The organism is Pontibacter sp. GD7 (genome assembly GCF_058216375.1).
This window is the reverse complement of sequence record NZ_JBYZMP010000002.1, coordinates 461,372-561,371: the sequence shown is the minus strand read 5'-3', so window position 1 is coordinate 561,371 and position 100,000 is coordinate 461,372. Positions and strand designations below refer to the sequence as shown.

Genomic DNA, 100,000 nt, shown 5'->3' with positions numbered 1-100,000 from the left:
CCGGCGTTTTTAGAAGCAGAACACATAGAAGCCTCCTGTCTTTAGGTGATACATATAGCTATATCCCTAAAACAGGAGGCTTCCCTTTTTCATCCCATTACAAAGTTCGGGATGACTCATGTGGCGGGTCCAAGTTTTTTAGCCAAAACTCTAAACAGCTTTACTACTCCTAACTCCACCATCTGCACGAAGCACAGAACAATTTAAATACTTCTCAAGATATAAAAATTGCGATAAATCCTGTTAACAAAAAGAGCCACAACACTGCTGCTGTGGCTCTTTTTATACTATAGGTTTAAGTTAAAGGTCAAATAGTGGTTTGCCTTGATCTTGTTCGTTATCGGTACGGCCTTGCGGGGTTTGCTTTTTGATTAGTTTGGTATCTGTTATATCCCGCTTCAGGCTGTTGCCAATATCTTTTGGGTTGCTTTTGCTTGTGTCCGTCAACTCGGACTGTTTGCTTTTATTCTGATCTTTATTTTTCATGACTCGATCTTAATAAAATGAGCTGCTATTCTTCGGCATCTGATTGCGCCTGTTTGCCGCTATCGCTACGCTTGCCGCCTGCACTGGACCAGCCTTTGCCACCTGATGATTTTGCCTGGCTTCTGCCAAGGTTATCACTTGTATCCTCTGCGGCCGGACGGCTTTTATCCAGCGAAGCCTGTACAGCTAAGCGGTTTCCTTTCTTACCATCTTCAAATGATTTTTGAGGGTTGCTGGCAAAACCATGAAACTCCCAATTGGTGTTTTTCTGTCCTTTCATTGTGGTTTTAGAATTTTAAGTGAAACATATATCAGGCAGTGTGCCCGGCTAATAATTTTCTATTGGTATGGTAAAGCCCTACTTTGGGCTATCGCTGTTGTCTTCTTTATCCTGGCTGCCTATTTGGGTATAAGCCTTTGCATCGTTATGCCAGTCAGGTTCAGTATTGCTGTCTTTAGCCTTAGAGGTAGGTGGGTTGCGGTGCGGGCCCTGTTCGCTGCCAAGGTTGGGCTGCATGGTGCGGGAAGTATCGTTTACATCCTGCGACAGCCTGTTTTGGTCGTTGCGCTTGTCCGTCTTCATAGGCAATTGGTAAGGTGAAAAGTAGCCTGCATGGCGCAGACTTACCAACTAGTGTACGAAGCTAAGGGCGTGTGGTTCAGTAAAATGGAGGGTAATTATGCCTTTCTGCAAACTAGCACAATGGGTTTCTGGTGCATGTCAGTGGTAAAAAGCAGGTAAATGTCACCTCCTTCTTTTATGCCTGTTTTGCGGCGTATCTCGGCTACAGACTCCGGAAAATTACGGACTGTGATGTTGGCTTTTTTTGCAGGCAGGTGCTTAAGCAGCTCTTTTTTATGGTAGCGGCTAATGGCCATGCACTGAAAGCTGCGTCCCGTAAAATCGGGTATAAGTATAGCAGAGGTATACAGGTGGCTGTTTGGGTGCAGCTTGCCTATATTATACTTCTGTGCCACTGTTTTAAAAGCACCTGCCTTAAGTATAGCTGCGTTGGGCTCATACACAAATTGCATGGGGTCTGTGTATCGGGGAGTTGCGGCTTCTTCGCTGGCACGGCTAAAGTCCAGGGTTTGGGCAGGCGCTTGTGCCAAATGGTTAACTGCAGTTCGTGCTGTTTCGGTTGGTGCGGGTGCACCGGCTTGCAGTAAGTATAAAACCTCTTTTACCTCGTTCTGTACCGCTACCACCCACAAACGGCTTACACAGCCAAGTTGCTCTACTGCCTGGTCAATGTCCAGCATCGGAGAGGTTTTAAGCAGAACGGCATCGGCTTTCTGAAACAGAAGCGGCAACAGGTGCAGCACATCTGGCTCGCAGTCTTGCAGCAGGTGCAGCTTTTCGTGTTGGTGACCCCGACGGGCAGGGTCCAGGTAAATCACATCGGCTTTTCCGGTAAATGCCTTCAGGTATTCCTCGGCAGTGGTATTTATACTTTGGATATTGCCAGCACCGAGTAGTTTAAAATTATGCGCTGCTATTTCCTGCAACTCAGGGTTCTGTTCCAGGTGCACGACCTCATCAAACTGCCTGGCAAAGTATAAACTGTCCACTCCAAAGCCACCTGTAAGGTCAACCAGCAATTTGCCACTTAGCAGAGAAGCCTTAAACGCAGCTGTTTGCTCCGATGAGCTCTGCTCTACAGAAAGCAAGACCGGGAAAACAGTATCAGGATTGTGAGCCCAGGTTGGCAGTTTTTGCGCGGCTTTCTGGCGGGCCTGGATCTGCTGCACCAGCTCAAGCACGGGCAATTGCGGGTAACGCCTGGCCTGCAACATGAGCGTGGCTGGGTCCTGGTGCAGGTGCTCCTGAATAAATTGCTTCTCTTCTAGTGTAAATAGGCGCATTTTGAAAAAGCTGTAAAGCAAGTACAAAAGTATAGATTTTATCCGTTTTATAGAGGATTGCTACATTGGCCGGCTAATTATTGAGAGTAGCATATTTTAATTTTGTTTAATAAATTTATAAGAACATTAAACAAAAATATCAGATAACAGTTTATTAGAGAGTTATCTAATTGTTTTACTTAGAAAATTGATTTCAACTATGAAGAAGAGCTTAAGATTATTATTACTGGCTGTATTACCTGTTATGTTTTTTACAGCCTGCGACGACGACGATGATTTGGATTTGCTGGAGGATAACGCGCAGGTAATGGTAGTGCATGCCTCACCCAATGCCCCAGCCGTTGACCTGTACGTGGATAATACCAAAGTAAATGCCACTGCGCTTAATTACCCGAACAACACTGGCTACCTGGACGTGGATGATGGCAGCCGTAACTTTAAAGTAGTGCCTGCCGGTGCAGCCGTTGGTAGTGCCGTGATAGATGCCAATGTTACGCTGGATGCGGATAAGGCTTATAGCGTGTTCGCTGCGAACACTTTATCTAATATAGAGGCAGTGGTGCTGGAAGACGACCTGACTGCACCGGCATCGGGTAAGGCCCATGTTCGTTTCGTGCACTTGTCGCCGGATGCACCAGCTGTGGATGTTGCAGTTCAGAATGGCCCGGTTCTGTTTTCAAACATTCAGTTTAAGGGTAGCACAGCTTTTACGCCAGTTGATGCCGGAACTTATACTTTGGAGGTAAGACCAGCAGGATCTACAAACGCAGTGCTTACTACGCAGGTGCAGTTAACAAACGGTGCGATCTATACCATTTTTGCCAGGGGCTTTGTTACTCCACCATCGGGCAACAACAACACCCTAGGGGCCGAAGTGATCGTAAATAATTAAAATACTCTTGAAGAAGACTACATGCGGCAGCGCCAGCTTTATAAGTTGGCGCTGCCGTTTTTCTATTGTTACCCTGAGGATCAGAAGTATAGGTAAGTATTGTTGAACTTGCGCAACAAATTGCGTAATTTTGTGTTTTACCTGAAAAAATATAGATAATGATCGATACACAGCTTAAGTACAAAGTAAAAGACATCTCCCTGGCAGCATGGGGACGTAAAGAGATCAGGTTGGCAGAGGCAGAAATGCCAGGTCTGATGGCTATCCGTGAAGAATATGGCCCAAGCAAGCCACTGGCAGGTGCCCGCATTGCAGGTTGCCTTCACATGACAATCCAGACTGCTGTTCTGATTGAGACACTGGTGGAGCTGGGTGCTGAGGTTACCTGGTCTTCTTGCAACATTTTCTCTACTCAGGACCACGCCGCTGCTGCCATTGCTGCTGCAGGTATCTCGGTTTACGCCTGGAAAGGTATGACCGCAGAAGAGTTTGACTGGTGTATTGAGCAGACATTGTTCTTTGGCGATGAGCGCAAGCCGCTTAACATGATCCTGGATGATGGTGGTGACCTGACTAACATGGTGCTTGATCAGTATCCGGAGCTGGCAGCTGGTATCAAAGGCCTTTCCGAAGAGACTACTACTGGTGTGCACCGCTTGTACGAGCGTATGAAGAACGGCACGCTTACAATGCCTGCCATTAACGTTAACGACTCTGTTACTAAATCTAAATTCGACAACAAGTATGGTTGTAAAGAATCTCTTGTAGATGCTATTCGTCGTGCTACTGACGTAATGATGGCTGGTAAGGTAGCTGTTGTGGCTGGTTACGGCGATGTGGGCAAGGGTTCTGCTGCCTCGCTTAGAGGTGCTGGTGCCCGTGTTATCGTTACCGAGATCGATCCGATATGCGCGCTTCAGGCTGCCATGGACGGTTTCGCGGTTAAGCGTATGGTGGATGCTGTTAAAGAGGCTGACATAGTGGTTACAGCTACTGGTAACAAAGACATCATCAGTGAGCAGGAGTTCCGCCTGATGAAGGACAAGACGATTGTTTGTAACATCGGCCACTTCGACAACGAGATTGACATGGCCTGGCTGAACAAAAACTACGGCCAGACAAAAGACGAGATCAAACCACAGGTAGACCTTTACAACATCGAGGGTAAAGACATCATTGTATTGGCAGAAGGCCGCCTTGTAAATCTGGGTTGTGCTACCGGTCACCCTTCTTTTGTAATGTCTAACTCATTCTCTAACCAAACACTTGCCCAGATAGAACTTTGGACAAATGCAGAGGCTTACGAGAACAAAGTTTATACTTTGCCGAAGCACCTTGACGAGAAAGTGGCTCGCCTGCACCTTGGTAAGATCGGTGCTGAACTGGATGAGCTTTCGCCTGACCAGGCACGTTACATTGGTGTTGAGGTTGAAGGACCTTACAAGCCAGAGTATTACAGATACTAAGAAGCGATTGCTTTCATATAAAAAGAGCCGGCGCATTGGTATGTGCCGGCTCTTTGTTTTTAAAGCCATGATACTGTGAACTTATCTTTCAGATGATGTTGAACTTCGACATCAGTGCCTTTTTATAAGATTTGCCTATCGGGATCTCGCCCTTCGAGAACACAACTGCGTTTTCTTCCAGTGCCTCTATCTTGTCCAGGTTGGCAATATAGGACCTGTGTACCCGCACAAAGCTTTGGGCCGGCAACTTGTGTTCCATGTCTTTTAAAGTAGAGCTTACCAGGTACTTCTGATCGGCGGTTACGATAAACGAATAGTTGTCGTAAGCCTCTACCCAGATAATATCGCTGTACTGCACCTTTATGATACGGTGCTTTACCTTTACAAAAATGTAATCGTTGATAACCTCCTGGTCTTTGTCAGCTATTTGCGTACCATTCAGTTCCTTCTCTTCGCGGTGCCCGCTATCATGCTTGTAGAGCGCTATCTCGATGGCAGAGCGCAGGCTCTTCTCATCAAAAGGCTTCACTAAAAAACCATCGGGCTCGGTTTTCTTGGCCCGATCAATGGTGGCATGGTCTGCGTATGCAGTAAGGTAAATGAAAGGGATATCGAACTCCTGCCTTATACGGTTCCCGATCTCAACGCCATCCTGTCCATTTCCAAGATTAATGTCAAGCAGTACCAGATCCGGCTGCGTTTCCCGGATTTTATCGATTGTGTTCTTGCCAGAGTCTATTGCACAGGTTGTATAGCCCAGTTCCTCCAGGCTGGCCGCAAGGTCCTCGGCAATTATCACTTCATCTTCCGATATAAGAATTTTAGGTTTAGTCATAGCTTTAAGTTCTTACGGGAAAATAATAATTATGGTGGCAAAACAAAAGATAATATTGAATTAGTGCCATTGTTGTTGCAAAAATTTATTTTACCGTTAATTTTTTTACTCAGCGAGGATACTAATTGCAGTCCGAAAGAACTTTTCATCTTTTCATCGAAATCAACAGGCAAGCCTCTACCGTTATCGCTTACGATTAAAGTATAAGTGCCGTTCGATTGTTGTTCCAAAATCACCCGTAACAAGCCGTTATGGCCCGGCACCGGGAACGCATACTTCAGTGAGTTGGAAACCAGTTCGTTTACAATCAGGCCCAGCGTAATGGCGGTATCTATGTCTACCTTAATAGGAGGCACCCTTAACTCCAGGTGCACCTGCTCTTCGGTGGTGCCATAGGCTTCGTACAAGCTTTCGCAAATGCCCCTGAAATAATCATCAAGGTCTATTTCCCCAATATCGTCGTGGCGGTAGAGGCGCTCGTGCAGTATGGCCATAGAGCGCACGCGGCTTTTGAGTGCACGCATTACCTCTGTTGCCTGCGGGTCCTGCACATACCTCGACTGTAGGTTTAGCATGCTGATCACGATCTGTAGGTTATTCTTTACCCGGTGGTGGATCTCCTGCAGCAGCATTTCTTTCTCGCGGTTCTTGCGCTCCAGCTGCCGGGTGCGGTGGTTTACCCGCATTTCGAGCAACGAGTTCATTTTAACAAGGCTTTGTTCGCGCAGTTTTATGATACTGAGCACAGCACCGGCCACCACAAGCAGCAACACCCCAATAAACCACTCGCGGCGCCAGATCGGGGGCACAATAGACAAAGTATAAGCCAGGGGCTTTGGAGTCCAGTAGCCATCGTTATTCTGGGCCAGCAATTCGAAAGTATAGTCGCCGGGGGCAAGATTGGGGTAACTTGCGTAAGCCTGGTCTGTGGCCGCCGACCACTGCTTCTGGTACCCTTTAAGGCGGTATTTATACCTAACCTGCTCAGGCCCGGACAAGCAAATGGCGTTAAAGTTAAACGTGATATGGTTCTGGGTGTGTGGCAGTTTCAGGTCGCGCGGTAAACCCGTTGCCGAATCGGGTGGGTAGCCAAGCTGCTGCCAGTCGGTAGGCTTCTGAAACAGCATGATATCGTTCAGCATAACCGTAGGGAACACTTTGTTGCGCCTGTCGAGTTTGGGCAGGTACTTTGTAAGTCCTTTTGTAGTGCCAAACCAGATGCTGCCGTCAGGGGTTTGCGTAATGGCATTGTTGTTTATTTCGATGCCCCTAAAACCGTTTGCCCCGGAATAGCTTCTAAAACTGAGTTTCTTGTGTTCGCGGAGTTTCGGGAGAAAGATTTTCAGTACATTTCTGCTTGTGCCTACCCATAGGTTGTCGTTGCTGTCAACGTATAGTCCCTTTATGCCTTCGTTGGGCAGGCCATCCTCGCGGGTAAAAAGTTTTGGCTTGCCCCATCTGTCGTTTAATACAGCTATACCGTAGTTAAAGCCACCAAAGTATAAGTTGCCATACTTGTCTTCCGCCACCGATGTAACTTCTTCTAGCTGAAAATGCGCTAACTCAGATGCCTTTACAACCTCTCCGTTCACCAGTTTATACACCCCAGTAGAGGCAGCTATCCACAGCTGTTCTTTACCATCCAGGTGCAGGTGGTAGATTCTTGCCACCGGAAGTATGGCTGGCATTTTATACTTTTTCACGCCCTCTTTGGTATAGCATGCAATGCCATTGGCAGTGGCCATCCAAATGTTTCCTTTGCTATCAGGAAGGCACTGGTATACTTCGTTGGCAGGCAGTCCGTTTGCCGTGGTGTAATGGGTGTACCCAGTAGGGGTAATTTCCCAGGCTCCATTGCTGGTTGCTACCCATGTATACTTTCCGTTGTTTACAGTGATGCGGTGCACCGTAGTGCCTTCGCTCCAGATTGGCTTCAGGTTCCAGTTTAATCGGCCGCCTTCCAGGTAAGCGGTGGTGCCTTCGTCTGTGCCAACCCATACCCTGCCTTTGTTATCGTTAGTTAAGGCCGTTATGCGGGGCTCACTTATCTCCGTGAAATCAAAATAGTGTACAAACCACGGCGAGGTATACTGCTGTAGCCCATACCCGTTAGTGCCTATCCAGATGTTCCCTTCCCTGTCGGAGGCCAGTGCAATCACCCGCTTGGACCTGAGGCCGTTCTGCCTGTTAAAGTGAGTGTAGTGTTTGCCATCAAACTTAACCAACCCATTTTGTTTTAGGCCGATCCACAGGTTGCCGTACAGGTCTACCAGGAATGATGATACCTCCAGGTCTATTCTGTTAATTGGCAGGTCAAAGGTATAAATGGTGTTGTCTGAGAATCTTGCAGGGCCGTTTTCGGTGCCGATCCATAGATTTTTGCCCTTTTTCTGATACAACGTGGTGATCTGATTGCTGGGCAGTGCGCTGTTTTCAGTAGTGTAATGGTGTACCCCTGAGTTGGTGATGCGGTGTAATCCATCAGAGTGGCTTCCGGCCCATACTTCATTGTCCGGGGTTATGAGCACAGCATGGTACGGCTGCTCGGGCAATTCTGTATACTTTTTAAATGAGCCATTTTTGTAATAGTATAGGCCTGCCTCAGTAGCAAGCCAAACACTACCCTCGCTGTCTTCTGCGATATCATAAACAGTGCTGGCTGCCAGCCCTTGTTCTCTGCCATACTTAGTCAGCTTCTTTCCGTCGTATTTAACAATGCCCCGGTCAGAGGTGCCTATCCAGATGTTCTTTTGCCTGTCCTGGTGCAGGGCTGAAATGTTGTTGCTGCTAAGGCCGCTTTCGTCTGTGAAAGTATAAAATTGCTTTCCGTCGAAACGGCTGACGCCCCCTCTGGTGGCTATCCATAAATGCCCTGTGTGGTCCTGGAGAATATCCTTTACCTGCGACTGAGGTAAGCCCTGTTCCAACGTCCAGTTACGGAAATTATACTGCTGTGCCCTTACCTGTGCACTGATCACAATCAGAAGTGCACAAGCTAACATGACAATGTATAAAGGGCGTTTAAGCATGTAGAGGCAGCAGGTAATGCCGTAGCAATGGTGGAGCAAATAGTGCAAATATGTATTGTACTATAAATTAGTGTTTTTGTTACGTTTAAAACCTGCTTATACACAAGATTTTAGAGTTAAAACCCCGATATTTGCAGCATTAAACCCAATATTGTTCCTGATGCAAGTAAAACTGTCTGTTACCATTATCACCTTTAACGAGGAGGCCAACATTGAGCGCTGCCTGAAATCTGTTGAAGGAGTAGCAGATGAGATAGTGGTAGTGGACTCGCTCTCTACTGATCGTACGAAGGAGATCTGCCTGAATCATGGTGTTGTGTTTGTGGAAAATGTGTTTGAGGGGTACAGCGAGCAGAAAAACTTTGCCAATGCAATCGCCTCTCACAATTACATCCTTTCACTTGACGCTGACGAGGCGCTGACAGAAGAACTGAGGCAAGCCATACTTCAAGTGAAAAGTAACTGGACTGCTGATGCCTACAAAATGAACAGGCTTACCTGCTACAGAGGCAAATGGATAAAGCATTCGGGCTGGTACCCTGACTGCAAGCTAAGGCTGTTTGATAAAACGAAAGGTGCTTGGGTAGGAAAGCTTCACGAGAGCATCCAAATGTCTGGAGGCAGTACCGTGAAAAAGTTGAAAGGCGATATTTTGCATTATTATAGCCATAACGTAAAGCAGCACCTCGACCAGATTAACAAATACACTGACCTGTTTATGGTGGAAAGCTGGCAGAAAGGAAAGCAGACTTCTGTGCTCGCCATACTTGTAAAGCCGCCGTTCCGTTTCTTCAAGACTTACTTCCTGCAGCGCGGTTTCCTGGATGGCTTTAGTGGGTTCTTCATCGCGGGGCTTTCTGCCTACACAGTTTTCCTGAAGTATAGCAAACTGTACCTGGCCAATAAGGCAGGTGGGCCAGACAAAGTATAAACAGCCGCTAAAATTAATAGAATACGCATGGTAACAGGTATATCAGTTGTGATCCCGAACTACAACGGGGTACGCCTTTTCGAGCATACTTTGCCAACAGTAGTAGAAACGCTAAGGCATGCGGGCAAACCCTATGAGATCATTGTTGTTGATGATTGCTCTACTGATGCTTCAGTTGAGTACCTGCGGCAGCATTATCCGGAGGTGCGCATCTTGCAAAACAGCGTGAACAGCGGCTTTTCGGTTACAGCCAACAAGGGAATCAGGGCTGCGGCATACGATAAAGTATTGTTACTAAACAGTGATGTAAAGCTGACTCCGGGTTATTTTGACAATCAGTACAAGTACTTTGACAAGCCGGACACCTTTGGGGTGATGGGCCGCATTGTTGGCTGGGACGATGACAAGATTCAGGATGGCGCCAAATACCCATACTATCACGGCAGCAAAATAAAGACATCGGGCAACTACCTGCTTAAAGACGAAGCGCTGATGCAGGATGGCCTTTACTCGATGTACCTGTCAGGGGCAAACGCATTTATCGATAAAGCGAAGTTTCTGCAGATAGGGGGCTTTAACGAGTTGTTTTCGCCTTTTTACGTGGAGGACTATGAACTATCGTTGCGGGCTTGGCGTCTTGGGTACAAGTGCTACTATGATTATAGCAGCGTTTGCCGGCACCAGGTGTCTACTTCGATTAAGTCCAAGAGCAAAAAGAAGTATGTTAGCACGGTTTACGACCGCAACAAAATGTACCTGCATGCCATCCACCTGGAAGGGGTAAAGCGCCTGCTGTGGTTCATGCAGCTACTACCTGAGGCACTGGTTCGTGTACTGACCTTCAGGTGGCACTATCTAAATTCGCTTGGAATGTTTATTGGTTCTTATGGTAAAGTAAGGCAATCAAGAAAAGACTTTAACAGGCTGGCCAGGCAGGTAAACAGAAGGCAAAGTGTAAAGCAGGTGGCTGATTTTATTCTGAGCAAGCTAAACGCCCATACTAAAAAGTTTTAACCGTGCAGTTATACTTTGCTGCATAAAGTAACCAGATTCCCGCTACATGAAAATTAATTTTGTTGTTCCTTTTCCGGCTACAAAGCCCAGCGGCGGAGTAAAGGTTATGTATGAGTATGCCAACCAGATGGCTGACAGGGGACACGATGTTACGATAATACATGGGATCAAGCAGATGCACAAAACCATGAAGAGCCCGCTCTGGTATAAGCAGTTTCTCTTTTTTATGAAAGGTGCATCGCGTCCGGCCTGGTATAAACTGCACCCGCAAATAAAAAGTATTATTGTACCCGAAATTTCGGACAAGTATATTCCCGATGCCGATGCAACAGTATCAACCTGGTGGGCCACTGCAATACAGGTAAGCCAGCTGAGTGCCACCAAAGGCCGCAAGTATAATTTGATACAGGGGTACGAGGTTTGGGACGGGCATGAAGACCTGGTGCACCATTCTTACCATTTACCAGTAAAGCACATCGTTATCTCCAGGCACCTTCAGGAAGTGGTGCAAAAGATTTCTGGTAAAACACCCATCTATATACCCAATGCAGTAAGCACAAAATCTTATTATGAGACCACGCCAATTCAGAGCCGTAAACCGGCAAGCGTGTGCATGATGTTTTCCGAACAAGAGCTGAAAGGGTCGAAGTATGGGTTAGAGGCGCTTTTAAGGCTTAAAAACGTATTCCCGGACCTTACCGTCGATCTGATTAGTGTGCCTAAAAAGCCGGCGAGCCTTCCAGACTGGATCAAGTATAACCGCAACCCCTCCAACATCAGGGAGATCTATAACCGGAACAGCATCTTTCTGTCGCCGAGCCTGAGCGAGGGCTGGGGGCTTACCTGCACCGAGGCCATGCTTTGCGGGTGTTGCCTGGTTTGCACCGACATAGGGGGGCACCGTGAGTTTGCGATAGACGGAGAGAATGCCTGTACCGTAGAGCACAGGAATGTCGAGCAGATCTATGAAACAATCAGGATGCTTATCGAGAATGACGAAAAGCGCTACAAATTATCGAGAGAGGGCAGACTGCACATAGCCAGAAAATTCTCCTGGGAAAAGTCGGCCGCAATGTTAGAAAATTTATTTACTGCAGACAGGAAACAATAAGCCCGTAAACGTAAGTATGGATAAATACTGCCCGGTAACTGAATTTTTTTCCGAAAAGCGGTCAAATTTTTCAAATCTTATCAGGCTATAGTATATATACCACAACAGGTGCAACCCTAAGCGTGCTACTGCTGTATGTAATTAAAATTTCTATATTTGCGTATAAATACGCGATTGAGGACTTCACAAAAGTACAAAATCCAAGTTGATGAGCGAGCAAACAGGTAAACAGCTTAGTAAAGAGGAGAAAGACGCACGGTTTGAGGCCGAACTGCTGCCTGTGCTGGACCCCTTGTATAACTTTGCCTACAGGCTCACCTTAGACGAAGACGACGCCAATGACCTGGTGCAGGAGACCTATCTGAAAGCCTATCGTTTTTTTGACTACTTCGAGCAAGGAACTAATGCAAAAGCATGGCTGTTCCGAATCCTGAAGAACTCATTCATAAACGAGTTTCGGAAAAAAAGCAAGCAACCTGCCAAGGTAGATTACAGCGAAGTAGAGGGGTATTATAACTCCGAAGACGTAGAGGGTGAGAGCGGGGTGGCTTCTACCACAGACATGCGCACCGAGAGTGTGCAGGACCTGATCGGAGATGAAGTAGCCAGCGCCTTAAATGCTTTGCCAGTCGACTTCAGGACAGTAATTATACTTTGTGATCTGGAAGGTTTTACCTATGAGGAAATGGCCAAGATACTGGACATCCCGATAGGTACTGTAAGATCGAGATTGCACCGTGCCCGAAACTCTTTGAAGGAGAAGTTGGAAAAATATGCCAAAACAATGGGTTATAACAGTTAGCAAGATATTTTAAGAGTTTTTAGTTAAGATGGAATCGAAAATTACAGAAGTTTACCAGAAGATACCCGACGAGAGTTACGATACACACTGTGACAAGGTGTCTGACATGCTGGACCTCATTATTGACGGCGAAGCCTCCTCTGAAGAAGAGAAATTTTTTAATACACACGTTGAAGAGTGTGTAAGTTGTTTCGAGAACCATCAGAAACAAAAGCTTCTTAAAGGGATCATCAGCGGCCATCTCAAGCGCGTGATAGTGCCGGAAAGCCTGGCATTATCGATCAGAGCGAAGATTCAAGAAACTTTATAGTCCCTAATGCAAGGCAAAATCATCATCTTTTCGGCACCGTCTGGCGCCGGCAAAACTACCATTGTTAAGCACCTGCTCAACGTTAACCCTAACCTGAGCTTCTCAATTTCGGCCTGCACACGCGATAAGCGCGGCCGAACCGAGGTAAACGGAAAAGATTACTACTTCATCACTCCGGAAGATTTTAAGCAGAAAATCGCCAACGACGAGTTTGTTGAGTGGGAAGAAGTATACGAGGGCGCCTTTTACGGCACTCTGAAATCGGAGGTGGAGCGCATCTGGAAGAGCGGCAAACATGTGATTTTGGATGTTGATGTGAAGGGCGGATTAAGTATAAAGCACTTCTACAAAGAAAGGGCGCTGGCTGTTTTCGTAAAGCCGCCTTCAATAGACGAGCTGGCCAAGCGTTTGACTGCACGTAACACCGATTCGGCATCAAGTATATCAAGCCGTGTTTTTAAAGCAAAGTTCGAGCTTGGCTTCGAAGACCAGTTCGACACCGTGATCGTGAACGATGACCTGGACAAAGCGTGCCGCGAGGCTGAAAAGCTGGTGAACGAGTTCCTGAATGCAGAACCTGCCATCGTATGAAAGTAGGGCTGTTGTTCGGCTCCTTTAACCCGATCCATATAGGGCACCTGATCCTGGCCAACTTCATGGCAACCAATACCGACCTGGACACGGTGTGGCTGGTTGTGTCGCCTCAGAATCCATTCAAACCCAGCAACACGCTGTTGCATGAGTTCGACAGGCTACACATGGTGTCGCTGGCGATTGCGGATAATCCGGTGTTGGGGGTGTCTAACATCGAGTTTAGCATGCCCAAGCCAAGCTACACCATTGATACGTTGACGTACCTGCAGGAGAAGTACCCGAGCTATGAGTTTGTGCTGATAATGGGGGAGGACAACCTGCCGCTTTTCCCGAAGTGGAAGAATTACGAAAGTATACTTAAATACCATCGGGTGTATGTATATCCGCGCTCAGGCTCCGTAACCACCGAGCTGCCCGACATGCCCAGCGTAACATTTGTAAAAGCGCCCATACTTGATATCTCGGCCACCTTTATCAGGCAGTGCATCAAGGAGGAGAAAAGTATAAAATACCTCGTACCCGACGACGTAGCAGAGTACATCAAGGTACACAAGCTGTTCCAGTAGTCTAAACCGCAGATTAATGGGGATTAGATTGATTTGACGGATTTTTGTTGGAGAGGACTAAAGTATAAATTTGGTTTCGCTAAAGTTAATCTTGTCTGACCCCACAAATCCCCTATCAAACTGTAGTTAAGATAAAAAAAGAGAGCCCCGCAATTTTGGTTGCGGGGCTCTCTTTTTTATAAGCCAGAATAAAAGTCTTATGTCTTATATCCTGTATATCCTGTGTCTTGCGTCTTTTTATATCGTCATGATCTCTGCTTCCTTCTTGGCAAGCAGCTCATCAATTTTAACGATGTAAGCATCCGTCAACTTCTGCACTTTGGCTTCCGCGTCGCGTACAGCATCTTCAGAAGTGCCTTCTTTCTGCAATTTCTTCAGCGAGTCGTTCACGTCTTTGCGCACGTTGCGGACACTGATCTTGCCGTTTTCAGTTTCGTTCTTTACCTGCTTAACCAGCTCACGGCGGCGCTCTTCAGTAAGTGCCGGAATATTCAGACGGATTGCATCAGCCTCCTGCTGCGGGTTAAGGCCCAGGTCGCTGTTCTTGATGGCTTTGTTGATCTCGCCCAGCATATTTTTTTCCCAGGGCTTGATTAGCAAAGTGCGTGCATCCGGAGCCATAACGTTGGCTACCTGAGAAATAGGAGTAGGAGTGCCGTAGTAGTCAACACGCAGACCATCCACCATAGCAGGAGAGGCTTTGCCAGCACGGATCTTTGTAAGCTCTGAGCTAGTGTGCTGCACTGCTTTTTCCATAGACTCCTCTGCTTCGCTGAGGTAAAACTGAATTTCTTCCGTCATATCAAATTATCGCTTAAAATTTCTGATGAAACTATACGTAGGGTTATGATGCAAAACTACTGATTTTTTGCTGTTTTGTTTTAATCGAGCCTGCCGGTGCGCTATGTTTGTTACTTTATGGTCTCTGTCAGGTCGTCCATGGTAACAAGCGTTCCGATTTCCTCGCCCTGCACCAGGCGCTTCAGGTTGCCTTGTGTATTCATATCAAACACAATTATTGGCAAGCCGTTTTCTTTGCAAAGCGTGAAAGCTGTCATGTCCATCACGTTCAGGCCTTTTTCAAACACATCCTTAAACGAGATGTTTCTGTAGAAGATCGCATCCGGGTTCTTCTCTGGGTCTGCAGAGTAGATGCCATCTACACGAGTGCCTTTCAACACCACATCCGCCTCGATCTCTATTGCGCGTAAGCTGGCCGCAGAGTCTGTTGTAAAGTAGGGGTTTCCGGTGCCGGCACCAAAAATAACCACGCGGCCTTTCTCCAGGTGGCGCACTGCACGGCGGCGAATGTATGGCTCGCATACCTGCTGTATGTTTAGGCCGGATAACAAACGAGTATAAACGCCAAGTTTTTCGAGGGCACTTTGCAGGGCCATGCTGTTAATTACCGTTGCCAGCATACCCATATAGTCGCCCTGCACGCGGTCAAGGCCAACCTGCTCGGCCTGCACACCTCTGAATATGTTGCCACCGCCAATAACTACGGCCACCTCAACGCCAAGCGCTGCCACTTCTTTAATCTCCTGCGCATACTGTATCAGCCTGTTAGAGTCGATACCGTACTGCTGTTCTCCCATCAGCGCCTCACCGCTAAGCTTTAGTAATATTCTCTTATACTTCACGATCTATACTATTTTGTTATAAGTTTGGTCTAAAGTTGTTGAGGGCAGACAGGTGCTGCCCAAATGGCAACACAAAAAAGTTAAAATAAAATCAAAACCTGATTCTTTTCCACGTTCTGTCGTGGCTGCACTTTAATTTCTTTCACAACACCATCACCCGGCGACTTCAGGATGTTTTCCATTTTCATGGCCTCCAGAATAAGGATCGGGTCACCTTTCTTTACTTCCTGGCCAGGCTGTACCTTAATGTCAAGTATAAGCCCGGGCATTGGAGCCTTCACATCATTTACCTTTTGGGTATTGGCATCACTCATGCCAAGCTGGTCCAGCAATAGGTCAAAACGATCTTTGGCGTAAACAGTTTGCTTAATACCGTTAATTTTGAACGTAAATGACTTTGCCTGGTAATCAGCCTCTACTAACTCGGCCGTATAAGACTTGTTGTCCTTTATGATATGGTAAGTGTTAGGACCAATAGGCTGTATGTCCCAGTTTAAAGGTGTTCCGTTTAGAAGAATGGAGTCTTTCTGAATATCAACCTGCCATGTTTTGTCGTTAGCGGTTTTTATCTGGAGCATCTGTTGTATGTGGTTTTAGAGCTTAAAGATAATTGATTTCTCACAGTATTTTTAGAACTTGACTTCAAAATTAAAACATTCCGTCATGAATCATAGATTTTTGAGTGTAGTTGGTCTTGCCGTAACGATGGCATTTGCCGGTGGTTGCAGTACCAGCAAACCCTCAGGTAAGTCGGCCGCTGAAGACCAGAGCCTTGGCCGGCCATCTGCTGCTGTAACTGAAACACAGCCGGTGTGGGCCCCTAAAAAACATAGCTTTAATCCATCCCGCACCCTGGAGCACGACCTGCTGCACACTAAGCTTCGGGTTAGCTTTAACTGGGAGAAGCAATATTTGAACGGGCTTGCAGAACTGACGCTTAAGCCATACTTCTATCCGCAAAATAAACTTACCCTCGATGCCAAGGGCATGGATATACATGCGGTAAACCTGATGAAAGGGTACAATGGCACTCCCTTAAAGTATGAGTATGACGGGCAAAAGCTTGTGATAGACCTGGGCAAGACCTATACCCGCACAGAAGAATACACCATAGAGATAGACTACACCGCCAAACCAAACGAGCTGAAGGTGCAGGGTAGCGATGCCATTACGCAAGACAAGGGGCTATACTTTATAAACCCACTGGGAAGCGACCCCTACAAACCAAAGCAGATCTGGACACAGGGCGAAACGGAGTCTAACTCAGCATGGTTCCCAACCATCGACACACCCAACGAGCGGATGACGCAGGAAATCTACATTACAGTAGACCCTAAGTATACCACTTTGTCTAATGGCACTTTCATGTATTCGCGTCAGAACGCCGACGGTACCAAGACAGATTACTGGAAGCAGGAGTTGCCCCATGCGCCATACTTAGCCATGATGGCCATTGGTGAATATGCTGTAGTGAAGGATAAGTGGCGCAATAAGGAAATTGCCTACTACGTGGAGCCTGCTTACAAAAACACAGCCAAAAAGATTTTTGGCAATACACCAGAGATGTTGGAGTTCTTCTCTAAAAAGCTTGGCGTAGAGTATCCATGGTCAAAGTATGCACAAGTGGTAGTACGGGATTTTGTTTCTGGTGCAATGGAGAATACCTCAGCCTCCACGTTTATGGAAGACCTGCAGATGAACGAACGTGAGCTACTGGATAAGCATTGGGATAATATTATTGCGCATGAGCTATTTCACCAGTGGTTCGGCGACTACGTGACAACAGAATCGTGGGCTAACCTGCCTTTGAACGAAGCTTTTGCAAACTACTCTGAATACCTGTGGGCAGAACACAGGTATGGCCCCAATGAGGCTGCCTATTTGCAAATGGATGAGCTGGCGCAGTACCTTGACGAAGCCGAAACTAAGCGAGAGCCACTTATCAGGTATTACTATGGTGATAAAGAGGACATGTTTGACAGCCATTCCTATGCCAAAGGGGGGCGTGTGCTGCATATGTTACGCAAACTGGTGGGCGATGAGGCCTGGTGGGCTTCCCTTAACCGTTACCTGACACAGCACAAGTATACCGCCGTGGAAGTAGCAGAGTTACGCATGGCCTTTGAGGATGTGACAGGCATGGACCTGATGTGGTTTTTCGACCAATGGTTTATGAATCCCGGACACCCCGAGCTTGCTGTAAACCATACTTACCAGAATGGCGTGCTCAGTGTTAAGGTGCAGCAACTCCAGGACACCACATACATGCCTGTTTACCGGTTGCCCTTAAAAGTTGCGGTGTGGTCAAATGGCAATAGGACAGATTATCCTATAGTAATAGACAAGGCAGAGCAAACATTTACCTTCCAGGTAGCAGGCCCGTCACAGTTAGTGGTTTTTGATGCTGAACAGCAATTGCTGGGCACTGTGTCGCATGAAAAATCAAAAGAGGAGCTGGTTTACCAGTTTTATAATGCCGGGATGCTTGCACCAAAGCTGGAGGCCATAGTTAGACTCCAGGATCAACTCACAGATCCTGCGGTGTTGAAGTTACTACAGGCTGGTCTTAAAGATGATTATTGGGTCGTAAGAAGTACGTCAATAAACACCTTGAGCCAATTAGATGCTGCCAAAGCAAACCCTGTGCTGGATGATATAAAGAAGTTGGCAGCAAATGATAAAAAGGGATCGGTTAGAGCCGATGCTATACTTACACTGGCAAACTGGGGAGGCGATAAGTATAAACAAGTATACCTGGATGCGATGCAGGATAGTTTCTACACAGTAGCGGCGGCAGGTATTATCGGGTATGCAGGCACTGGTGCGCCTGACGCCATGGCCAGGTTAGCCAAATTCGAAAACGAAAAAGGGGAGGAGGTTACCTTGGCATTGTCTTCTTTCTATGCCGTGCAGGGCAGTCCGGATAAGTATGACTGGTTTGTGAGTAAAATCAGGCAAAGCAAGGGCGGGGCGTTGTATTACCTGTTGCAAAGTTTTGGGGCTTTTTTAGCAGCAAACCCACAAACAAACACCCCAGAAACCATAGCATTATTACGTGGTCTGGCGCAGAACCATAACATTTACTATGTAAGAGGGGCGGCATACCAGGCCTTGATGGTTATGTCGGAGAAGCCGGAAGTGCAACAGATACTGGCGGAAATAAAAGAGAATGAGACAGATAAGCGGTTGTTGGAAATGTATAACTGAGATGGTCAAAAATAAACTTCAGAAAAAAATGAACTTTTTTTTCAAGAATATTTGACATGAAAGAAAAAGCGGTTAATTTTGCATCTCCTTAGAACGAAGAACGCAGGTTTAAGCGGCTGATCTAAGGAGCTAGTTCTGCAGATTTATTGCAAAATTAACTAATGGGGAGATTCCAGAGCGGCCAAATGGGACGGACTGTAACTCCGTTGTTGTAATGACTTCGCAGGTTCGAATCCTGCTCTCCCCACATTTTTTTGCCGGAAAGGCTTTTAGTATTTAAGCGGGAGTAGCTCAGTTGGTAGAGCGATAGCCTTCCAAGCTATAGGCCGCGAGTTCGAACCTCGTCTCCCGCTCTCTCAGGTATGAGGGAGCTGTATTTGTATTTATAGGCTTTTATTTAAGGAATTTCATGCGCATGGATTTCCTTTTTACTATAGGTGCAGATTTAGGTTCCTGAATGGGATCAAGCCGACGTAGCTCAGGGGTAGAGTACTTCCTTGGTAAGGAAGGGGTCGTGGGTTCAATTCCCATCGTTGGCTCTAAGTCCGTTACGTGTAATTAAAAGCGCGACATAAACTTAAACGTTTTAACCTTAATTTAATATCATACAATGGCTAAAGAAACATTTGACCGTTCCAAACCGCACGTAAATATCGGTACTATCGGTCACGTTGACCACGGCAAAACTACTTTGACTGCTGCTATTACAACTGTACTAGCTAAGAAAGGTCTTGCTGCACTTCGTGACTTCTCTTCAATCGACAACGCTCCTGAAGAAAAAGAAAGAGGTATCACTATCAATACATCGCACGTAGAGTACGCTACAGATAACCGTCACTATGCACACGTTGACTGCCCAGGTCACGCTGACTACGTGAAGAACATGGTTACTGGTGCTGCTCAGATGGACGGTGCTATCCTTGTGGTTGCTGCAACTGACGGTCCAATGCCTCAGACTCGTGAGCACATCCTTCTTGCTCGTCAGGTAGGTGTACCTCAGCTTGTGGTATTCATGAACAAAGTTGACATGGTTGACGATCCAGAGCTTCTTGAGCTTGTTGAGATGGAAATCCGTGAGCTTCTTTCTTTCTATGACTTCGACGGTGACAACATTCCGGTTATCAAAGGTTCAGCTCTTGGTGGCTTGAACGGTGACGACAAGTGGGTGAAGACTATCGAGGAGTTAATGGACGCAGTTGACAACTGGATTCCAATTCCAGCTCGTCTGACTGACCTTCCATTCTTGATGCCAGTTGAGGACGTGTTCTCAATCACTGGTCGTGGTACAGTTGCTACTGGCCGTATCGAGCGTGGTGTAATCAACTCTGGTGAGCAGGTTGATATCCTGGGTATGGGTGCTGAGAACCTGAAGTCTACAGTTACTGGTGTGGAGATGTTCCGTAAGATCCTTGACAGAGGTGAAGCTGGTGACAACGTAGGTCTACTTCTTCGTGGTATTGAGAAAACTGATATCCGTCGTGGTATGGTTATCTGTAAGCCAGGTTCAGTTAAGCCTCACACACACTTTAAAGCTGAGGTTTACGTTCTTTCTAAAGAAGAAGGTGGCCGTCACACTCCATTCTTCAACAAATACCGTCCACAGTTCTACTTCAGAACTACAGACGTAACTGGTGAGATTCTACTTCCAGAAGGCGTAGAGATGGTTATGCCAGGTGATAACATCACTATCGAAGTGAAGCTTATCAACGCTGTAGCAATGGAGAAAGGTCTACGTTTCGCTATCCGTGAGGGTGGTAGAACAGTAGGTGCTGGTCAGGTAACTGAAATCCTTGACTAATTACTGATATGATTCAAACCCGTTCTTAAATTTTTTAGGAACGGGTTTGTTTTCATAAAAGATTTATATAAATTTGCACTCCATTTAGCGAAAATGGCGTGCATTTTTTTACGGGTGTAGCTCAATTGGTAGAGTAGCGGTCTCCAAAACCGTTGGCTGGGAGTTCGAGTCTCTCCACCCGTGCAATTAAAAAACAGGAAGCGAAGCAATGAGCAAGGTTACAAACTATATAAACGAGACGGTTGAGGAAATGAAACAGAAAGTTTCATGGCCTACATATTCTGAATTGCAGAATAGCTCAATATTAGTACTTATTGGTTCGCTTATTTTTGCTTTAATCGTTGGTGCTATGGATTTTGTTTTTGATTCAGGCCTGACTTGGTTCTACAACCAGTTTTAATTAAGACAAAGAATGGCTGAATTAAAATGGTATGTGGTGCGCGCAGTAAGCGGGCAGGAAAAGAAAGCTAAAGCTTACCTAGAAAACGAGATTGTAAGGCAGCACCTTGAGGAGTATATTCCTCAGGTTCTCATACCAGCTGAAAAGGTGTATGAGATGCGTGGCGGAAAGAAGCGGATCAGAGAGAGAAACTTTTTCCCGGGTTACGTGCTGGTTAATGCCGATCTTTCTCACGGCGAGGCAGAGCATATTATCATCAGCACGCCTGGTGTAATAGGGTTTTTGGGTTCTAGCGAGAAAGACGCCAGCAAAAAGCCAGTGCCACTTCGTCCTTCAGAGGTTAACAGGATATTAGGTACTGTTGATGAGGCTGAAGAGCAAGCAGAGATCTTGGATACGCCATTTATTGTAGGAGAAACAGTTAAAGTAATGGATGGCCCATTCAGTGGTTTCTCTGGAACAGTAGAGGAAGTGTTTGAAGAGCGTAAGAAGCTTAACGTAATGGTGAAGATTTTCGGAAGAAATACGCCAGTTGAGCTGAATTACATGCAAGTAGAAAAAGAATCGTAGTAAATAAATAATGGCAAAGGAAATAAAAGGTTATCTGAAGCTTCAGATAAAGGGAGGTGCCGCGAATCCATCGCCACCGGTTGGACCTGCACTTGGTTCTAAGGGTCTTAATATCATGGAGTTCTGTAAGCAATTCAACGCTAGAACTCAGGATAAGCCTGGCCAGGTGTTACCAGTATTGATTACAATCTATGCAGACAAGTCCTTCGACTTCGTAGTTAAGACTCCACCTGCTCCAGTATTGTTAATGGATGCTGCTAAAATTAAGGGCGGCTCTAAAGAGCCAAACCGTAACAAAGTAGGTTCAGTTACTTGGGATCAGGTTAAAGAGATTGCAGAAACTAAGATGCCGGATTTAAATGCATTCAAACTGGAATCAGCTATGAAAATGGTAGCCGGTACAGCTAGAAGCATGGGTATCACAGTATCTGGTAAAGCTCCTTGGAACGAATAATTAGAGTTAAAGGATAATGGCGAAGATTTCAAAAAATAGAAAAGCGGCTTTAGAAAAAGCTGACTTGACAAAGGAATATTCTTTGACAGATGCTGCTTCAGTAGTAAAAGATATCACTTTTACAAAGTTTGACGCCTCTGTTGATATCGACGTTCGTCTTGGTGTAGACCCGCGTAAGGCTGACCAGATGGTGCGTGGTATCGTGACATTGCCGCACGGTACAGGTAAAGAAGTTAAAGTACTTGCATTAGTTACCCCTGATAAAGAGCAGGAGGCTAAAGATGCTGGCGCTGATTATGTAGGTCTAGATGATTATATCCAGAAAATCGAAAAAGGATGGACTGATGTTGATGTGATCATTACAATGCCTGCAGTTATGGCTAAAGTAGGTCGTTTAGGTAGAATATTAGGTCCTCGTAACTTAATGCCTAACCCTAAGTCAGGAACTGTTACACAGGACGTAGCAAAAGCAGTAAAAGAAGTAAAAGCCGGTAAGATCGACTTCAAAGTTGATAAATATGGTATTATCCACACGAGCGTAGGAAAAGTTTCTTTCTCAGCTGAGCAGATTGCTGCAAACGCATCTGAAGTAATTCAGACATTGAACCGTTTGAAGCCATCTTCTGCGAAGGGTACATACATTAAGAGCATTACATTGTCTAGCACAATGAGCCCGGCCGTAATCGTTGACAAGAACGCAACTATCTAAGAAAATGACCAGGGAAGAAAAAGAAATAATTGTAAAGGACCTGAGCGAGAAGTTAGCGAACACAAACTACTTCTACATTACTGATGCTTCAACTATGTCAGTTGCTGGTATCAACGCTTTCAGGAGACTTGCATTCGATAGAGGTATCGAATATAAAGTATACAAGAACTCATTAATCAAAAAGGCTCTAGACACACTAGAGGCTGATACAACTGCACTTGAGGGTGTTTTGAAAGGCGCTTCCGGTATCCTGTTCTCAACTGAGTCAGGCAATGCCCCTGCAAAACTTCTTAAGGATTTCAGAAAGAAAGGCAACCAGTTGCCACTTCTGAAAGGCGCGTACATCGATGCTGGTCTATACGTTGGTGATGACCAGTTAGAGGCTCTGACACAGATCAAATCTAAGAACGAGCTTATCGGTGATGTTATTGGTCTACTTCAGTCTCCTGCGAAGAACGTGGTATCTGCACTTCAGAGCAGCGGCGGCAAGTTAGCCGGTATCTTAAAAACTTTATCAGAAAAAGAATAATTCTAAAAACGTAATCAATAAGTAACTTTTAATTTCAATAAAAATGGCAGATTTGAAAGCATTCGCTGAGCAGTTAGTAAACTTAACTGTTAAAGAAGTTAACGAACTAGCTACTATTCTTAAGGATGAGTATGGCATCGAGCCTGCTGCTGCTGCTCCAGTAATGGTTGCTGGTGGTGGTGCTGCTGAAGGAGGAGCTGCTGCAGAAGAGAAAACTTCTTTTGACGTAATCCTTAAGTCAGCTGGTGCTCAGAAACTAGCAGTAGTTAAGCTTGTAAAAGAGCTTACTGGTCTTGGTCTGAAAGAGGCTAAAGAACTAGTTGATGGTGCTCCAAAACCTCTTAAAGAAGGTGTTGCTAAAGACGAAGCAGATTCACTGAAGAAATCTTTAGAAGAAGCTGGTGCTGAAGTGGAGGTTAAATAATCTCATTTCATCAACATACCGAAAACAGGTAGACCTGGCATATTCGTCAGGTCTTTTCCTGTTTGTATACGAATTCATTTTTTGAATTCATTTTTGCCCACAGCTGTTTTGGACTCTGTGTGCCTATAACTGATTGTAAACGTAAAACTTCAAGGCTTTGGCTAAGAACAAAACGACAGATCGAATCAATTTTGCCTCTATAAAGCCGGTAATTGACTACCCTGACTTCCTGGATGTGCAGGTGCAGTCATTCCAAGACTTTTTTCAGTTAGAAACGCCTGCTGAAAATAGAGCTCAAGAAGGCTTGTTCAAAGTGTTTGCTGAGAACTTCCCTATCTCAGATTCAAGAGAAAACTTCGTGTTGGAGTTCATCGATTACCATATCGACCCTCCAAAGTATTCTGTTGATGAAAGCATCGATAGGGGCCTGACTTATTCAGTTCCTCTTAAAGCTAAACTTCGCCTGATCTGTAATGATGAGGACAACGAAGACTTTGAGACAATTGAGCAAGAAGTTTTCCTAGGGAATATCCCATACATGACAGAGAAAGGTTCTTTTGTCATCAACGGTGCCGAGCGTGTTATTGTGTCTCAGTTACACAGATCACCAGGCGTGTTCTTCGCGCAAAGCAAGCACACGAACGGTACTAAATTATATTCTGCCAGAATTATTCCTTTCAAAGGATCTTGGGTTGAATTTGCGACTGACGTTAACAACGTTATGTACGCATACATCGACCGTAAGAAGAAATTCCCAGTTACGACATTGCTACGTGCTATTGGTTATGGCACGGACAAAGATATCTTAGACTTATTTGGTTTATCTGAAGAAGTACCAGCGGATAAGTCTACACTTAAAAACTCAATCGGTAGAAGGCTGGCTGCTCGTGTTCTTAGAACATGGACAGAGGACTTCGTAGACGAGGATACTGGTGAAGTAGTATCAATCGATAGAAATGAGGTACTATTGGAGCGTGACTCTGAGATTACAGCAGATGATATCGACGTTATACTTGACTCAGGCGTTCAGTCTATCATTCTGCACCGTGAGAATGTAAACATTGCAGACTATGCAATCATTTACAACACGCTACAGAAAGACAATTCAAACTCTGAGAAAGAGGCTGTTGAGCAGATTTACCGTCAGTTAAGAAATACTGAGGCTCCAGACGAAGAGACGGCGCGCGATATTATCCAGAAGCTATTCTTCTCTGACAAGCGTTATGACCTGGGTGAAGTTGGTCGTTACAGAATCAACAAGAAGCTGGGTCTGGATACCAATTGGGATGCCAAGGTATTGACAAATGAGGATATCGTGCTGATCGTGAAATACCTGATCGGTTTGATCAACTCAAAAGCTGTAGTGGACGATATTGACCACTTGAGCAACCGCCGTGTGAGAACTGTAGGTGAGCAGCTATATGCTCAGTTCGGTGTTGGTTTGGCACGTATGGCCCGTACGATCAAAGAGCGTATGAACGTACGTGACAATGAAGACTTCAAGCCAGTTGACCTGATCAACGCGCGTACGCTGTCTTCTGTGATCAACTCCTTCTTCGGCACAAACCAGCTTTCTCAGTTCATGGACCAGACTAATCCTCTTGCAGAGGTAACACACAAACGTCGTGTGTCTGCATTAGGTCCGGGCGGTCTTTCAAGAGAGCGTGCAGGTTTCGAGGTACGTGACGTTCACTATACACATTATGGCCGTCTATGTACAATTGAAACTCCTGAAGGCCCGAACATCGGTCTTATCTCGTCTCTGTGTGTGCACGCACGTGTAAACCACATGGGCTTTATCGAAACGCCTTACCGCAAGGTGGTTGAGGGTAAAGTAGAGATGGATGGTACAGTAGAATACCTGACTGCAGAAGAAGAAGATACTCACCACATTGCTCAGGCGAATGCCCTGATAGATGAGAAGGGTAACTTCGTGAATGAAAGAGTAAAAGGAAGGTTTGAAGGTGACTTCCCGGTAGAAGAGCCTAACACCTATACTTATATGGACGTTGCGCCAAACCAGATCGTATCGGTTGCGGCCTCGTTGATCCCATTCCTGGAGCATGACGATGCTAACCGTGCCCTGATGGGTTCAAACATGCAACGTCAGGCAGTACCGCTTCTGAAGCCACAGGCTCCGATAGTGGGTACAGGCCTGGAAAGAAGAGCAGCTATTGACTCAAGAGCACTGGTAATCGCAGAAGGCGAAGGTGAGATTGATTTTGTAGATGCCACAAAGATTGTTGTGAAGTATGATCTGTCTGATGACGAGAAGCTAGTATCGTTTGATGCAGAGTATGTTACTTACAACCTGATCAAGTTCAGAAGAACGAATCAGGATACATGTATCAACCTTACACCTATTGTTAAGAAAGGTGAGCGTGTAACTAAAGGCCAGCCGCTGTGCGAAGGTTATGCAACAAACAATGGCGAGTTAGCCCTTGGCAGAAACCTGCAGGTAGCGTTCATGCCTTGGCAAGGTTATAACTTCGAGGATGCCATCGTTATCTCTGAAAAAGTTGTAAGAGATGACGTGTTCACTTCAATTCACATTGAGGAATTTGAGCTAGAAGTTCGTGAAACGAAGCGAGGTGAAGAAGAATTGACTTCTGAGATCCCTAACGTAAGCGAAGAAGCAGTTCGTAACCTGGATGAAAACGGTATTATCCGTTTAGGTGCTGAAGTTAAAGAAGGTGATATCCTTATCGGTAAGATCACGCCAAAAGGTGAGACTGATCCGACTCCGGAAGAAAAACTTCTGCGTGCCATCTTCGGTGATAAAGCCGGTGATGTGAAGGATGCCTCGCTTAAGGCACCGCCATCACTAAATGGTGTTGTGATCGACACGAAACTGTTCTCAAGACCTAAGAAAGACAAAAACCTACGTGCCAAGTCTAAGAAAGAGGTTGAAGAACTAAAAGTGAAGTATGGCAAAGAGCTGACAGCTATCAAGAATGTGATGGTTGATAAGCTGGTTGCCTTGCTGGAAGGCAAGACTTCACAAGGCATCAGACACAAGTTCGGTGATGAGATCCTTTCAAAAGGTGTTAAATTCTCCAAGAAGAATATCATCGAGGCATTGTTCCCTGAAAAGAACCCATACAAGGACGAAAGTAACTATGCGGTTCCGGAAGAAGTGAACATGTTCAAGGATCTGATTCTTGAGAACTGGACAACTGATGAGAAAACGAACGGCATGCTGGTTGAACTTGTTAAGAACTATAACAAGCGCAGAAATATTGTTTCTGCACACTTTAAGCGTGAGCGTTTCACATTAGAAGTAGGTGACGAATTGCCGGCAGGTATTGTGCAGCTAGCAAAAGTATACATCGCTAAGAAGCGTAAGCTGAAAGTGGGTGACAAGATGGCGGGCCGTCACGGTAACAAGGGTGTTGTTGCAAGAATTGTTCGTGAGGAGGATATGCCGTTCTTAGAAGACGGAACCCCAATGGACATCGTGCTTAACCCACTTGGTGTACCTTCGAGGATGAACATCGGTCAGATCTATGAGACTGTACTTGGATGGGCTGGTCTGAAGTTGGGTAGAACATATGCTACTCCAATTTTTGACGGTGCAACTGAGGAGCAGGTTCAGGCTGAACTGGCTGAGGCTGGGCTTCCAAGCTTCGGACGTTCATACTTGTATGATGGATTGTCAGGCGATCGTTTCGACCAGCCGGTTACAGTAGGTGTGATCTACATGCTGAAACTTGGTCACTTGGTTGACGATAAGATGCACGCACGTTCAATCGGTCCATACTCTCTGATTACGCAGCAGCCACTTGGCGGTAAAGCACAGTTCGGTGGTCAGCGTTTCGGTGAGATGGAGGTGTGGGCACTTGAGGCATTCGGTGCTTCAAACGTACTGCAGGAAATACTTACAGTTAAGTCTGACGACGTGATCGGCCGTGCGAAAGCATACGAGTCGATTGTAAAAGGTGATGTTCTGCCGAAACCAAATATCCCTGAATCTTTCAACGTATTGATTCACGAGCTAAGAGGTCTGGCACTGGAAATCACATTAGAATAGTAAAGTATAAGCTAAGCGCTGAGGCAATTGCCGAAGCGCTTAGCTCGCTTTATACAGATTAGCTGTAAGGCATATTCATTGTATCGACATTATTATAATAATATGGCATTTGCGAAAAATAAAAAGCTAACTCAGGACTTCTCCAAAGTAACGATAAGCCTAGCTTCTCCAGAGTCGATTCTGGAGCGTTCCAACGGTGAGGTTACAAAGCCTGAGACCATCAACTATAGAACCTATAAGCCTGAAATGGGAGGTTTATTCTGCGAAAGAATATTCGGACCCGTTAAGGACTGGGAATGCCACTGCGGAAAGTATAAGAGAATCAGATATAAAGGTATCATCTGCGACCGTTGCGGTGTAGAGGTAACTGAGAAAAAAGTGCGTCGTGAGCGCATGGGCCACATCGAACTGGTTGTTCCTGTAGCGCATATCTGGTACTTCAAATCACTTCCGAACAAAATTGGATATCTGTTAGGCTTACCAACTAAGAAGCTTGACCAGATCATCTATTACGAAAGATATGTAGTAATCCAGCCAGGTATACTTGCCGAAGACGGCGTGAACCAGCTTGACTTCCTGACAGAAGACGAGTACCTGGATATGATTGACAAGCTCCCACGCGAGAACCAAATGTTGGACAACAATGATCCAAACAAGTTTATCGCTAAGATGGGTGCGGAAGCATTACAGATGCTGTTAGAGCGTACGAATCTTGATGACCTGTCATATGAGCTTCGCCATGCTGCAGCACACGAAACTTCACAGCAGCGTAAAGCGGAGGCCCTTAAGCGTCTTCGTGTTGTTGAGGCGTTCCGCGATGCTTCTACAAGAATTGAGAACAGACCTGAGTGGATGATCATCCGCATGGTGCCTGTAATTCCGCCAGAGCTTCGTCCGCTAGTTCCATTGGATGGCGGTCGTTTCGCGACATCTGACTTGAACGACCTTTACAGACGTGTTATTATCCGTAACAACCGTCTGAAGCGTCTTATCGAGATCAAAGCTCCTGAAGTAATCCTTCGTAACGAGAAGCGTATGCTACAGGAAGCGGTAGACTCTCTGTTCGACAACTCACGTAAAGTGAACGCAGTTCGTGCTGAGGGTAACCGCGCGCTTAAGTCACTTTCTGACATGCTGAAAGGTAAGCAGGGACGTTTCCGTCAGAACTTGCTTGGTAAGCGTGTTGACTACTCTGGCCGTTCGGTAATTGTGGTTGGTCCTGAACTGAAGCTGCATGAGTGCGGTCTGCCTAAGAACATGGCGGCCGAGCTTTTCAAGCCGTTCATCATCCGCAAGCTGATCGAAAGAGGTATTGTCAAGACTGTAAAATCAGCAAAGAAAATAGTAGATCGTAAGGACCCAGTAGTTTGGGATATCCTGGAGAATGTGCTGAAAGGCCACCCAGTACTCCTAAACCGTGCCCCTACACTACACAGATTAGGTATTCAGGCATTCCAGCCAAAACTGATCGAAGGTAAGGCAATTCAGTTACACCCACTTGTGTGTACGGCATTCAATGCCGACTTTGACGGTGACCAGATGGCGGTGCACGTTCCACTTGGACCTGCTGCTGTACTGGAGGCGTCTATGCTGATGCTGGCTTCGCACAACATCCTTAACCCTGCGAATGGTGCACCAATTGCGGTACCTTCTCAGGACATGGTACTTGGTTTATACTATGTATCTAAAGGAAAGCGCAGCACAGAAAACGAAAAGATCGCTGGTGAGGGTATGAGCTTCTACTCTGCGGAGGAAGTTATCATCGCCATCAACGAAGGCCGTTTGTCTAAGCAGGCTTACATTAAGGTAAGAACAAAAGTGAAGAATGAGAAAGGCGAACTGGAGATGAAACTCATCGAAACAGTTGCCGGCCGCGTTATCTTTAACCAGTTCGTGCCAGAAGAAGTAGGTTTTGTTGACGAGCTATTAACGAAGAAAAAACTTCAGCAGATCATTTCAAGAGTGTTCAAAGAGACAGGTATGGCTCGTACGGCTCACTTCTTGGATGATATCAAAACACTAGGATTCCAGTCAGCCTACAAAGGCGGTCTGTCAATGGGTCTTGGTGATATCAACATCCCTGCTGAGAAAGACATACTAGTAGAGCAGGCTAAGAAAGAAGTAGATGCTGTATGGCAGAACTACTCAATGGGTCTGATCACTGATAACGAACGTTACAACCAGGTAATTGATATCTGGACTCGTATCAACAACCAGATCACGGAAACGTTGATGCGCCGTCTGGAGAATGACGATCAGGGCTTTAACTCGATCTTCATGATGATGCACTCAGGAGCCCGTGGTTCTAGAGAGCAGATCCGTCAGCTGGGTGGTATGCGTGGTCTGATGGCGAAGCCTCAGAAATCATTGCAGGGTTCAGTAGGTGAAATTATCGAGAACCCGATCCTTTCTAACTTTAAGGAAGGTCTTGATGTAATCGAGTACTTCATCTCAACTCACGGTGCTCGTAAAGGTCTTGCCGATACAGCCCTTAAAACTGCGGACGCAGGTTACCTGACTCGTCGTCTGGTAGACGTTTCGCAGGACGTGATTGTGAACGAAGAGGACTGCGGTACTCTACGTGGCCTGGAAGTAAGCGCACTTAAGGATAACGAGGATATCGTTGAATCCCTGTCAGAGCGTATCCTTGGTCGTGTTACAGTACACGATGTATATGATCCGATCACAAATGATTTGATCGTAGAGTCTGGTGCTGAGATTACGGAGGAAATTGCCCGTGCAATTGAGAACACAGCTATTGAAGCAGTAGAGATACGTTCAGTACTTACATGTGAGTCTAAGCGTGGTATCTGTGCTAAATGCTACGGCCGTAACCTTGCAACCGGTTTCATGGTGCAGAAAGGCGAGGCAGTTGGTGTGATCGCGGCACAGTCAATCGGTGAGCCTGGTACACAGCTGACACTTCGTACATTCCACGTGGGTGGTACAGCATCTAACATTGCGGTAGAGGCAACTATACTTGCTAAGTTCGGCGGTAAGATCGAGTTCGAAGATGTAAGAACAATCGACACTGTAGATAATGAAGGTGAGCCAGTTAAAGTAGTAATGGGACGTTCAGGTGAGGTTAAAGTAGTTGATCCAAACACTGGAAAGCTATTTATCTCTAACCACGTACCTTATGGTTCATTCCTGAATGTGAACGAAGGCCAGATCGTAGAGAAAGGCGATAAGATCTGTCATTGGGATCCATATAATGCGGTTATACTTTCAGAGTTTGATGGTGAGATCAACTACGAGTCAATCATTGAAGGCGTAACTTACCGTGAGGAATCTGATGAGCAGACAGGTTACCGTGAGAAGGTAATTATCGATACAAAAGATAAGACACAAAACCCTGCTATCGTAGTAGTACCGAAGAATGGCGAGTCGAAAGGCTACAACATTCCGGTGGGTGCACACTTGACTGTGGAGAACGGGGAGAAAATCAAAGCAGGTCAGATCCTTGCTAAGATTCCACGTGCAATCGGTAAAACACGAGACATTACAGGTGGTCTTCCACGAGTTACTGAATTATTCGAGGCTCGTAACCCATCTAATCCGGCAGTTGTGTCTGAAATTGATGGTGTAGTTACTTATGGAAGTGTGAAGCGTGGTAACCGCGAAATCTTCATTGAGTCGAAAGACGGTGTGAAGAAGAAGTATATGGTTCCATTATCAAAGCACATTCTGGTACAGGACAATGACTTCGTTCGTGCAGGTATGCCGTTATCTGATGGTGCAATCACACCAACAGATATTCTGAATATTCAGGGACCAGGTGCAGTACAAGAGTACTTGGTAAATGAGATACAGGAAGTATACCGTCTGCAGGGTGTGAAGATCAATGACAAGCACATCGAGGTGGTAGTTCGTCAGATGATGCAGAAAGTTGTTGTTGTTGACGCAGGTGATACAAGCTTCCTGGAGCACCAGGTAGTTGATAAAGTTAACTTCATGGAAGAGAACGACAGAATCATCGACATGAAAGTTGTGGAGGATGCCGGAGACTCAACCAGCCTGAAGCCAGGTCAGATCGTTACAGCCAGAAGACTTCGTGATGAGAACTCAAGCTTGAAGCGTCGTGACCTGAAACTTGTGACAGTGCGTGATGCACAGCCAGCGGTTTCAAGACCAACATTACAAGGTATTACACAAGCATCACTTGGCACACAAAGCTTTATTTCTGCGGCATCGTTCCAGGAAACAACTAAAGTGTTGAGCGAAGCAGCGATAAAAGGTAAAGCTGATGAACTTCTAGGCTTGAAAGAAAACGTGATCGTAGGACACCTGATCCCAGCAGGTACTGGTCTGAGAGAATACCAGAACATGATTGTTGGAAACAAGGAAGAATATGAGTCACTTGTGGAGTCGAAAAAAGCTTCATCCAGAGCTAAACAACAAGAATTACAAAATAGATAATCAAAATGGCGGAAGATCTGCAGAAGCAAAATCAAATAAACATTGAGCTATCGGAAGAAATAGCAGAGGGCGAGTACGCAAACCTGGCTATGATAGCGCATTCAAGCAGTGAGTTTGTAATTGACTTTATAAGATTGATGCCAGGATTGCCTAAAGCAAAAGTTAAATCAAGAATTGTTATTACCCCAGAGCATGCCAAAAGATTATTGGCAGCTCTGGCGGATAATATCAATAAGTTTGAAGCGAGTTTTGGAGATATTAAGCAATCACAGGAAGCTCCTTCTTTCCCGATGAACTTCGGTGGAACGGTAGGGGAAGCATAAGGTGCTAATAATTAATGGATTAAAATTTTGAATTTGCAAAGTGATTTTCCTACCTTTGCAGACCAAATTTTAGAGTGGAAAAATATCTATAATTAACAAATTATAAATGCCTACTATACAGCAATTAGTAAGAAAGGGAAGAGAGAAATTAACTTCGAAGTCGAAGTCTCCAGCCCTAGATTCATGCCCACAGCGTCGTGGCGTATGTACAAGAGTATATACTACAACGCCAAAGAAGCCTAACTCAGCTATGCGTAAGGTAGCCAGGGTGAGACTTACAAACGGTAAAGAAGTTAACGCCTACATCCCAGGTGAAGGTCACAACCTTCAGGAGCACTCAATTGTGCTTATCAGAGGTGGTAGAGTGAAAGACCTTCCTGGTGTACGTTACCACATCGTACGTGGTGCTCTGGATACTGCAGGTGTAAACGGACGTCTTCAGTCACGTTCTAAGTATGGTGCTAAGAGACCAAAACCAGGTCAGGCTCCAGCTGCTGCAGGCAAAGGTGGAAAGAAAAAATAATTCATAGAGTATAAATACAATGAGAAAAGCAAAGCCTAAAAGTAGAGTTCTCCTCCCTGATCCAAAGTACAAAGAGACATTGGTAACACGCTTTGTTAACTATATGATGGTTGACGGTAAGAAAAGTGTTGCTTATGGTATCTTCTACGACGCTGTAGAACTAGTAGAGCAAAGAACAAAAGAGAACGGCCTAGAAACTTGGAAGAAGGCATTGAACAACATCATGCCAAGTGTCGAAGTTAAAAGCCGCAGGGTAGGTGGTGCTACTTTCCAAGTGCCGACTGAGGTTCGTCCGGACCGCAGAGTATCTCTTGGTATCAAATGGATGATATCATACGCTCGCAAGAGAGGTGAGAAAACAATGAAAGACAGATTAGCAGGCGAGATCATCGCAGCTGCTAAGGGTGAAGGTGCTGCCGTTAAGAAAAAAGACGACACGCACAGAATGGCAGAAGCAAACAAAGCATTCTCACACTTTAGATTTTAATAATGGCTAGAGACTTAAAATATACCAGAAACATTGGTATTGCCGCTCACATTGATGCCGGTAAAACCACTACAACAGAACGTATACTTTATTACGCCGGAAAGTCGCACAAGATAGGTGAGGTACACGAAGGTGCTGCCACTATGGACTGGATGGAGCAGGAGCAGGAGCGTGGTATTACTATTACCTCAGCGGCTACTACAGTAAACTGGCCATACAGAGGCAATGATTACCATATTAACATTATTGATACACCTGGTCACGTAGACTTTACTGTAGAAGTAAACCGCTCTTTGCGTGTACTAGATGGTCTTGTGTTTTTATTCAGTGCAGTTGATGGTGTAGAGCCTCAGTCTGAGACTAACTGGCGCCTAGCTGATAACTATAAAGTTGCACGTATCGGTTTCGTTAACAAGATGGACCGCTCTGGTGCTGACTTCTTAGCAGTATGTAAGCAGGTTAAAGAAATGTTGGGTAGCAACGCAGTTGCCCTTCAGCTGCCGATCGGTGCTGAAGATAACTTCAAAGGCGTTGTTGACCTTGTGAATTTCCGTGGTATTATCTGGAACGAAGAAGATAAAGGTATGACCTTTACAGAAGTTCCAATTCCTGATGATATGATGGAAGAAGCTGAAGAGTACAGAGAGAAGCTTCTTGAGGCGGTAGCTGAGTATGATGAGACCCTGATGGAGAAATACTTCGAGGATCCAAACTCAATCACTGAAGATGAAATTCTTGCCGCTCTTCGTGCTGCAACTATTGATATGGCAATTGTACCAATGCTTTGCGGTTCTTCATTCAAGAACAAAGGTGTTCAGACAATGCTTGATTATGTGATGGCACTTTGCCCATCTCCTCTTGATAAAGAAAGCATTAAAGGTACAAACCCTGATACAGGCGAAGAAATAGCTCGTAAGCCAAGTGAAAGCGAGCCATTTGCTGGCCTTGCATTCAAAATTGCTACAGACCCTTATGTAGGTCGTCTGTGTTTCGTGCGTGCATATTCAGGCGTACTTGAGTCAGGCTCTTATATCTTTAATACCCGCTCAAGCAATAAAGAGCGTATTTCTCGTATCTTCCAGATGCACGCTAATAAGCAGAACCAGATCGAAAGACTGGCTGCCGGTGACATCGCAGCTGTTGTAGGCTTCAAAGACATCAAAACTGGTGACACACTTTGCGATCAGAACGCTAAGATCGTACTTGAGTCAATGGAATTCCCTGAACCAGTAATTGGTTACGCGATTGAGCCGAAATCTCAAGCGGACTCTGATAAGATGGGTATGGCTATAGCTAAACTTATTGAAGAAGATCCAACGCTTCAGGTGAATACAGATGAAGAGACTGGGCAGACCATTCTTCGTGGTATGGGTGAACTTCACCTGGAGATCATCATCGACCGTATGAAGCGTGAATTTAAGGTAGAACTGAACCAGGGTGCTCCACAGGTTGCTTACAAAGAAACAATCACGAAGACAGTTGAGCACAGAGAAGTGTTCAAGAAGCAGTCTGGTGGTCGTGGTAAGTTCGCCGATATCGTGTTCACAATGGGTCCACGTGAGGATGGCAAGCCAGGTCTGGAGTTCGAAAACGCAATTGTTGGTGGCGTGATTCCAAAAGAATTCATCCCGGCTATTCAGAAAGGTTTCGAAGAGGCTATGAAGAACGGTATCCTTGCAGGCTTCCCAGTGGATGGCATGAAGGTGCGTCTGTTCCATGGTTCATTCCACGATGTAGACTCTGATTCACTATCATTCGAATTAGCTGCTCGTCAAGGTTTCAAAGAAGCAGGTAAGCAGTGTGCTCCAAGACTTCTTGAGCCAATCATGGCAGTTGACGTGGTTACTCCGGATGAGTACACAGGTCCGGTTACAGGTGACTTGAACAGAAGAAGAGGTATCATGAAAGGTATGGATACGAAAGGTGCATCGACAGTTGTGAAAGCTGATGTTCCTCTGTCTGAACTATTCGGATATGTAACAGACCTTCGTACTATTACTTCAGGTAGAGCAACTGCCTCTCTTACTTTCTCTCATTATGAGCAAGTACCACAAAACTTGGCTGACGCCATTGTTGCTAAAATTAAAGGAACAGCAGCTAAATAATCAAGTATAGAAATGAATCAGAAAATAAGAATAAAGCTTAAGTCTTACGATCACAACTTAGTAGATAAGTCATCTGAGAAGATTGTGAAAGCAGTAAAAGCAACTGGCGCAATCGTAAGCGGTCCTATTCCTTTACCAACAGAGAAGGATAAATTCACAGTGCTACGCTCACCACACGTAAACAAGAAGTCACGTGAGCAGTTTCAGCTTTGCACTTACAAAAGACTAGTAGACATTTACTCTACAAGCTCTAAGACAGTAGACGCACTGATGAAGCTTGAGCTTCCAAGCGGCGTTGATGTTGAGATCAAAGTTTGATAAAGTAACAGATCATAAAAAAAGGGAGTCGAGAGGCTCCCTTTTTTTATTTCACACTGATAATAAATAATTTAGAAAAGGTTTGTTAAAAAAGTTTAAAAATCATTAACTTTGCACTCCCTTAGCAAAAACTGAGGGGTAGTATTGTTGTATCCATCTTTAAAAACAAGTTGAATGCCTGGAATTATCGGTAAAAAAATCGGAATGACAAGCCTCTTCACATCAGATGGTAAATACACACCAGTAACGCTTATTCAAGCTGGTCCGTGTGTAGTTACTCAGGTGAAGACAGTCGAGACTGATGGCTATGAAGCTGTACAGCTTGGCTATGGCGAGAAAAAGCTTAAGAGAGTAACGAAAGCGGAAGCTGGACATTACAAAAAAGCGAACACTTCTGCGAAGAAGAAAGTGGCAGAGTTTGATGTTGAAGGTTCATCATTTAATCTTGGTGACACTGTAGATGTAAATCTGTTTGTAGAAGGAGAGTTTGTTGATGTAGTAGGAACATCGAAAGGTAAAGGCTTTCAAGGTGTTGTAAAGCGTCACAACTTTGCTGGTGTGGGTGGCCAAACTCACGGTCAGCACAACAGGGCAAGACACCCTGGTTCTATTGGTGCCTGCTCATGGCCATCACGAGTATTCAAAGGAATGCGAATGGCTGGTAGAATGGGCGGCAACAGAGTTAAGATCCAAAACTTAACTGTAGTTCGTGTGATAGCAGACAAAAACCTGCTAGTTGTTAGTGGCTCTGTACCAGGTGCCAAAAATTCTTACGTGTTAATTGAGAAGTAAAATGGAGCTTTCTGTATTAAATATCAAAGGTGAAGATACAGGCAGAAAGGTAACTCTTTCTGATGCTATATTTGGTCTAGAGCCAAATCAGCATGCGATGTATCTTGACGTGAAACAGTACCTGGCTAATCAGAGACAGGGTACTCACAAATCAAAAGAGCGTAATGAAGTAGCAGGCTCTACAAAGAAAATCAAGAAACAAAAAGGAACTGGTGGTGCACGTGCTGGTAGCTTAAAGTCTCCTGTGTTTATTGGTGGTGGTAGAGTATTTGGTCCTAAGCCAAGAAACTACAGCTTCAAGCTAAACAAAAAACTTAAGGAAGTTGCACGTCTTTCTGCACTTTCTTTACTGGCTAGAGATAACAAAGTGGCTTTGGTAGAGTCTTTCTCATTAGAGACGCCAAAGACAAAAGAAATGATCTCTATCCTTAAAAATCTGAATTCAACTGGTAAAACTCTTGTAGTTACACCTTCTGTAGATAAGAATGTGGTGTTGTCAGGTAGAAATATTCAGAAGCTAAAAGTATCAACTGCAGCTGATCTGAATACTTATGACCTGTTAAATACAGAGAAATTAATACTGGTGGAGGAATCAGTGAATGTATTAGAAAACCTCTTTAGCGCATAATCATGAACGTTCTAAAAAGACCACTAATAACAGAAAAGTTTGCTGCCATGAACGAGGTTGGTAAATATGCTTTTGAGGTTGATAAGAAAGCCAACAAAGTAGAGATCAAGAAGGCAGTTGAGAAGATGTACGGAGTTACTGTTGAAAAAGTAGCTACTATGAGATCGATTGGTAAAATGAAGACCAAGTACACGAAATCTGGTGCTGTTACTGGCCGTACTTCTTTGATCAAAAAAGCAATCATCACCGTGAAGGAAGGTGAAGTTATAGACTTTTACAGCGGTATTTAATTAAGTAGAAATGGCTTTAAAAAAGTTAAGACCAACAACACCAGGTCAAAGATTTAGAGTAGCCCCTGCGTTCGACGAGATCACAACGTCTACTCCTGAAAAATCTTTGTTGGCACCTATTAAAAAATCTGGTGGACGCAACAACTCTGGTAAAATGACAATGCGCTATATCGGCGGTGGTCATAAGAAAAAATACAGAGTTATTGACTTTAAGCGCACCAAGCATGGTGTGCCAGCTACTGTAAAGACAATTGAGTACGATCCGAACAGAACAGCTCGCATTGCATTAGTATATTATGCAGATGGCGAAAAGAGCTATATCATTGCTCCAGCTGGTTTACAGGTAGGTACTACAGTTATGTCTGGATCAGGTATAGCACCTGAAGTAGGAAACTGCTTACCTTTATCAGAAATTCCTCTAGGTACTATTATTCACAACATTGAACTGCAGCCAGGTAATGGTGCTACACTTGCTCGTAGCGCTGGATCTTATGCTCAGCTTGTTGCTCGTGAAGGTAGATACGCCACTATCAAGTTGCCATCAGGCGAGTTGAGAATGGTGCTGGCTAACTGCTATGCAACTGTAGGTACTGTTTCTAATTCTGATCACATGAATGTGAAACTTGGTAAGGCTGGCCGTAACAGATGGTTAGGCAAGCGTCCAAGAGTTCGTGGTGTTGCGATGAACCCGGTTGATCACCCTATGGGTGGTGGTGAAGGCAAGTCTTCAGGCGGTCATCCACGTTCACGTAAAGGCCTATACGCAAAAGGTCTTAAGACTAGAAACAAGAATAAGTATTCTGAGAAACTTATAGTTAATAGAGGAAAGAAATAATAAATGGCTAGATCATTAAAAAAAGGGCCTTATATTGACTATAGGCTCCAGAAAAAAGTCGATGTAATGAACGAGTCTGGTAAGAAAACAGTTATCAAGACTTGGTCACGCAGATCAATGATTTCACCTGACTTCGTTGGTCATACATTCGCAGTTCACAATGGTAATAAATTCATCCCTGTTTATGTTACTGAAAACATGGTAGGCCATAAGCTAGGTGAATTTGCTCCGACAAGGAACTTCAGAGGTCACATTGCTAAAAAAGATAAAGGCAAGCGTTAATCATGGAAGCAGTAGCAAGATTAAATAATGTGCCTACTTCTCCTCGTAAAATGAGATTAGTAGCAGGCTTGATCCGCGGAAAGAGCGTATCTAAGGCCTTGGGTTTACTTAAGTTTGAACCTAACGCTGGTGCGGCTAGACTTGAGAAGCTTCTTTTGTCTGCTTTGGCAAACTGGCAGCAGAAAAATGAAGATGCTCGCATCGAAGAAGCAAACCTTTTTATCAAAGAAATCTTTGTTAACGAAGGTAAAATGCTAAAGCGTCTTCGTCCGGCTCCACAGGGTCGTGGTTATAGAATCAGAAAGAGATCTAACCATGTTACTCTGGTTATTGACACAATGACCGAAGAGCAGATAGAGAAGCAATCTAAGAAATCTAAAAAAGCCAGCAAGTAAGAAATGGGACAGAAAGTAAATCCAATTGGTTTTCGCCTCGGTATCGTTAAAGGTTGGGATTCTAACTGGTATGGCGGCAAAGATTTCGCTGAAAAGCTGATCGAGGACGAGAAAATCAGAAAATACATTTTAGCGCGTATTCCTAAAGGCGGTATTTCTAAAATAATAATCGAAAGAACGCTTAAGCGCATCACGATCACAATTAACACGGCACGTCCAGGTGTTGTAATCGGTAAAGGCGGACAGGAAGTTGATAAGATCAAAGAAGAGCTGAAGAAGCTTACAAGCAAAGATGTTCAGATCAATATCTTTGAAATTAAGCGTCCGGAGCTTGATGCCAAATTGGTTGGTGAGTCAATTGCTCAGCAGCTACAGGCTCGTATCTCTTTCCGTCGTGCCATGAAACAGGCGATTGCATCTGCACTGCGTGTTGGTGCTGAAGGTATCAAAGTTCAGGTTTCAGGTCGTTTAGGCGGTGCTGAAATGGCAAGAACGGAGCATTATAAAGAAGGAAGAACTCCTCTTCATACGCTGCGTGCTGATATCGACTATGCACTATCTGAGGCTCAGACAGTTTATGGCAAATTAGGAATCAAAGTATGGATCTTCAAAGGCGAAGTTTACGGCAAGAAAGATCTTACTCCTAACGCTGGCTTAGAAAGCAAAGGCGGCCCTAGCTCTGCGCAAGGTGATAGACGTGGTGGACGCAAGAAGACAGACGGTGCACCTAAGCGTAAGCGCCGTCAATAATTGTTCTCTAACATTATTAAGTTTTAGAAAATGTTACAGCCAAAAAGGACTAAGTATAGAAAAATGCAAAAAGGCCGCGTGAAGGGTCTGGCTCATAGAGGCAGTACTATTTCATTTGGTTCTTTTGCGATCAAATCTCTTGAGGCATCTTGGATCACTAGCCGCCAGATTGAGGCAGCTCGTATTGCGATGACAAGAGCCATGAAACGTGAGGGTCAAGTATGGATCCGTATCTTCCCTGATAAACCTGTTACCAAGAAGCCAGCCGAAGTTCGAATGGGTAAAGGTAAAGGTTCCCCAGAGTATTGGGTAGCAGTTGTTAAGCCAGGCACTATCATGTTTGAATCTGATGGTGTTTCTCTAGAAGTAGCGAAAGAGTCATTGAGACTAGCTGCACAAAAACTGCCAGTTAAAACAAAGTTTGTAGTACGTAGAGATTACGTTGAGAAATAGTATATGAAAAATTCAGAGATAAAAGCTTTATCTTTAGAAGAATTGAAAGAGAAGCTTAACACTGAGAACTCCAACATGCAGAACATACGTTTTGCGCATGCTATATCTCCGTTGGAGAACCCAATGAGAATTCGTGAGACGAAGCGTTTGATCGCTCGTCTGAATACAGAGATACGTCGTCGTGAAATTGAAGCTAACTCTTAATACTTAAAGGAAATCATGGAAGAGAGAAATCTTAGAAAAGAAAGAAGTGGTAAGGTTGTTAGCAACAAGATGGACAAATCTATCACTGTATTGGTGGAGAGCAGAATGAAGCACCCTATTTACGGGAAGTTTGTAAGCAAATCCACAAAGTTCATGGCTCATGACGAGAAGAATGAGTGTAATATAGGTGACTATGTTAGAATTCAGGAGACTCGCCCACTAAGCAAGAACAAGAACTGGCGTTTAGTAGAAATTATAGAAAGAGCGAAGTAATATGATACAGCAGGAATCAAGACTTACTGTTGCGGATAACAGCGGTGCGAAAGAGGTACTTTGTATCCGTGTATTGGGTGGTACTGGTAAGAAGTACGCCTCAATTGGAGATAGAATCGTTGTAACTGTTAAATCAGCTCTTTCTTCTGGAAACGTTAAGAAAGGTACTGTATCGAAGGCAGTAATCGTAAGAACTAAAAAAGAGGTAAGAAGAAAAGACGGTTCATACATCAGATTTGATGACAATGCTGCAGTTCTTCTGAATGCAAACAACGAGCCGCGCGGCACACGTATCTTCGGACCAGTTGCGCGTGAGCTTCGTGAAAAGCAATTCATGAAAATTGTTTCGTTAGCTCCTGAAGTTCTATAATCCCTAATTCAGATTAAGATGAATAAGAAAAAACTTCATGTAAAGACTGGCGATACAGTAAAAGTTATTGCTGGTGACGAGCGTGGCAAGACAGGCCGCATAATCGCTGTAAATATTGAAAAGCAGAAAGTAACTATCGAAGGATTAAACCTGGTTACCAAGCACTCTAAACCAAGTGCAAAGAACCCTCAAGGTGGAATCTCTAAAGTTGAAGCTCCTATTCATGCTAGCAATGTTGCTTTAGTTGATGCTAAAGGCGAAACATTCAAAGCAGGTACAAGAAAAAACAGCGAAGGAAAAACAGAGCGTTATTCTAAAAAAACAGGAGAGGTAATCTAAGATGGCTACTACAAGATTAAAAGAAAAGTATCAGAACGAGGTAGTGCCTGCCCTTAAAGAGAAGTTCCAGTACAAGAACATCATGCAGGTGCCTAAAATCACCAAGATCTCAATTAACAAGGGTATTGGTGCTGCTGTAGCTGACAAGAAGCTGGTTGACATTGGTGTAGAAGAGTTAACTACTATCACTGGTCAGAAAGCTGTTGCAACTATTGCTAAAAAGTCTGTTTCTAACTTCAAGCTTCGTGAGGGTATGCCGATCGGAGCTAGAGTTACACTGAGAGGTGAGAAAATGTATGAATTCCTTGATCGTCTTCTTACAATTGCTCTTCCTCGCGTTCGTGACTTTAGAGGCGTAAGCGAAAAAGGCTTTGATGGTCGCGGTAACTATACTTTGGGTATTAAAGAGCAAATCATCTTCCCAGAGATCAGCATTGACAAGATTAAGTCTATCACAGGTATGGACATTACTTTTGTAACAACTGCTAATACTGACGAAGAGAGCTACGAATTGCTGAAAGCATTCGGTATGCCTTTTACTAACATCAAGAAATAAGAAACATGGCTAAGGAAGCAGTAAAAGCAAGAGAGCTTAAAAGACAAAAGTTAGTAGCAAAATATGCTGCTAAGCGAGCTGAACTAAAGGCTAATGGCGATTATGATGCGCTGGATAAATTACCACGCAACGCGTCGCCGGTTAGGTTACATAACCGTTGCAAGTTATCAGGACGTCCAAGAGGATATATGAGAAAGTTTGGTATTTCTCGCGTTCTGTTCAGAGAACTTGCAGTTATGGGTAAAATTCCTGGTGTAACAAAAGCTAGCTGGTAATTATTTTCTTAATAAGTTAAGAAAATAAATAAGATATTAGTATCTTTGCCGCTCGCTTAGAGTAAGCATTCATTATTTAAGTGATTCGTAATGAACTCAGATCCAATAGCAGATTATTTAACTAGAGTGCGTAATGCTATAAAAGCTAACCACAGAATAGTTGAAATACCATCTAGCAAGATAAAAAAAGAGATAACAAAAGTATTGTACGACAAAGGGTACATTCAAAGCTACAAATTTGAAGACTCTACAGTACAAGGTACAATCAAAATAGCTCTAAAGTATAACCCTAACACTAAGCAATCTGCTATTGTTAAATTAGAAAGGGTTAGTAAGCCAGGGCTTCGTAAATACGCTGGAAGTGAAGCGTTACCAAGAGTTCTTAATGGACTTGGTGTAGCAATTTTGTCTACTTCTAAAGGCGTAATGACTGAAAAAGAAGCCAAGTCACTTAATGTAGGTGGCGAGGTGTTATGTTACGTTTATTAATAGGAGGATAGACAATGTCACGTATAGGAAAATTGCCAATCAACCTGCCTAATAACACAGAAGTTAGTATTGCTAATGACAATGTGGTAACAGTTAAAGGCCCTAAAGGTACATTAACTACCGCTGTTGACAAGGATATAGTTGTTAAGCAGCAGGATAACCAGATAGTTGTTGAGCGTCCAACTGAGCAGAAGCGTCATAAAGCTTTACACGGCCTTTACAGATCACTGATCAACAACATGGTGGTTGGTGTTAGTGAAGGTTATAAGGAGCAGCTTGAGCTTGTAGGTGTTGGTTACAAAGCAACTGTGCAGGGAGATGTTTTAGAGCTAGCTTTAGGTTATTCTCATAACATTTTCATGACTTTACCAGCTGAAGTATCTGCAAATGCTGTTACAGAAAAAGGTAAAGCCCCGGTTATTACTTTAGAGAGTAATGATAAGCAATTGATAGGTCAGGTAGCTGCCAAAATTAGATCATTACGTAAAGTAGAGCCTTATAAAGGTAAAGGTATCCGCTTTGTGGGTGAAGTAATCAGAAGAAAAGCTGGTAAGACAGCATCTAAATAATCATCATCATGTCTACTAACAAAGTAACAAGAAGACTTAGAATTAAGAGAAGTATCAGAAATAAAATTTCTGGTACTGCTGAAAGACCAAGACTTTCTGTGTTCAGAAGCAACAAAGCTATCTATGCGCAGATCATCGATGATACTACTGGTAAAACCTTAGTAGCAGCTTCTTCAGCTAAACTTGATGATGCAAAAGCGAACATCGAAACTTCCAACATAGTTGGAAAAGAAATTGCTGCCAAAGCCCTTGAGAAAGGTATTACTCAGGTAGTATTCGATCGTTCAGGTTACCTGTACCACGGTAAAGTTAAATCATTGGCAGAAGGCGCTCGTGAAGCTGGCCTTAAATTCTAAAGAATATGTTGAAGAATAATATACGTAGTGTAAAAGCTAGCGAAATCGAATTAAAAGAGAGAGTAGTTGCTATTAATCGCGTTGCCAAGGTTGTTAAAGGTGGTAGAAGGTTTAGCTTTGCGGCCATCGTAGTTGTAGGTGACGGTAATGGTGTTGTAGGTTACGGATTAGGTAAAGCTAACGAAGTAACTGACGCTATTGCTAAAGGTATCGACGATGCGAAGAAAAACCTGGTGAAGGTTCCGGTTTACCATAACACTGTCCCTCATTCTATGGAGGGTAAGTACTCAGGTGGATTCGTGCTTGTTAAGCCAGCAGCACCAGGTACTGGTGTAATCGCAGGTGGTGCGATGCGTGCGGTACTAGAGAGTGCTGGTATCAAAGACGTTCTTTGTAAGTCAAAAGGCTCTTCTAACCCGCACAACGTGGTTAAAGCTACTTTTGATGCATTATCTAAGATGCGTGATCCTTTAGCTGTTGCTCAGCAGAGAGGTGTAAATCTTCAGAAAGTATTTAACGGTTAATTGATATGGCTCAGGTTACAATTACACAAATCAAAAGCATTATTGACAGACCAAAAAACCAGAAGCTTACTATCAAAGCTCTTGGCCTTGGTAAGATCAATAAATCAGTGACTGTTGAATATACCCCTCAGATTGCTGGTATGGTAAATAAGGTTCATAACTTAGTTGAAGTAAAAAATATTTAAGATGTATTTAAACTCCTTACAACCTGCAGAGGGTTCTGTAAAGAACCGCAAAAGGATAGGTAGAGGTACTGGCTCAGGAAGAGGTGGTACATCTACAAGAGGTCATAAAGGTGCTAAATCACGTTCTGGTTACTCTCAGAAATCTGGTTTTGAAGGTGGTCAAATGCCACTTCAAAGAAGAGTGCCTAAGTATGGCTTTAAAAATATCAACAGAGTTGAGTATAAAGCTATTAACTTAGACGTTATCCAGGCTTTAGCTGAGTCTACTAATGAAACAGTGTTGAATTTTGATTTTTTCAAAGCTCATGGTTTAGTTTCTAAGAACGATAAAGTGAAAGTTTTAGGTAGAGGCGAGTTAAACAAAGGTGTTGAGGTACATGCTCACGCTTTCTCTCAGTCAGCTACAGACTCGATTGAAAAGGCAGGCGGAAAAACAGTTGCGATCTAGTAGATATGAAGAAGTTTCTAACAACTATTAAGAACATTTGGGCTATTGAAGACCTAAGAGTGCGTATTTTAAACACGCTAGGCTTTATAGCTATTTTTAGACTTGGTTCTTTTGTAGTTCTGCCTGGCATTGATCCCAATCAACTGCAAGCAAATACAGGTGGACTATTTGGTCTGTTAGATACTTTCTTAGGTGGTGCTTTTAGCAATGCTTCAATCTTTGCTTTAGGCATCATGCCATATATATCTGCTTCAATTGTATTGCAGCTTTTAACCATCGCTGTACCTTATTTTCAAAAGATGCAGAAGGAGGGTGAGTCTGGTCGTAAAAAAATCAACCAAATCACCCGAGTTCTCACTATAATAATTACACTTGCACAAGCTGTAGGATTCGTTGCTACGATCAATGCTGAGGCTATTGCGATCAATACTACCCTTTTCACAATTACGTCGATGATAGTCCTAACTTCAGGTACTATTTTCTGTATGTGGTTGGGTGAGAAAATCACTGATAAGGGCATAGGCAATGGTATTTCTATGCTGATCATGATCGGCATTATTTCCAGATTCCCTGGGGCTATACTTGCTGAAGCCTTGTCAAAGCAAATCAATGGAGCTTTAGTTTTCTTATTTGAGATTATAGTTCTGTTCTTCGTGGTTATGTCTGTTGTAATGCTTACTCAGGCGATCCGCAGAATTCCAGTGCAATATGCAAAGCAGGTTGGTGCCAGCTCTCTTTATAGCGGACAGCGTCAGTTTATTCCTCTGAAGGTAAACGCTGCTGGTGTGATGCCGATAATTTTCGCGCAGTCTCTAATGTTTCTCCCTTCTATGATCGCATCAATTTGGGCAGATTCTAATGATACTGCGAATTACATTGGTTCTACTTTCTCTGATTTTACCTCTTGGCAGTATAATCTGGTTTTTGGCCTGATGATTTTGATCTTTACTTATTTCTATACAGCTATAAGTGTAAACCCTAACCAAATTGCAGATGACCTAAAGAGAAGTGGCGGGTTTATTCCAGGTGTAAAACCTGGTAGAGCAACATCAGAGTATATCGATGCTATTTTAACCAGAATTACTTTGCCAGGTGCCATATACTTAGCATTGGTAGCTATTTTCCCAGCTATTGCGATGTTATTTGGTGTAACAAGAGAGTTTGCTCAGTTTTTTGGGGGTACTTCTCTGATCATCATGGTTGGTGTTGTTCTGGATACTTTACAGCAAATTGAGAGCTATTTATTAATGAGACATTACGATGGCATGATGAAATCTGGAAAACTGAGAGGTCGTACAGAAAACATTGCTATGGTATCTTAATAGATGATATTTTACAAAACTGAAGAAGAAATTGAGCTAATTCGCCAGAGTGCTTTGATATTGAGCAAAGCACATGGCGAAATAGCTCTTCTTGTAAAGGAAGGGGTCTCAACATTAACGTTGGACAAAAGAGCGGAAGAGTTCATACTTGATCATAAAGCCAAACCTTCTTTCAAAAATTACAATGGCTTTCCTTTCAGCTTGTGTATATCTGTGAACTCCACTGTGGTTCATGGAATGCCAAGTAACTATGTTTTAAAGGACGGTGATATTATTTCTGTAGATTGCGGAGTATTTCACCAAGGTTATCATAGTGATTGCGCTTATACACATGCAGTAGGAAATGTTACTGATGATGTGAAGCAACTTTTAACTGTAACTGAGGAATCACTCTATAAAGGGATTGAGAATGCTACAGTTGGTTCCAGGCTAGGCGACATTGGTTATGCCGTACAGCAACATGCCGAAAGTCACGGGTATGGTGTTGTGCGTGAACTTGTTGGTCACGGCTTGGGAAGGAACTTACATGAGTCGCCTGAGGTTCCTAACTATGGCCGAAGAGGCCAGGGTATAAAATTGCAGGATGGGTTAGTGATCGCCATTGAGCCAATGATCAATCTGGGTACTAAAAGTATTGTACAGGAAGATGATGGCTGGACAATCCGGACCCGGGACAATAAACCATCTGCTCATTTTGAACATACTGTTGTGGTAAGGAAAGATAAAGCAGAAATTTTAACTACTTTTGAATATATAAAACAAGCTAAGCAACAATAAATGGCGAAACAGTCATCTATAGAACAGGACGGAACAATTATCGAGGCATTATCTAATGCAATGTTCCGTGTAGAGCTTGAGAATGGTCATCAGGTGATAGCTCACATTTCAGGAAAGATGAGGATGCATTATATCAAAATCCTTCCTGGTGATAAGGTTAAACTGGAAATGTCACCTTATGATTTAACCAAAGGCAGAATTGTTTATCGATATAAATAAATTACAATGAAAGTTAAAGCATCAGTAAAAAAGAGAAGTGCTGAATGTAAAGTTATCCGCCGCAAGGGGAAGCTTTATGTGATCAACAAAAAAAATCCAAGATATAAACAAAGACAAGGATAATTATCAATTATGGCTAGAATAGCAGGAGTAGATATTCCGGATAACAAGAGAGGCGAGATCGCATTGACGTACATTTACGGTATTGGTCGTAATCTGTCTCAAACTATTTTACAAAAGGCCGGGGTGGATCTTGACAAAAAGGTGAAAGACTGGACTGAAGATGAAGCTAATGAAATTAGAAATGTCATTGCGTCTGATTATAAAACAGAAGGTGTTTTAAGATCAGAGGTGCAATTGCATATTAAGCGTCTTCTTGACATTGGTTGCTACCGTGGGTTAAGACACCGTAAAGGTCTTCCAGTACGTGGACAGCGCACGAAGAACAACTCGCGCACTAGAAAAGGTAAGCGTAAGACAGTTGCAAACAAGAAGAAAGCTTCTAAATAATCATTAATCATGGCTCAGAAAAGAAAAGATAAAGCTAAAAAGCGTGTCGTAGTTGTTGAACCAACTGGCCAAGTACACATCAAAGCTTCTTTCAATAATATTATTATATCTGTAACCAACAATGCAGGACAAGTAATCTCTTGGGCTTCTGCTGGTAAAATGGGTTTCAAAGGTTCTAAAAAGAACACTCCTTACGCTGCACAAATGGCTGCTTCTGATTGCGCAAAGGTTGCTTATGACCTTGGTATGCGTAAAGCTGAAGTTTTTGTTAAAGGTCCAGGTGCAGGTAGAGAGTCCGCCATCCGTACTGTACAGAATTCAGGTATCGAGGTAACTGCTATCAAAGACGTTACTCCATTACCTCACAACGGATGTCGTCCTCCTAAACGCAGAAGAGTTTAATTTTTAAAGTAGATTAAATAAAATGGCAAGATATACTGGTCCTAAAAGCAAGATCTCAAGAAAGTTTAACGAAGAGATCTTTGGCCCAAGCAAAGCGCTAAAGAAAAAAAGCTACCCTCCAGGGCAGCACGGCCGTGGCCGTCGTAAGAAGCAGTCGGAATATGCTGTTCAGCTTGCGGAAAAGCAGAAAGCTAAATACATCTATGGTGTACTTGAGAAGCAATTTGCAAACATATTTGAAAAAGCTCACAGAAAAGGTGGTATTACTGGTGAAAACCTGTTAGTACTTCTTGAGTCAAGACTAGATAACACTGTTTATCGTTTAGGTATAGCTCCTACAAGAAGAGCTGCTCGTCAGCTTGTTCTTCATAAGCATATTACTGTTAATGGTGAGGTGGTAAACATCCCATCGTATAGCTTAAAGGTTGGTGAGACAATAGCTGTAAGAGAGAAATCAAAATCTCTTGAAGCAATTACTACTAGCTTGTCTGTGCGTAACGCACGTGCATTTAGCTGGTTAGAGTGGGACGCAGCTGAGATGGTTGGTAAGCTTGTAGCTACCCCAGACCGTGAGCAGATTCCTGAGAAGATTCAGGAGCAGCTTATCGTCGAGCTTTACTCTAAGTAATCAGCTAAATCAATTTATAACCTTTAACACTGCAAGTATGTCAATATTAGCATTTCAAATGCCAGAGAAAGTTGTAATGGAAAAAGCAGACGACTTTCATGGTTTATTTGAATTCAAGCCACTTGAAAAAGGTTACGGTGTAACCATTGGAAATGCGTTACGCAGAATTTTGCTTTCTTCACTTGAAGGTTATGCAATCTCTAGCATCCGCATTCCTGGTGTACTGCACGAGTTTTCCTCTGTTGAAGGCGTGGTTGAGGATGTTTCTGATATCATCCTTAATTTGAAAATGGTTCGCTTTAAGAAAATAAGCGAAGTTATCGATGATAAGATTACAGTAACTATCAGCGGCCAGGATTCATTCTCTGCCGGTGACATCAGCAAGTTCTCTTCAAGCTTTGAAGTTCTGAACCCTGAGTTGGTTATTTGTCATTTAGATAAGAACATTACTTTTGAGATTGAGCTGACTATTCAGAAAGGACGTGGTTATGTTCCTGCTGATGAGAATAAAGCTCAGGATCAGGTTTTTGGCCTAATCTCTATCGACTCCATTTTTACACCAATTAAGAATGTTAAGTTTAGCGTTGAAAATACGCGTGTAGAGCAGAAAACTGACTACGAAAAACTTATACTTGATATTCAAACTGACGGTTCTATTCACCCGGAAGATGCATTGAAAGGTGCAGCCAATATTTTGATTCAGCACTTCATGCTGTTCTCTGATAACACTATGACGTTTGAGACGGCGAAGCCTGAAGAAGAGGAGGCTGTAGATGAAGAAATGCTTCATATGCGTAAAATCCTTAAGACTTCGCTTCAGGATATGGATCTTTCTGTGAGAGCATACAACTGCTTAAAGGCTGCCGACATTAAAACGCTTGGCGACCTTGTGCAGCTTGATATCTCTGACATGATGAAATTCAGAAACTTCGGTAAGAAATCATTAACTGAACTGGAGAACCTGGTGCAGGAGAAGGGATTAACCTTCGGTATGGACCTTTCTAAGTATAAATTAGAAGAAGAATAATTATTAATTACGGCATAATTCCCGATCCCGCTTTAGGTTGATCGACGGTATGCACGTGCACAATTCAAAATAATGAGACACGGTAAAAAATTTAATCACTTAGGAAGAACGGCTTCGCACCGTAAGGCAATGCTTTCTAACATGGCATCGTCTTTAATCCTTCACAAGCGTCTTTCTACTACGGTAGCTAAGGCTAAAGCACTACGCAAGTATGTTGAGCCTCTGCTAACGAAATCTAAGAACGATACTACTCACTCAAGAAGAACGGTATTTGCTTACCTGCAGAACAAAGAGTCTGTAAAAGAGCTTTTTGACGAAGTATCTGCTAAGATTGCTGGAAGACCAGGTGGCTACACTCGTATTCTTAAGACTGGTTACAGACTAGGTGACAACGCAGAAATGTGTGTTATCGAGTTAGTAGACTACAACGAGGATATGCTAACTTCAGCAGCTACTGCTACTACAGGCGCTAAGAAAACTCGTCGTCGTTCATCTGGTAAGAAGAAGGATGAGGCTTCTGCAACTGAGACTAACCCAGCCGCTACTGAAACTAAAGATGAGGCGAACAATGCTGAATAAGGCATGCCTTTAAATATTTTGAAAGGGACATGGCGTAAGTCGTGTCCCTTTTTATTTTTGTAGTAAATTTTAAAAATGAAAAAGCACGTTTCTTCTGATGCTGTTCTTTTGTTAGAGGATGGCACAATTTACAAAGGCAAGAGCCTAGGTCGTATTGGTACTTCTGGTGGAGAGCTTTGCTTTAACACTGGTATGACCGGTTACCAGGAAATCTTTACAGATCCATCTTATTATGGTCAGGTGGTTGTAAATACTGTTTCGCATGTGGGTAACTATGGTGTGCAGCATGAGGAAGTAGAGTCTGGGAAAGTGCAGATCAGTGGATTGGTGTGTAAAGATTTTTCACACTTTTTCTCCAGAAAAACAGCTGAAAGCTCTTTGCAGGATTATTTCGAAAATGCCGGAATAGTTGGAATTTGTGAAATAGACACCCGTGCTCTGGTGCGCCATATCAGAGACAAAGGTGCTATGAATGCCATTATTTCTTCTGAGATAACGGATATTGATGAACTCCGTAAGAAGTTGGCTGAGATTCCTTCGATGGCTGGTTTAGAGCTTGCATCACATGTTAGCACAACTGAAGTTTATGATTCTAAGCCAGAAGAAGTAAAGTATAGAGTAGCTGTGCTTGACCTTGGTGTAAAGCGAAACAGCCTTAGAAACCTGGTTGCAAGAGGATGCGAGGTAAAAGTGTTTCCTTATAATACGCCATTCGAAGAAATGGAGAAATGGAATCCTGATGGGTATTTCATTTCCAATGGCCCTGGTGATCCGGCTGCCACTAAAGTTGCGATTGACAGCGTGAAACAAATACTGGATAAGCACAAGCCCATGTTTGGTATTTGCATGGGCCACCAGATGCTGGCTCAAGCCAATGGCATTGCCACATATAAAATGCATAATGGCCACAGAGGCTTAAACCACCCGGTTAAAAACCTGCGCACTGGCAAAAGTGAGATCACGAGCCAGAACCACGGCTTTGTGGTGGATGCCGAGCAGATTAAGAACCATCCGGAAGTTGAAGTGACGCACATTAACCTAAACGATAATACCATTGAGGGTATTAGAATGAAGTCTAAGCCAGCATTCTCAGTGCAGTACCATCCGGAGTCTTCGCCGGGCCCACATGATTCGACCTATTTGTTCGATGATTTTGTGGCACTATTAGAGCAGTATAAAAACAAGTAAAACTATACTTAAAAACAATCTAATGAGCTTGATAACAGATATTAAAGCAAGACAGATCTTTGATTCGAGAGGTAACCCTACTGTTGAGGTAGATGTAGTAACCGAAAGCGGTATTCTTGGCCGTGCAGCTGTGCCATCTGGTGCTTCTACGGGCATACATGAGGCAGTAGAGTTACGCGATAACGACAAGAGCAAATACATGGGTAAAGGTGTATTGCAGGCCGTTAAAAATGTAAATGAAAAGATTGCTGAGGAGCTTGTTGGATTCCCGGTGTTTGAGCAAAACTTGCTTGACAAGATCATGATCGAACTGGACGGCACTCCTAATAAAGGTAATTTAGGTGCAAATGCCATACTTGGTGTTTCGCTTGCCATTGCCCGTGCCGCTGCACTTGAGCTAAACATGCCGCTTTACCGTTACGTGGGTGGTGTTAATGCCAACACGTTGCCAGTTCCGATGATGAACATCCTGAACGGTGGTAGCCACGCAGACAATGCCATCGACTTCCAGGAATTCATGATCATGCCAGTGGGCGCGCCTTCTTTCTCTGAGGCATTGCGTATGGGTTCTGAAGTATTCCATCACCTGAAGAATGTATTGAAGAAGAAAGGCCTTTCTACTAACGTTGGTGATGAGGGTGGCTTTGCTCCGAATATCGCTTCTAACGTGGAGGCGATTGAGGTAGTGCTACAGGCAATTGAGGCTGCTGGTTACAAGCCAGGCGACGATATGTTGATCGCTATGGATGCTGCCAGCTCCGAGTTTTACGATGCCTCTACAGGTAAGTATACTTTCAAGAAATCTACCGGCGATCAGCTGTCTTCATCTGATATGGTAAGCTACTGGAAAGAGTGGACTGAGAAATATCCGATAGCCTCTATCGAGGATGGTATGGCTGAAGATGACTGGAAGGGCTGGAAAGAACTTACAGAAACCATTGGCAACAAAGTACAACTTGTAGGCGACGACCTGTTTGTGACGAATGTAAACCGTCTGCAGCAAGGTATCGACCAGGGCGTGGCTAACTCTATCCTTATCAAAGTAAACCAGATCGGTACGCTTACAGAAACGATCAACGCGATTAACCTTGGCCTGCGCCATGGCTATAAGAGCGTTATGAGCCACCGTTCTGGCGAGACAGAGGATAACACGATTGCTGACTTAGCAGTTGCCTTGAATACTGGCCAGATCAAGACAGGCTCAGCTTCTCGTTCTGACCGTATGGCTAAGTATAACCAGTTACTTCGCATCGAAGAAGAACTTGGCGAGGTAGCTTATTACCCTGGTAAGAAGTTCTAAAAGTATAAAACGAAAAATTTTTATACCTAAGGCTGTGGGTTTTCTGACTCACAGCCTTATTTTTGTATAAGTACCTCTACAGCTTAAGTCTATGATCAAGCGCATTCCGAAGTTTTTCCGCAATTACTATTTCATTACCACGGCCCTGTTTCTGGTATGGATGCTCTTTTTCGATTCAAACGACTTTATAACGCAGTTTCAGATGCGCCACCAGTTAAGAGAGCTGGAGCAGGAAAAGGAACATTATGTAGAGAAAATGGCGGAAGTAGAAAAAGACCGTAGGGAGTTGATGGGTAACCCTGAATTACTGGAGAAATTTGCCCGTGAGAAGTATCTGATGAAACGCCCGAATGAGGATGTGTTTATCATAGTGCCAAAAGAAGACTAAAGGTAAGAGTTAAGTATAAAGAGTTATACTTTGTGGAAGCGGTTCAAAAGAGCCGCTTTTGTTTTTATACTTACTAACATCTTTATTTTGGCTGTAAAGCTGCTTAAGGCATAAATGTCGTAAGAGTATCGTAGAAGTACCGCTATCAATTAGGTGGTTTGCGGAGTAATATTGAGGAAACACAAACTATATTATTCATGAGTGGACTAGGTCACAAGATTGCAGAGATCAGGAAGCGCAAAGGCTTGAGTCAAGAAGAGCTAGCGGAGCTTGCAGGCATAAATCTACGTACTTTACAAAGAATCGAGAAAGGAGAAACTGAACCTAGAGGCTATACTCTTAAATCTGTATGCCAAGCTCTGCACGTTGACATAGAAGAAGTTTACGACTACAATAAAGAAGCTGATCGAAGTGTATTATTGCTATTGCACCTGTCTGTACTTTCTTACCTGATGATTCCTCTGGGCAATATTATTTTCCCGCTTATTATCTGGATTACTCAAAAGAAGCGAGTACTGCATATAGAGGAGCAAGGAATCAAACTTCTCAATTTTCAGATTACTTGGTCGCTGGTGACTTACCCTTTAATAGTAGTTTACGCGATGGTGAAGATACTGCACTACCCAGGTGCTAACTATGTACTTGTAACATTTCTGGTTTTGTACTTCCTTAACGCACTTTATGCCATAAGGGCTGTTTTGCTGATTTACAAAGAGTCTGAAAGTAACTTATACCCGTTTGCCTTAAACATCTTAAAGCATTAGTGAAGAGTATACACCCTATCATCCTTAATCCCTCCCCAAATTATTCGTAACTTTGCGCCACGAGCAGCTGTTGATCTCAACAGAGGCCTCATATTAAAACAGAAACTATGGCAAAAGTTGCAATAAACCTTTCAACGGGTTCCATACAGCAAGAAGAAGTAATTGTGGGTATAGATTTGGGTACAACCAACAGCCTGGTGGCCTACATCCATCCTGAAGATAAAAAGCCTATCGCCATCAACGACCAGGGGCGCGGTACCATCGTGCCTTCTGTAGTTCACTTTAACCCGAACGGGGAAACTATTGTTGGTACTGATGCAAAAGAGTACTTGCTTACCGATCCGGCTAACACCATTTATTCAGTGAAGCGCCTGCTTGGTAAATCTTATAAAGACTTAGGCGAGCACAAAGATTACTTTGGATATAAGATCATCGACGATAACAGCGAAGGTCTTGTGAAGGTACGAGTGCAGAATAAATTTTATTCACCGATTGAGTTATCAGCAGAGATATTGAAAGAGCTGAGAGAACGTGCCGAGCATTCTCTTAAAACTCCTGTAAACCGTGCCGTAATTACCGTACCGGCATACTTTAACGATTCACAGCGACAGGCTACCCGTGACGCAGGTAAACTGGCAGGACTGGAAGTACTGCGCATCGTGAACGAGCCAACAGCTGCTGCGCTTGCCTATGGTATCGGTATTGACCCGGCCGAGGAGAAAACAGTTGCCGTTTATGATTTGGGAGGCGGTACTTTTGACATTTCCATACTTAGTATCCACCAGGGCATCTTTGAGGTGCTTTCTACCAATGGCGACACTTACCTGGGCGGCGACGATTTTGACCGTGCCATCATTAACCACTGGATTCAGGAAAATGAACTGATAGCGGACACGGTAAATGAGGACAAGCACCTGCAGCAGGAACTACGCCTGAAAGCCGAGGAAGCCAAAAAAACGCTGAGCTCACAGGAAGTATATACCAGTAACATCGATGGCAAGATTGATTGCCACATAGAGCGCCATACTTTCGAAACACTGATTGCCCCGATTGTAGCCAGAACAATAGAAAGTTGCCGCATGGCGATGGCTGATGCGAAGTTACAGCCGGAGCAAATTGATGCTGTGATCATGGTAGGTGGCTCTACGCGTGTACCGATGGTGTATGAGGCCGTTTCGGAGTTCTTCGGTAAGCCAGCCAACAATACGCTTAACCCGGATGAGGTTGTGGCGCTTGGTGCAGCCATTCAGGCAGACATACTTGCCGGTAATCGCAAAGATATACTGCTGCTGGACGTAACGCCGCTTACACTGGGCATTGAGACCATGGGTGGCCTCATGGACCCGATCATCCCTCGTAACTCTAAGATCCCAACCAAAGCAGGCCGCCAGTATACTACATCTGTGGATGGGCAGGTGAACATGAAGATATCGGTTTACCAGGGCGAGCGTGACCTTGTGAAAGAAAACCGTAAACTGGCTGAATTCGATTTGAAAGGTATACCTGCCATGCCTGCCGGTTTCCCGAAAGTAGATGTGAATTTTATACTTAATGCCGATGGTATACTTAAAGTAGAAGCAGTCGAACTCCGTTCAGGCGTGCGTCAGGAAGTTGAGGTGAAACCACAGTATGGCTTAACAGACGAGCAGGTAGAGAAAATGCTGATGGACTCGCTGATGAATGCTAAGGAAGACGTCGCTGCCCGCATGCAGATAGAGGCACGTTCTACAGCCGAGCAGATGCTGTACCAGGTTGAGCGCTTTATTGAGAAGAACGGCGAGCACCTGACGGAAGAAGAGATTGCCCTTACAAAAGAGAACCTGCAGAAGTTACAGGATGTGTTAGCCGCCAGAGGTGACAAAGATGCTATCTACGCTGCTGTAGACAGACTGGAAGAGCAAACGAGCCCGTTTGCAGAGCGTGTGATGCAGATATCCATTAAGCAGGCTATGCAGGGTAAAAAGATAGAATAGACTTCAGTAAACCTCTCTTCTGAAGTATTTATACCTTTTAAATCAAAAGCGCCGGTAAGAATGTTACCGGCGCTTTTGATTTTATACTTTCAAGGATATCATTAATGCTCGAGAGCACGAAATACGATCTGTAACAGCTCTATGTTAAAGTATAGGAGGGTTGCCACGATAATCACACCTACCATTAAGTTAGCATAAGGCGCCTCGTTTTCCCGCACATCGCGCACGCCCCAGTAAACATAGGCAATCAGGGCAGCCACGGCATACGCCAGAAAAAGTATAAGTATAGCCAGCAGCACCGTTACAGAGGCAATCCTCCAGAAATAATTGAGTCCCAGCCAGGCTACATTCAATATCCACACCAGCACCAGCATCAGCATACTTCGCTTTGTAGAGCCAAGTCCTATGCTTCTAAAGACGGATGCAGGTGCAGATGCCATACTTATATTGACTTGATTTTGAATTTCTTGGCAAGTGATTCCAGGTCACGCTCAACTGGAGCCAGCAATGGAATACCTTTCTTCAGGCGCTTCTCTGTCATTTCACGCTCGGGGTCGCCTGGTATTACTACGCATTTTTCACCTTTCACTACACTGGCTTTTCTAAATGTTTCGATCCAGTTATCCATGTGCTCCTTAAAATCATCTGCCGGACGGAAAGCATCGATGCGCATGGCTCCTAAAAAGTGACCGATTCCTTCGCCTACAGGGTCCTCAGGTGGAGACAGAAAGCTTACAAACGGAGGCACCCAAGGACCATAATTAGCACCCGAAAGTACAGCAGAGAAAATATCAACGATAGAAGCCAATGCATAACCCTTGTGGCTGCCGTGTGTTTTGTCGCTACCCAATGGCAACAACGCGCCGCCCTCTTTCAACTCATTAGCATTGGTAGAACGCTGGCCCTCGCGGGTTTGTATCCAGCCGGCCGGGGCTTTCTTCTCTTTGCGCTGCAGTATCTCCAGCTTACCATTGGCAGCAGAGGCAGTGGCGAAGTCGGCAACAAAAGGAGGTTGATTTTTAGTAGGAACGGCTACAGCGATCGGGTTAGTGCCCAGCATCCTGTCAGTGGAAAAAGTAGGGGCCACCAGCGGCGAGGCATTTGTCATGGCCATACCGATCATGTCATGACTAAGTGCTTCCATGGCGTGAATTCCGGCAATGCCAAAGTGATTCGAGTTCTTAACTGATACCCAGCCTGTGCCTACTTTGTCTGCCTTTTCGATAGCAATGCGCATGGCCTGGGGGGCCACCACTAACCCAAGGCCACCATCGCCGTCTACGGTTGCTGTGCTCGGCGTTTCGTGTACGATGCGTACTTTGGGTTTTACGTTAATGCGACCTGCCTCCCATAGGCGAACGTAGCCGCTCAAGCGAGCCACTCCATGCGAGTCTACGCCACGTAAATCGGCCTCTAAAAGTACTTCTGTAGCTAGTTTTGCGTCCTGCTCAGGGCAACCCATGCTCAGGAAAACCTGCTGTGTAAAATCAAAAAGTTGTCTATAGGAATACATAAAGTATATGCGCTGTTAAAAGGCGGCAAATTAAGAAATTATCAAACCAATGGCTCAACTTTATACTTCAACTCACGGCTCATAAATGATAATCTTAAGTTTTAATAGTTGATAACGAGCTAAATATATACTTTTTATATACTTTCGTGGCTAAACAAGATTTTATGGAACAGATTTTGTCTTTGGCATATCAGGTTCTAAAACAATAGCTTTATGAGACAAGCTCTACTTCTTTTATCGCTGCTGCTGGCTGTAACTACGGTACAGGCGCAAACCAAAATCGTTTTCGAGGAAAATACTTCTGATACCTACCTGATGAAGTATGGCAACAGCAGCCAAACCTCTCTCAACAACATCATCACATTATTGGAAAATGCACAGGTAACTGCTCAGGGCGGAGGACGGCCAAACCGCAAGCCGGAGTTTACAGTTCGCCTGGAGCAGCATGCCCGTATCACTGATACCGGAGATCAGCTTCTGTTGCAAGTAAATTTAAAGAATGTTGTGGTAAGCGGCGATATCAATAACAAAGGCTTTGATCTTGGTGATGTACTGAAACCGGAGGAGCTGAAGTATAAAGTATGGCTGCTGAACAGTAAAAACGAGAAAGTAAAGGAGTTCACTAATCAGCGCCTTGGACTATACGGTAGTAATCAGAAAATGCTGGAGGTAACCATTCCGGACACGGCGGCTAACCAAAACTATAAACTCAAGATTGAAGGCAAGGAGGTAAACTATACTTTTGAGACTGAGAATAGAGTAAAAGAACGTCTGAACCTTGTGAAGGAATACTTTGCGGCAGAGGCTAAAATACAGCGAGCACTACAGGAGGTAGCACACATCCGGCCGGATGACGTAGACCGGATTGACCTGCAGGACCGCAACCTGAAAGAGATGGAAGTGCTGTATGCTAACTTAAAGAGCCAGCTGGTTGAAAAGCTGAACCTGGAGAAGCACGATCCGCAGCGCCTGAATTATAAACTGGCACAACTACAGGAAACGCTTCTGGACCGCCGTCGCGCCATCAACCATACGCTGGCCACCCTGGATCAGCAGTTCTTTAACCGTGGCTTAAGTATGATGCAGCGGGGCAATCGTTCCGGGGCACATGTATACTTTGTGAAATCCATAGAGGCGAACCCGCGTTTTGCACCAGCCCACGTTGAGCTAGCCCGACTTGATTTTATGAACGGCTACATCCGCGAGGCAGGTAGCCGTACCCGCGACGTGCTGACGAGTATGCGCGTAGACCGCGAAACGGAAGCCATTGCCCTGGATCTGATGTATGATATCTATGGCACTTACATAACCAATGGCAATGCACTAACCACCCGCGGCGACTACCATAATGCCCTGGCTTCTTTTGCGGAGGCCCGTGAACTGTGCAGCACCATCCGTGGTCTGCGCTGCAGTATGAACGCCCTGAACGAAGGGGAGGGTAGAGCTGCCATGGGCGTTTACCATGGTCTGGTTGATAATGGCAAACGCCTGCTGGCCCGCAACGATCTGCGTGAAGCGGAGCGTGTAGCAGAGGAGGCTTTGGCTTTCCAGCGGGACTATGACTTTGCGCTGAACCGTGAGCAGGAGGCAACCGAATTGATGGGCCAGGTGAAGTTCCAATACTACCTGCAGCATATCGACTTGGGTAAACGCTACCTGAGCCAGAAAAATTACGATGCCGCCTTGCGTGAGTTTGAGGATGCCTTAGACCTAGAGGGACGTTATACTTTCAAGCCGGTGCAGGAGCTGGGTACTTTGGCACAAAAAGCCGCCAAACCAGTGCTACTGGATAAATTAACTGAAGGCTACGAGTTGGCCATGCAGAACAGGTTAAGTAATGCCCGTGCCACAGCCTCTGCGGCTACGGCCATGCAGGAGCGTTTTGGCTTGCAAAGCGATGCCGAGGTATTGAGCAAATATAACCTGCTGCGCGAGCGAATCTTTACCCAAGAGTGCACGAACACCCAGGCTGCTTACGACAAGCACTACCAAAACGCCCGAGACTTTATCGGCCAGCGAAAATACATTGCCGCCGACCAAGCGTTTCAAGCTGCTATAAAGGTGGCTGAGGAAAAAGCGGATTGCAGCATTGCTACTTTCACTGCCAAGGATGGCAGAACAGAGATACTGGCCGCAGCCACCTACCAGCGCATGCTCGAGGATGCCAACCGCCACATAGCCGGCAAGCGTTATGCGGATGCCGTGCAAGTATACGAGCAGGCCAGAGCTTACTATTTAGACAAAGGCGTTGGCAAGTTTGGCTTAAACCATACCTCGCTCTACAACTATGCCCGTGAGCACAAGCGCGAAGATTTTACGGCACATGTAGTAGCATACTTTGCCAGTATACAAGAAGAGGAAGCCGCCATACAATTGTTAACCTCTTTACTGGATAGAGGCTACGCCAAACGCAAAACCAAGAAAGTGCAGGAGCAATTGGGTAAGCAACTGGCTTTAGAAGACAGTAAGAAAGCCCTTGACCAGGATGCTAAAGTTGTATCTGCACAGTACACCCAAAACCACAAAGGCCTTAAAAAGCTGCGCAAGGCTTATGTAAAAGAGCGGAAGCGATTGAGTAAGTAGAACCCCACCCTAGCCCTCCCCTAAAAACATGGGAGGGAGTTTCTTATCCTGCATATTTTTATTTTATCTCCAGTTGCAGAAGGCATTAACCAAGCAGTGTCCATCCCAGCCTTTGGGGTGAGCGCCTTGTAGCTGTTGCGGTGCCGAACGTAGTGAGGCAGCCGGAGCAGAGCGGAGGCAGCTTCAGGTACACCGTGCGATGCCCGAAGGCGAGGCCACGCGGCCTTGAGCGCACCGAAGCCAGATGTGAAACAATGGGCAAGTAAGGCTGAGGAAAAATAGCTGCTAGATAGAGAGGCAGGAAACGGGTAGTAAGGATACAAAACGAATAATATTCCTAGGGGAGAAAGTAAACTACATACTTTCCAGCGCCTGCTGCAACACACCTTCTTTCAAAGCATAAGCCGATACCCGAATCTCCTGCAGGTTATACTTTTGGAGCACGAAATCCACAGCTATACTTGCCAGCACAATCATATCCACGCGCATTTCAAGCATACCCGGTATGGCCAGGCGTTCTTCGTGGTTTTTGCGGAGTAGGTCGTGGTGTATTGTGTAGTAAGCTCCAATAGTCAGGTAAGATGCAGCAGGTTGCGCTTGCTGGCGAGAGGTATCGCCTTTGCTCAGGGCTTCAATGTCGCAGATGGTATCGAAAGTGCCGGAGGAGCCTACTAGTACAGTTGGTTTATACTTTTCTACGGCAGTAGTTAAGGGTTGCAGCTTCTCTTCGAGGTACGTTTTTTCGGCGGCTATACTCTCCGGGGAAATCGGGTCTTCGGTAAAGAATTTGTCCATCAGGCGCTGGGCTCCTACCTCGAAACTCTGCTTCCAGAAGATTTCCTGATCATTGCAGATGATAAACTCCACGCTACCCCCACCAATGTCCATGATCAGAGCTGTTTTCTCATCCAGCACACCGGCAGAGCGTACGCCATAGTAGATCAGTTCTGCCTCTCGGGCTCCGTCTATTACTTCTACCTGTATGTCGGTTTGCTTGTAGATGTCTTTCACAAAATCGTCGCCGTTAGCTGCGTTGCGCACCATACTGGTTGCCATGGCCCGAACTGTTTCCACGCCATACGCATCAATCTGCCTCCTGAAATCTTTCAGCGTGTTAAGCGCACGCTCATAAGCTTCCGGCGCAATGGCCCCGTTGCTGATGCCACCCTGCCCCAAACGCACCGGCACTTTCGTCCTGACAAAATCATGCAGCTTGCCATCTTCGCCTACCTCTGTGATGAGCAGATGAAAGGTGTTGGTACCCATGTCGATAAGTGCGAGGCGGTTCATGTTAATTGTTGGTTGTTAATTGTTGATTGATTAAAGTATGGCGCAAGTGTTAAGCGCAAGCGTCACTTGTGCCTGTACATGACGGCAAGTCTTCAGACTTGAGGAAGTATGTACGGTTTACGGAAGTCTGAAGACTTCCTGTCATTGCTCGTCACAAGTCCCACTTCGTTTAAGACTTGCGCCAGCTAGGGTTTTAAACTTATTTTTTGGTATCAATCAATAGCACGCCATTTATGGCTCTAATACCATATATACTATAAGCAGTCTGTTTTTTGAGTAGGTTTATTTTCTCAATATCATTTTGGGAAAGAGAATTGATTGTATGAGCGATGTCTTCACCACGCAAAGGAACGCCATTAACCACAAGTATGGGATTTCTGTTTATCAAACCTTGACTATTTAATTCACTTATAGTGTTAACTACTGTTTTATTTTTCAAATCAGAATAGTACTTGGTACCTAATAATTCATCTGTAAATGAAGTAATTATTACTGCCCCATCAATGCCTTCTTGGCCATAAATCTTAGTTGCGGCATTTTTGTTTACAGCTGTTATATCAGTAAAATCCTGTAGTTTAAATTGATTAAGTAACTCTAACTCCTCTTTGTCAATTTTAATACCATTAAGAATCAGAATAGCCTTATCGTTTATTCCAATCTTACTAATCTCACTATTAACAATATCAATCAGGCTTTCTTCGCCTACTTTTTGCTGGCTTTGAGAAGTAATTATTTGATTACTTGAACTTGCTACTTGCTTGTTGGTACAAGAGTAAAGCGATCCTATCAGAAATAGGAATAGTACGTTTTTCTTCATTGATCAAGAGCTTAGTGTATGATTATTGAAGTTAGCGATTTTACTATTAAGATGGGTTTAATATTAATCAATAGTAAAAACCCTACTTCCCCACCGAAGTAAACCTAAAGAAAGTCCCCAAAGGCAGTTTGCGCTTTCCTCCATCCAGCAAGTATAATTCACCTAATTCCTCATTCTTCACCTGCTCGCCAAACGTTTCGCGCATCAGGTTGTCAAGTATAAGCGCTGAGAAGCCCATGGAGTAGAGGTTTATCACCAGGAAATAGTCTGTGCCGTCCAGCATGTCGCGGCAGAGTTTGATCAGCTCGTTCAGTTCGTCTTCCAGTTGCCATTTTTCGCCATTTGGCCCGCGGCCATAGCTTGGCGGGTCCAGTATGATGCCGTTATACTTGTTGCCACGTTTTACTTCGCGGCGGGCATACTTCATGGCGTCTTCTACGAGCCAACGCACGTTGTCCAGGTTGCTGGCCTCCATGTTGTCGCGGGCCCAGAAGTTTACCTGTTTTATAGAATCGAGGTGGGTTACGTCGGCGCCAGCGGCTTTGGCAGCTAGAGTAGCGGCACCGGTGTAAGCAAACATGTTCAGCACCTTTGGCTGTGGAGTTTTTAGCTTGCGGGTGTTGTCGTAAATAAACTTCCAGTTGCTGTCCTGCTCCGGAAACAAGCCCACGTGCTTAAACGAAGACAAGCCCAGTCTAAAGCGCAGTTTCAGGTCGTTATACTTGTAGTTGATAAACCATTGCTCGGGCATTCCTTTTTTTAGCTTCCATTGGCCTTTTTCCTGGCTGCCTTTGTCGCGGGTAAACACGGCGTTGGCCAGGCGCTGCCACTCCTGCTCGGGCAGGTGCTTGTCCCAGATGGCCTGCGGCTCGGGGCGGGCTACATAGTACTGGCCAAAACGCTCCAGCTTTTCAAAATTTCCGGAATCAACCAACTCATAGTCAGCCCAATTTTCTATTGTTAAAAAGGAATACATATCTTTGTCGTTTAGTTCGGGCTGCGCGCCACTTGGGCAAAAATACTTATAATCTGCCTAACCTTAAAAAGTGCACGCGCCCGGCGGTTTATTTGTTACACGTACATGGCAATCAGCTTTTTTAAATACCAGGGCACGGGCAACGACTTCGTGATGGTAGACAACCGTAAACTTACATTCCCGGCAAACGACGAGGCTTTTGTAAAACATCTCTGCGACCGCCGTACCGGTATCGGTGCTGATGGTCTGATTCTCTTGCAGGACCACCCCGACTACGACTTCGAGATGGTGTACTTTAACGCCGACGGGCGCTTAGGCTCCATGTGCGGAAACGGCGCGCGCTGTACCGTACGTTTCGCCAAGCAATTAGGCGTGATTGAGGACGTGGCCTGTTTCCTGGCTGCCGACGGTGAGCACCAGGCCAGCGTAGAGCGCGACCTGATCCATTTGAAAATGAACGACGTACAGGGTGTGGAGCAGATCGGAAACGATTACTACCTGAACACAGGCTCGCCGCATTACATCCGTTTCGTGGACGATGTTGAAAGCCTGGATGTGTTTGAAGAAGGCCGTGCCATCCGTTACAACGAGCGTTTTAAAGAAGTTGGCACGAACGTAAATTTTGTGCAGCGCCTAAGCGATAACGAGATTTTTGTGCGCACTTACGAGCGTGGTGTTGAGGATGAAACCCTGTCTTGTGGTACAGGCGTAACAGCTGCTGCACTGGTGTCCGGAATCCTGGGCATGCAAAGCCCGATCAAGGTCAAAGTATTAGGCGGCAACCTGGAGGTTTCCTTTAAGCAGGAAGAGGGTACGTTCAAGCACATCTACCTGATCGGCCCGGCCAAGCAGGTGTTTACTGGTGTGATTAGCGCGTAAAGCTTGTATGTTTTTTTCGCAGGTGTAAATCATCTCTTCAAAGGGGAACATTCGCATATGTTATCATGAACCATCGAGTCGTATACCGCCAGTTTGAGCGAAGCGGTAACTGGTGGTTGAGTATGATAGCCAGTTTGCAACTGGCGAAAGTATAGTTATGGGAAATGCCAGTTACAAACTGGCCTCATGTATAGCCACAAGTTGCGCTGACGCTAAACTTGCGGCAGAGTATACTTAGAGTGAAATGGCATTTACATCCAATCCTGCCAACAACTACAGTTCAAAAAGCAAAAGCTCAACCATAAAACAAGACTCCTGGTAAGTATAAATTGTCAGGAGTCTTTTCTTTTTGTAGCTTGGCTAAAGTATAAACTTACATTTACGTGTTCCTGAAAACCGAAAACACCTACCTACGCGCCCTGGAGCCATCCGACCTGGAGTTTCTTTATACTTTGGAGAACGATGTGTCGGTGTGGCATGTGGGCAACACGCTTGTGCCATACTCTAAATTTGTGCTGGAGCAGTACCTCGAAAACGCCACCCAGGACATTTATACTGTAAAGCAGCTCCGCCTTGTTATCTGCAACGCGAACCATGATGCCGTTGGCGCTATAGACCTATATGACTTCGACCCGATGCACCGCAGGGCAGGGGTGGGCATCGCCATTGCCCCGGACCACCGCAAAAACGGACATGCCTCCGATGCCCTGCAACTACTGGCCGACTACTGCCGCAACACTCTGCAACTGCACCAACTCTACTGCTCGGTTACAGCCAACAACCTGCAAAGTATAAACCTGTTTGCCAAAGCCGGCTTCCAAAGTATAGGCACCCGTAAAGACTGGCTCCGCACCCCCGATGGCTGGGACGATGTGGTGGAGTTTCAAAAGATTTTTTAGTTGTTGGTTGTTAGTCGTTAGTTATTGGGGTGGTTTAGTGTAGACGTAGAGACGCAATATTTTGCGTCTCAAACTACCAGACGCCCTACCTGATTAGTTCTATTAACGAACAACTATTAACCAACAACCAACAGATCATACTTCCTCCAATATCCAACAACCAGCAACCAGCAACCAAAATCCCCCTGCCACAATGCCACTACCTTACCAAGTTATGGCATAGCTATTTAGGCAGCCAAAGTATAAATAGCGATACCGCTATACTTTATCGGTAAATATGGCAGATAACCTATTTGCAAAGTAAAGTGGTATTGTTTTAGTACAGAGACATTAGAAATATCGGAAAAACCCCTATTTTTGACGATATTGCAAACGCAGGATTTCATTTAAGAACAACAAATACAGATGTTTGATTTTTTCGGTAAAACCGTTGCGAAACTATTCGGAACCAAGTCCGACAGAGATATAAAGGAGGTACTACCTTATGTATCCAAGGTAAATGAGGAGTACGCCAAGCTAAACAGCATTTCAGATGACCAGCTTCGCCAGAAGACTTATGAGATAAAAGGCATCATTGATGAGCGCCTAAAGCCTATCGATGAGCAGATCGCGGCTTTGCACAAGCGCATCGCAGATGAGCCTGAGCTGAACATAGTACAGAAGGAAAACATCTTCTCTGAAATTGATGAGCTGGAGAAGCAGCGCAACAAAGACCTGGAAGTAGTGCTGATGGAAGTGCTGCCTGTTGGTTTTGCCATTGTAAAAGAAACAGCCCGCCGCTGGAAAGAGAACGGCCAACTGGTAGTTACTGCCACCGACATGGACCGTGAACTGGCTTCTCGCAAGCCAAACGTACAAATCGAAGGCGACAAAGCTATCTGGGCAAAGACCTGGATCGCTGCCGGCAACGAGATTACCTGGGACATGCTGCACTACGATGTGCAGTTGATTGGTGGTATTGTGCTGCACCAGGGCAAGATTGCTGAGATGGCTACTGGTGAGGGTAAAACATTGGTGGCTACGCTGCCGGCTTACCTTAACGCGCTTGCCAAGCGTGGCGTGCACGTAGTAACCGTTAACGACTACCTTGCCCGCCGTGACTCTGAGTGGATGGCGCCGTTGTTCGAGTTCCATGGCCTTACCATCGACTGCATCGACAAGCACCAGCCAAACTCTGAAGCCCGCAGAAATGCCTACAAAGCAGATATTACCTACGGTACAAACAACGAGTTCGGCTTCGACTACCTGCGCGACAACATGGCCCGCGAGCCACAAGACCTGGTACAGCGCAAGCACCACTACGCCATGGTCGATGAGGTGGACTCGGTGTTAATTGACGATGCCCGTACGCCATTGATCATCTCTGGTCCGGTGCCACGCGGCGACGAGCATGAGTTTTACCAACTGAAGCCACGCATTTCGATGCTGGTGGAGGCACAGCGTAAAGTGGTGACAAACTTCTTAACCGAGGCCAAGCGCCTGATAAAAGAAGGTAACACACAGGAGGGCGGTCTTGCCTTGTTCCGTGCTTACCGTGGTCTGCCTAAGAGCAAGCCGTTGATCAAGTTCCTGAGCGAAACAGGTAACCGCGCCATCATGCAGAAAATAGAGAACTACTACCTGCAGGATAACTCACGCATGATGCCGGAGGCCGATGAGCCGCTATACTTTACCATCGACGAGAAGCACAACCAGATCGAGCTTACCGAGCGTGGCATCGACCTAATCACAGGTCAAGGTGAGGATCCGAACTTCTTCATCATGCCGGACATCGGTACGGAGATCGCCAACATTGAGAATAACAAAGAGCTTTCGCATGAGGATCAGTTGCATGCAAAAGAGCAGCTTATCTCTGATTTCCAGGAGAAATCGAAGCGTATCCATACAGTAAACCAGTTGCTTAAGGCGTATACTTTGTTCGAGAAGGATACAGAGTATATCGTAACCCCAGACCATAAGGTAAAGATCGTAGACGAGCAGACAGGTCGTGTAATGGAAGGCCGTCGTTATTCTGACGGACTGCACCAGGCAATTGAGGCGAAAGAGAACGTGAAGGTAGAAGATGCCACACAGACTTACGCTACGGTTACGCTGCAGAACTACTTCCGTATGTACCACAAACTTTCTGGTATGACGGGTACTGCCGAAACAGAGGCAGGCGAGTTCTGGGACATTTACAAACTGGACGTGGTGGTAATCCCAACCAACCGCCCAATCCAAAGAAAAGACGAGCACGACAAAGTATACAAAACCGTTCGTGAGAAGTATAACGCCGTTGCCGATGAGATTGTAGCCCTTACAGAGGCTGGCCGTCCGGTGCTGGTAGGTACTACTTCGGTGGAGATCTCGGAGTTGTTGAGCCGTATGCTGACGCTTCGCAAGATCAAGCACCAAGTACTTAACGCGAAATTACACCAGAAAGAGGCCGAGATCGTAGCCGAAGCTGGTAAACCGGGCACGGTAACTATCGCCACCAACATGGCGGGTCGTGGTACTGACATTAAGCTTACGGCTGATGCAAAAGCTGCAGGTGGTTTGGCAATTATCGGTACAGAGCGCCACGAGTCTCGCCGCGTTGACCGTCAGCTGCGTGGTCGTTCAGGCCGCCAGGGTGACCCAGGTTCTTCGCAGTTCTTCGTATCTTTGGAGGATAACCTGATGCGTTTGTTCGGTTCTGACCGTATTGCCCGCCTGATGGACCGCATGGGCCTTGAGGAAGGTGAGGTAATTCAGCACTCGATGATCACGAACTCTATTGAACGTGCGCAGAAGAAAGTGGAGGAGAACAACTTTGGTATGCGTAAGCGCCTGCTGGAGTACGACGACGTAATGAACGCACAGCGTGAGGTAGTATACAAGCGCCGCAGAAACGCACTTTACGGAGAGCGCCTTGAGCTGGATATCTGGAACATGATCTATGATATCAGCGAGGATGTGATTGTAAGCTACAAGAACATCAGCGACTACGAGAATTTCCAGCTGCACGTACTGCGTGTATTCGGTATCGAGTCATCTATCACTGAAGATGAGTTCAAGTCTACGCAGGCTAACCAGTTGGTAGAGAAGCTTTACAACGAGGCCCTGAACCACTACCTGCAGAAGAACAAGAAAATTGCCGAGCAAGCTTACCCGATCATCTCTGACATCCACATCAACCGTGGGCCGATGATCGAGAACGTGGCCGTGCCATTTACAGATGGAAAGCGCCAGCTGGCAGCCGTTGCCAACCTGACCAAAGCGTATGATACACATGGCATGGAACTGATTCGTGCGATGGAGAAGATCATTACGCTGGGCACCATTGACCAGGCCTGGACAGACCACCTGCGCGAGATGGACAACCTGAAGCAGAGTGTACAAAACGCTGTGTACGAGCAGAAAGACCCACTGTTGATCTACAAGTTCGAGTCGTTTGAGCTGTTCAAGCGCATGATCGGTAAAGTGAACGAGCAGACAATTCAGTTCCTGTTCCATGCGTTTATACCAGTGCAGGCACCAGAGCAGGTGCAGGAGCCGCGTCCGCAGCAAATGCCAAAGCCACCGGTGCTAAAAGAACAGAAGCAGGAAGTACACTCGTCACTGGAAGACCAGTCTGGCCATACTTCAGCATCGGCACCAGAACCTGAAAAGATCATGCCGGCGCACTCGCAGAAAGTGGCAGGCCGCAACGACAGAGTAAGCGTTCAGTACATGGATGGCCGTGTAGTGAAGGACGTAAAGTATAAAACCGTAGAAGACGACCTGCTGCACAACCGCTGTGTACTGATTGAAGAGTAAAACCAAAAGCTGCAAAGTATAAATTTGTGGCTGCAACAAGTATAAATTTAGATGGCAAAGGATGTAGGAGAAAGTTGACTTTCGTCTTATGTCCTTTGTCTTTTATCCTTAAACCATGACCGGAGAAGAAATAGCTTCCTGCATAGACCATACCTTGCTCAAGCCCGATGCGACAGCCGACCAAATGCTGCAGCTTTGCGATGAGGCACGCAACTATGGCTTTGCCGCCGTGTGTGTGCCCCCGTGCTATGTGCAGCTTGCAAAAGAGCGTTTAGGGCCCGGCTCGCTGGTAAAAGTGGCTACTGTGGTTGGTTTCCCGTTGGGCTACCAGCACAGCAAGGTTAAGTTCCTGGAAACCCACCAGGCCATAGCCGACGGAGCCAACGAGATTGATGTGGTAATGAACGTCTCGGCGTTTAAGTCGGGTAAGTATGAGGAAGTAGAGAATGAGCTGAGTGATCTGGCTAAATTCTGTCATCTGAAAGAGGCTGAGCTGAAGGTCATCATCGAGACGGCGCTACTCACGGAAGAAGAAATTATTGAAGCCTGTAACATCTGTGCAAATGCAGGCGCAGACTTTGTAAAAACATCCACGGGTTTTGCCTCGCGTGGTGCCTCTGTGGAGGATATTAGGGTGATGCGCCGTGCGCTTCCAAAATCGATCAAAATAAAAGCTTCCGGAGGCATTCGCACGTATGAAGATGCAGAAGCGTTAATAAAAGCTGGTGCCGACAGATTGGGCTGCTCTGCCAGCGTTCAAATTGTAAACCATGAACAACAGAATTCTTAGTATCATACTTTCGCTGGTGTTGTTGCTGACCTCAGCGTGTAAAACATCTACGGGCACTCCAACCGCAGACACCGGCAGGTTTCCGGGCAAAGAGAAGGTAGCCGAAGACCTGAGCGTGTACCGGCCAAAGTATAACGCCCCAGAAACAACAGTAGTAACACGCGTTGAGCCAACCAACCACGTAAACAGCAAAGTGGCTGTGCTGATGGACACTGTTGCTAGCGTGAACAAGAACATAAAGTATGCGCAGGGCTACCGTATACTTGCTTACAATGGTTCACAGCGGCAGGATGTAATGAACCTGCGCAAATCGATCTTAACGCGTGTGCCAGAGGTAAAAGATTACCTGACCTACCAGCAACCAAACTTCAGGCTTAAGATCGGAGATTTTTTTAGCCGCATGGAGGCACAGCAGGTACTTAACCGCATCTCCGACCTGATTCCAAATGCACAGATCGTGCAGGAGCAGATCAATATAGATAAGAGCTATTGATTTTTTTAGACAAAAGACAATAGACATAAGATGTAAGACATTAGAAGCGTTGCGAGCCGGAAAGGTCGTAACGCTTTTCTGTTTGATATCTGTTTAAATCTGTTTTTAATTGAAGTCTACTAACTATAATTTTCTTTTCTGGCGCAAGTTTTCAAACTTGTGTCTTATAATGATGTCGAGTTTGTAACTCGACTGGCCCGGAGGTCCAGGCTATACCAGCGAGGGTGCCCAAAATATTGTGGGACTGAAGACACGTAGCATTGCAATCCAATACTTTAGACAACATGAATACAGTAGATAAAATAAAACAATTGGCACATACTTATGCCCCCGACACGGTGCAGGTGCGCCGCCATATACATGCTAATCCGGAGCTGAGCTTTGAAGAGTATAATACAGCAGCCTACGTAAAGCAGGTGTTGGAGCAATATGGTATTCCCTCTGAAAGTATGGCCGATACGGGTTTGGTGGCTTTGATCAAGGGCAGGAACCCTGAAAAGAAAACCATTGCCCTGCGCGCCGACCTAGATGCACTCCCTATTGTGGAGGCAAATGAAGTAGAGTATAAGTCGAAGAATGAAGGGGTAATGCATGCCTGCGGGCACGATGTGCATACAGCCTCGTTACTGGGTGCTGCGCGCATACTTCAGGATTTGCGCGAAGAGTTCGAGGGTACTGTAAAGTTAGTTTTCCAGCCGGGAGAAGAGAAATTTCCGGGGGGTGCCTCCATCATGATAAAAGAGGGTGTGTTGCAGAATCCTGCTCCAGAAGGTATCGTAGGCCAGCATGTGTTCCCGATGTTGCCAGCCGGTAAGGTAGGCTTTAAATCGGGGATGTACATGGCCAGTGCCGATGAGATCTATATTACCGTAAAAGGCAAAGGAGGTCATGCGGCATTACCAGAAATGAACATAGACCCTGTGCTGATCTCGGCCCACCTGATCGTGGCGTTGCAGCAGATCGTGAGCCGCCATGCCAGCCCTAAAACGCCGTCGGTGTTGTCGTTTGGAAAAGTGGAGGCCAAAGGTGCTACGAACGTAATCCCGAATGAGGTGAAGATAGAGGGCACTTTCCGGACGATGAACGAAGAGTGGCGCAGAGAAGCGCACAAAAAGATAAAGAAGCTAGCCGAAGGGCTTTGCGAAAGTATGGGTGGCAGCTGCGACATCGACATAAAGAATGGTTATCCATACTTAAAAAATGACCCCGAGCTTACCGGTGTGGCGCGCAACGCTGCAGAAGCTTACTTGGGAACCGACAACGTGGTAGACCTGGATCTTTGGATGGGAGCCGAGGATTTTGCCTACTACTCGCAGGAAGTACCGGCGTGTTTTTACCGCCTGGGCACCCGCAACGAGGAACGCGGCATTACGTCCGGTGTGCACACGCCAACGTTTGATATAGATGAGGCAGCCCTGGAAACTGGTATTGGCCTGATGGCTTATATTGCATTGCAGGAACTCAATAATTAATGGTATGAGACTAGCCCTACTTTTGTTTATACTTTGCACGTTTGTAGCCTGTAACTCTTCGGTGAAGGACACAGATGAAACCGAAGTAAATGAAACTGAGGCTGTGGGTACTGGCAAAGCAAGTGACGTATTAATTGAGAACCAGACCACCCATGTATTCTCAGATACTGCTGCACCAGACACTTTTAAAATAATACTGCGCGGGGATAGCCTCCTGACCTCAAAAGCGACGCTGGAAATTATCAGCAGCAAAGGGGAAGTGCTCTATAAAAACGAGTTTGCGGCTGATTTCCTGTTTGATTACAACCTGCAGGCCAACGCAACGGCTCAGGAAAAGGAAGGGTTTATCCGCGACAGGGTAAAGAACTTTTTTAAAGCTGAAAACTTTATTAAGCCAGCCATAAAACCAGAACATCGGCTAGACCCTAACTACAGCAACAAGGCAGTCTGGGATGAGGTAAAAGCTGATACAAGTGCTGTTGGCTTCCATTACCAGTTAGGCAAGGAAGACGGACGCTGGCTAGCCTACTCCAAAAAGCAAAATAAGGTGGTTTTATACTTTAACTGCTGTTAACAACAATCTTTGCATGAGAAAACTAGTTATACTTTTCATTATCCTGTTGCCGATGTTATCGCAGGCGCAGAGCAAGATCACAGCATCTACGGCTATCTGGCCAGAACTGCAGGTAAACTATGGCCTTGGCAGCGAGGGTATACTTTTCTTCCGCAACCAGTACCGCATTAACACCGACGGTGATTACAACGACCTGAAAGAATCTGGTTTGCTGAGCAACTTTGAGCGGGTGGAGTTTAGCCTGGGTTATGAGCACACGTTTAATGAGCACTGGCGCGGAGGTGCCTTGCTACGCTATGCCGCCGAAGACTTTCCAAAGATCATGTTTTATACCGGGTTCTTACGCCATAATGGAAAGCTGGGCAGCCTATACTTTAACAAGCAGCTTATGGCAGAGTATGTAGACCAGGAGGAACGCGATGCTTTCAGCCGGTTCAGGTTAGCCGCTGAGATTGGAAAGCGCCTGCCCCTGAAAAGTAAGTTTATCACGCCAAGTATAAGCTATGAGGCAATGGTCATCACGGAGTTTGGCAAAGAAGCAGGCAACGACACCCAGGAAAGAACCATTGACCGTACCCGCCTGCGCCTGAACCTGAATTATGAACTGAATGAAAAGCTGCGCATCAATCCATACTTTATGCGGCAAACCGACTACTATTTTGTGCTGGTGCCTCCTGTATATGATGATATGGGTAAACTGGTAGAGGATGGCTACACCACCAAGCGCAACCGCATTTACCCGGTTTTCGGGTTGGAGCTAAAGTATAACATTAACCGCACCCCAAATACTGCCAGTATTACGTATTAGTGTAAATGCTAACTGTCATTCAGTCACCTGTTTAGCTATAATTCTAATTTTTAAATGACATTATTTCATTAAATAAAAGGATTATTCGATTGGTATAGTTTTTACATAGCCATAGTTGTAAAACGATTTAACAAACTTAAGATATACAACTATGGCACTTAACAGATACAACGGCATGCAGGAAAGTATGCCAAATTCATTCAGCTCTATGTTGGACAGGTTCTTTAACGAATCTGTAAACTCAAAAAATTACACTGGATTCACGCCGCACGTAGATGCCTGTGAAACAGAGAAAAACTACGAGATTGAAGTAGCCTTGCCAGGTGTCAGGAAAGAAGACATCAACATTGATTTCCAGGAAGGCAGATTGAACATAACCGGTGAGCGCAAACTGGAGAAACAGGAAGAAGGCCGCCGTTACCACATGCTGGAAACCCAGTACGGTTCGTTTAGCAGAACCTTCTACCTGCCGGATAAAGTTAGTCCGGACAAGATCACAGCCCAACTGGAGGATGGCATACTACTGGTAACTGTTCCGAAGGATGAGCAGAAAACCATGAGACGCCAGATAAACATTAGCGGGGCAAGCGATAGCAAGAAAAAGAGCACCGAAGTAAAGACCACTGAGGAAAAAGCCACAGCAACAAGCGACAATGGTAAGGCCAAAAAAGCCTAAACAATAAAAAAACAGAAGGAGAGGCCGAATATTTTTGGCCTCTTTTTTGTTACTTAATAGCTGTGAATTTAGTATCACCTGTATATGAGATACTATCGTATACTGTTTAGCGTTACTACATAAAGTATAGCTCAATTCTAATATTATTACAGGATCATTAATACCAAATACAATACTAAAACTAATCACATGAAGACGAAACAGTTTATTGTTGGCTTAACGCTTTCTGCCATGTTGGGTGGCGGTGTTGCCGTTGGTAGCTATAAGCTGCTGGAAAACGACGCCACTTCTACAAAATCAGGACAATCTGAAGAATACCCTACGGTGCGTTACACTAGTAACATGTTCAGCAGCAACGTTGAGGCACCTCCGGGCCTTAACTTTGTGAAGGCTGCCCAGGTTTCTACCCCTGCCGTAGTACACGTAATGACGGAGTACACACCAAGTGTGGCAAGCCGCAGTTCCAGCCCGATGGACCCGTTCCTGCGTGAGTTCTTCGGCGACGGCTTTGGGCAGCGCGTACCACGCGGACCACAGGTTGGCTCCGGCTCAGGAGTGATCATCTCATCCGACGGTTATATCATCACAAACAACCACGTAATTGCCGATGCCTCTAAAATTGAAGTGGTAATGGACGATAAGCGTAAGTTTGAAGCCAAACTTGTGGGCACAGACCCTACCACTGACATTGCCCTGCTTAAAGTAGGTGCTGAAAAGCTGCCGACTGTGCGCTACGGTAACTCTGATGAGTTGCAAGTAGGCGAATGGGTACTGGCCGTGGGTAACCCCATGAACCTTACCTCTACGGTAACAGCCGGTATCGTGAGTGCCAAAGGACGTAACATTAACATACTGCGTACAAGCCAGAACAAGGACCTTAGCATCGAGTCGTTTATCCAGACAGATGCAGCCGTGAACCCGGGTAACTCTGGTGGCGCGCTTGTAAATCTGAACGGTGACCTGGTAGGTATAAACACTGCCATCGCTTCTCAAACAGGTTCATTTGCAGGCTACTCTTTCGCGGTGCCTTCTTCTATCGTTAGCAAAGTAGTGGACGACCTGATGAAGTATGGCGAAGTGCAGCGTGCCTTGCTTGGTGCCTCTATCCAGGAAATTGACGCTACGTTTGCTAAGGAGAATAATATCAAAACGCTTAACGGTGTATACATTGCCGGTGTAGAGGAAAACAGCGGCGCCAAAGATGCCGGCCTGAAAACCGGTGACGTGATCACGGCAGTGAATGGCGTTAAAGTTGCAAAATCGTCGCAGTTACTGGAGCAGATTGCCCGTTACCGCCCTGGCGACAAGGTAAAAGTAGATTATCTGCGCGATAACAAAGAGAAAAACACGACTGTTACGCTGAAGAATCTGAACAACAGCACAGAACTTGTAAAACGCAGCACAGCTAAATCCATTACATTCGACGGCGCTACTTTTGATGCTATAAGCAAGCAGGAAATGACCCGCCTGGGTATTGATGGTGGAGCCAAGATCAGTGATGTACGCAACAGCAAGTTCCGCGATACGGGTATGAAGGATGGCTTTATCATCACCAGAATTGATAAGTATCCTGTTAATCAGCCATCTGATGTAGAGAAATACCTGAAAAACATCGATAGTGGTGTGGTATACATCGAGGGTGTTTATCCGGATGGCCTGAAGGCATACTACCCGATAGGAAAAGGTTAAGCCTGATAAACTATACTTACAGAAAGCTTCTGCAGCCTTGCAGAAGCTTTTTTATTTTTTAGATTTGTAAGAGTACCTTTTAAAACCGATAAAAGATAAAACTAATGAAACAGACCATAGATGAACTTCCGCTGAATAAAGAGTTGGTAGATGTGCTAAAGCATTTGGGCATTAAAGAGCATAACCCGGCTTACAGCACAGGTTTGGCCTGGGGCGGACAGGAAAACAAACAGACGCGTTCCATTCACTCCCCGGCCGATGGCAACCTGATAGCACAGGTAAGTATGGCCACCGCCGATGATTACAACCGTGTTATCGAAACGGCTGGCGAAGCTTTTAAAGTATGGCGAAAGATGCCTGCCCCCAAACGCGGCGAGATTGTGCGCCAGATAGGTGACAAACTACGTGAGTATAAAGAGCCGCTAGGTAAACTAGTGAGCTACGAAATGGGCAAGATCTTACAAGAGGGCCTTGGCGAAGTGCAGGAGATGATCGATATCTGCGACTTTGCTGTAGGGCTTTCCCGCCAACTGCACGGCTTAACGATGCACTCTGAGCGCCCGCAGCACCGCATGTACGAGCAGTACCACCCACTGGGTATTGTAGGTGTTATCTCTGCCTTTAACTTCCCGGTGGCTGTCTGGAGCTGGAACGCCATGCTGGCAGCCGTTTGCGGCGATGTTATCGTGTGGAAACCATCCGAGAAAACACCGCTTACCGCCATTGCCTGCCAGCATATTATCAGAGATGTATTAGCCGATAACGAACTACCGGAGGGTATCTTTAACCTGGTGATAGGCGATGCTGAGGTTGGCAGCCTGATGAGCCACGATAAACGCGTGCCGCTGGTATCGGCTACAGGCTCTACCAGAATGGGCAAGAAAGTAGGCGAGGCTGTAGGAGCGCGTTTGGGCAAATCGTTGCTGGAGTTAGGTGGTAACAATGCCATTATACTTACAGAGAACGCTGACCTGGAGATGGCCTTGCGTGCTATTGTATTTGGTGCCGTGGGTACCTGTGGCCAGCGTTGCACCTCTACCCGCCGCCTGATCATACACGAGAATATCTACGAGCAGGTAAAAGAACGCCTGCTAAAAGTATACCCGAACCTGCCAATCGGACATCCGCTGGATAGCACCACGCTGGTAGGTCCACTGATCGATAAAGATGCTGTTACTGCCTTTACCAATGCGCTGGAGAAAGTACAGCAGGAGGGAGGCAAACTGCTGATTGGCGGTGAGGTACTGAACGGTGATGGCTTTGAAACAGGCACCTATGTGAAGCCAGCCATTGTGGAAGCTGAAAACCACTACGAAATGGTACAGGAAGAAACCTTTGCCCCAATCCTATATTTGATCAAGTATAACGGGGATGTAGAAAATGCCATCGACATACAAAATGGTGTACGCCAGGGATTATCTTCGGCTATTTTCTCTACAAACATCCTGGAAACAGAAGCCTTCCTGAGCCATTGGGGATCAGACTGCGGTATTGCCAACGTGAACATCGGTACTTCCGGAGCGGAGATCGGTGGTGCTTTTGGTGGTGAGAAAGAAACAGGCGGAGGACGCGAGTCCGGATCGGATGCCTGGAAAGTATACATGCGCCGTCAGACCAACACCATCAATTACAGCCGTGAGTTGCCACTGGCACAAGGCATCAAGTTCGACATCATGGACTAGGTTAATGTAATCATGACCTCGCAGCGCGCGCAGCTCCTGCGAGTGTCTTGCATCAACTATAAATTCAAAAGCCAGCTCTTACTCAGGGCTGGCTTTTTTGTTGGTAGTAATGGGGCTAACGACTACTGCCCCTCCTTGTCTAAGGAGGGGAGTTTCTATTACAGCTAATTTATAGTTGCTATAGTCTCGTGCTTAAGTAATGTCAGAATTCCCCTCCTTGGACAAGGAGGGGCAGGGGTGGTTTGACCCGGTTTTGTAGAAATTCCCCTCTTGAGAGGGGTAAGGGTGTGTCAGCCATCTGCCGCCAACGCTCTAGCCTTTTTTTGAGAGAGACATTGCCATCCCATCACCTCCAAACTTCCTCAGAACTAGTAAATAAAATTATCAGAAAAATTTTTGCAACTTCATGCAACCTGGGGCATCTCACGTTGTCTTTAGGTCAGAAGTTGGTTAAAGAGAGGGATATTTGGTAAACCACTAGAACAAAAGCGCAACACGAAAACCAGAGTAATTTGGAAACTATCAGCTATCAGGACGTAAACAGCCAGGTTATTGATAAATGCAGGGAAGGCGACAACCGTGCACAGTATGAGCTGTACAAGCTGTACTCCAAGGCTATGTTTAACGTGAGCATGCGCATCACCAATGACTATACCGAAGCTGAGGACGTGTTGCAGGAGGCCTTTATCAGTGCTTTCAAGAACCTACATACTTATAAAGGCGAAGCGTCTTTTGGTAGCTGGCTAAAGAAAATTGTGGTGAACGCGGCCATCAACGCCATCCGGAAAAGAAGGTCGGAGTTGGTGCCGATGGACGAAAGAACCATAGGGGAGGTGCCAGAGGAAGTTTACGACGACGACAGCGAGTGGAAAGTAGAGAAAGTGCGCAAAGCCATCATGAAACTGCCAGATGGCTACAGGGTAGTGCTGACTTTATACTTACTCGAGGGTTTTGACCATGCCGAGATAGGGGAAATACTCGGGATCACCGAGTCAACTTCTAAATCGCAGTACAGCAGGGCAAAGAAGAAACTTTTGGAAATAATGAAGGAACCGCACTTTGCGGCCTGACAAAACATAATGCATGAGGAGATTTCTACCATGAAAGATAGATTTGAGGATTTTGTGAGTGAACACCGCGACGAGTTCGATGTGTTTGAGCCGCGACCGGACCTCTGGCAGAACATCTGCCAGGAAATACCGGCCCCTCGCAAAGAGGCAAAAGTAATTAACATCAAGTTCGGCGAACGTGCCAGTTTCAGTGCCGACTTCCTGTTTATGCGTATTGCGGCGGCTGTTGTGTTGCTGCTTGGCTGTGGTCTTACGCTTATCCTGATGAAGCAAAACACACAGAGTTCCAGTGCCATGCTGGCGGCCTCGCAGCAGCAGGTTATAAGCAACATAGCCCCGGAAGTAGTGGAGGTGGAGGCTTACTACGTGAGCCAGATTGAGGATATGAAAAGCGAGCTAAGCGAATACGACAAGAAAGTGCTTGGCCTCGGCGACCAGCAGGAAATTGACCGCGAACTGGCCCGCCTGGATGAGAATTACAAACAGCTTAAAAAGCAATTATACACAACCCCTAATACCGAAGAAATTGTTGAGGCCATGGTCCAGAACCTGCAGATACGGATCGAGGTGCTTAACAGGCAACTGGAAGTGCTCCAGAGTATAAAAAAGATGGAAAGAAACATTAATGCAGACCGTAAACAAAATGAAACTACGACTATATAACCTGACCTGGTGCCTGGCCTTATTGGCTATGACCTTACCAGCCAGGGCGCAGAAAGCTAAACCCGCCCCAGCGCCCTGCCCCTCCGAGGTGCAACTCAACCTTAACACAGATTGCGTTGCCACACTAGCCCAGACTTCTGCAATTGCAGAACTTCAGAAACTGCAGAACTCAGGTGTATTGGCAGACCTGAACCTGGAACTTGACCACATAGAGCTTGACATGGGGCAGAACGGGGAGTTGCTGCAGATAAACCAAAATGCCGAAACCTCTTATGATGCCGAAAAGCGCAAAACATTTGAGAAGACCTATAAGGTTAACAGCGCTGACATGCTGAGCATCCAGAATAAGTTTGGGCAGGTAAAGGTAAATACCTGGGCTAAGAGCGAGATCCAGGTGAAAGTGGACATTATAGCCAGAGCCGCTACAGAGGCAAAAGCGCAGGAGATACTTGAAAAGATCGACATCGTGGACAGCCGCAGCGACAACACCATCTCTGTAGTTACTAAAATGGACCCCATGCGTGTTTCCGGCAACAGTAACAAGAGCTTTGAGATAAACTATACGGTATACATGCCGGAGAGCAATGCACTTACACTGAAGAACTCATTTGGCGACGTGAACCTGGCCTCTCTCAAAGGAAAAACCAACATTAACGTATCGTATGGTGCCCTGAAAACAGAGCGCCTGAACAGCAACGAGAATAATGTTAAAGTAACTTACGGCTCCGGAAACTGTGGTTATATAAACGGCGGACAAATAATTCTGGCCTATGGTGATTTGTATGTGGGTGGAGCCAACGGTTTAAAAGGCAGCGCCAGCTATGGTAACTTTAAAGTGGGACAGCTAAGCGAGGAAATGGACATGACCTTCAAGCACGGCACGTTTAAGGTAGATAATGTGAGCAAGAGCTTTAAGAAAATAGCCCTGAACAGCAACTACGGTACTGTAAGTATGAATTTCGACGACAACTCCGCCTTTAACTTTGATGTAAACGTGCAGTTCGGTGATTTTAAAGTAGATAAGTCGTTGGTGAACATTACCTCTCTTGAGAAAAGCTATACTTCTGCGGAGTATAAAGGTAAATTCGGGGACTCTTCGCCGAAAGGCGTTGTAAGTGTAAGCTCCAAGTTCGGAGATGTGCGATTTACGAAATAAGTGTTTGTGATATAAAGTTTGTTTAAGTGGAGAAGGGCCGGCCTGTATAAAGGCTGGCCCTTTTTATTTATGCCAGGTGGGTATTCTTTTACTGCAGGGCTGGTTTTCTTTTATACTTAGTCTTATTTTAGGCCAATCAATACGTTATCCAAAGTATAACCTACATAAGCACACCGTATGGCAGCAGATAAAAAAGAGTTACTGAATTCATCTAAAGCACCTGAGCCTGTTGGCTTGTACCCGCATGCGCGCCGCGTGGGCAACCTGCTATTTTTATCGGGCGTGGGACCCAGAGAGCGAGGCACTAAAAAGATACCTGGCGTAGAACTGGACGAGAACGGGAACATACTTTCTTACGATATCGAAAAGCAGTGCCACTCAGTATTCCAGAATGTGCGCTACATTTTAGAGGATGCCGGCAGCAGCTGGGATAACCTGGTGGACGTGACGGTGTTCCTGACAAATATGAAAGACGACTTTGCCGCTTACAACAAGCTTTACGCCGAGTACTTTAAAGACAACCAGCCATGCCGCACTACTGTAGAGATAAACAAACTGCCTACACCCATTGCCATTGAGCTAAAGTGTATCGCTACCATTGATACGCCAACAAAAGGCTAAAGTATAAACACTGTAGTTTTGAGCAGGAACAGAGAAGAACTTTTCAGGCAGCGAGCCCAGATGCTTGCCGAGCAGGAGAAAAAGGCGGCTGCAAAATCGAGGTGGGTATCGTGGTTGCGTGTGGCTGTGTTTGTAGCCGGCGGCGGTCTGGCCTATCATTTTTTTAACACCGATAACCAGGAGGCTGGCGCGGGAGTTATACTTGCGTTTTATACCCTGTTTATACTTGTAATGCGCTGGCACAGCCGGCTGGAGTTCAAGCATCAGCAGTTGGTACTTTTGCGGCAGGTAAACGAAGAGGAGCTTGCCAGGCTGCATGGTAAGTTAAAAGCTTTTGATGGAGGAGATATTTTCATCGATGACCACCATCCCTATACTTCCGACCTCGATATTTTCGGGCAAAGCTCTTTGTTCCAGCTTGTAAACCGTTCGGTTACTAGTATAGGCAGGTTAAAGCTGGCGAAATGGCTGCGTGTGGCTGCGCCGGCTCCGCTTATACTTCAGCGGCAAAAAGCAGTAGCAGCGCTGGCAGCAGAAGATCAGCTGGATTGGCTGCAAGACTTGGTGGCCTTGCCAAGGCACTTTAAACACGACGAGGCAACCGCAGCAGGATTTATAAAGTGGTTCTCTGATAAGTTCTTTTATAAGCAGCATACCTGGCTGAAGGCGCTTGTATTTATACTTCCGGTGGTTACGCTAGCCGCTATTGCCGCCTGGGCCTACGGTGCTGTTTCGGGGTTTGTGCCTACCGCCTTTTTAGTAGTGCAGTTTATACTTGCCTACAGGTTCAGGGTAGAGCGCGACGAGTACTACGACAACAGCATGGGCATCTACGAAGCCATGCGCAGCTATACCAGGCAGTTGCAGCACATCGAGCAGAAGCAGTTTTCTACGCCATTGTTGCAGGAACTGCAGGCTAAGCTGGAGCAGTCTGGCACCAAAGGCTCCGAGAGCATACACAAGCTGGCTACCATTATCGATTACTTCTCGTGGAGGCTAAGTACCTTAATGGCCTTTTTCCTGAACACGGTGCTGATGTGGGATTTTGTGTGGATGTACCGACTGGAGAACTGGCGCGATAAGTACCTGCCGCAACTGGAAGAAATGCTGGATACGCTGGCTGAGATAGAAGCCCTGGCAAGTATAGCGGCTTTCCAGCATGCGCATCCGGAATATGCTGTTCCGGTATTATCTGATGCCCCTTTTGAATTAAGAGCCAAAGAGCTGGCGCACCCACTCATATTCTCGGTTACGCCGGTTGCCAATGATTTCGAGATGCAGGGTGCTGGCAAGACCATGGTGGTTACTGGCTCTAACATGTCGGGTAAAACTACTTTTCTGCGTACTATAGGTATAAACATGGTGCTGGCGCAGATGGGGGCTCCGGTTTGTGCTAAAAGTATGACCTTGGCCCCGGCTCAAGTATACACAGCCATGCGCACCGCCGATAACCTGGCCGAGAACACTTCTTCTTTCTATGCCGAGCTAAAACGCCTGCGCATGCTCCTGGAGCTTACAGAGCAGGGCCAGCCGGTGTTTTACTTTTTAGATGAGATACTCAAAGGCACCAACTCCCTCGACCGCCACGCCGGCGCTATGGCCCTTATTCGCCAGCTGCACAAACGCAATGCTTCCGGTTTTATCTCTACCCACGACCTGGAACTTGGCGCCATGGAGCAGGAACTGCCCGGCAGCGTATACAACTACAGCTTCAACAGCGACATTATCGGCGACGAAATTAAGTTCGATTACAAACTACGCGAGGGCATTTGCCGTAGCTTTAACGCCAGTAAACTGATGCAGCTGATGGGTATTGAGGTTTAATTTTTTGACAAAGGATATTTTGACAAAGGACAAAAGATTTTTCTGATAGAGTACTTGATTTGTCATTTCAAACATGCCTGAGACGAGGGTCGAAAGGGACCAGCGCAGCTGTGAGAAATCTGAATCAGGATTTACAGGATTAAAAGATGGACAGGATTTGGCCATCAATTTAAGTTAAAGGCTCTTTCGGACAAGGAAGCTCGCAGCAGCATAAAATCCAGACTAGCCTGTCCCGCAGCATTTCGGGAGATGTCCGAATTAGATTTACATAACTCGTAAATTCCCCTCTTGAGAGTAGGGTCGTTTCATTCTAATAAAAATGAGAAAAAAATACTGTCATTCTGTTAAGAAACTTGTGAGAAGGGAGGTTAAGCTTATACTACCAGCTACCAAGATCCTTTCAGGATGACAAAAAAGATAGAATGAAACGAGCCTGCTCCTCGGAGGGGCAGGCTCGTTTAATCTCTACCCGACTATAACATTAACACATTAAACCAATTAGCACATTAACACCATGAGAGTAGTAGCCGATATACCAAACCCGCACGTTAAAATTACCTTGCACTCCTATAATGGCAAGTATATTATCAAGTTCGAAAAAGCGAACCTGGAGCAGAGCTATAAAATAGAAGAAACAGAAGTAAACGGCGATGAGGATGTAAAAGCTTTGATAGATGATGAGTTTATCGAGGCCGTACTAAATCGTTTCCAGGATATGCGCGATGCGTTTGTGAGTACGATTAGGAGGAATGAGTAAAAATGTTGCGCCTGCTACAAGTATGGCAGCAAAGCAAAAGAGGCACCCTGTTTTGCGTGCCTCTTTATTTCTATTGCAATCGAATTAATCATTAAGCTTTCTCAGTTCCATTACCTTATAGCGAACTCCTAAAGTAAAGTTAAGCTTGGTGCCATTAGAGTATACTTCAGCTTCTTGTGTAGCACCACCATGAGATTTATACTTTATATCAGTGCGTGTTAGATCATTAAAGCCGTGCAGGTAATTCACATTTGCATCTACTGTGAATTTATTGCTTAGTTTGTAACTTAGGCTTGTACCGCCTTCCAGTAGCCAAGCGCTTTTCTCTAAAACATAGTGGTCTTTGCGCCAGGCCACGCCATCTTTCTCAAAATCTCCACTCCATGTTCCATATCTGAATCCAGTATCTAGCGGATAATGAAAATATGAGCCGCCACCATAAACATGAAGTGCTGTTCGCTCTCCAAAATTAAAAGCCTTCACATTTAACCGAATCGGAACACGTACAAAACTTGTTGTGCGATCACCTGCCTCAAAAGAACTTTTAAAATCTATACCATTTATCCTGACCTCCTGCATCAAGGGTTCTTTAATCATCCCTATCTCAAATGCATACTTATCATCCCGCTCATAACGGAGGGTAAGCCCATAGGGGGAGGCACCAAACCTGTTAACAGATTGCACCAGATTATACTTGTCTTGCTTATTTTGGAACTCAATGCCCAAGCCAAACTCGGGGCCAACATAAAATTTGTGCTGGGCTTGTATATTAAAAATTGTGCACACAAGCAGGCCGCAGATTAGGATTAATCTTTTTGTCTTCATGATCAGTCTTTGTAGTATTCGTTATTGTGTTTGCTGAAATCGAACAGCAGGTAGCTCAACCGTATTAAATAATTTGTGCTGCTGCCTTTAGAGTAGGAGTTTGCTTTTCTAGTTGGCTCTGCATTATCAGAAGTATCTTCATAAAGCTCTGCGTAAATACGTGTTATAGGCTTAAAACCTTGATAGTAACTACCTGTAAGTGCAATATTCCATTTCGGCTTTATTTGATATTTTATGCTAACGCCTGCTTCTCCTAAAATAAATTGTTTATTTACAGAATATACATTCGCCTCGAAGTATGGGGCTAATGGTTTGGAGTTTTGGAGATCACTTCCAAACCTTTGTGTGCCTGTAATACATTCTCCAGAAGGACAATCTGCTTTGGAATTGTAAACATATGACAGACCGGCAATACCTCTTAGTTGTATTTTAGGGCCGATTAAAAATAAGTTCCTATTTAATCTAATAGGTATTTGTACCATGCGATCTGGTCTGCTCCATCCATAATAATTGCGAGCCACTGTTGTGTTTACATTTGCTGTTTGTGGATTGCTGTAAAACCCACTTTCGATCGTATAATCTTTGTTTAAGTCGTAGCTAAGGCTAATACCTTTTATGGTGTGGTGATATTCTTTCGGGAAAAGTAGTCTTGTTGGGTCATCATAGGTAAAATGTTCCTGTTTAGGACCTATTTCTACTCCAATGTGGAGCTTTTGCTGGGCTGTTGCAGTCAGGTAGCTATACGCCAGGAAAAGCGTAAGAAAGGTAAGTTTTGTCTTCATTTGATTTTTAGGTAGTAGATTTTTGAGTCTTCAAATATATGAAAGAGTAAGTATTACACAATATGTTACATAAAAAAAACGCCCCTGATCTCTCAGGGGCGTTTCCTTTATACTTGCAGCTTATACTTAAGCGATAGCTACACGCTTGAAGTTGTTAACTGTCATGCCTTTGCTTGTTTTGTCAAGCAGCTGCGCGATAGTTAAAGAAGAGTCTTTTACGAACTCCTGGTTAAGCAACGTGTTCTCTTTGTAGAACTTGTTCAGCTTGCCCATTGCAATTTTCTCAAGCATAGCCTCTGGCTTGCCTTCTGCACGAGCCTGCTCTTTACCGATCTCGATCTCACGCTCAACAGTAGCAGCGTCAACGCCGTCTTTGTCAAGGGCAACCGGGTTCATAGCAGCAATCTGCATCGCAACGTCTTTACCTACTTCAGTAGCATCAGTACCGTTTGTGTTTACAAGGCCTACCAATACACCTAGTTTACCAGTAGAGTGCGTGTAAGCTACAACCTGATCAGCGTTTACAGTCTCGTAAGAAACAACGTCGATCTTCTCACCGATCTTACCCATCAGGTCAGTGATGTGATCCTGAAGAGAACGGCCATCCTCCTGGTTTGCAGCAAGAAGCTCCTCTTTAGTAGCAGCGTTAGTAGATACTGCTGTATCCATAACTCTCTGTGCTAAGCTCTTGAAGTCAGCAACTTTAGATACTGGCTCAGTTTCGCAAGCAAGTGCAACTACTTTACCGTTAGTGCCGTCGTTGCTAACCTGCGTTAAAACGATACCCTCAGAGGTAGTGTTGTCAGCACGCTTGCTGGCAATTTTCTGGCCCTGCTTACGAAGAATATCTTTAGCTGCTTCGAAATCGCCGTTAGCTTCTGTAAGCGCTTTCTTGCAGTCCATCATACCTGCTCCGGTTTCCTGACGGAGTTTGTTAACGTCTTGTGCTGTAATAGCCATCTTTTTATAATTAAGAATTATGAATTAATAATTAAGAATTCTGTGTTAGGCGGTGAGTGGAAAGTGAAAGTCTTTTGTCCTTTGTCAAAAAATCTTTTGTCCCTTTCCCTAGTCCCCTAAAACAAACTGAACATTGAAGCAGCAAAGCCCAATGTTCAGTTCGTTGTTATTGCAATATGAACAATTGATTATTGCTCGTCAGCTTCTTGCTTAGCCTTGATGCCTTCTTCCTCAGAACGCTTACGCTCAGTTTCCTCTTTGTCAACCTTACGCTCAGACAAACCTTCCTCGATAGCTTTACCGATTAGGGATACGATAAGCGCTACAGACTTAGATGCGTCGTCGTTAGCTGGGATTGGGAAATCTACAAGCTCAGGGTTAGAGTTAGTATCGCAGATAGCGAATACTGGCAGGTTCAGTTTCTGAGCCTCTTTCACTGCGATGTGCTCACGCTTCACGTCAACGATGAAAAGCGCAGCTGGCAGACGAGATAGGTCAGCGATACCGCCAAGAACACGCTCCAGTTTCTCACGCTCACGAGAAAGCATTAGTCTTTCACGCTTCGCGATAGCTGCATAAGCAGTGTTGTCTTTCACCATCTTATCGATAGTAGACATTTTCTTAAGAGACTTACGCACAGTAGCGAAGTTAGTAAGCATACCGCCTAACCAACGATCAGTAACGTAAGGCATTTTAAGACGACGAGCCTCTTCCGCTACGATGTCCTGCGCCTGCTTCTTAGTAGCAACGAAAAGGATCTTACGGCCAGACTTAGCGATGTTCTTGATAGCAGCAGAAGCTTCCTCAAGAGCAACCAATGTCTTGTTTAAGTCAATGATATGGATACCGTTCTTCTCCATGAAGATATACGGAGCCATTTTCGGATCCCACTTGCGGGTAAGGTGGCCAAAGTGAACACCAGCCTCAAGTAATTCTTTATAATTAGTACTTGCCATGTTGTTGATACACCTAAAATATTAACGTTTACTGAACTGGAATGAACGACGAGCTTTACGCTTACCGAATTTCTTACGCTCCACCATGCGTGGGTCACGCGTGATGAATCCTTCTTTACGAAGTGCTGACTTAACTTCGGCGTTCTCAACTACCAGTGCTTTAGAGATAGCAAGTCTTAGTGCCTCAGCCTGGCCGCTTACACCACCACCTTTTAGATTAGCAGTAACATCGTACTTGCCAATTAGATCTAAGGTTTGAAACGGCTGATTTACTATTGTTTGCAATACTTCGTTAGGGAAGTATGCCTTGATATCTTTACCGTTAATAGTGATATTCCCTTGCCCGGCCGTCATGTAGATACGAGCCACCGAGGTTTTTCTTCTACCAGATGTATTGATAACTTCCATTAAAATTATAAGTTGAAGGTTAATTCTTTAGGCTGCTGAGCTGCAAATGGATGCTCGCTTCCTGTAAAAACATGAAGATTTCTGAATAGCTCGCGACCTAGTGGGCCTTTTGGCAACATACCACGAACTGCACGCTCAACTAGCAAAGTTGATGATTTAGCCTTTAGCTCACGTGGAGAAGTCTTCTTCTGACCGCCTGGGTAACCAGTGTGTGTCAGGTAGTACTTCTGATCCCACTTACGGCCTGTGAAACGTACATTATCAGCATTGATAATGATCACGTTGTCGCCGCAGTCAGCGTTAGGAGTATACGAAGGCTTGTGCTTGCCTTTCAGGATCTTAGCAACTTCCGATGCCACACGACCCAAGCTTCCTTGACCTGCATCAACAATCACCCAGCCTTTGTTGGCTGTCTTCTTGTTGACAGTAAGGGTCTTATAACTTAAATGATCCATTTTTAGTGGTTGTAAGCGATTATTTATTTAACTATTTGATTTTTCGGACTTTGAAAAATGGTCACAAAGATAGAAAGACTTTATTTGATATGCAATACATGTGTTAGAAATATGCTGTGTAGCAGGAGGGTAGCAGTTGCGAAGTTCTTTTCATGTCCCTTAAAGTATAAAAGCCCTAAAGGACGTATCAGATTCTTTAGGGCTTTTACAAAGTATGAATACTAGTTTTTCTTTATCATAACTGGTGGCGGTGGCGGAAGTAACCCAGGCAGTTCTCCATACTTACTTTTGGCAGTTGCCATACCTTTAGCGTTGCTATAGTCATATACCTCAGTAGCTCCCGATTTCAGGTAAATAAGTATAGACTGTGGGCCTTTCTCGGAGTGTACGCGCCAGCCAACTTTTTCAACAGCTGTATTTCTCTTCAGGAAGTTAGTATACTCCACAGGCAAGTTGTTCTTATCGTCATAATAGTCTATGTCGTCTGGCGTAATTGTGAAAATGCCATCCTGTGGTTGCGTCCTTTTAGAGCGAGCATCAAATTCCTCCTGTGTCACAACCTCTGCAGGAGGTGGAGATGAAGGCAGTTTGCCATACTTTTTCTCTGCGGCAGCGCGGCTTGCTTTGTCCTCCAGGTTATAAATCTCTTCTGTTGTCTCCAGTCTTACAATTATCTGATTTGCACTCGTCCAAAACAGCTTTCTTACCTGCGGGTTACGTGCGTAGAAGTCTTTGTATTCGTCTACTACTTGTGGTCTTTTTTCTTGTGCAGCACCTGGTATGCTGGCTACTACTTTGTCGTAAAGCTCATTATCAGGTAAGTATAATCCATACTTCTTGACAGCCGCCGCTATGTCCTGCTCGTTGTCTAACTCATACACATCAGCAGTTCCGGTAACAGGTGTTATCGTTAAATTGTGGGGAGCTGTCCAGCAGGCGGTCTTGTAAGAAGGATTGTCTTTGATGTAGATGGCCGGGCCTACTTTTGTATATCCACCAGCTTCACCGGGGTATATACTTTTAAAAGCAACCAGCAGCACAGCAACGAGGGGCAGCGCAATAAGCAATCTCAGCTTGTTGGCCTTGGTACTTGGCAATTTGTTCATCATGGCTATTCTTGTTTTTAGAGGTGAGAAATTGAATTGATTCGCAATTTGCGGCTCCGAAATACCAGTCACCTTCAGGAGGAGGTACTGGTAGTCTTTTCGGTCTACGCCGGCGGTAAGTACATTCTGGTCGGCAATAAACTCCAGGTTCTCTTTTATGGCTCGTTTCATAAGCCAGCCGCCCGGGTTAAACCAGCAGAGCAGCGTGCCAAATTCAATCAGCAATACATCCAGGGTATGCCAGCCTTTTACATGCACTAGCTCATGGTTAAGTATGGCGTTGAGTTCGTGATGCTTGTGCTGCTTGGGGTTTAGGTAAATGGCCTGCCAGAACGAGAAGGCATGGTTTATACTCGGTACCTGGCGGTAATCAATGCCATTATGTCTGGCCGGCACAGACCCCGCATGTATTTTATAAAGCGAGATAAATTGAAGTAGTAGCCTCATAGCTACTAAAACTGCCCCCGCAATTACCAAGCCCACCGGTATCAGCCAGTAGTCAAAAGCCTGCGCTTGCTGGGTTGTTGTTGATGCCTGCCAGGTTGTGGGCAAAGCTATCGCATAATTATTTACAACTGCCAATGGCTCGTGCCGCTCAAAAAACAGGGATAGGTCCACTAATGGGTAAAGCGCGGAAAACAGGATCCCAAAAAGCAGGTAGCCCCGGTTTAAAGTATAAAATGTTAGCCGACGCAGCACGAAGTGGTATGCCAGGTAAAACAAGACCAGGGCAACGTTTGCTTTCAGGAGGTATAGAAGTAAGGCAGGCATATTATTCAGACTTTTTGTTTTCGATCATGTCTATTATCTCTTTCAGTTCTTCGGCGCTTATCTGCTTCTCTTTCGCAAAAAAAGCTACCAGTTCTTTGTAAGAGTTTTTGAAGTAGTCTCCCACAAATCCTTTCATGAACTTCTTCTTGTATTCAGCTTCCTTGAGCGAAGGCAGATAACGGTAAGAGTTGCCCAGCTTTTCACCCTTCACAAACCCCTTCTTTTCCAGATTCTTTACTGTAGAGGCCAGTGTAGTATATGGTGGCTTGGGCTCAGGCAATTTTTCAAGAAAATCCTTTATAAAGCCGCCGCCGGTTTCCCAGATCACCTGCATAGCCTCTTCTTCTTGCTGCGTTAGTTTTTCCATACTTTTACGATGTTTTCGTATAGTTACGAAATGTTCGTAATAAAAGCTACGAAACTTTCGTAATTATTTTTGATATGTTTAAAATGGACTAGCTGGGGCTTTTTATTGAAAGGATATCGGGAGGTTAGTAATTCATCTGACCCCAACAAAATAGGTACTGGTATGGAATGAGCAGCCTGCCGTATCATGACAGTAGAATTACTAAAGTATAAATCCTATATTTATACTTGTGCTTTTTAAAAGTATACTATGCTCAAGAAACTTTACCTATCCTTTGCCTTAGCCGGACAAAATATCCGCACCAGGCTATTCCATACTTTGCTCTCCATACTTGGTATTGTGATTGGCGTAGCGGCCTTGGTTACAGTGCTCTCGCTGATAGATGGCTTGGAGGAGTTTGCCCAGCAGGAGATCACGAAAACAACCGACTTTAAAGCTGTTATTATAGGCACCCGCACCCACAAAAGAATAAATGACATCTCGCTGGCAAAAACCGATTATAGTTATCTGGACTACGAAACGATGAACAGCCTGGCAGCGTCGGTTCCGAAACCTGCCAGGGGTTTTCTGCAAGTGAAAAGCAATAAAGAGATTTTTCTGGAGGGTAAGTCAGAACCAATGGGGGCTGGCGTAATGGCGACAAACCTGTACTACCCCACAGATGCTGAAGCAGCGCATGGAAAATTATTTGATGAAACAGATGTGAAGCAGCAAAAGCCAGTAGCCATCGTTAACCATGGTTTCACGATCCAGGCCTTTGGGCAAGATTCCGCAGCATTTGCACTGAACAAAACCGTGAAGGTTGATAGTCTGGAATTGAAAATTATTGGCGTACTGCCCGAAGACGAGGATAAAGCAGCGCGAGTATTTTTCCCGATAACTTTGCTAAACGACTCACAACTAAAGGCCAACCCACCAGTGGGGATACTGGAAGCGAAGGATATAATGGATGTGGCTGAAATCAAGAGTTTTTCCGAAGATTGGCTGAAAGCAAAATTCCCCGCCGATACTACTGATTTTCAGGTGGCTACTAACGAGGGCAGGGTAGAGCAGGCAGCCAGGGGCTTCTTGCTGTTCCGGGTGGTGATGGGCATGATCGTGGGGATATCGGTGATCGTGGGTGGTATTGGTGTTATGAACGTGCTGCTGATCTCGGTGACAGAACGCACCGTGGAAATTGGGGTGCGCAAAGCCCTTGGTGCCAAAAAGCGCGACATACTGCTGCAGTTTCTGGCCGAGTCTGTAACGGTGTCTTTGTTCGGAAGTATACTTGGCTTGCTCCTGGGCATACTTGCTACATTGGGTATTGTGCCTATAGTTAAGGCTTTTGTTGATGTACCGTTTCAAGCCGCTTATACTTTAGATACCTTCATGGTTATTGCCAGTATAGCCGTGGTGGTAGGGATTGTGTTTGGTACCTATCCGGCAACCCGCGCAGCCAAACTGGATCCGGTAGAGGCTATCAGGAGAGAGTAGCGTGAAATTTATACTTTATACTTTTCAGCAAATAAAGTTATACATCTTTCTGTGATTAAGTTTCGTCTACAAAAGCAGCCAAACAAGAAACTATGAAAGCCATACTTGTAAAACAACCCGGCGGACCAGAGCAACTTATACTTGGAGAGTACGAGCAGCCTTTGCCGGGACCTTACGAATTGCTGGTAAAAGTACACGCCACAGCGCTTAACCGTGCCGACACGCTCCAGCGGCAGGGCAAATACCCACCACCAAAAGGAGCCAGCCCATTACTTGGTTTAGAAATAGCAGGAGAGGTAGCAGAGACAGGTATAAACTGCACACGGTTTAAAAAAGGAGATAAAGTTTTTGGCCTGTTGCCGGGAGGTGGTTACGCCGAGTATGCCATCATTGATGAAAACATGGCAATGCCGGTGCCGGACAATTTGACCATGGAACAGGCTGCTGCCATACCCGAGGTGTTCATGACGGCCTATCAGGCTTTGTTCTGGCTAGGCAAGCTGCAGCCACAAGAGCGTGTACTGATACATGCAGGTGCTAGCGGAGTAGGTACTGCTGCCATACAGCTGGCCCGGGCACACAAAGCAGAGGTGCTTACAACAGCATCGGAGTTTAAGGTGCATGCCTGCAAAGAGCTGGGTGCGCACAAAAGTATAAACTACCAGGAAGTGCCTTTCGAAGATGAGGTGCTGGCTTATACGAACAACGAGGGTGTGGATGTGATCGTGGATTTTATAGCCGGGCCATACTTTAACCAGAACATTGAATGCCTGCGCACCGATGGCCGCCTGGTTATACTTGCCAGCCTGGGCGGGGGAAAGGTAGACGATTTTGACCTGCGCAAGATCCTGATTAAACGCCTGCAGGTGATCGGCTCTACGCTGCGCTCCAGAACCAAAGGCTACCAGATACAGCTAACCCAGGAAATGAGCGACTTTGCCATGCCGCATTTCATAAGCGGAGCCATAAAGCCTGTTATTGATTCTGTGTATGATTGGCAGGATGTAGCCGAGGCGCACCGTTACATGGAGCAGAATAAGAACATCGGAAAGATCGTGCTAAGGGTAAGCTGAGACACAAGATTTCAGACTCAAGACACAGGATTTTCTTCAATATGTTGTCCCGAATGCTTTGGGGGTACATCAAAGTTTATTTAAAAAGAGTCTTACGTCTTGTGTCTGAAATCTTGTGTCCTAATACTTCCTAGTGTGTTCTAAGCTGCTTGACCAGTACAGCAAAATCCTTAGGGTAAGGTGCCTCTACTTTTACCGGCTCTCCGTTTAGCAAAGTAAACCCAATATTAAAGGAGTGTAGGGCAAAGCGCTTTATAAGTGGCTGCTCTTCTGTGTCTTTCTTTAGGTTAAATTTGCGTTTCAGGCTGCTTAAGTATAAATGCTCACCTCCGTAAAGCGTATCGCCAACAATTGGTGCACCCAGCGATGCCAGGTGTATACGTATCTGGTGCAAACGACCTGTAACCGGCAAACATTCTATCAGGCTGTGGCGGCTGTAGTTCTCGACTGTGGTAAAGTATGTTTCGGCTGGCTTGCCCTGTGGCGTTAGTTTGGCCACACCCTTGGCTCCCGCAAGTATAGACTTGTTTACCAGTTCATCCTCGAAATGGTGTACGCCCCATACAATTGCATGGTATACTTTGTAAACCTCACGGTGTTCAAACTGCATGGCTACATGGCGGTACGCCTCCGCGTTTTTTGCAAACACAAGGCAACCCGATGTGTCCTTGTCCAGACGGTGGCAGGCTTGCAGGTCAGGGTTGTACTGGCGCGCTATCTTTAAAAGGTTGGTTGAGTTTGGCGTTCTGTCTTCGAGGGTGGCAAGAAAGGGCGGCTTGTTTACCACCACGTAATCTTCATTCTCAAATATGATCAGGTCCTTAAAAACCGGGTATTTCATGTGTTGCTATACTTTGTGAACTGCACCATCTTATACTTTTGCCTGTGCAGCACTGCAAAGATACACATTTTGGGGTTTGATTTTTGGTTGATCGTTATTCGTTGCTCGTTGTTAGGGTTGTAGAGGGGCTGTTGTTATTAATAGTTGTTGGTTATTCGTTATTGGGAAATGTAGAGACGCAATATTTTGCGTCTTGTCTGCTACAAGGCAGTTTTCCTTTCTGTTCCTATGCAGCCAAACAATAAAATGATTTATGTTGAATCAGCATACCAATTTACAGAGTGTGTTATGGTTAAGGATTGCGTCAGAGAGAACTGTTTATACTTTCATAGAAACAAGACGCAAGGTATTGCGTCTCTACGGTCAGGTTTTCGCCGGCTATTGGCAATCGTAACCTCACAGCATCTTCCTGACCTGTGAGCGTTTTTACTAAAGCGGATAAGACGCAAGGTATTGTGATTTTCTGTTCGCTCAACGAGTAACGGTCATCGAATAATGAAACTTACTTCCTTGTAGCCCACAAGACGCAAAATATTGCGTCTCTACAACCCTAACAACCAATAACGGATAACCAATAACCAAATCCCAATAACCAAATCCCAACAACCAATAACGATCAACGAATAACTACACCTTCGCTTTTTGAAGCTTAAAACGTAGCGTTGTGCCTTTGCCAACTTCGCTTTTAACGGCTATAAATGATTTGTGTGCCTCTACGATGTGTTTGCAGATGGCCAGGCCAAGGCCGGTGCTGCTGGTGTCGCGGGCACGGCTTTTATCGATGCGGTAGAAACGCTCAAAAATCCGGTTGATGTGCTCCTGAGCAATGCCGCGGCCGTCGTCTTTCACGGTAACTGTATACTTCTTACGGCCTTCGTCAAATGTAACCCAGATGTTTCCGCCTTTGCGGCCATACTTTATCGCGTTATCAATCAGGTTAATGAATACCTGGCGCATACGGTTAGGGTCGGCAAAAAGCATAACCTGCTTATCCGGGTTCACATCTAGGTGCAGGTTTACCTGGTGCTGTACAGCTTTTTGTTCCAGTTGCTCAAATACTTCATACATCAGCTGCACCGCATCAAAATTGCGTTTGGCCATTTTCGCAACGCCTTTCTCAAACTGCGAAATACTGATCAGGTCCTGTACCAGTGCGTCCAGGCCGTCAAGGCTTTTGGCGGCTTTCTCAAGGAACCTCTCCCGCACGTTGGGATCGTCCATGGCCCCATCCAGTAATGTATGGATGAAGCCCTGCGCCGCAAAGATCGGTGTCTTCAGTTCATGGGATACATCGGCAAGGAACTCGCGGCGCATAGCCTGCAGGCGCTTTAGTTCGTCTATTTCCTGCTGCTTTCGTTCAGCGATCAGGTAAATCTCGTCCTTTATTTTTGTCAGAGGATCAGAGGTGAAAATAGACTTGCTCTCAGATTTCTTGAACTCCTGCCTTTTTACTTTTTCGATGCTGCTGTATACGTTTTTAATTTCGCGCAGCACCAAAGCCTCATAAGAAAAGTATACCAGCAGGAAGCAACTGATAAATACGATAACCAGGGCTACCTTAAAACCTTCGGAAGAAAAGTAACTGGCTAAAGCAAGAAAGGCGGTAAGCACCAAAGCCACCGCCAATGAAATTATAATGGTAAGGGAACGGGAATTTAAATTCATGTATTAATCAGTATTGAACTTATAGCCAACACCCTTGATAGTTTTAATGTGATCTTCGCCAATTTTTTCGCGCACCTTTCTGATATGGACGTCCACAGTTCTGGCAATCACATAAACATCATTTCCCCAAACGTTGTTCAATAGCTCCTCACGGCTGAAAACCTTGTTTGGCGTGGCGGCTAAAAATGCCAGCAGTTCAAACTCTTTTTTAGGCAGCGTTATTTTCTCCTCGCCTCTGTAAACGGCAAAGCTGTTACGGTCTATGCGCAGGCCACCAATCTCGATCACTTTCTCCTGCTCTTCCTGCTGCGAGTCGCGGCGGGTATAGGCTGCCAGGCGGCTTAGCAAGGCACGAGGCTTTATAGGCTTTGTTATAAAGTCGTCTGCACCTGCCTCAAAAGCGGCTACTTCAGAAAACTCTTCGGCTCGTGCAGTCAGGAAAATAATGTGGGTGTTGCGGAAGTCGCCCATTTCGCGCAGCTGCCGGCAGGCGGCTATCCCGTCCATCACCGGCATCATCACATCCATCAAAATCACATCTGGTTTCACAGACTGAGCCACATCGATGGCTTTTTTGCCGTTGTCCGCTACCGATACCTCGTATCCTTCGCGTGTCAGGTTGTATTGCAGTAGCTCTACGATATCCGGATCGTCGTCTACCACTAAAACTTTGTAGTTTGTTGCTGTTTGCACAAATCTTCAGATTAGTGTGTCGATATGGTGCTGCCTTTATACTTTAGGGCTGCTACACATTACATTGGTACTGCCTGTCATCTTAACCGGCGCGCCTAATGTATAGGACAAATATAACCACTAGTGGTGCAATTTAATCCTTGATAATCAAATCTTAATACTTTCTTAACATAAGCACAGGCGCTAATGAATATGAAAGTACATAAAAAAAGCCAGTGCAAGACTGGCTTTTTTTATTAATTCTGAGCTAGCAAAAGCTTATGTTTCAAATTCTTAAACTCGTATAAGTTTACTTTTACCGACCCCACAAACATTTCGGCCTGTATCAGTACCGGGATCTTATTCTGGTCATCGGACAAGTATACGGTAATGGAGTTCTCGCCATTGAACATCTCATTCTTCGGCATTTTAGGGGTTAGCTTAATAGCTCTGATGTTGCCGGCCTTTGTGCTTACCGTCTCTTTGCCACGGTAGGTAACCTCCATGTTAAAGTTTTCATCGTCGAAGAAGCCCTGTATGTTAAACTTTTCGCCTACACGCATTCTGTCATAGTCGAGGGTACGCATGTAGTAAAAGCCACTTACAATATCCTGAACATTTGCAGGTACTTTATGCTGCTTGGTTTCTTTGTCTTTGTTGCGTTTTTTCCTTTCCACATAAGCAACAAGGTTATAATGGTTAAAGTCTACTGTTTCGCGCTTGCGGTAACTGCCTTCTTCAATATTCATAAAAGAACGCTGCGGCACCAAAGCTGCAGTGTCTATGTATGACTGCCATGTATCACGGATCTTTATAAAAAGGTCGAAGGAGCTGTTTGTTTTGCCGGTTACTGTGGCACGGTAGCATGGTCTGCCGTTAATGGTGTGCAGGGTAGGGGCAACGTCTATTACTGCTTCTGCTGCCGTGATCGGGCCATAGTGTACTTTATATTTTAGCACCTCCCCAGACGAAAAGCTCTCGTTGGGCACAGTACGCATTCTGTCTTTAGTAACAAAACCAAAAGCGATAACGATTGCGAAAAGTATAGCCGGGAAAAACTTTCTCATATTTACATTTATACTTTGGTTAACCTGTTCAAGACAAGTTTTATACCAAATCTACTCTTTTTGCTAAGTTAAACAGTTATTGCTATCAAATCAATTCATTATCAGCGAAATAAAAAAGGAGCCATACCTTGGCTCCTTTTTTTTACTTATAGTTTGGGAAAAGTGTTCACTCAGTTGCAGCGGCTGCATCGTCTAGGGCGGCGGCTACTTTCTCAGGCTCACCTTTTACAATGGCTCTGATCTTGCCTTCGATCTCTTCCTGCAGTTCCGGGTTATCCAATAGGATCTGCTTCACGCCATCACGGCCCTGGCCCAGCTTGTCTCCGTTGTAAGAGAACCATGAGCCTGACTTCTGAACGATACCCAGCTCAACGCCCAAGTCAAGGATCTCGCCTACTTTGGAAATACCCTCGCCATACATGATGTCGAACTCAACCACTTTGAACGGAGGGGCTACTTTGTTCTTCACAACCTTAACGCGGGTACGGTTACCAGTAATGTTGTCGGCAGACTCTTTGATCTGACCTACACGGCGGATGTCCAAGCGCACAGAAGCGTAGAACTTAAGGGCATTACCACCAGTGGTTGTCTCCGGGTTACCGAACATCACACCGATCTTCTCACGAAGCTGGTTGATGAAAATACACGTACAGCCAGTTTTGTTGATCGTACCAGTAAGTTTACGAAGTGCCTGCGACATCAAACGTGCCTGCAGACCCATCTTGCTGTCACCCATGTCGCCTTCCAGTTCACCTTTCGGTACCAGGGCAGCAACAGAGTCAATTACAATAATATCAATAGCGCCTGAACGGATCAGGTGGTCCGCGATCTCAAGTGCCTGTTCGCCGTTATCCGGCTGAGATATCAATAGGTTTTCAGTATCAATGCCAAGTTTCTGGGCGTATAATTTGTCAAATGCGTGCTCTGCATCAATAAAAGCTGCCAGGCCTCCTTTTTTCTGTGCCTCGGCGATGCAATGCATGGTAAGTGTGGTTTTACCAGAAGATTCCGGGCCGTAGATTTCTACGACACGGCCACGTGGTAAACCGCCAATACCCAAAGCAATATCCAGCCCAAGCGAGCCTGTAGAGATAGCCGGAACGTCTTCTACTTTATTATCGCTCAACTTCATTACGGTTCCTTTACCGTATGTTTTGTCGAGCTTATCCATAGTCAGCTGCAGGGCCTTAAGTTTTTCGTTGCTTACGCTCATGTGTGTTTAATTAAATTGCTTTATATTGAAGGTGAAATTACTACATTCGACAGCTATTTGCAAGAAAGCTAAAAACTATTTTACTAAATATTTTAGCTATCATCTGCCGACTGTTTATAACAACGGTAACTAGTCTTTTGTCCCATTTTAGCAGACTTTTTATGCGCTTTTTAAAGCTATTTTTTGCTATTACGTGCTTGTTTAGCAGTAGTTTGTGTTATGGGCAGCTTAACAACAGTGCACTAACGCAAACCGTTCCGGTTATACCTGAAAATGCTAATGAAATTAGATTTGGTTTGTATGCGTTTGGTTTCTCTAAAAACAACGAATACTTTAATAAAATTGCTGACGGTTATACTTTATTTGGCTATCATCTTAACCCCAGGCTCATATACCAGCCAGCCCCTACAGTACGAATCGATGCAGGTATTTTCCTCTGGAAAGACTTCGGCAGTTCAGGTTACCAGGATATAGCTCCAACCTTATCTGTAAAATTTTTAAAAGAAAACTGGAGCCTGACCTTTGGCACACTGGAAGGTAATTTGGCCCATGGCTACATTGAGCCTCTTTACGATTTTGAGCGGGTTATGCTTAATAGGTTAGAGAATGGCCTGCAGTATAAACTAAAGACCCAGCGGTTTAAGCTGGATGCTTGGATAGATTGGGCAAACATGCTGTACAGGGGAGAGGACGACCAGGAACAGGTAAATGGCGGCGCTGTTACGGCTTATACTTTGCTGGATCGGCCTGCAGCCAAAAACCAGTTGGATAGTGTACGACTAACGTTGCCTGTGCAGTTTACGGCACAGCACAAAGGCGGGCAGATAGATGCCTCGGACCTGCCGTTGCTTACGGTTGCCAATGTGGCCGTGGGGTTTGAGCTGGAGAAGAAGTATAGCCGCCACATACTACACCGCCTGTACACTAAGAACTATGTGCTCGGCTACAAGGATTTCTCGAATGAGGTGCGGCTGCCTTATGCGCAGGGTCATGGACTCTACCTGAATGTAGGCGCCGATACAAAATACCAGGATGTGATGCTGAGTTATTGGCACGGCAACGGATATGTAACAGAGCTCGGAGGAAAACTGTACCAATCGGCTTCCACTACGTTTAAAAACCCCGATTACCTGCAAGAGAAATGGGAAGTACTGATACTACGCCTGATGAAGGATTTTGAGATTGTTGATAATCTGTATGTTACCCTTCGGTTGGAGCCATTTATTAATTTCGACGATCCAAAGTTGGAGTTTTCCAACTCTATCTACCTCACCTTCGATACAGATTTCTTTCTGGCAAAACCCAGGAGATAGGGCACAAGACAAAAGCTGTAAGTTCGCTTATGGTCTAAGCCATAGCGGTTGTGTTCTCAGTAGTTTCCTTGTGTTCCAGTTGTTCGTAGTCCTGTCGGGTAATGCCATAGTAATAAAGATCCAGCAGCTCATCGGAGTCTGCACCCCTAAAATCGCTTCTAATCACACCCTCCTTTAAGAAACCTAATTCTTCGACTAATTCGCCATAGCACAGGTTAGCTGCTGTGCAACGTAGGTATATTTTGTTAAGCTGTAAAGTATGAAAAGCAAACCTTAGGATTGCTTGTAAAGCTTCCATGGCTTCACCTCTTGTAAATGGCCAGTTGGTAAAGTATAAGGCAAGTTCTGCTTTAGGTACTTGATGGTCCAGATTCTTAAGGGCGATGTCGCCGATATATTCATTTGTGGTTTTAAGCCACACACCAAAGTCAAATGTTTTGCGGTTGTCCCATTCTGTACGGAGTTGCTTTACTTGTGTACGTGCATCGGCGAGCACGCGCACACGTGCAAGCCTTCTTCCAAAGGCAGGGTTAAGTATAGAACTGTTTTCCTGTAGCAGACGCATAAAATCACTTTCGTCGCCTTGCTGATAAGGGCGGAGTATAAGCCGTTGTGTTTCCAGCTTTTCTTCCAGCGAATCGGGTAGGGTTTGGTACAGAACATTCATGTTAGCGTCTCTCTTGTTTTAATATAGGGCAGGGGGTATGTTATGTCATACGCGAACTATAGAAAAACGTAGGGCAGAATGCTTAATTTGCTGTTTGTTGCCTGCTCAAATGATCTTAAGGTTTAAGAATGCAACTTGTTATACCTGTGCAGCAGACAGATGATCCCGACATAATAAAGCCTGCCTGTTGAGCCTGAGATCATGCTTACTATAAGACGTGAGGATGGATGCAGATAAGTATAAACCAGGCTCACACTGCCGGGGCAACTTGTTGAAAAGAAGTACAAGAGGGTTGTGGGCAAAAGCAAAAGCCCCTGCCATACTTTTATGGGCAGGGGCTTTTTATGTTTCAAGTATAAAGTATACTTACTGGTTCAGGTATGGGTAGCTGAAGTGCTTTGGGCTGTGCAGCTGTTGCTGTATCATCATCACATCCAGGGTGT

108 protein-coding genes and 4 tRNA genes (1 of these 112 only partly in view) are annotated in these 100,000 nt (G+C 45.2%); 83 read left to right on the top strand and 29 right to left on the bottom strand.

Annotation, left to right across the window (positions count from 1 at the left end):
- Positions 1 to 300: 300 nt before the first annotated feature.
- The 4 genes from AC4BAP_RS05550 to AC4BAP_RS05535 all read right to left on the bottom strand — a co-directional run bounded on the left by AC4BAP_RS05550 (position 301) and on the right by AC4BAP_RS05535 (position 2,352).
- Positions 301 to 486: a hypothetical protein gene (locus AC4BAP_RS05550; protein WP_490581621.1), complete on the bottom strand. Its 186-nt coding sequence runs from the start codon at positions 484 to 486 to the stop codon at positions 301 to 303.
- A gap of 25 nt (positions 487 to 511) precedes the next feature.
- On the bottom strand, positions 512 to 766 hold the full coding sequence (locus tag AC4BAP_RS05545; RefSeq protein WP_490581620.1) for a hypothetical protein: 255 nt from the start codon (positions 764 to 766) through the stop codon (positions 512 to 514).
- A gap of 78 nt (positions 767 to 844) precedes the next feature.
- The gene (locus tag AC4BAP_RS05540; protein ID WP_490581619.1) at positions 845 to 1,069 is read right to left on the bottom strand and encodes a hypothetical protein; all 225 of its coding nucleotides are present in this window, start codon (positions 1,067 to 1,069) and stop codon (positions 845 to 847) included.
- Positions 1,070 to 1,164: 95 nt separating this feature from the next.
- On the bottom strand, positions 1,165 to 2,352 hold the full coding sequence (locus AC4BAP_RS05535) for a THUMP-like domain-containing protein (protein WP_490581618.1): 1,188 nt from the start codon (positions 2,350 to 2,352) through the stop codon (positions 1,165 to 1,167).
- Between the two features lie 199 nt (positions 2,353 to 2,551).
- Between AC4BAP_RS05535 and AC4BAP_RS05530 the strand changes: the two genes are divergently transcribed.
- Both AC4BAP_RS05530 and ahcY read left to right on the top strand, forming a co-directional pair.
- Positions 2,552 to 3,244 carry a DUF4397 domain-containing protein gene (locus tag AC4BAP_RS05530; RefSeq protein ID WP_490581617.1) on the top strand — a complete coding sequence of 231 codons (693 nt, stop codon included), beginning with the start codon at positions 2,552 to 2,554 and terminating at the stop codon, positions 3,242 to 3,244.
- A gap of 158 nt (positions 3,245 to 3,402) precedes the next feature.
- A complete protein-coding gene (gene ahcY, locus AC4BAP_RS05525) occupies positions 3,403 to 4,710 on the top strand; it encodes an adenosylhomocysteinase (protein WP_490581616.1) in 1,308 nt (435 codons plus the stop codon).
- Positions 4,711 to 4,798: 88 nt separating this feature from the next.
- Here ahcY and AC4BAP_RS05520 read toward each other — a convergent pair whose 3' ends face one another.
- Positions 4,799 to 5,545 carry a LytR/AlgR family response regulator transcription factor gene (locus tag AC4BAP_RS05520; protein ID WP_490581615.1) on the bottom strand — a complete coding sequence of 249 codons (747 nt, stop codon included), beginning with the start codon at positions 5,543 to 5,545 and terminating at the stop codon, positions 4,799 to 4,801.
- A gap of 29 nt (positions 5,546 to 5,574) precedes the next feature.
- The gene (locus AC4BAP_RS05515) at positions 5,575 to 8,574 is read right to left on the bottom strand and encodes a ligand-binding sensor domain-containing protein (RefSeq protein ID WP_490581614.1); all 3,000 of its coding nucleotides are present in this window, start codon (positions 8,572 to 8,574) and stop codon (positions 5,575 to 5,577) included.
- A gap of 160 nt (positions 8,575 to 8,734) precedes the next feature.
- Between AC4BAP_RS05515 and AC4BAP_RS05510 the strand changes: the two genes are divergently transcribed.
- The 7 genes from AC4BAP_RS05510 to nadD all read left to right on the top strand — a co-directional run bounded on the left by AC4BAP_RS05510 (position 8,735) and on the right by nadD (position 13,902).
- Complete coding sequence (locus AC4BAP_RS05510; RefSeq protein ID WP_490581613.1) at positions 8,735 to 9,505, top strand: glycosyltransferase family 2 protein; 771 nt, start codon at positions 8,735 to 8,737, stop codon at positions 9,503 to 9,505.
- Between the two features lie 27 nt (positions 9,506 to 9,532).
- Positions 9,533 to 10,519 carry a glycosyltransferase family 2 protein gene (locus AC4BAP_RS05505; RefSeq protein ID WP_490581612.1) on the top strand — a complete coding sequence of 329 codons (987 nt, stop codon included), beginning with the start codon at positions 9,533 to 9,535 and terminating at the stop codon, positions 10,517 to 10,519.
- Positions 10,520 to 10,565: 46 nt separating this feature from the next.
- Positions 10,566 to 11,630: a glycosyltransferase family 4 protein gene (locus tag AC4BAP_RS05500; protein WP_490581611.1), complete on the top strand. Its 1,065-nt coding sequence runs from the start codon at positions 10,566 to 10,568 to the stop codon at positions 11,628 to 11,630.
- Between the two features lie 208 nt (positions 11,631 to 11,838).
- Positions 11,839 to 12,432: a sigma-70 family RNA polymerase sigma factor gene (locus tag AC4BAP_RS05495; RefSeq protein ID WP_299822737.1), complete on the top strand. Its 594-nt coding sequence runs from the start codon at positions 11,839 to 11,841 to the stop codon at positions 12,430 to 12,432.
- A 28-nt stretch (positions 12,433 to 12,460) separates the two neighbouring features.
- Positions 12,461 to 12,742, top strand: a complete 282-nt coding sequence (locus AC4BAP_RS05490) for an anti-sigma factor family protein (protein WP_490581610.1) — start codon at positions 12,461 to 12,463, stop codon at positions 12,740 to 12,742.
- A 6-nt stretch (positions 12,743 to 12,748) separates the two neighbouring features.
- A complete protein-coding gene (gmk, locus tag AC4BAP_RS05485; protein ID WP_490581609.1) occupies positions 12,749 to 13,333 on the top strand; it encodes a guanylate kinase in 585 nt (194 codons plus the stop codon).
- Complete coding sequence (gene nadD / locus AC4BAP_RS05480; RefSeq protein ID WP_490581608.1) at positions 13,330 to 13,902, top strand: nicotinate (nicotinamide) nucleotide adenylyltransferase; 573 nt, start codon at positions 13,330 to 13,332, stop codon at positions 13,900 to 13,902. Before gmk ends, nadD begins: the two co-directional genes overlap by 4 nt.
- 237 nt (positions 13,903 to 14,139) lie before the next feature.
- On the opposite strand, the gene frr is transcribed toward nadD, so the two are convergent.
- The 3 genes from frr to AC4BAP_RS05465 all read right to left on the bottom strand — a co-directional run bounded on the left by frr (position 14,140) and on the right by AC4BAP_RS05465 (position 16,123).
- Positions 14,140 to 14,703: a ribosome recycling factor gene (gene frr, locus AC4BAP_RS05475; RefSeq protein ID WP_490581607.1), complete on the bottom strand. Its 564-nt coding sequence runs from the start codon at positions 14,701 to 14,703 to the stop codon at positions 14,140 to 14,142.
- 110 nt (positions 14,704 to 14,813) lie between these two features.
- On the bottom strand, positions 14,814 to 15,545 hold the full coding sequence (gene pyrH, locus AC4BAP_RS05470; RefSeq protein WP_490581606.1) for a UMP kinase: 732 nt from the start codon (positions 15,543 to 15,545) through the stop codon (positions 14,814 to 14,816).
- Positions 15,546 to 15,625: 80 nt separating this feature from the next.
- On the bottom strand, positions 15,626 to 16,123 hold the full coding sequence (locus AC4BAP_RS05465; RefSeq protein WP_490581605.1) for an acyl-CoA carboxylase biotin carboxyl carrier protein subunit: 498 nt from the start codon (positions 16,121 to 16,123) through the stop codon (positions 15,626 to 15,628).
- Positions 16,124 to 16,208: 85 nt separating this feature from the next.
- Between AC4BAP_RS05465 and AC4BAP_RS05460 the strand changes: the two genes are divergently transcribed.
- The 53 genes from AC4BAP_RS05460 (at position 16,209) to hscA (ending at position 55,931) form a co-directional block, all read left to right on the top strand.
- Entirely contained in the window at positions 16,209 to 18,752 is a 2,544-nt protein-coding gene (locus tag AC4BAP_RS05460; RefSeq protein WP_490581604.1) for a M1 family aminopeptidase, read from the top strand.
- Positions 18,753 to 18,915: 163 nt separating this feature from the next.
- Positions 18,916 to 18,999: transfer RNA gene (locus AC4BAP_RS05455), tRNA-Tyr, on the top strand.
- A gap of 33 nt (positions 19,000 to 19,032) precedes the next feature.
- Positions 19,033 to 19,105 (top strand) — tRNA-Gly (locus tag AC4BAP_RS05450).
- A gap of 114 nt (positions 19,106 to 19,219) precedes the next feature.
- Positions 19,220 to 19,291: transfer RNA gene (locus AC4BAP_RS05445), tRNA-Thr, on the top strand.
- 71 nt (positions 19,292 to 19,362) lie between these two features.
- Positions 19,363 to 20,550, top strand: a complete 1,188-nt coding sequence (gene tuf, locus AC4BAP_RS05440; protein WP_490581603.1) for an elongation factor Tu — start codon at positions 19,363 to 19,365, stop codon at positions 20,548 to 20,550.
- Between the two features lie 110 nt (positions 20,551 to 20,660).
- Positions 20,661 to 20,733, top strand: a tRNA-Trp gene (locus tag AC4BAP_RS05435).
- A gap of 25 nt (positions 20,734 to 20,758) precedes the next feature.
- Entirely contained in the window at positions 20,759 to 20,950 is a 192-nt protein-coding gene (secE, locus tag AC4BAP_RS05430; RefSeq protein WP_490581602.1) for a preprotein translocase subunit SecE, read from the top strand.
- Positions 20,951 to 20,962: 12 nt separating this feature from the next.
- Entirely contained in the window at positions 20,963 to 21,520 is a 558-nt protein-coding gene (gene nusG / locus AC4BAP_RS05425) for a transcription termination/antitermination protein NusG (protein ID WP_490581601.1), read from the top strand.
- A 10-nt stretch (positions 21,521 to 21,530) separates the two neighbouring features.
- Positions 21,531 to 21,974, top strand: a complete 444-nt coding sequence (gene rplK / locus AC4BAP_RS05420; protein ID WP_187066935.1) for a 50S ribosomal protein L11 — start codon at positions 21,531 to 21,533, stop codon at positions 21,972 to 21,974.
- 16 nt (positions 21,975 to 21,990) lie between these two features.
- Entirely contained in the window at positions 21,991 to 22,683 is a 693-nt protein-coding gene (rplA, locus tag AC4BAP_RS05415) for a 50S ribosomal protein L1 (protein ID WP_490581600.1), read from the top strand.
- Between the two features lie 4 nt (positions 22,684 to 22,687).
- A complete protein-coding gene (gene rplJ / locus AC4BAP_RS05410; RefSeq protein WP_490581599.1) occupies positions 22,688 to 23,212 on the top strand; it encodes a 50S ribosomal protein L10 in 525 nt (174 codons plus the stop codon).
- Positions 23,213 to 23,255: 43 nt separating this feature from the next.
- Entirely contained in the window at positions 23,256 to 23,636 is a 381-nt protein-coding gene (gene rplL, locus AC4BAP_RS05405) for a 50S ribosomal protein L7/L12 (protein WP_490581598.1), read from the top strand.
- 157 nt (positions 23,637 to 23,793) lie between these two features.
- Complete coding sequence (gene rpoB, locus AC4BAP_RS05400; RefSeq protein WP_490581597.1) at positions 23,794 to 27,666, top strand: DNA-directed RNA polymerase subunit beta; 3,873 nt, start codon at positions 23,794 to 23,796, stop codon at positions 27,664 to 27,666.
- A gap of 102 nt (positions 27,667 to 27,768) precedes the next feature.
- Positions 27,769 to 32,085: a DNA-directed RNA polymerase subunit beta' gene (rpoC, locus tag AC4BAP_RS05395; RefSeq protein ID WP_490581596.1), complete on the top strand. Its 4,317-nt coding sequence runs from the start codon at positions 27,769 to 27,771 to the stop codon at positions 32,083 to 32,085.
- 5 nt (positions 32,086 to 32,090) lie between these two features.
- On the top strand, positions 32,091 to 32,408 hold the full coding sequence (locus AC4BAP_RS05390) for a DUF3467 domain-containing protein (protein ID WP_490581595.1): 318 nt from the start codon (positions 32,091 to 32,093) through the stop codon (positions 32,406 to 32,408).
- A gap of 106 nt (positions 32,409 to 32,514) precedes the next feature.
- Positions 32,515 to 32,931 carry a 30S ribosomal protein S12 gene (gene rpsL, locus AC4BAP_RS05385; protein WP_187066942.1) on the top strand — a complete coding sequence of 139 codons (417 nt, stop codon included), beginning with the start codon at positions 32,515 to 32,517 and terminating at the stop codon, positions 32,929 to 32,931.
- A gap of 19 nt (positions 32,932 to 32,950) precedes the next feature.
- Entirely contained in the window at positions 32,951 to 33,418 is a 468-nt protein-coding gene (gene rpsG / locus AC4BAP_RS05380) for a 30S ribosomal protein S7 (protein WP_490581594.1), read from the top strand.
- A 2-nt stretch (positions 33,419 to 33,420) separates the two neighbouring features.
- Positions 33,421 to 35,523, top strand: a complete 2,103-nt coding sequence (gene fusA / locus AC4BAP_RS05375; RefSeq protein ID WP_490581593.1) for an elongation factor G — start codon at positions 33,421 to 33,423, stop codon at positions 35,521 to 35,523.
- Positions 35,524 to 35,535: 12 nt separating this feature from the next.
- Positions 35,536 to 35,841 carry a 30S ribosomal protein S10 gene (rpsJ, locus tag AC4BAP_RS05370; protein WP_007654312.1) on the top strand — a complete coding sequence of 102 codons (306 nt, stop codon included), beginning with the start codon at positions 35,536 to 35,538 and terminating at the stop codon, positions 35,839 to 35,841.
- Between the two features lie 174 nt (positions 35,842 to 36,015).
- Positions 36,016 to 36,633: a 50S ribosomal protein L3 gene (gene rplC / locus AC4BAP_RS05365; protein WP_490581592.1), complete on the top strand. Its 618-nt coding sequence runs from the start codon at positions 36,016 to 36,018 to the stop codon at positions 36,631 to 36,633.
- A gap of 1 nt (position 36,634) precedes the next feature.
- The gene (rplD, locus tag AC4BAP_RS05360) at positions 36,635 to 37,261 is read left to right on the top strand and encodes a 50S ribosomal protein L4 (RefSeq protein WP_490581591.1); all 627 of its coding nucleotides are present in this window, start codon (positions 36,635 to 36,637) and stop codon (positions 37,259 to 37,261) included.
- A 2-nt stretch (positions 37,262 to 37,263) separates the two neighbouring features.
- Positions 37,264 to 37,551, top strand: a complete 288-nt coding sequence (gene rplW, locus AC4BAP_RS05355) for a 50S ribosomal protein L23 (RefSeq protein ID WP_490581590.1) — start codon at positions 37,264 to 37,266, stop codon at positions 37,549 to 37,551.
- A 10-nt stretch (positions 37,552 to 37,561) separates the two neighbouring features.
- Positions 37,562 to 38,386 (top strand): 50S ribosomal protein L2, encoded by an 825-nt coding sequence (gene rplB, locus AC4BAP_RS05350; RefSeq protein WP_490581589.1) that lies wholly within the window; start codon positions 37,562 to 37,564, stop codon positions 38,384 to 38,386.
- Positions 38,387 to 38,389: 3 nt separating this feature from the next.
- Complete coding sequence (gene rpsS, locus AC4BAP_RS05345) at positions 38,390 to 38,668, top strand: 30S ribosomal protein S19 (RefSeq protein WP_187066949.1); 279 nt, start codon at positions 38,390 to 38,392, stop codon at positions 38,666 to 38,668.
- Between the two features lie 2 nt (positions 38,669 to 38,670).
- Complete coding sequence (rplV, locus tag AC4BAP_RS05340; protein WP_490581588.1) at positions 38,671 to 39,063, top strand: 50S ribosomal protein L22; 393 nt, start codon at positions 38,671 to 38,673, stop codon at positions 39,061 to 39,063.
- A 3-nt stretch (positions 39,064 to 39,066) separates the two neighbouring features.
- Positions 39,067 to 39,813, top strand: coding sequence for a 30S ribosomal protein S3 (gene rpsC, locus AC4BAP_RS05335; protein ID WP_490581587.1), 747 nt, complete (start codon positions 39,067 to 39,069; stop codon positions 39,811 to 39,813).
- Between the two features lie 30 nt (positions 39,814 to 39,843).
- Positions 39,844 to 40,266, top strand: coding sequence for a 50S ribosomal protein L16 (gene rplP, locus AC4BAP_RS05330; protein WP_187066952.1), 423 nt, complete (start codon positions 39,844 to 39,846; stop codon positions 40,264 to 40,266).
- Positions 40,267 to 40,269: 3 nt separating this feature from the next.
- A complete protein-coding gene (gene rpmC, locus AC4BAP_RS05325) occupies positions 40,270 to 40,470 on the top strand; it encodes a 50S ribosomal protein L29 (protein WP_490581586.1) in 201 nt (66 codons plus the stop codon).
- Between the two features lie 15 nt (positions 40,471 to 40,485).
- Positions 40,486 to 40,743, top strand: a complete 258-nt coding sequence (rpsQ, locus tag AC4BAP_RS05320) for a 30S ribosomal protein S17 (protein WP_490581585.1) — start codon at positions 40,486 to 40,488, stop codon at positions 40,741 to 40,743.
- 1 nt (position 40,744) lies between these two features.
- Entirely contained in the window at positions 40,745 to 41,113 is a 369-nt protein-coding gene (gene rplN / locus AC4BAP_RS05315; RefSeq protein ID WP_147920494.1) for a 50S ribosomal protein L14, read from the top strand.
- A gap of 18 nt (positions 41,114 to 41,131) precedes the next feature.
- Positions 41,132 to 41,452 (top strand): 50S ribosomal protein L24, encoded by a 321-nt coding sequence (gene rplX, locus AC4BAP_RS05310; protein ID WP_490581584.1) that lies wholly within the window; start codon positions 41,132 to 41,134, stop codon positions 41,450 to 41,452.
- 1 nt (position 41,453) lies between these two features.
- The gene (gene rplE / locus AC4BAP_RS05305; RefSeq protein WP_490581583.1) at positions 41,454 to 42,008 is read left to right on the top strand and encodes a 50S ribosomal protein L5; all 555 of its coding nucleotides are present in this window, start codon (positions 41,454 to 41,456) and stop codon (positions 42,006 to 42,008) included.
- 5 nt (positions 42,009 to 42,013) lie between these two features.
- Positions 42,014 to 42,283, top strand: coding sequence for a 30S ribosomal protein S14 (gene rpsN / locus AC4BAP_RS05300; protein WP_490581582.1), 270 nt, complete (start codon positions 42,014 to 42,016; stop codon positions 42,281 to 42,283).
- A gap of 90 nt (positions 42,284 to 42,373) precedes the next feature.
- Positions 42,374 to 42,772 (top strand): 30S ribosomal protein S8, encoded by a 399-nt coding sequence (gene rpsH, locus AC4BAP_RS05295; protein WP_490581581.1) that lies wholly within the window; start codon positions 42,374 to 42,376, stop codon positions 42,770 to 42,772.
- A gap of 14 nt (positions 42,773 to 42,786) precedes the next feature.
- Positions 42,787 to 43,341, top strand: coding sequence for a 50S ribosomal protein L6 (gene rplF, locus AC4BAP_RS05290; RefSeq protein ID WP_490581580.1), 555 nt, complete (start codon positions 42,787 to 42,789; stop codon positions 43,339 to 43,341).
- Positions 43,342 to 43,349: 8 nt separating this feature from the next.
- The gene (gene rplR, locus AC4BAP_RS05285) at positions 43,350 to 43,697 is read left to right on the top strand and encodes a 50S ribosomal protein L18 (RefSeq protein WP_490581579.1); all 348 of its coding nucleotides are present in this window, start codon (positions 43,350 to 43,352) and stop codon (positions 43,695 to 43,697) included.
- A 5-nt stretch (positions 43,698 to 43,702) separates the two neighbouring features.
- Positions 43,703 to 44,221, top strand: a complete 519-nt coding sequence (rpsE, locus tag AC4BAP_RS05280; RefSeq protein ID WP_490581578.1) for a 30S ribosomal protein S5 — start codon at positions 43,703 to 43,705, stop codon at positions 44,219 to 44,221.
- A gap of 5 nt (positions 44,222 to 44,226) precedes the next feature.
- Positions 44,227 to 44,406, top strand: a complete 180-nt coding sequence (gene rpmD, locus AC4BAP_RS05275) for a 50S ribosomal protein L30 (RefSeq protein ID WP_490581577.1) — start codon at positions 44,227 to 44,229, stop codon at positions 44,404 to 44,406.
- A gap of 1 nt (position 44,407) precedes the next feature.
- Positions 44,408 to 44,854 (top strand): 50S ribosomal protein L15, encoded by a 447-nt coding sequence (rplO, locus tag AC4BAP_RS05270; protein ID WP_490581576.1) that lies wholly within the window; start codon positions 44,408 to 44,410, stop codon positions 44,852 to 44,854.
- A gap of 5 nt (positions 44,855 to 44,859) precedes the next feature.
- Positions 44,860 to 46,176, top strand: a complete 1,317-nt coding sequence (gene secY / locus AC4BAP_RS05265) for a preprotein translocase subunit SecY (protein ID WP_490581575.1) — start codon at positions 44,860 to 44,862, stop codon at positions 46,174 to 46,176.
- A gap of 3 nt (positions 46,177 to 46,179) precedes the next feature.
- On the top strand, positions 46,180 to 46,953 hold the full coding sequence (gene map / locus AC4BAP_RS05260; protein WP_490581574.1) for a type I methionyl aminopeptidase: 774 nt from the start codon (positions 46,180 to 46,182) through the stop codon (positions 46,951 to 46,953).
- Entirely contained in the window at positions 46,954 to 47,172 is a 219-nt protein-coding gene (gene infA, locus AC4BAP_RS05255; RefSeq protein ID WP_219875598.1) for a translation initiation factor IF-1, read from the top strand.
- 6 nt (positions 47,173 to 47,178) lie between these two features.
- Positions 47,179 to 47,295, top strand: coding sequence for a 50S ribosomal protein L36 (gene rpmJ, locus AC4BAP_RS05250; RefSeq protein WP_007654264.1), 117 nt, complete (start codon positions 47,179 to 47,181; stop codon positions 47,293 to 47,295).
- A 9-nt stretch (positions 47,296 to 47,304) separates the two neighbouring features.
- Positions 47,305 to 47,682: a 30S ribosomal protein S13 gene (gene rpsM / locus AC4BAP_RS05245; protein ID WP_490581573.1), complete on the top strand. Its 378-nt coding sequence runs from the start codon at positions 47,305 to 47,307 to the stop codon at positions 47,680 to 47,682.
- Positions 47,683 to 47,691: 9 nt separating this feature from the next.
- On the top strand, positions 47,692 to 48,084 hold the full coding sequence (gene rpsK, locus AC4BAP_RS05240; protein WP_187066968.1) for a 30S ribosomal protein S11: 393 nt from the start codon (positions 47,692 to 47,694) through the stop codon (positions 48,082 to 48,084).
- A gap of 22 nt (positions 48,085 to 48,106) precedes the next feature.
- The gene (gene rpsD, locus AC4BAP_RS05235) at positions 48,107 to 48,712 is read left to right on the top strand and encodes a 30S ribosomal protein S4 (RefSeq protein ID WP_490581572.1); all 606 of its coding nucleotides are present in this window, start codon (positions 48,107 to 48,109) and stop codon (positions 48,710 to 48,712) included.
- 37 nt (positions 48,713 to 48,749) lie between these two features.
- Positions 48,750 to 49,739 carry a DNA-directed RNA polymerase subunit alpha gene (locus AC4BAP_RS05230; protein ID WP_490581571.1) on the top strand — a complete coding sequence of 330 codons (990 nt, stop codon included), beginning with the start codon at positions 48,750 to 48,752 and terminating at the stop codon, positions 49,737 to 49,739.
- Positions 49,740 to 49,811: 72 nt separating this feature from the next.
- Positions 49,812 to 50,318, top strand: a complete 507-nt coding sequence (rplQ, locus tag AC4BAP_RS05225) for a 50S ribosomal protein L17 (RefSeq protein WP_490581570.1) — start codon at positions 49,812 to 49,814, stop codon at positions 50,316 to 50,318.
- A gap of 75 nt (positions 50,319 to 50,393) precedes the next feature.
- Positions 50,394 to 51,506, top strand: coding sequence for a glutamine-hydrolyzing carbamoyl-phosphate synthase small subunit (gene carA, locus AC4BAP_RS05220; RefSeq protein ID WP_490581569.1), 1,113 nt, complete (start codon positions 50,394 to 50,396; stop codon positions 51,504 to 51,506).
- Positions 51,507 to 51,528: 22 nt separating this feature from the next.
- Complete coding sequence (eno, locus tag AC4BAP_RS05215) at positions 51,529 to 52,806, top strand: phosphopyruvate hydratase (protein ID WP_490581568.1); 1,278 nt, start codon at positions 51,529 to 51,531, stop codon at positions 52,804 to 52,806.
- A 91-nt stretch (positions 52,807 to 52,897) separates the two neighbouring features.
- Complete coding sequence (locus AC4BAP_RS05210; protein WP_490581567.1) at positions 52,898 to 53,194, top strand: FtsB family cell division protein; 297 nt, start codon at positions 52,898 to 52,900, stop codon at positions 53,192 to 53,194.
- A 197-nt stretch (positions 53,195 to 53,391) separates the two neighbouring features.
- On the top strand, positions 53,392 to 53,958 hold the full coding sequence (locus AC4BAP_RS05205; RefSeq protein WP_490581566.1) for a magnetosome magnetite crystal formation protein family: 567 nt from the start codon (positions 53,392 to 53,394) through the stop codon (positions 53,956 to 53,958).
- Between the two features lie 107 nt (positions 53,959 to 54,065).
- The gene (hscA, locus tag AC4BAP_RS05200) at positions 54,066 to 55,931 is read left to right on the top strand and encodes a Fe-S protein assembly chaperone HscA (protein WP_490581565.1); all 1,866 of its coding nucleotides are present in this window, start codon (positions 54,066 to 54,068) and stop codon (positions 55,929 to 55,931) included.
- Positions 55,932 to 56,032: 101 nt separating this feature from the next.
- Here the strand turns inward: hscA and AC4BAP_RS05195 are convergent, their stop codons facing one another.
- Positions 56,033 to 56,371, bottom strand: a complete 339-nt coding sequence (locus AC4BAP_RS05195) for a hypothetical protein (protein WP_490581564.1) — start codon at positions 56,369 to 56,371, stop codon at positions 56,033 to 56,035.
- 2 nt (positions 56,372 to 56,373) lie between these two features.
- A complete protein-coding gene (locus tag AC4BAP_RS05190) occupies positions 56,374 to 57,444 on the bottom strand; it encodes an Ldh family oxidoreductase (RefSeq protein ID WP_490581563.1) in 1,071 nt (356 codons plus the stop codon).
- A 213-nt stretch (positions 57,445 to 57,657) separates the two neighbouring features.
- On the opposite strand from AC4BAP_RS05190, the gene AC4BAP_RS05185 reads away from it, so the two are divergent.
- A complete protein-coding gene (locus AC4BAP_RS05185) occupies positions 57,658 to 60,027 on the top strand; it encodes a hypothetical protein (protein ID WP_490581562.1) in 2,370 nt (789 codons plus the stop codon).
- A 354-nt stretch (positions 60,028 to 60,381) separates the two neighbouring features.
- On the opposite strand, the gene AC4BAP_RS05180 is transcribed toward AC4BAP_RS05185, so the two are convergent.
- The 3 genes from AC4BAP_RS05180 to AC4BAP_RS05170 form a co-directional block, all read right to left on the bottom strand.
- Entirely contained in the window at positions 60,382 to 61,317 is a 936-nt protein-coding gene (locus tag AC4BAP_RS05180) for a Ppx/GppA phosphatase family protein (protein WP_490581561.1), read from the bottom strand.
- 199 nt (positions 61,318 to 61,516) lie between these two features.
- A complete protein-coding gene (locus AC4BAP_RS05175; protein ID WP_490581560.1) occupies positions 61,517 to 62,134 on the bottom strand; it encodes a hypothetical protein in 618 nt (205 codons plus the stop codon).
- A gap of 82 nt (positions 62,135 to 62,216) precedes the next feature.
- Positions 62,217 to 63,110, bottom strand: coding sequence for a class I SAM-dependent methyltransferase (locus tag AC4BAP_RS05170; RefSeq protein WP_490581559.1), 894 nt, complete (start codon positions 63,108 to 63,110; stop codon positions 62,217 to 62,219).
- A 105-nt stretch (positions 63,111 to 63,215) separates the two neighbouring features.
- Between AC4BAP_RS05170 and dapF the strand changes: the two genes are divergently transcribed.
- From dapF to AC4BAP_RS05085, 17 genes are all read left to right on the top strand, one after another.
- Complete coding sequence (gene dapF / locus AC4BAP_RS05165) at positions 63,216 to 63,989, top strand: diaminopimelate epimerase (protein ID WP_490581558.1); 774 nt, start codon at positions 63,216 to 63,218, stop codon at positions 63,987 to 63,989.
- A 383-nt stretch (positions 63,990 to 64,372) separates the two neighbouring features.
- Entirely contained in the window at positions 64,373 to 64,888 is a 516-nt protein-coding gene (locus tag AC4BAP_RS05160; protein ID WP_490581557.1) for a GNAT family N-acetyltransferase, read from the top strand.
- Between the two features lie 405 nt (positions 64,889 to 65,293).
- On the top strand, positions 65,294 to 68,665 hold the full coding sequence (gene secA / locus AC4BAP_RS05155; RefSeq protein ID WP_490581556.1) for a preprotein translocase subunit SecA: 3,372 nt from the start codon (positions 65,294 to 65,296) through the stop codon (positions 68,663 to 68,665).
- A gap of 115 nt (positions 68,666 to 68,780) precedes the next feature.
- Positions 68,781 to 69,455 carry a deoxyribose-phosphate aldolase gene (gene deoC / locus AC4BAP_RS05150; RefSeq protein WP_490581555.1) on the top strand — a complete coding sequence of 225 codons (675 nt, stop codon included), beginning with the start codon at positions 68,781 to 68,783 and terminating at the stop codon, positions 69,453 to 69,455.
- Positions 69,436 to 69,948: a sporulation protein gene (locus AC4BAP_RS05145; protein WP_490581554.1), complete on the top strand. Its 513-nt coding sequence runs from the start codon at positions 69,436 to 69,438 to the stop codon at positions 69,946 to 69,948. Before deoC ends, AC4BAP_RS05145 begins: the two co-directional genes overlap by 20 nt.
- Before the next feature lie 284 nt (positions 69,949 to 70,232).
- Positions 70,233 to 71,420, top strand: coding sequence for a M20 metallopeptidase family protein (locus AC4BAP_RS05140; RefSeq protein WP_490581553.1), 1,188 nt, complete (start codon positions 70,233 to 70,235; stop codon positions 71,418 to 71,420).
- A 4-nt stretch (positions 71,421 to 71,424) separates the two neighbouring features.
- On the top strand, positions 71,425 to 71,994 hold the full coding sequence (locus AC4BAP_RS05135; RefSeq protein WP_490581552.1) for a hypothetical protein: 570 nt from the start codon (positions 71,425 to 71,427) through the stop codon (positions 71,992 to 71,994).
- Between the two features lie 13 nt (positions 71,995 to 72,007).
- Positions 72,008 to 72,802 carry a DUF2490 domain-containing protein gene (locus tag AC4BAP_RS05130; protein ID WP_490581551.1) on the top strand — a complete coding sequence of 265 codons (795 nt, stop codon included), beginning with the start codon at positions 72,008 to 72,010 and terminating at the stop codon, positions 72,800 to 72,802.
- 151 nt (positions 72,803 to 72,953) lie between these two features.
- The gene (locus AC4BAP_RS05125) at positions 72,954 to 73,478 is read left to right on the top strand and encodes an Hsp20/alpha crystallin family protein (RefSeq protein ID WP_490581550.1); all 525 of its coding nucleotides are present in this window, start codon (positions 72,954 to 72,956) and stop codon (positions 73,476 to 73,478) included.
- 189 nt (positions 73,479 to 73,667) lie between these two features.
- Entirely contained in the window at positions 73,668 to 75,167 is a 1,500-nt protein-coding gene (locus AC4BAP_RS05120) for a Do family serine endopeptidase (protein ID WP_490581549.1), read from the top strand.
- Between the two features lie 104 nt (positions 75,168 to 75,271).
- Positions 75,272 to 76,849: an L-piperidine-6-carboxylate dehydrogenase gene (gene amaB / locus AC4BAP_RS05115; protein WP_490581548.1), complete on the top strand. Its 1,578-nt coding sequence runs from the start codon at positions 75,272 to 75,274 to the stop codon at positions 76,847 to 76,849.
- 512 nt (positions 76,850 to 77,361) lie between these two features.
- Positions 77,362 to 77,919 carry an RNA polymerase sigma factor gene (locus AC4BAP_RS05110; RefSeq protein WP_490581547.1) on the top strand — a complete coding sequence of 186 codons (558 nt, stop codon included), beginning with the start codon at positions 77,362 to 77,364 and terminating at the stop codon, positions 77,917 to 77,919.
- Positions 77,920 to 77,949: 30 nt separating this feature from the next.
- Complete coding sequence (locus tag AC4BAP_RS05105) at positions 77,950 to 78,582, top strand: hypothetical protein (RefSeq protein ID WP_490581546.1); 633 nt, start codon at positions 77,950 to 77,952, stop codon at positions 78,580 to 78,582.
- Positions 78,563 to 79,738 (top strand): DUF4097 family beta strand repeat-containing protein, encoded by a 1,176-nt coding sequence (locus AC4BAP_RS05100; protein WP_490581545.1) that lies wholly within the window; start codon positions 78,563 to 78,565, stop codon positions 79,736 to 79,738. Before AC4BAP_RS05105 ends, AC4BAP_RS05100 begins: the two co-directional genes overlap by 20 nt.
- A gap of 177 nt (positions 79,739 to 79,915) precedes the next feature.
- Complete coding sequence (locus AC4BAP_RS05095; protein WP_490581544.1) at positions 79,916 to 80,359, top strand: RidA family protein; 444 nt, start codon at positions 79,916 to 79,918, stop codon at positions 80,357 to 80,359.
- 18 nt (positions 80,360 to 80,377) lie between these two features.
- Positions 80,378 to 82,183, top strand: a complete 1,806-nt coding sequence (locus AC4BAP_RS05090; protein ID WP_490581543.1) for a MutS-related protein — start codon at positions 80,378 to 80,380, stop codon at positions 82,181 to 82,183.
- 514 nt (positions 82,184 to 82,697) lie between these two features.
- On the top strand, positions 82,698 to 82,940 hold the full coding sequence (locus AC4BAP_RS05085) for a hypothetical protein (RefSeq protein WP_490581542.1): 243 nt from the start codon (positions 82,698 to 82,700) through the stop codon (positions 82,938 to 82,940).
- Between the two features lie 84 nt (positions 82,941 to 83,024).
- Here AC4BAP_RS05085 and AC4BAP_RS05080 read toward each other — a convergent pair whose 3' ends face one another.
- The 8 genes from AC4BAP_RS05080 to AC4BAP_RS05045 all read right to left on the bottom strand — a co-directional run bounded on the left by AC4BAP_RS05080 (position 83,025) and on the right by AC4BAP_RS05045 (position 89,570).
- Positions 83,025 to 83,765: a hypothetical protein gene (locus AC4BAP_RS05080; protein WP_490581541.1), complete on the bottom strand. Its 741-nt coding sequence runs from the start codon at positions 83,763 to 83,765 to the stop codon at positions 83,025 to 83,027.
- A gap of 2 nt (positions 83,766 to 83,767) precedes the next feature.
- Complete coding sequence (locus AC4BAP_RS05075; RefSeq protein ID WP_490581540.1) at positions 83,768 to 84,547, bottom strand: hypothetical protein; 780 nt, start codon at positions 84,545 to 84,547, stop codon at positions 83,768 to 83,770.
- 126 nt (positions 84,548 to 84,673) lie between these two features.
- Positions 84,674 to 85,507 carry a translation elongation factor Ts gene (tsf, locus tag AC4BAP_RS05070; RefSeq protein WP_490581539.1) on the bottom strand — a complete coding sequence of 278 codons (834 nt, stop codon included), beginning with the start codon at positions 85,505 to 85,507 and terminating at the stop codon, positions 84,674 to 84,676.
- 188 nt (positions 85,508 to 85,695) lie between these two features.
- Positions 85,696 to 86,463, bottom strand: coding sequence for a 30S ribosomal protein S2 (rpsB, locus tag AC4BAP_RS05065; protein ID WP_490581538.1), 768 nt, complete (start codon positions 86,461 to 86,463; stop codon positions 85,696 to 85,698).
- 21 nt (positions 86,464 to 86,484) lie between these two features.
- Positions 86,485 to 86,871, bottom strand: coding sequence for a 30S ribosomal protein S9 (gene rpsI, locus AC4BAP_RS05060; RefSeq protein WP_490581537.1), 387 nt, complete (start codon positions 86,869 to 86,871; stop codon positions 86,485 to 86,487).
- A 5-nt stretch (positions 86,872 to 86,876) separates the two neighbouring features.
- Positions 86,877 to 87,326, bottom strand: coding sequence for a 50S ribosomal protein L13 (gene rplM, locus AC4BAP_RS05055; protein WP_490581536.1), 450 nt, complete (start codon positions 87,324 to 87,326; stop codon positions 86,877 to 86,879).
- Between the two features lie 221 nt (positions 87,327 to 87,547).
- Entirely contained in the window at positions 87,548 to 89,203 is a 1,656-nt protein-coding gene (locus AC4BAP_RS05050; protein WP_490581535.1) for a M56 family metallopeptidase, read from the bottom strand.
- Position 89,204: 1 nt separating this feature from the next.
- Positions 89,205 to 89,570 carry a BlaI/MecI/CopY family transcriptional regulator gene (locus tag AC4BAP_RS05045; protein WP_490581534.1) on the bottom strand — a complete coding sequence of 122 codons (366 nt, stop codon included), beginning with the start codon at positions 89,568 to 89,570 and terminating at the stop codon, positions 89,205 to 89,207.
- Between the two features lie 249 nt (positions 89,571 to 89,819).
- Here AC4BAP_RS05045 and AC4BAP_RS05040 point away from each other — a divergent pair, with 249 nt between their 5' ends.
- Together AC4BAP_RS05040 and AC4BAP_RS05035 are read left to right on the top strand one after the other, a co-directional pair.
- Complete coding sequence (locus AC4BAP_RS05040) at positions 89,820 to 91,046, top strand: ABC transporter permease (protein WP_490581533.1); 1,227 nt, start codon at positions 89,820 to 89,822, stop codon at positions 91,044 to 91,046.
- Between the two features lie 92 nt (positions 91,047 to 91,138).
- On the top strand, positions 91,139 to 92,119 hold the full coding sequence (locus AC4BAP_RS05035) for an NAD(P)H-quinone oxidoreductase (RefSeq protein WP_490581532.1): 981 nt from the start codon (positions 91,139 to 91,141) through the stop codon (positions 92,117 to 92,119).
- Positions 92,120 to 92,249: 130 nt separating this feature from the next.
- On the opposite strand, the gene AC4BAP_RS05030 is transcribed toward AC4BAP_RS05035, so the two are convergent.
- The 5 genes from AC4BAP_RS05030 to recA form a co-directional block, all read right to left on the bottom strand.
- A complete protein-coding gene (locus AC4BAP_RS05030) occupies positions 92,250 to 92,960 on the bottom strand; it encodes an RluA family pseudouridine synthase (protein ID WP_490581531.1) in 711 nt (236 codons plus the stop codon).
- A 627-nt stretch (positions 92,961 to 93,587) separates the two neighbouring features.
- A complete protein-coding gene (locus AC4BAP_RS05025) occupies positions 93,588 to 94,625 on the bottom strand; it encodes a sensor histidine kinase (protein ID WP_490581530.1) in 1,038 nt (345 codons plus the stop codon).
- A gap of 3 nt (positions 94,626 to 94,628) precedes the next feature.
- On the bottom strand, positions 94,629 to 95,318 hold the full coding sequence (locus AC4BAP_RS05020; protein WP_490581529.1) for a response regulator transcription factor: 690 nt from the start codon (positions 95,316 to 95,318) through the stop codon (positions 94,629 to 94,631).
- Positions 95,319 to 95,554: 236 nt separating this feature from the next.
- On the bottom strand, positions 95,555 to 96,364 hold the full coding sequence (locus AC4BAP_RS05015; protein ID WP_490581528.1) for a DUF3108 domain-containing protein: 810 nt from the start codon (positions 96,362 to 96,364) through the stop codon (positions 95,555 to 95,557).
- 166 nt (positions 96,365 to 96,530) lie between these two features.
- On the bottom strand, positions 96,531 to 97,577 hold the full coding sequence (recA, locus tag AC4BAP_RS05010; RefSeq protein WP_490581527.1) for a recombinase RecA: 1,047 nt from the start codon (positions 97,575 to 97,577) through the stop codon (positions 96,531 to 96,533).
- A gap of 212 nt (positions 97,578 to 97,789) precedes the next feature.
- Between recA and AC4BAP_RS05005 the strand changes: the two genes are divergently transcribed.
- Positions 97,790 to 98,890: a lipid A deacylase gene (locus AC4BAP_RS05005; protein WP_490581526.1), complete on the top strand. Its 1,101-nt coding sequence runs from the start codon at positions 97,790 to 97,792 to the stop codon at positions 98,888 to 98,890.
- A 34-nt stretch (positions 98,891 to 98,924) separates the two neighbouring features.
- On the opposite strand, the gene AC4BAP_RS05000 is transcribed toward AC4BAP_RS05005, so the two are convergent.
- Both AC4BAP_RS05000 and AC4BAP_RS04995 read right to left on the bottom strand, forming a co-directional pair.
- A complete protein-coding gene (locus AC4BAP_RS05000) occupies positions 98,925 to 99,557 on the bottom strand; it encodes a GNAT family N-acetyltransferase (protein ID WP_490581525.1) in 633 nt (210 codons plus the stop codon).
- A gap of 366 nt (positions 99,558 to 99,923) precedes the next feature.
- A protein-coding gene (locus AC4BAP_RS04995) for a hypothetical protein (protein ID WP_490581524.1) crosses the window boundary here: on the bottom strand, positions 99,924 to 100,000 show its 3' portion. It continues 352 nt past the right edge of the window; the window shows 77 of its 429 coding nt (coding positions 353-429); its start codon lies beyond the right edge, outside the window — the gene reads right to left on this strand; its stop codon occupies positions 99,924 to 99,926.

What these genes read in the sequence shown, in the direction of transcription:
- AC4BAP_RS05550 (WP_490581621.1), bottom strand. Translation starts at nt 486, where the DNA reads ATGAAAAATAAAGATCAGAATAAAAGCAAACAGTCCGAGTTGACGGAC.
- AC4BAP_RS05545 (WP_490581620.1), bottom strand. Translation starts at nt 766, where the DNA reads ATGAAAGGACAGAAAAACACCAATTGGGAGTTTCATGGTTTTGCCAGC.
- AC4BAP_RS05540 (WP_490581619.1), bottom strand. Translation starts at nt 1,069, where the DNA reads ATGAAGACGGACAAGCGCAACGACCAAAACAGGCTGTCGCAGGATGTA.
- AC4BAP_RS05535 (WP_490581618.1), bottom strand. Translation starts at nt 2,352, where the DNA reads ATGCGCCTATTTACACTAGAAGAGAAGCAATTTATTCAGGAGCACCTG.
- AC4BAP_RS05530 (WP_490581617.1), top strand. Translation starts at nt 2,552, where the DNA reads ATGAAGAAGAGCTTAAGATTATTATTACTGGCTGTATTACCTGTTATG.
- ahcY (WP_490581616.1), top strand. Translation starts at nt 3,403, where the DNA reads ATGATCGATACACAGCTTAAGTACAAAGTAAAAGACATCTCCCTGGCA.
- AC4BAP_RS05520 (WP_490581615.1), bottom strand. Translation starts at nt 5,545, where the DNA reads ATGACTAAACCTAAAATTCTTATATCGGAAGATGAAGTGATAATTGCC.
- AC4BAP_RS05515 (WP_490581614.1), bottom strand. Translation starts at nt 8,574, where the DNA reads ATGCTTAAACGCCCTTTATACATTGTCATGTTAGCTTGTGCACTTCTG.
- AC4BAP_RS05510 (WP_490581613.1), top strand. Translation starts at nt 8,735, where the DNA reads ATGCAAGTAAAACTGTCTGTTACCATTATCACCTTTAACGAGGAGGCC.
- AC4BAP_RS05505 (WP_490581612.1), top strand. Translation starts at nt 9,533, where the DNA reads ATGGTAACAGGTATATCAGTTGTGATCCCGAACTACAACGGGGTACGC.
- AC4BAP_RS05500 (WP_490581611.1), top strand. Translation starts at nt 10,566, where the DNA reads ATGAAAATTAATTTTGTTGTTCCTTTTCCGGCTACAAAGCCCAGCGGC.
- AC4BAP_RS05495 (WP_299822737.1), top strand. Translation starts at nt 11,839, where the DNA reads ATGAGCGAGCAAACAGGTAAACAGCTTAGTAAAGAGGAGAAAGACGCA.
- AC4BAP_RS05490 (WP_490581610.1), top strand. Translation starts at nt 12,461, where the DNA reads ATGGAATCGAAAATTACAGAAGTTTACCAGAAGATACCCGACGAGAGT.
- gmk (WP_490581609.1), top strand. Translation starts at nt 12,749, where the DNA reads ATGCAAGGCAAAATCATCATCTTTTCGGCACCGTCTGGCGCCGGCAAA.
- nadD (WP_490581608.1), top strand. Translation starts at nt 13,330, where the DNA reads ATGAAAGTAGGGCTGTTGTTCGGCTCCTTTAACCCGATCCATATAGGG.
- frr (WP_490581607.1), bottom strand. Translation starts at nt 14,703, where the DNA reads ATGACGGAAGAAATTCAGTTTTACCTCAGCGAAGCAGAGGAGTCTATG.
- AC4BAP_RS05465 (WP_490581605.1), bottom strand. Translation starts at nt 16,123, where the DNA reads ATGCTCCAGATAAAAACCGCTAACGACAAAACATGGCAGGTTGATATT.
- AC4BAP_RS05460 (WP_490581604.1), top strand. Translation starts at nt 16,209, where the DNA reads ATGAATCATAGATTTTTGAGTGTAGTTGGTCTTGCCGTAACGATGGCA.
- tuf (WP_490581603.1), top strand. Translation starts at nt 19,363, where the DNA reads ATGGCTAAAGAAACATTTGACCGTTCCAAACCGCACGTAAATATCGGT.
- secE (WP_490581602.1), top strand. Translation starts at nt 20,759, where the DNA reads ATGAGCAAGGTTACAAACTATATAAACGAGACGGTTGAGGAAATGAAA.
- nusG (WP_490581601.1), top strand. Translation starts at nt 20,963, where the DNA reads ATGGCTGAATTAAAATGGTATGTGGTGCGCGCAGTAAGCGGGCAGGAA.
- rplK (WP_187066935.1), top strand. Translation starts at nt 21,531, where the DNA reads ATGGCAAAGGAAATAAAAGGTTATCTGAAGCTTCAGATAAAGGGAGGT.
- rplA (WP_490581600.1), top strand. Translation starts at nt 21,991, where the DNA reads ATGGCGAAGATTTCAAAAAATAGAAAAGCGGCTTTAGAAAAAGCTGAC.
- rplJ (WP_490581599.1), top strand. Translation starts at nt 22,688, where the DNA reads ATGACCAGGGAAGAAAAAGAAATAATTGTAAAGGACCTGAGCGAGAAG.
- rplL (WP_490581598.1), top strand. Translation starts at nt 23,256, where the DNA reads ATGGCAGATTTGAAAGCATTCGCTGAGCAGTTAGTAAACTTAACTGTT.
- rpoC (WP_490581596.1), top strand. Translation starts at nt 27,769, where the DNA reads ATGGCATTTGCGAAAAATAAAAAGCTAACTCAGGACTTCTCCAAAGTA.
- AC4BAP_RS05390 (WP_490581595.1), top strand. Translation starts at nt 32,091, where the DNA reads ATGGCGGAAGATCTGCAGAAGCAAAATCAAATAAACATTGAGCTATCG.
- rpsL (WP_187066942.1), top strand. Translation starts at nt 32,515, where the DNA reads ATGCCTACTATACAGCAATTAGTAAGAAAGGGAAGAGAGAAATTAACT.
- rpsG (WP_490581594.1), top strand. Translation starts at nt 32,951, where the DNA reads ATGAGAAAAGCAAAGCCTAAAAGTAGAGTTCTCCTCCCTGATCCAAAG.
- fusA (WP_490581593.1), top strand. Translation starts at nt 33,421, where the DNA reads ATGGCTAGAGACTTAAAATATACCAGAAACATTGGTATTGCCGCTCAC.
- rpsJ (WP_007654312.1), top strand. Translation starts at nt 35,536, where the DNA reads ATGAATCAGAAAATAAGAATAAAGCTTAAGTCTTACGATCACAACTTA.
- rplC (WP_490581592.1), top strand. Translation starts at nt 36,016, where the DNA reads ATGCCTGGAATTATCGGTAAAAAAATCGGAATGACAAGCCTCTTCACA.
- rplD (WP_490581591.1), top strand. Translation starts at nt 36,635, where the DNA reads ATGGAGCTTTCTGTATTAAATATCAAAGGTGAAGATACAGGCAGAAAG.
- rplW (WP_490581590.1), top strand. Translation starts at nt 37,264, where the DNA reads ATGAACGTTCTAAAAAGACCACTAATAACAGAAAAGTTTGCTGCCATG.
- rplB (WP_490581589.1), top strand. Translation starts at nt 37,562, where the DNA reads ATGGCTTTAAAAAAGTTAAGACCAACAACACCAGGTCAAAGATTTAGA.
- rpsS (WP_187066949.1), top strand. Translation starts at nt 38,390, where the DNA reads ATGGCTAGATCATTAAAAAAAGGGCCTTATATTGACTATAGGCTCCAG.
- rplV (WP_490581588.1), top strand. Translation starts at nt 38,671, where the DNA reads ATGGAAGCAGTAGCAAGATTAAATAATGTGCCTACTTCTCCTCGTAAA.
- rpsC (WP_490581587.1), top strand. Translation starts at nt 39,067, where the DNA reads ATGGGACAGAAAGTAAATCCAATTGGTTTTCGCCTCGGTATCGTTAAA.
- rplP (WP_187066952.1), top strand. Translation starts at nt 39,844, where the DNA reads ATGTTACAGCCAAAAAGGACTAAGTATAGAAAAATGCAAAAAGGCCGC.
- rpmC (WP_490581586.1), top strand. Translation starts at nt 40,270, where the DNA reads ATGAAAAATTCAGAGATAAAAGCTTTATCTTTAGAAGAATTGAAAGAG.
- rpsQ (WP_490581585.1), top strand. Translation starts at nt 40,486, where the DNA reads ATGGAAGAGAGAAATCTTAGAAAAGAAAGAAGTGGTAAGGTTGTTAGC.
- rplN (WP_147920494.1), top strand. Translation starts at nt 40,745, where the DNA reads ATGATACAGCAGGAATCAAGACTTACTGTTGCGGATAACAGCGGTGCG.
- rplX (WP_490581584.1), top strand. Translation starts at nt 41,132, where the DNA reads ATGAATAAGAAAAAACTTCATGTAAAGACTGGCGATACAGTAAAAGTT.
- rplE (WP_490581583.1), top strand. Translation starts at nt 41,454, where the DNA reads ATGGCTACTACAAGATTAAAAGAAAAGTATCAGAACGAGGTAGTGCCT.
- rpsN (WP_490581582.1), top strand. Translation starts at nt 42,014, where the DNA reads ATGGCTAAGGAAGCAGTAAAAGCAAGAGAGCTTAAAAGACAAAAGTTA.
- rpsH (WP_490581581.1), top strand. Translation starts at nt 42,374, where the DNA reads ATGAACTCAGATCCAATAGCAGATTATTTAACTAGAGTGCGTAATGCT.
- rplF (WP_490581580.1), top strand. Translation starts at nt 42,787, where the DNA reads ATGTCACGTATAGGAAAATTGCCAATCAACCTGCCTAATAACACAGAA.
- rplR (WP_490581579.1), top strand. Translation starts at nt 43,350, where the DNA reads ATGTCTACTAACAAAGTAACAAGAAGACTTAGAATTAAGAGAAGTATC.
- rpsE (WP_490581578.1), top strand. Translation starts at nt 43,703, where the DNA reads ATGTTGAAGAATAATATACGTAGTGTAAAAGCTAGCGAAATCGAATTA.
- rpmD (WP_490581577.1), top strand. Translation starts at nt 44,227, where the DNA reads ATGGCTCAGGTTACAATTACACAAATCAAAAGCATTATTGACAGACCA.
- rplO (WP_490581576.1), top strand. Translation starts at nt 44,408, where the DNA reads ATGTATTTAAACTCCTTACAACCTGCAGAGGGTTCTGTAAAGAACCGC.
- secY (WP_490581575.1), top strand. Translation starts at nt 44,860, where the DNA reads ATGAAGAAGTTTCTAACAACTATTAAGAACATTTGGGCTATTGAAGAC.
- map (WP_490581574.1), top strand. Translation starts at nt 46,180, where the DNA reads ATGATATTTTACAAAACTGAAGAAGAAATTGAGCTAATTCGCCAGAGT.
- infA (WP_219875598.1), top strand. Translation starts at nt 46,954, where the DNA reads ATGGCGAAACAGTCATCTATAGAACAGGACGGAACAATTATCGAGGCA.
- rpmJ (WP_007654264.1), top strand. Translation starts at nt 47,179, where the DNA reads ATGAAAGTTAAAGCATCAGTAAAAAAGAGAAGTGCTGAATGTAAAGTT.
- rpsM (WP_490581573.1), top strand. Translation starts at nt 47,305, where the DNA reads ATGGCTAGAATAGCAGGAGTAGATATTCCGGATAACAAGAGAGGCGAG.
- rpsK (WP_187066968.1), top strand. Translation starts at nt 47,692, where the DNA reads ATGGCTCAGAAAAGAAAAGATAAAGCTAAAAAGCGTGTCGTAGTTGTT.
- rpsD (WP_490581572.1), top strand. Translation starts at nt 48,107, where the DNA reads ATGGCAAGATATACTGGTCCTAAAAGCAAGATCTCAAGAAAGTTTAAC.
- AC4BAP_RS05230 (WP_490581571.1), top strand. Translation starts at nt 48,750, where the DNA reads ATGTCAATATTAGCATTTCAAATGCCAGAGAAAGTTGTAATGGAAAAA.
- rplQ (WP_490581570.1), top strand. Translation starts at nt 49,812, where the DNA reads ATGAGACACGGTAAAAAATTTAATCACTTAGGAAGAACGGCTTCGCAC.
- carA (WP_490581569.1), top strand. Translation starts at nt 50,394, where the DNA reads ATGAAAAAGCACGTTTCTTCTGATGCTGTTCTTTTGTTAGAGGATGGC.
- eno (WP_490581568.1), top strand. Translation starts at nt 51,529, where the DNA reads ATGAGCTTGATAACAGATATTAAAGCAAGACAGATCTTTGATTCGAGA.
- AC4BAP_RS05210 (WP_490581567.1), top strand. Translation starts at nt 52,898, where the DNA reads ATGATCAAGCGCATTCCGAAGTTTTTCCGCAATTACTATTTCATTACC.
- AC4BAP_RS05205 (WP_490581566.1), top strand. Translation starts at nt 53,392, where the DNA reads ATGAGTGGACTAGGTCACAAGATTGCAGAGATCAGGAAGCGCAAAGGC.
- hscA (WP_490581565.1), top strand. Translation starts at nt 54,066, where the DNA reads ATGGCAAAAGTTGCAATAAACCTTTCAACGGGTTCCATACAGCAAGAA.
- AC4BAP_RS05195 (WP_490581564.1), bottom strand. Translation starts at nt 56,371, where the DNA reads ATGGCATCTGCACCTGCATCCGTCTTTAGAAGCATAGGACTTGGCTCT.
- AC4BAP_RS05190 (WP_490581563.1), bottom strand. Translation starts at nt 57,444, where the DNA reads ATGTATTCCTATAGACAACTTTTTGATTTTACACAGCAGGTTTTCCTG.
- AC4BAP_RS05185 (WP_490581562.1), top strand. Translation starts at nt 57,658, where the DNA reads ATGAGACAAGCTCTACTTCTTTTATCGCTGCTGCTGGCTGTAACTACG.
- AC4BAP_RS05180 (WP_490581561.1), bottom strand. Translation starts at nt 61,317, where the DNA reads ATGAACCGCCTCGCACTTATCGACATGGGTACCAACACCTTTCATCTG.
- AC4BAP_RS05175 (WP_490581560.1), bottom strand. Translation starts at nt 62,134, where the DNA reads ATGAAGAAAAACGTACTATTCCTATTTCTGATAGGATCGCTTTACTCT.
- AC4BAP_RS05170 (WP_490581559.1), bottom strand. Translation starts at nt 63,110, where the DNA reads ATGTATTCCTTTTTAACAATAGAAAATTGGGCTGACTATGAGTTGGTT.
- dapF (WP_490581558.1), top strand. Translation starts at nt 63,216, where the DNA reads ATGGCAATCAGCTTTTTTAAATACCAGGGCACGGGCAACGACTTCGTG.
- secA (WP_490581556.1), top strand. Translation starts at nt 65,294, where the DNA reads ATGTTTGATTTTTTCGGTAAAACCGTTGCGAAACTATTCGGAACCAAG.
- deoC (WP_490581555.1), top strand. Translation starts at nt 68,781, where the DNA reads ATGACCGGAGAAGAAATAGCTTCCTGCATAGACCATACCTTGCTCAAG.
- AC4BAP_RS05145 (WP_490581554.1), top strand. Translation starts at nt 69,436, where the DNA reads ATGAACAACAGAATTCTTAGTATCATACTTTCGCTGGTGTTGTTGCTG.
- AC4BAP_RS05140 (WP_490581553.1), top strand. Translation starts at nt 70,233, where the DNA reads ATGAATACAGTAGATAAAATAAAACAATTGGCACATACTTATGCCCCC.
- AC4BAP_RS05135 (WP_490581552.1), top strand. Translation starts at nt 71,425, where the DNA reads ATGAGACTAGCCCTACTTTTGTTTATACTTTGCACGTTTGTAGCCTGT.
- AC4BAP_RS05130 (WP_490581551.1), top strand. Translation starts at nt 72,008, where the DNA reads ATGAGAAAACTAGTTATACTTTTCATTATCCTGTTGCCGATGTTATCG.
- AC4BAP_RS05125 (WP_490581550.1), top strand. Translation starts at nt 72,954, where the DNA reads ATGGCACTTAACAGATACAACGGCATGCAGGAAAGTATGCCAAATTCA.
- AC4BAP_RS05120 (WP_490581549.1), top strand. Translation starts at nt 73,668, where the DNA reads ATGAAGACGAAACAGTTTATTGTTGGCTTAACGCTTTCTGCCATGTTG.
- amaB (WP_490581548.1), top strand. Translation starts at nt 75,272, where the DNA reads ATGAAACAGACCATAGATGAACTTCCGCTGAATAAAGAGTTGGTAGAT.
- AC4BAP_RS05105 (WP_490581546.1), top strand. Translation starts at nt 77,950, where the DNA reads ATGAAAGATAGATTTGAGGATTTTGTGAGTGAACACCGCGACGAGTTC.
- AC4BAP_RS05100 (WP_490581545.1), top strand. Translation starts at nt 78,563, where the DNA reads ATGAAACTACGACTATATAACCTGACCTGGTGCCTGGCCTTATTGGCT.
- AC4BAP_RS05095 (WP_490581544.1), top strand. Translation starts at nt 79,916, where the DNA reads ATGGCAGCAGATAAAAAAGAGTTACTGAATTCATCTAAAGCACCTGAG.
- AC4BAP_RS05085 (WP_490581542.1), top strand. Translation starts at nt 82,698, where the DNA reads ATGAGAGTAGTAGCCGATATACCAAACCCGCACGTTAAAATTACCTTG.
- AC4BAP_RS05080 (WP_490581541.1), bottom strand. Translation starts at nt 83,765, where the DNA reads ATGAAGACAAAAAGATTAATCCTAATCTGCGGCCTGCTTGTGTGCACA.
- AC4BAP_RS05075 (WP_490581540.1), bottom strand. Translation starts at nt 84,547, where the DNA reads ATGAAGACAAAACTTACCTTTCTTACGCTTTTCCTGGCGTATAGCTAC.
- tsf (WP_490581539.1), bottom strand. Translation starts at nt 85,507, where the DNA reads ATGGCTATTACAGCACAAGACGTTAACAAACTCCGTCAGGAAACCGGA.
- rpsB (WP_490581538.1), bottom strand. Translation starts at nt 86,463, where the DNA reads ATGGCAAGTACTAATTATAAAGAATTACTTGAGGCTGGTGTTCACTTT.
- rpsI (WP_490581537.1), bottom strand. Translation starts at nt 86,871, where the DNA reads ATGGAAGTTATCAATACATCTGGTAGAAGAAAAACCTCGGTGGCTCGT.
- rplM (WP_490581536.1), bottom strand. Translation starts at nt 87,326, where the DNA reads ATGGATCATTTAAGTTATAAGACCCTTACTGTCAACAAGAAGACAGCC.
- AC4BAP_RS05050 (WP_490581535.1), bottom strand. Translation starts at nt 89,203, where the DNA reads ATGCCTGCCTTACTTCTATACCTCCTGAAAGCAAACGTTGCCCTGGTC.
- AC4BAP_RS05045 (WP_490581534.1), bottom strand. Translation starts at nt 89,570, where the DNA reads ATGGAAAAACTAACGCAGCAAGAAGAAGAGGCTATGCAGGTGATCTGG.
- AC4BAP_RS05040 (WP_490581533.1), top strand. Translation starts at nt 89,820, where the DNA reads ATGCTCAAGAAACTTTACCTATCCTTTGCCTTAGCCGGACAAAATATC.
- AC4BAP_RS05035 (WP_490581532.1), top strand. Translation starts at nt 91,139, where the DNA reads ATGAAAGCCATACTTGTAAAACAACCCGGCGGACCAGAGCAACTTATA.
- AC4BAP_RS05030 (WP_490581531.1), bottom strand. Translation starts at nt 92,960, where the DNA reads ATGAAATACCCGGTTTTTAAGGACCTGATCATATTTGAGAATGAAGAT.
- AC4BAP_RS05025 (WP_490581530.1), bottom strand. Translation starts at nt 94,625, where the DNA reads ATGAATTTAAATTCCCGTTCCCTTACCATTATAATTTCATTGGCGGTG.
- AC4BAP_RS05015 (WP_490581528.1), bottom strand. Translation starts at nt 96,364, where the DNA reads ATGAGAAAGTTTTTCCCGGCTATACTTTTCGCAATCGTTATCGCTTTT.
- recA (WP_490581527.1), bottom strand. Translation starts at nt 97,577, where the DNA reads ATGAGCGTAAGCAACGAAAAACTTAAGGCCCTGCAGCTGACTATGGAT.
- AC4BAP_RS05000 (WP_490581525.1), bottom strand. Translation starts at nt 99,557, where the DNA reads ATGAATGTTCTGTACCAAACCCTACCCGATTCGCTGGAAGAAAAGCTG.